The sequence below is a fragment of the Chryseobacterium urinae genome (assembly GCF_030518295.1).
In the GTDB taxonomy this organism is placed as follows: domain Bacteria; phylum Bacteroidota; class Bacteroidia; order Flavobacteriales; family Weeksellaceae; genus Chryseobacterium; species Chryseobacterium mucoviscidosis.
In genome coordinates this window covers 57,672-173,014 of sequence record NZ_JAULSJ010000002.1, presented here as the reverse complement: position 1 = coordinate 173,014, position 115,343 = coordinate 57,672, and the positions used below count along the sequence as shown (strand labels likewise).

The window sequence follows — 115,343 nt, the reverse complement described above, 5'->3', positions numbered from 1 at the left end:
CTTCTTTTGCTTTTTTGGCGTGTTCAATGACTGTTTCTGTAGGCAGTAAAGCCTGAACTTTAATATTCGTATGATAACGTGCTGCCTGTCCGCAATATGAACAGTCTTCCGGACAGCCTCCTGTTTTAATTGAAAGCAATGTTGACATCTGAACTTCTTCAGGATTATGCCACTCACGATGAACCGTTGCAGCTTTATAAACAAGTTCCAGAAGCGGAAGATTGTAAATTTCTTCTATTTCTTCCTTCGTCCAGTCGTTTCTTAGTTGATTCTTATTCATGATTCTATTTTTTCTAATTGTAGTGCAATATTTTCTATACTTTCTTTTGTTATATTTTCAAGGTCAGGAATTCTTATAATTTCAGTTTCCGGTGGAATATTTTCACAAATAACTCTTTCTGTGTCCGGTGGAAAATTTCCGTTGAGAATTAAATAGTTCAGTTTAATTTTCTTTTGGTTTAAAACTAAAACAGATAACAATGTATGATTGATACAGCCTAAATAATTCTTCACAACCAAAGCGGCGGGAAAGTTCAGCTTTTCAATTAAATCAATAATAAATTCATTATCATTCAGCGGAACCATCAATCCTCCCGCTCCTTCTATGATTAAATGATTCTGTGTTTTCGGAATTTGGAATTCATTCAAATCAATCAGAATCCCTTCCTCTTTAGCCGATTGATGCGGTGATGCGGCCAGCTTAAAACGATATCTTTCCGGATGGCAAACCGTATGCTCTCCTACCCAGTCTTTAATTTTCATCGTATCAGAATAATTCAAATCTCCGGACTGAACAGGTTTCCAATACTCTGCCTCAAAATATTTGGTTAAAACCGCCGAACAAACCGTTTTCCCGACTTCTGTCCCGATTCCTGTGACGAAGAGTGTTTTCTGCTTCATATTTTTTATTTCTAATTCAATGTTCATTGTTTCAATGGTTTCTTGTCATTTCGACGAAGGAGAAATCTACCCTTTTTTAATAATAAAATTGTTTAAACTATTTCAGGATTAACCACAAAAGTATTAAAGTGAATTTTTATAATAATTAAAGGGTTCAAAAGGATAAAAATCAAAGATTTTTAAAAACTATTGTTACCTTTTTGATTTATAATGATCAACTTTAAATAAAAGTTTAGTTCATCTTTTGTGACTTTTGCGGTTAAATAAAAGTTTAAACAGACTTAATCAATAGATTCATCACTCCGCTATTGAATGACATTTACGTTTTAAACAAACTCTCTAATAATCCCCGTTAACTTCAAAATTTCATCCTCTGTATTAAAACTGTGAATACAAATCCTCAGTCTTTCCGTTCCTTCTTTTACCGTCGGACTGAAAACCGCATACGTTAAAAATCCACTTTCCGATAAAACGTTTTGTACAATTTTCAACTGACGATTATCCGGAATAATAATCGCCTGAATTGGACTGTTTTCAGATGACGTAGTGGCTAAATTCTGCTCACGAAAAATTTTAATGTTTTCCTGAAGTTGAATGGATAATCTACTGTTTGCTTTTAAAAATTCATATCCACAAAAAATGCTCATCCACAGAAAATCGTGCGCTGAAGTCGTATAGATAAAAGGTGATGCAAAATTGACGAGATAAGATTTAATTAAATCATTCGTTAAAATCGCCGCGCCATGCGTTCCCAAAGCTTTTCCATAGGTGACAACCGTTGCTGAAACTTTTTCCTGTAGGTTAAACTCATTCACCAAACCGTTTCCAAAAACACCGAAAGCGTGGGCTTCATCCACAATTAACTGAGCATTGTATTTTGCTGTGATTTCTGAAATCTCTTTCAAAGGAGCAATATCTCCGTCCATCGAATACAGGCTTTCAACAGCAACATAGCAAAGTCCGGTTTGTTTTTTCAGAATCCTTTCTAAATCTTCAATATCATTATGCTTGAATTTCAGTTTTTTAGCATTCGACATCCTACATGCATCATGAACAGAACGATGAATTTTTTCATCCACAATTATGGTATCATGACGGGTTGGAAGCGTTGAAAATAGAGCCAGATTCGCGTTATATCCCGAAGAAAAAAGTAAAGCCGATTCGTACAGATGTTCTTTGGCTATACATTCTTCTGTTTCAGCAACAGTTAAACTATTTCCGCTGATCAGTCTGGAACCAGTACTTCCTTTCAGCAATTCCGGATTTTCATTGATTTTTTTTAATAAAATCTGCTGAAAATCTTTATTTCCTGCCAATCCCAAATAATCGTTGGAATAAAAATCCACTCCTTCCTTTTGAGATTTTAAAACCCGTAAGATTCCGCTTTCTTTTCTTTTTTCTAAGGCTTCCTGAAAATGGCGAAAATTATTCAGCATAATTTACCTGTAAAATCTCTTTTGAAATGGAATCAATCCATTGATTATGAAGACCTTTTTCAATCTCTAAAACAATTTCTGCATGAATTTTCCAGTCTTCCGAAAAATCGTCCAACTGATTAATCATTTCCTCCAAATGTCCTTCTTCCTCCAAAATAATTGATTTTACCATAACTTTTGAGGTATATTTTGTCAGAATTTCCTGATAAACAGGATATAATTCATCAGCACGAACCTCAATAGCATATGTTACAAACAGATACGCCGCATATTTTAATTCTTCTTTGCTGAGATTGAAATTTTGCTGAAGATATTTACACGCTTTAACGTCGAGAGAATGAAGATATTGTCTCGTTGCCGTTGCGGCTAAAAGTTCATTGCTATTGTACGTTTTGCACATTTCGGGATCAATTTTCAGGATCTGCTTTTTAAGATAATAAGCATGGCGATGTTCTTCCGCAGCGTGTTTTAGCTGTATTAAACTCACGTTAGTCGGATGTTCGCAAGCTGAAATTTTTCTGGCTCCTGCATTTTCCATAAAGGAAAGCGTATTCAGCCATTTTGCGTGCGTTTCATTTTGCTGAATAATTTTTTCTAAAAGACTGTACAATTCCATTCTTTTTTGTTTTGGTTCAAAAGTAGTATATTGCCGGATGGTTACATGGTGCCAGTTTTGAGATTATGGATAGTCCGGTTAAAATTCCTTATCAGAGCTTCATTAAAATCAATAGAAATTCCGAAGTTTCTATTTATATGCAGATTTCTAATCAGCTTATTAATGCCATTCAACGTGGTTTTTTGCCATTCGGAACCAAACTTCCGGGAACAAGAGTGTTAAGCGAAATGCTGAATGTTCACAGAAATACCATTGTTTCTGTCTACGAAGAACTGTTTTCTCAGGGATGGGTGGAAAGTCTTCCCAACAAAGGAACCTTTATCATCGGAAAAGACCAGTATCAGTTTTTGGAATCGAAAAATTTACAAAAAATTCAGCTCGAAAATTATCCCAAATCAACAGGATTTACCTTCAAAACATCCAATATTTTAGATAATCCTTTTGAATATTCCAATTGTGAATACATTTTTAATGACGGAATTCCCGACATCCGCTTAACTCAGATCGATCAGCATTCCAGAATTTACAGTTCTATCTTAAAAAGAAAAGCACATAAAATCGGACAGTACAATCAGGATGGAAGCGAATTTTTTAAAGAAAATCTTTCAAAATATTTAAAATTATCCAGAGGATTGCCTATTTCTAAAAATAATCTTCTGATCACAAGAAGTACAGAAATGAGCATTTATATTGCTTCGGAAATTCTTTTATCTGAAGGGGATATTGTTTTAGTTGCAGAACTGAGTTATTTCTCGGTGAACATGATTTTTCAAAAAGCAGGAGTGAAAATAAAATCGGTGTCCATTGACAATGACGGAATTAACACGGAAGAAGTAAGGAAAATTTGTCAGCAATACAAGGTGAGAATGCTGTATCTTACGCCGCATCATCATTATCCTACAACTGTTACGTTGAGCGCACAGCGCAGATTAGAACTGCTGAATCTTGCGAATGAATTTGGTTTTATCATTTTAGAAGACGATTACGATTACGATTTTCATTATGACAAAAGTCCGCTTCTTCCGCTTGCAAGCGCAGATACGAACGGAATGGTAATTTACATCGGTTCTTTCGGAAAATCTCTGGCTCCCGGTTTTCGGACAGGATTTATTGTCGCTCCCGAAAATCTGATGTCTGAAATGAGGAAACATCTGGGAATTATCGACAGACAGGGTGATATTTTAATGGAACACGTTTTGGGAGAAATGATTGCCGAAGGAGAAATTAACCGATATCTGAAAAAATCATTAAAAATTTATCAGGAAAGAAGAGATTATTTTATTCATCTCATTCAGCAAAATTTAGGAAATTATATACAATTCGAAAAACCGTCGGGCGGACTTGCGGTCTGGGCAGAATGGCAAATTCCCATCAATTTAATGCAGCTTTCTAAAAATTGTGCGCAAAACAATTTATTCATTCCTAAAACCTTACTTTATCAGAATAAAAATCTAACCGCCATGCGTTTAGGATTTGGAAACCTCAATACCACAGAAATGGAAAAATCGGTTGAAATAGTAACGGATCATGTGAAAAAGATGCTACATTAAAGATTTTTAAATATATTGGTTAGATTTTTGAATGTAAAAAATAACAAAATTGCACCATTGAAACTTATCACATTCACAAATAAAGGCATTTATTGTCCACAGGGAAAATTTTATATTGATCCTTGGCGACCGGTTGATTTGGCGGTCATTACCCATGGGCACGCCGATCACGCACGTTGGGGAATGAAAAAATACTTGTGTCATCATTTTACCAAACCTATTCTGCACAAGAGAATCAGCGAAGATCTTGAAGTTCAAAGCGTAGAATATGGCGAAATCATCAATATCAACGGCGTGAAAGTCTCGCTTCACCCTGCTGGGCATATCATCGGCTCCGCACAGATCCGGCTGGAATACAAAGGCTATGTAAGTGTAGTTTCAGGAGATTATAAAGTTCAGGATGATGGATTAAGTACGCCTTTCGAACTGGTAAAATGCAATGAATTCGTTACCGAAAGTACTTTCGGACTGCCAATTTACAACTGGCTGGAAGTTCCGGATCTGAATAAAAAACTCCAAAACTGGGTGCTCAGAAATCAGGAAAATCAAAAAACCTCTGTTTTCATCGGTTATTCTCTGGGAAAAGCACAACGCGTAATGAAGGCAGTGGAAGGAATGGGAAAAATTCATGTTCACTACTCGATTGGAAAACTGAATAAAGCCTTTGAAGAAGTCGGAATCGTACTTCCTGATTACGAAATTCCCGATTTCAGGGAAAGCATTAAGCACGTTGCAGGAGATATCGTAATTGTTCCGCCTGCTTTGCTTGATTCCAATGTCATCAAAAAAATTCCGGATGCTGCAACAGCAATTTGTTCCGGATGGATGCAGGTTCGCGGTGCAAGACGATGGCGGAGTGCCGATGCCGGTTTTCCGATGAGTGACCACGCCGACTGGAAAGGTTTGTTACAGGCTATAAAAGCTACCGAAGCTGAAATCGTTCACGTCACGCACGGACAAACCGAAGTTTTTTCTAAATATTTGAATGAAATCGGTATTAAATCTGATGTGGTGGAAACGCTTTACGGCGATGATGATGAGGCAGAAAAAGAGAAAGAAATTATTGAAAATGAGGTATAAAAAACTTTAAATTCAGATGTTAACTTGTGAGAAAGCTCCTACGGAGCTTACTGTTAATAGAAAAATTAAGGCATAATAAAGCGTAGCTCCGTAGGAGCGACCTGTTAATAGCCCATCATAATTAACGCTGAATTGCACGCAGCCCGGCTTGAACGGAGCTCTTTTTGTGGAGCAAAGCGGAACAAAAAAGCGGGAGTGGAAGACGGATTAAGCTGCCCCAAAAATTGTTAACATACGTTCAAAAAACGCCAATTAAAATTTATGAAACATTTCGCAGAACTCATCAACGCTCTCGAAAGCACCAATAAGACCAATGCAAAAATCGATGCCATCATCGATTATCTGGAACGTGCGCCTGAAGAAGATAAAGTCTGGTTTATTGCTTTGTTTACAGGCAAAAGACCCAAGCGGAATGTGAACACCAACTATATGAAAGAATGGGCTTTGGAAATTACAGAATTACCATTCTGGCTGTTTCAGGAAAGCTACTCTTCAGTCGGAGATTTAGGAGAAACCATTTCCCTGATTCTTCCACCGCCAACGGAAAAAATTGAACGTTCTTTGTCGGACTGGATGAATGACATCATTAATTTAAAAACAAAAACCGACGCTGAAAAAAAAGAATTTGTCCTGAATTCGTGGAATGGCTTGGATTATACGGAACGGCTGATTTTCAATAAATTATTGGGTGGAAGTTTCAGAATCGGGGTTTCAGATAAAACATTGATTAATGCTCTGACGAAATTTTCCGGACAGGAATCCAGCGCATTGATGCACAGTTTAATGGGAAAATGGCAGCCAACAGAAGCTTCATTTCAGGAACTGATTTCAGCGGAAAATGTGAATCCGGATAATTCAAAACCCTATCCTTTTTGTCTGGCTTATCCATTGGAGAAAGATTTGGAAGAACTCGGGAAACCCGATGAATGGCTGATTGAATACAAATGGGACGGAATCCGCGGACAGATTATCAAGCGTAATGATGAAGTCTTTATCTGGTCGAGAGGAGAAGAACTGGTGACGGAACAGTTTCCCGAAATTGCAGAAACCGTTCAGCAGATGAACGGAAATTTTGTAATTGACGGGGAAATTCTCGCGGTGAAAGACGATAAAGTTTTAAATTTTAACGAATTACAAAAACGTCTCAATCGAAAAACATTAACAAAGAAAATGCTTTCCGAAATCCCGATTGAAGTCTTTGCGTATGATCTTTTGGAACTGGAAGGGAATGATTTGCGTGAAAAACCCATCTCCGCAAGACGTGCCATGCTTGAAGAATTATTATTGAATGAAAACCCTGAAAACATCAAAATTTCCGAATCAATAGAATTTGAAAACTGGGAAGAATTAAACCAGATCAGAGAAAATTCCAGAGACATCAACAGTGAAGGTTTAATGCTGAAACAGAAAAATTCACATTATCATTCCGGAAGAAAAAAAGGCGATTGGTGGAAATGGAAAATCAGTCCTTTAACGATTGATGCGGTTTTGATTTATGCCCAAAAAGGAAGCGGAAGACGAAGCGCATATTACACCGATTATACTTTTGCCGTGAAAAACGAAGATAAATTGGTCACCATCGCCAAAGCCTATTCCGGATTAACGGATAAAGAAATTATGGAAGTCAGTAAATTTGTCAATAAGAATGCTATTGAAAAATTCGGTCCCGTTCGAACTGTAAAAGCTGAACTTGTTTTTGAAATTGCTTTTGAAGGAATTGGTTTCAGCAACCGTCATAAAAGCGGTGTGGCACTGCGTTTCCCAAGAATTTTACGATGGCGGAAAGATAAAACGGTGGATGAGATTGATGATCTGGAAGAAATAAAAAAATTGATACAGTAATTATAAACGCTAAGGTCGCAAGGTTTTTATTTAAAACTTTGAAAACATATTTCGTGCGCAAGGGAGTTTCACTCAGCCACGGCTTGTGCTATCATTTGCTGAACGAAGTGCCTTCGCGAACGAAAATATAAAGAATTAAAAATCAAAAAATCTTTGCGCTCATTGCGTAAAAAGAATAAAACAGTGAATGAAATTGATGATCTGGAAGAGATTAAGAAATTGATACAGTAATTATAAACGCTAAGGTCGCAGGGTTTTTATTTAAAACTTTGAAAATATTTTTCGTTCGCAAGGGCGTTTCACTCAGCTACGACTTGTGCTATCATTTGCTGAACGAAGTGCCTTCGCGAACGAAAATATAAAGAATTAGAATCAAAAAATCTTTGCGCTCATTGCGTTAAAAAGGATAAAACGGTGGATGAAATTGATGATTTGGAAGAAATAAAAAAATTAATACAGTAATTATAAACGCTAAGATCGCAAGGTTTTTATTTAAAACTTTGAAAGGCGTTTCACTCAGCTACGACTTGTACTATCATTTGCTGAACGAAGTGCCTTCACGAACGAAAATATAAAGAATTAAAAATCAAAAATCTTTGCGCTCATTGCGTTAAAACAAAAACATAATTTAAAATTTGAGCAACTTCGAAAATACCAACGGCTTCAAAGTCATTCAGCAGTGGATGGCGGACAAAGGCAATTCCCCTTTTAAATTTCAGGTTGATACGTGGCAGAAATTCGAGAACGGCTACAGCGGAATGGTCATTGCACCAACCGGTTTCGGAAAAACATTTTCTGTTTTCTTAGCATTGTTAACCCATTTTTTAAACCATCCTGAAAAATATGGAAAAGGCTTAAAAATGATCTGGATCACGCCGCTCCGTTCTTTGTCTAAAGACATTGCCAAAGCGATGCAGGAGGCCATTGATGAAATTGGATTGGATTGGACAGTTGGCGTAAGAAACGGCGACACCGATCCGAAAGTACGGCAGCAGCAGGTAAAAAATATGCCTGAAATTCTCGTAGTTACGCCTGAAAGCTTACATCTTCTTCTCGGGCAGAAAAATCACGAACGTTTTTTTAAGGAATTGAAAACCATCGTTGTCGACGAATGGCACGAATTGCTCGGTTCGAAACGCGGGGTAATGGTGGAATTAGGCATTTCCCAGCTCACAAAATATGCTCCTAAAATGAAAATCTGGGGAATTACGGCAACCATCGGAAATCTGGATGAAGCGATGGATGTTTTAATTCCTTATGACATTAAAAAAACAAAAATTACCGCCAAAGAACAGAAGAAAATTGATATTCTTCCCGTTTTTCCGGATGAAGTGGAAATTCTTCCGTGGGCGGGACATTTAGGCGCAAAATTAGCCGATAAAATTGTTCCCATCATTTTAGAATCGAAATCTACGATTGTTTTTACGAATACGCGAAGCCAGAGTGAAATGTGGTATCAGTTGTTGCTTGAAGCCTATCCCGATTTTGCAGGGCAGATTGCTATTCATCACAGTTCAATTGATGCTCATTTGAGAATCTGGATCGAGGAAAATCTAAGTTCAGGAAAACTGAAAGCCGTCGTTTCCACCTCTTCTCTGGATTTGGGAATCGATTTTAAGCCGGTTGATACCGTTATTCAGATTGGTTCTGCAAAAGGCGTTGCGAGATTTTTGCAGCGTGCAGGTCGAAGCGGTCACTCCCCTTTTGAAACTTCAAAAATTTACTGTGTTCCGACGCATTCTCTTGAACTGATTGAAGTTGCCGCTTTAAAGGAAGCCGTAAAACAGAAAGTGATTGAGCCGAGAGATCCTCAGGTTTTGTGTTTTGATGTTTTGGTTCAGTTTTTAATGACTTTGGCGGTCGGTGACGGATTTTACCCGCAGGAATTGTACGAAAGGATTAAAAAAGTATATGCTTTTCAGGAAATGACGGATGAAGAATGGAAAAGCATCCTCGATTTTCTTACCATCGGCGGAAGTGTGCTGAAAAGCTATGAAGAATTTCATAAAATCGTGATTCAGGAGGACGGTTTGTATAAAGTGACGTCCCGAAAAATAGCGATGCTTCACAGGATGAATATGGGCGTTATCGTAAGCGATGCGATGCTGAAAGTGAAATTCATTTCCGGCGGATATATTGGAATGGTGGAAGAATATTTTATTTCAAAACTCAAAAAAGACGAAAAATTTATATTGGCAGGAAGAGTTCTGGAAGTCGCGATAATTAAAGATATGACGGTTTTTGTCCGCGCTGCCAAAGGAAAAGCTTTTGCACCGAGTTATCTGGGAGGAAGACTGCCTTTAAGCTCAAATTTGGGTCAGTTTTTAAGAGAAAAGTTATCCGGAGCGCTCAATCCGAAAGCTTCAGAAAAGGAACTGAAATTTCTGCATCCTTTGCTGATGAATCAGGAAGAACGTTCTCACATCCCGAAAGAGGACGAATTTCTGGTGGAACTTATTAAAAACCGTGAAGGATATCATCTGTTTATGTATCCGTTTGAAGGTCGGCTTGTTCACGAGGTGATGTCGGCTTTAATTGCCTACAGAATCTCAAAACTGGCTCCCATTTCCTTTTCAATGGCGATGAATGATTATGGTTTTGAACTGTTCAGCGACAAAGAAATTCCGCTGAATGACGAAAATCTCCATAAAATTCTGAGCAGGGAAAATCTGATGACGGATGTAATTTCCAGCATCAATTCAGCAGAAATGGCAAGAAGAAAATTCCGTGACATTGCGGTTATTTCCGGAATGGTGATCCAGAATTATGCAGGAAAACAGCGTTCCAACAAATCTCTGCAAAGTTCGGCAGGATTAATTTTCAAAGTTCTCGAAGATTATGATCCGAATCATTTTCTTGTAAGACAGGCGTATACAGAAGTTTTTAATGCACAATTGCAGGAACAGCGATTGGTGGAAGCCTTTAAACGCATTGAAAAATCAAAAATAATCCTGAAATTTGCCAATACTTTTACCCCGCTGAGTTTCCCGATAAAAGTGGACAGTTTGCGACAGACGCTTTCCAGTGAAGGACTGGATGCGAGAATTCAGAAACTGATTCAGCAGGCGAAAAAAGGGAAATAATTTTTATCTGGGCAGCTTAATCCGCCCTCCGTTCCCGCTTTTTTGTTCCGCGATGCTACACAAAAAGAGCTCCACTCAGGTCGGGCTGCGAATTTAGTCATCAGAACGAAAGTTAGCGGAAATCAGAATACAATTATGAAAATAGTAACAAAAAATATCCATATTCAGGACGAAGTCTTTACATTAACCAATCAGAGAGCATTATTCTGGAAAAAAGAAAAAGCCTTGATTCTGTCGGATCTTCACATTGGAAAAACCGCTCATTTCCGCAAAAACGGAATTGCGCTTTCCGATCATATTTTTGAAAATGATCTGCAGCGATTGTCCGTTTTAATCGAATATTTTCAGCCGGAAAAATTTATTATTGTCGGCGATCTGCTTCACGCAGGAGACAATTCCGGTGTAGACAAATTCTGCGAATGGAAAAATGAATTTCCCAACCTTGAATTTCATCTTGTAGAAGGCAATCACGACAGAATTTCGAAAAAATTGGAAGCTAAACTCTGCCTTAATTTCAGGGACGAAACCTTAAATATTGATGATTTTCTATTCGTTCACGATTTTCAGAAGAAGAATGAAAAATTTCAGATTACGGGACATATTCATCCCGGATTTGTCATTAATTCTGTGGTTAAAAAAATCAAACTGCCTTGTTTTGTTGTTACGGAAAATCAATTATTGCTTCCCGCTTTCAGTGAGTTTACAGGTTTAGACACAAAAAATCTCCCTAAAAAAGGAAGATTCTATGTATTTACAGATGCTGAAATTTATGAGATTTAAAATGTTGAATCTCACACTTTATCATCATTCTGAAATATTTACGAAAACAGAATTTTATTAAACGCTTCCGAAGCCAGATGAACCTGAACCGCCCAATCGTCTGCGGCATCGCTTCCAGCATCATCGGAAATATATTTCAGGCACAGGAAAGGAATTTCTTCCTTCATCGCGATCAAAGCCAGAGGATAAGCTTCCATATCCACAATATTATAAACCGTTTCCGAATGATTCATCTCGAAACTGTCGCCGCTTCCGCAGATTCCTTCCGGAAGATAGTGTCTTTTCAAACCATATTCCAGAACCGGCGGAATTCCTGAAAGCGGGGTTTCGTACAGGCTGAAACCAAGTCCTCTCACATCCATATCGCGCTGGATGAATTTTGTACAGCATACAACATCTCCCTTGTGAAAACTTTTGCTTCCTGCAGAACCCAGATTAACGATCAGTTTTGGTCTTTTGTGGTAGATTTCTTTCGTTAATTCCATAGCTGCATTTACTTTTCCGATGCCTGTAATCAGTTTATTTTTATCGTTAAATACTTTTCCTGCTTCAGAATCCAAAGCAAAAACAAAAAGGGTATCTTCAACCGAAAACTGAAGTTCGTCGTTTATTTTTATCATTTAATTAAGCTTAGATTTCACAACTGTCTGTATCACACGAAGCTCCATTGTCTGAAAGTTTTTGCAATGGAGTTACCGTTTCATCGTAAGTCTGCTGCAATGCGCTCGCAAAAAGTTCTACAGGCTGCGCTCCGGAAACCGCATATTTTCCGTTCAGCACAAAAAACGGAACGCCGGAAACGCCATTGTTTCTCGCTTCTGTAATGTCTCTGCTAATTTCTTGATTATATTCTTCGGAAGCTAAAACTTTCTGAGCTTCTTCCTGATCAATCCCCAAAGAAACGGCAAGATCAACCAATGTTTCCACATCTCCTACATTTTTACCATCTACAAAATGAGCGATGAAAAGGGCTTCTTCCATTTCGTTTGCCTTGTTGTATTTTTTGGATAAATGCAACAGTTTATGAGCAGAAAATGTATTGGTAATCAATGCTTTTTCAAAATTAAAATCAATTCCGGCTCCGCTTCCCATCTGTTTTACCTGCGCGATCATCTGCTGCGCCTGAGCCTCAGGGAAACCTTTCTTTTCTTTAAAATATTCGGAAGTTGTTTTTGTTTCTTTTGGGTCTAAAGTCGGATCTAACTGAAAACTTTTCCACTCTATTTCTACCTGATCTTTAAAAGGCAGATTTTCCAGTGCTTTTTCAAAATTGTTTTTTCCTATATAACAGAACGGACACATCACATCCGACCAGATTTCTACTTTCATTTTTAGTATATTAAAAATTTTATTTTGTGATTAAAAACAGCGGTACAAAAATACTTAATTTACCGCTAAAAAGTTCCCTGTATTTATCGGTTTTGGTAATGAAAGGTATTGATGAAAATATTTTTTCATTTTACAAATAATAAAGAAATTTGCACCATGAAAATTATACCATTAAAAGAAGGAAATTTTTCTACCAATAAGACAAAAGATTTTACCCTTTTAACTGAAGAAAATAAAGACACAATAAAAGGAATCAGAATGTCTGTTACTCCTTTTTTAGTTGTTACAGAAAATGATAGTATTCTTCTGGATGCAGGAATCGGATGGAAAAATGAAGAAGGAAAAACGGTGATTTCAGAAATTCTGAAAAAGGAAAATGTTCATCCTGATCAGATCACTAAAGTTTTGCTTTCTCATCTTCATAAAGACCATATTGAAACCACAATTACCAGAACCGAAAACGGATTTGAACCTACTTTTCCGAATGCGGAAATCTATATTCAGAAACGTGAACTGGCTTTTGCCATGGAAAACAGGGGAAATTATTCTTTTGATTTTGATACCCTCGAAAAACTGATCGAGCTCGAAAATATTGTCTGGATGGATGAAGACAAAGGAAATATTACGGACGAAATTTCGTTTGAAGTTGTCGGTGGCCATACTCCGTTTATGCAGGTTTTCTGGATTAATGAAGGTAATGAAACGGTTTTTTACGGAGCAGATAATCTTCCTCAACAGTCTTATTTAAAATATCATCTTGCCTATAAAAGTGATTTCGACGGAAAAAGAGCGATGAATTTAAGAATAAAATGGGAAAAAGAGGCTATTGAAAATCATTGGAAAGTTTTACTGTACCACGATCTGGATACCGCTGTTCTGGAATTTTAAACAAAAAAAATGGTTTAAAGATCATTAAACCATTTATAAATATCCATATCGGAAGCTATGCTCAGTTTTTTCCGAAGTCTGTTTTTCCGATTCTGTATTGCCTTTGGAGTTACAAACGTGTAAGTTGCAATTTCCTTCGTTGTTAAATTAAGCTTTAAATAAATACAAAATACAAGCTCTGAATTTTTAAGGTCGGGCTGGATTGCAGATAGTTTACTGAAAAAATCCGGCTCCACCAATCTGAATTTACTCAGCAGACGAGGAGAATTTTCTTTTGCCAGTGCTAAAATTTCGTCCTGTACAAAAATCTTTTGGTTTAAATCTTCTAAATTGAATTCAGTTTTTTCGTTTTTCATAATTTTCTCATCTCTTCTAATTTCTGAGGCTTTTCCGACAAGCTTCAGCATAAATCTCTTCGTTCTCTTACCTCAGTTTTTGTGCGATGAAGCTAATTTTCTGAGGTGTTTTTAAGTCTTGAATAATCTTTACTGTTCCAATAACATCTTTTTGGTTACTTTTTTTCTTTACTTATTGTATTTATGCTTAAAATAATATCGTAAAAACAACGATTAAGATTTTAACCAAAGACAAAGAAAGAAAAAATGATTAAAATTTTACATAATAAAAATACCACATACATACCACGTTATTTCTGCTGTTGCCTTATTTTTCGGGATCTTTTTCTGATATTTCAATTATCTGAGAACAAATCTAGAAGTTTTTGTCATCTTTTTTTATGATTACGATCAATACAAATGAAATATGAGGTTCATTGTCACCAATACCATTCTAAAGCAATAAAAAATATCACTTCAGGGACGTATGAAAAAAAAGTAAAGTATAAAATGGAATTTTAAAATGTACTTAATCCCAGATTCAGTTGTTTCTGGAATTCTTCAAAATATTGCGCAAGGTGTAATCCGTCTGCCAAACCGTGGTGCGCTTCTATGGAAACCGGAAGAAACTTTTTTCCGTCTCTTACTCTGAATTTTCCGAAGGCTATCTTGGGAATACATTCTTTGGGATCAAAATTCGTAGGATGCAGCAGTGCGCTGAAAGATGTCCACGGAATGGATGTATGTCGGATATGATTGATAGGCAAACCATCATTACTGATTCCCAGTCCTGTAGAATTTTGTACGTTTTTTACCTGTTCCTGAAGTCTTTCATTGAAAATATCAAAATCATCAGAAAAATGAAAGAATGAAAATCCAAAAGTTCCGTCTTCTCTGCCAATCGTGCTTCCCACATGAACCTCATCATATAAAATCACCTCATCATTTACAATTCTAAGTTTCAGGGCATCTACCGAGTTTACGGCAATCATAGATTTGTAAAGATATGCCGCAAAAAACGACTGTTTATTTTTTTTCGCCTCATCATAAGCTTTGGTACAGTCTACTTCAGAAGTAAATCCGAAATAAGGGCTTTTCATTTTAGAAAAAAATTCGAAATGCTCCTTCCTGTTCCAGCTTTCAATATCTATAATCTTCACTACTCTATTTTTTGCAAATGTCTGTAAGTTTTATCAATTATAAAAGTTCTTAAGAAATAAATGTAGTCTGCAACGTATTTTTGTACAGGATTTGCAGTAAAAAAGTCAAATTATTATTTAAAGTTGTGTAAACTAATTTTAAATTTAACCGCAAAAGATATAAAAAAGACTTTATTGGATTTAATTTAAGTGTTTCAAAAGTCTGCAAAGAGAAAAAAATCTTTGATTTTTCTTAACTTATGTGCTCTTTTTTCATTTAGATATTCAACTTAAACAACTAAAGTGTTACAATCTTTTGCGTAAAAAAGTTTAAACAAGTTTTTCAGTAAAACGATTGGAAATGAAAGAAAAAATAGGATTTATCGGATTGGGAAATATGGGATATCCGATGGCAAAAAATTTAGAAAAAGCAGAGGTTCAGTTATATGTTTTTAATAGAACGCCAGAAAAAGCGGAAGATTTTAAAGAAAAATCTATTGTTTGCGATACCGTTGAAGATGTGGTAAAAAATAGCGACATTATTTTCACCATGCTTACAAATGATAATGCCGTGAAAGATGTTTATCAGAAAATTCTTTCCGTGGATATTTCGGAAAAGCTTTTTATTGATATGAGTACGATTTCGCCGGAAATGACGGGAGAAATTTCGAGTGCGGTAAAAATTAAAGAAGCCGGTTTTATCGATGCTCCGGTTGCGGGAAGTACAAAACCTGCTGCAGAAGGAACATTACTGATTATGGCAGGTGGAGAGGAAAAAGATCTTAAAAGAGCCGAACCTTATCTGCAAAAGCTTGGAAAAAGCATTAAACATTTGGGAGAAAACGGAAAAGGAATTGCCGCGAAGCTTTCGGTGAATTATTTTCTTTCAGCGATTTATCAGGGACTTGCGGAAACGGTTCTGTTCTCGGATAAACTGGGAATCGACCGTAAAGATATGCTGGAAATCATTAATGAAAGTGCGAGCGGAAGTGGTGCTACGAAAGTAAAAACACCTCTTTTAACGGAAGAAAATTACGATCCCGCTTTTGCTTTGGATCTGATGCTGAAAGATATTCTTTTGGCTAAAAATGCAGGAGCAGATTTTCCGTTGTCGGAAACTTTAATTAAAACCTACCAATCTGCTCATGATGAAGGTTTTGGAAAGGATGATGTGATCGGAATCATTAATTATCTGAAAAAATAGCTCAACAAAAATCTTCTGAAAATATATCATCTTCAATTATTTTTATGTTGAATTTTTCAATTGTGGTCGGGTTTTTGAATAAACAAGAGTAATTAAAATTCAGTTTTAACAGAAAATCAATCACTAAAATATAATATTATGTCAACAGAAAATCTTACCCACACAGAAGCGGTTAAAAAAATCAAGGAATTATCTGAAAATGCAAGAATCTGTATGTTTTGTACGGAATTGGACAAACTTCCGATCAATTCCAGACCAATGTCGCTTCAGGAAACCGATGACGAAGGAAATTTATGGTTTATCAGCGGAGATACAAGCAATAAGAACTTTGAGATAAGAGATGATAAAAGAGTTCAGTTATTTTTTATGAATAATTCTGATTACGAATATCTTTCGGTTTACGGAGATGCTACCATCTACAAAGACAAATCGACGATTGAAGACAAATGGTCTCCTATGGCAAAAGCATGGTTTGAGGAAGGAAAAGATGACCCGAACGTATCGATAATCCGTGTACAGCCAAAAGAAACCTATTACTGGAATACGAAAGCCGGAAAACTGGTGAGTCTTTTCAACTTTGTAGCGGCAGCAATTACAGGCAATACGACCGATAATTCTGATGGCGTTGAGGGAACAGCAAAAGTATAATTACTTTCTATACAAAAACAAAAAGCAGCTTTATGAGAGCTGCTTTTTAATTGGTATTTTTTGATTATTTTTTAATGAATTTTTTACTTTTCGAAAATTCACCGTTAATGTTTGATACGGTAAACGCGAGAATATAATTTCCGGGCTGTAATGATGAAAAATCTAATTTCAGCTCATTTTTACCTCTTGAAAAATTGGTTTTGTCTATTTTTTTAACAATTCTGCCGGATACATCTAGAATCTCTACACTTACGCCGGAAGTCTGAATAAGATTAAAGCTCAATTTTGCTTCATCCGCTATAGGATTGGGCGAAATGGTAAGATTGCTGAACTGACCTCCAGTCTCAAAACTTACATCATCCACTCCCAGTGTTCCTGCTACAAAAATATTTGCGGTTGCTGTATAACCTGCTGAAGTACTTCCCGAAACGGTCATAAGTTCAGAAGCATAAGAATCACTAAAAACCATATCATTTGTGTTTGTAACAGAATTTGTTCCGCTAGTCGCATAATAAGTATTTACTGTTGTATTGATTGCATCGGGAAACGCAAGCTGGGTTGTCAGTAAAAGGTTGTTGGAAGCATCATAGATCTGCACATGGATATGTGTAGCGCGGGGAGTATACCATCCCGGATAGATAGATGTAAAGGTTACCTGTCCGTTTGCATTGGTATACTGAATGCCGCGAAGCCAGGTTTGTCCAGTAGTGTTCTGTGTTCCGTCAATTCCCGGCTGTCCTGAATAAGCGGAATAATATCCTCTTTTGTTGCAATGCCAGATATCTACACGGTATCCCGATCCTACTGCAAGGCAATTGTTATTGGTATTCAGAACAGTTATCGTAAGAGTAAGCGCAATACCGGTTTGTGTTCCTTCGGTAATATTTGTTCTTACTAAGGTAGAAGTACTTACACTGCTTGGTGTAGGATACGGACCTGCCGTTTCCGAAGCTGTTGCAGTACAGGATAAAAGATCCTGATTAGAAGGTTCATCCATGATGTCTTCCATAATATTCTTACCGGTGAATGCCATTAACGGAACAGATGCTCCTACGATACCGATACTTTTTAGAAAGTCTTTTCTTTTCATGTGTGTTATTTTAAAATTAGTATAATGTGCAGACAAATAAAAAAAAGAGATTAAAGGCAGATAATTCTTTCCTTTAAATTCTACTTTTTTAATTCTACAAATATATTAAAATTTATCATATTTTTAAATATTTATGAATTTTTAATATTCTTATCATAATAAAAACAATACATAATTGAATTTTATTATTAAGAAAACCTACAATCATTGAAATTTGCAAAATTATTTTATTGATTTGTTTATCTTGTTTTTACGTCAAATTATTAATTTAAAATTAACAACTGAGCATTCACTGTTTTTTTATTACAGTTAAAAATTCTTCACAAATCCTATTCCTACATTTCCTTTCTGATAGTAAGGCATCATCATTGCCTGAGATTTTTCCGGATTTCCGCCTAACAGTTTATTGATTTTCGGATAAAGCCAATATGCGAGTTCGGTAGATAAAATCCCGAATCCTGCGCCACCGATTACGTCTCCGAACCAGTGTTTATCGTTCAGCATTCGATATACTCCTGTAAAAACAGCTAAAGAATACCCCGAAATTCCCAGCAAAAGATTGTGGTATTTATATTCTCTGAACATGAACTGCGCCGAAGCAAAAGCAATGGCTGTGTGTCCGGAAGGAAAAGATAACCTATTGGAATGGTCCGGTCTTTCTTCTTTTACGGCGTGCTTCAGCGGAATAGTGATGGCAGAAGTGATCATCATGGAAGTTCCGTAGATAATGCTTCTGTCCCTGAAATTATGTTTTCCTTTCACTCCGAAAGCATTGAGTCCGTAAACCAAAACTGCGGGAGCAAACTGGGTGTAGTTATCTAGTTTCATATGATCCGGCTTATGTTCGCTAATTTCGTATTGTGTGGAAGAATTCAGTGTTTTTAGTTCGTCAATACTCAGACTGGCAATTCCGTAGGAAATAAGTACGGTAGGAATGATCAGTTTTTTATAACTAAACTGATGGGTCTTATCTTCAGGCAGACTTTTCAGAACCATTGCAGAATCTGCATTGTCTTTAAACTGCAGACTGTCTGTTTCCTGAGCGTAGATAGATTGAAAACTACTTACAACTAAAAACAATCCTGCAAAGAATTTTCTCATAAGACAAATGATTTAATGGTCAAAAAAATAGATTTGTATTTTCTCTCAAATATAAAGGAATTACAGATAGTACTAATTCAAAAATTTAAAACTAAGCTTAATTCTTATCCAAGCTAAATAAAAATAACCCACACAAAAATGCATGGGCTAAATTGATTATTTTAAATAAGGTAATGCTTTATCCATTAACAACGATTCCTCCATTGGGATGAAAAACCTGTCCTGTAAACTGAGCTGCCTCTTTACTTGCCAGAAAAAGAAAACTGGTGGCAATTTCTTCCGGCGTAGCATTTCTTTCAAAAGGTGGCTTATTTTTATCCTCCTTTTCCTCATCAAAGGTTTCTTTGGTTAAAGGTGTTGTTACCGGTCCCGGAGCAACCGCATTCACGCGGATTCCTTTGGGTTTTGCCTGTAACGCCAAAGATCTTGTAAAAGAAACAATAGCACCTTTCGTTGCTGAATAATCCAACAATTCAGGATGTCCCTGATACGCCGCTGCCGAAGTCGTATTAATAATGGAACTCCCCTCTTTCAGATACGGAAATACAACTTTGGTTAACAAAATCATTCCGATGATATTTGAATTGAATGTTGTCCGGATATTTTTTTCTTTGAGTTCTTCGATGCTTTTTGATGGAAACTGCGTTCCTGCATTGTTCACAAGAATATCAATCTTTCCAAATTCTGAAACCACTTTGGAGGTTACCTCTTCACAAAATTCATAATCATTAATATTCCCTTTGTAAACGGAACATTTTCTTCCGGTAGCTTCAATTTCTAATTTCGCTTTTTCTGCATTTTTTTCATCCGAATGATAAATGATCGCAATGTCTGCGCCTTCTTCAGCAAAAAGCAGGGCTACAGCTTTTCCGATTCCGCTGTCGGCTCCGGTGATAAGGACGGTTTTACTGTCTAATTTCAATTCATTCATCATTTTAAAATTAAAAGCTGGTTGATTTCACTTTTAAAACAGCCTAAAATAAATTCGGTATAGTACAACTGAGCATTCAGTGCCTGTGTTTTTGGGTGAAGTTCCAGTTTTTTAGTCAGTACAATTTCTCCTTTGTACGAGAAAGAAAAGTAGGCAAAAATCTTATACGAGGAATTACGGATCGGCGTACAATATCCCGTTGTCGCAATAGACCAGTCGGATTCGAAAAATTTGGCGACATTTAAAGCCATTGTTTCTGCGATATTTTCCGACACGCAGTCGCATTCTTCGGCTTCGGCCTGATCTACGTTCAGCAGTCTTACTTTTTCGGGTAAAGTGTAGGTGGTCATTCCGCCTTTATAAAACAATGATGCATTGGGCATTTGTGAAAAGGCAAGCTGTAAACAGCCGGAGGTAACGCTCTCTACCACAGAAATGGTTTCATCAGCGGTTATGAGCGACTGACTGATGTAATCTAAGAGGTTTTTTTGAAATTCCATAATCTTTAATATTTTAAGTGGTTGTGATGTGTATAAAATCTCTGTCTGTGCAGATCAAAATTTATTATGCATTTCTTTCAGCTTCAAGCTCCCATACTCTGTGGTTGGCAATGGCTTCCGTAAATTTATGGTCGGGATCAGAATCTTCCCAGTTTACAATGGCAGGATCTTCATGCTTTTTCACTGCGACATTGCTGCTTTTATAAATTACTTCTGTGCCTTCCCCAAAATAAATTGCTTTGCAGTGTTGATATGCTTCATTGATGAAATGCAAAACTTTGTGTTTGTTTTCTGCGTTCATAAGCTCTTTGGCTGCCTCTTCTCCCGCTCCGATAAACAAGGCATCAAAACATACGCTTGCCGTGCTTGTAAGAGAATGTTTCGGTGTTAAAGCATCTCCTTTGTCTGTCTTTACCGGAGCCAAACTTGGTGCGATAATTTCTACAACTGCATTCTGATCTTCCAGTTTATTTTTTAAATCATTTATAATGCCAAAATCTGCTCCACTGGCAACAATAAAGCCTATTTTTCTTCCCTGAATTGTATTTTTTACAGTATTTGCCATACTCAAGGCTTCAGAAGCTCTTGTATGGGCTTCTCTTTCTTCACTTTGCAGATCTGCAGGGTTGCTGTCTGCCGGAAGACTCTGGTTTGGAAATTCCAGCTCTTTTACCTCAACGCCTACTTTTGAAGCAACATTCTGCGCCAGAGATTTATCAATAAAATTGAGCTGTCCGACCACTCTTTCCCGAATTTCCGGAACGGTAACTTTCGACAGTTCAAAAATCAGGGCGTTCTGAAGGTGTGTTTTTTCATAATCGGACTGGCTGTTGTAAAATAATTTTGCCTGTGAGTAATGATCTACAAAACTTTCGCTTCGGGCTCTTATTTTTGTCCCTGAAACTCTTTCCTGATGTGAGGCAAATCCTCCTTCCGACATCATTGCCTGAAAAGGACATCCTCCTCCGATAGAATTGGGTTCATAGCTTACTCTGCCTTTTACGATCTGCTGTCTCATGTGTCCGTCGCGCTGGTTGTTGTGAACGGTATTTACAGATCTGTTGATCGGAATTTCATGGAAATTGGGCGAACCTAATCTTGAAAGCTGTGTATCTGTGTAGGAAAATAGTCTTCCCTGCAAAAGAGGATCGTTGGAAAAATCGATTCCCGGAACCAGATGTCCCGGATGAAAAGCTACCTGCTCTGTTTCTGCAAAGAAATTATCCGGATTTCTGTTTAATGTTAAGATCCCGAAAATCTCTACCGGAACTTCTTCTTCAGGAATAATTTTCGTAGGATCGAGAAGATCAAAATCAAATTTATCTTCGTCTTCTTCGGGAATTAATTGTACTCCGAAATCCCATTCCGGAAAATTACCGCTTTCGATGGATTCCCAAAGATCTCTTTTGTGAAAATCCGGATCTACTCCCGAAATTTTCTGCGCTTCGTCCCAGGCTACGGAATGGACGCCTAATTTCGGCTTGAAATGAAATTTTACAAAATGGGCTTTTCCTTCATCATTAATAAATCTGAAGGTATGAACGCCAAAACCTTCCATTCTGCTGAAACTTCTGGGGATTGCTCTGTCGCTCATCACCCACATAATCATGTGCATACTTTCGGGCATCAGAGAAATAAAATCCCAGAAAGTATCATGCGCAGAAGCAGCCTGTGGAATTTCGTTGTGTGGTTCCGGCTTTACAGCATGTACAAGATCCGGAAATTTAATGGCATCCTGAATAAAAAAAACAGGCATATTGTTTCCTACGAGATCGTAGTTTCCTTCTTCTGTGTAAAATTTTATGGCAAAGCCTCTTACGTCCCGAGCTAAATCTGTACTTCCTTTGCTTCCTGCAACGGTAGAAAATCTTACGAAAACCGGCGTTTCTCTGTCTGTTTCTGTTAAAAATTTAGCTTTTGTATATTTTTTAAGGCTTTTTTTCAGTGTAAAAACGCCGTGCGCTCCTGATCCGCGTGCATGAACAATTCTTTCCGGAATTCTTTCGTGATCAAAATGAGTGGTCTTTTCTCTCAGAATAAAATCTTCCAGTAAAGTGGCTCCTCTTTCTCCTGCTGTAAGGGAATTCTGGTTATCATTTATTTTAAGTCCCTGATTGGTTGTAAGTTTTGTATCGTCATTTGATGTGGTGTGCGACGCGAGCTGATCCAGCTTATCATTCGTCGTTTTTTTGTCTTTCATAATTTTACTATTTTGTGGTTTATCTTTTTCAAGATGGCTTGTGTGTATCTTTAGAAGTTTCTTTTAGTTCTTCCTTTTTCATTTGGTCTGAAGCATCCATCAGTGCATTTTCAGCAAAATAAATGTCTTTAATTGCCGAAATAAAGAACCTGTGAAGCGAAGAATTCTCCATTTCATTTTCATTCACAGCATTATTTTCTGTCTGTCTGCTTTTTTCAGATGAAGAATCTGCGGCGTTACTTTTATCTTTACTATCCGTGGTTTTGGATATCATAATTTTTTTGGTATTTGATGTTCATTAAAGATTATCTCTCTGCATAGTCACAAAGAAAGAGGTAATCCGGAAGAGTATTATGAGTTAAACATTCCTCCGAATCATGATCTGATAAAATTCAGGTTCCTGCTATTTTCTTATGTTGAATTTGATTTAAAGTATTTACAAGATCCGCTTTGAAAGTGTGATCTGTAAATATCCAAAGTAATGTAAGTGAAACAGATAATAAATCTACCACTGAAAATGTGTCGTTTTTATGACTTCAGTCATATTGATCTGATTAATATAAAATTTTTCGGCTTTCTATTTTTAAACTGCCTTCTTTTTCCATTTTTTTAAGGGTTCTGATCACCGTTTCTACGCGTAATCCGGTAAGATTGGCAATCTGCTGTCTTGTAAGATCCACATGAAAACACTGTTCGCAGTCTCCTTCATGATAACTTTTAAGATAATCCAGCAGACCTTTCAGCCTTACAGCAGGATTCTGGGAAGACATATTCTGCAGCATGATCGCTTTAAAATACAATCTTTGTGAAAGGCAGGAATTCATTTCCAGAGAAATTTTCGGATTTTTTTCCAAAAGGTTCATGAAATTTTTCTTTGTAAGCCTTATGATTTCTACATCCGTCATGCATATTGCATTCATCACGTAGAATTTTTCTAAAAAAAGCATGGGATCTCCAAAGCTTTGTTTTTCTCCTAAAATATTATGGATAAACTCTTTGCCTTCTTCATTATAGCTGTTTTGCTTTACTTTTCCTTTTACAATCTGATAGTAATAAAAGGCATTGTCTCCTTCTTTATAGATTATTTCCTTTGCTTTATAAAACCTATCTTCTGCTCCGAATGTATATAATAATTCAGGATCAATATTCATGCAGCTTATAGTTTTCATATTTTTAGAATTTTAACAATTCTTCTACAAAAAAAAGACCACAAATTCTATATTTAATACAATATTTTCCGTTTTCTGATTTTTACAGTCTGTTTTCTCTCATGAACTTACTCGTTTAGACGGGAGTTTCCAGTAAGATCAGCCATCTGTTGTCTCATAAACGGTGCTGAGTTTAACCTTTCCTCTGATGAGGTGATGATAATAATTGGGATGGCTTCCTTCAATAAATCTGTTTTCCGAAGGTTTGTAGTCCTTGATACTCGCTCCTACCGAATGCAAAATTTCTTCTTTAATAATCATATAAATTATTTTTAATATTTCTTTAATTATAAAGCATTCTCAGTAGAAATAAAATTGGAAATACATTTTATATATGCAAAAATCGCACCCAAAATTTATTTACGTTTAAAGAATACTCAATAAAAAAATATTGTCTTCAAAATAAAAATTCATTACTCAAGTTAAACCCGCTTCTTAATCTGAAAACGGGTTTTTCATTTAATTATGTGAAATTTATTTTGCCGTTTTTGTACTGTCTGCATTCTTTCCTGCGGAACGTACCGTTGTACTGTCTGCCAAAGGAATGGAATCATTAGACATTGTTGTGGTTGCATTAACAGAAGAATCCGTTATCGTGGCAGAATCATAGCCGGAACCGGAATCGGAAGTTGTTGAGTTTTCTTTTTTCTGACAACTCCATACAAGAAGCCCAAGAAGGGCAATTGACAGGATACATTTCATAATATTATATTTTAAGTGGTGTGATCTTTCAAAAGTAGGATAATATTATGTTAAGTGTTTATGACCTTGGTCATAAGAAAAATTGATACTCAAATGAAAATCTGAGAATTATATGAAATTAATGATTAAATAGGCTTAAACCAATTTTAAGTCTAAATAAATTTATTCAAAAGATTATTTGCTGTCCGGAACGAAGTTTTTTCTTGCGAGTTCTTTTCTAACGCGGCTCAGACTTTCCGGAGTAATGCCAAGATAAGAGGCGATCATCCACTGTGGAACCCTCAAAAGTAAATCCGGATACATTTTGATGAACTTCATATACCGTTCTTCCGCAGTTTCAGCAAGAAGGGAATTGATTCTGTCCTGAAGACTTTTAATATGTTTCTGAAGAAGAATATCACTTTTTTCGAGGCTGTCGGGGAATTCTCCGATCAGTTTGTTGATGAAATCCGGATGCAGCAGAAGCACTTCCGAATCTTCTACGGCTTCAATATAGTAAACAGATTTTTCATTAAAATAAAGACTGCTTCGGTCTGAAGTAAGCCAGCTTTCCGGCGCAAACTGAATAATATGCTCTTTCCCGTTTTTATCGATGGAATACATTTTCAAAAGTCCTTTTTCTACAAAATAAATATATCTGCAGACTTCCCCGTATTGTAAAAGAAACTGATTTTTCTGCACTTTTTTTACTTCATAATGCAGACTGCACATATTCACTTTTTCTAAAGGAACATTTAAAACTCTTGCTAAATAATTATTGATATTCGTCATTATATAATTTGGTCTACCGATATGCTCTGGTGTGAAGCGTTATTAATGGCTTTTCCGTTTTCTATCACAATAAGTTGCGGACTCTGGTGCGTTACTCCCAAATCTTCTGCAATCTTATTGGAAATCGGTCTGTGAGCCAGCAAATCTAAGTAATATAAATCTATTTTCTGATCCAGATTTTCTATTTCTTTTTCAAAATTTCTCAACACGGTTTTGCTGATGAAGCAACTTGTTGAATGCTTGAATATTGCAATCCTGTGCTGAAAAGAACTTTCAACGGCTTTCTGAAGATCTTCCTCGGATTCTATCTTTTTCCAGAACGATTTCTGTTCCGTTGCCTCTCCTTTTCCGCCAAATATTTTATCAAAAAAACTCATGTCCCAAATTGTTTTAAGTGATGATCCAGATGTTTATACTCTAAAAATCCCCAGTCTTTCTCTTTCATTCTTCCAAAAAGTTCGTGATGAAGGGGTAAATTTCCGTTTTCAAAATGATGGCGGTAATCGCAGAGTGTTTTCAGAAGGTTTTCTTTTTCTGCATCAAAATCACACTCAAAATTAACAATAAGTTTTCGAAAAGTCGGCATATTTCGGGGAATTCCGTTGTTAAAAATTTGCATTTCTATTTTTGTGGCAATTCCTATCCACCGAAAAACACTATGTATCGAAGGAAGTATTACCTTTTTCTGTGGCACTAAAAGTACATCACTGCAATGCCTCATCATTTGACTGACATTCATTTTTCCCCATTTTTTTGGCGAATTTTCTTTCAGGCAGGATATCCTGTTTATAATTTCCTTAAAATCTTCAGGATTATGGAGACTTTTCTTTACCAACCTTTTTCTTTCTTCAGATTTTCGATGTGCGCAAAATGATGATTACAGTGCCATGCGTACAACGCAAGATAACTTCTCAAATTATAGTTTTTATTGTGTTCCGGATGATGAAAAGTTCTTTCAAACTGTTTGTTGGTCATGCTTTTTAACAGAGCCGTCCATCTCTGGTGAGTGCCTTTCAGCATTCTCATGGCGGGTTTTACCGGCATCGTAAGACTGTCCTGAAGTTCTGCCCATTTTGCTTCGTCATAAGGTCTTATCGTAGGGTTTTCTTCCGTAAGAGCGAGTTTCAGGCGCATAAAACTGTTGATATGACTGTCCGCCAGATGATTCACCACCTGTCTTACCGTCCATCCGCCTTCTCTGTATTGGGTATCGAGCTGATCGTCGCTGAAATCTTCGATCAGATTTTTCAGTCTTCCCGGAAAATCTTTAATAACTTTAATATATTCATCAAGCGTTATGTCGCAGATATTTTCAGGCTGTTTAAACTGACCTATCGGAAATTTCTTTTGTCCTAAGTTGCTCATCTTTAATTATAGTTTTTAATACGCTAAACAGAATAACAGCGTCTTTATCTTTTAAGTAGTATAACATTTTATTTTTATAATGATCTTCTCTTGAGAAAATCATAAAATGATGGCGATATTGTTTCAATTCCAGATCTTCAAACAAAATTTCTGTCTTATTAAATCTGATTCTGTCTTCAGCAATTTCAATTCCTGAAACACTGAATTTTTCATTATTCTGGAATTTTAAATAATAATTACTTGTAATATCGCGAATAAATTTATCCCACAATTCATCAATAATATCGCAATATAACTGATGCTTTTCGGTTAATTTTCTTCTGTAAAAAAGTTTGAAATTAATTTTAAGTTCCCTTCCCGATTTATTTTGGATAAAAATTAAATATTCTCTTCCAATATAAAACTTCAAACCTCTTATAAAATGAATACCATAGCGAATTCCGGCAATATCTTCTTTTTTAATAATCGTAAATAAATCATTGTTTTGATCTTTATTTTCAAATTTTATAAAATTATCGTCAATAATTAATGATCTTTTCCGGTTATCCAACAATCCGCGAACAATGGTAAATTCTTTCATAAAATGCCGATGTGTCTGAAATTATTGTTCAGACTTTTTTTCAATATTAGTTTTTGTAAATTTATTAAAATTTAAAGAAAACTGAATATGAAAAAGAATTAACCAATGAAAATCTTTGATTTTCTTCTTATTCTATCTTTTGCAATAAAATGCCTCTGTCATTCTGCATGGAATTTTGCGCAGCATTATGCAATGAAGAATCTCTTAAAACGTTGTGATTTTGGATCTTTCGGCTTCACTTCGTTGCGCTCAAAATGACAGTGTTGCAAATTAATAAGACAAAAGATTTGGTGCTTTATTAAAAGTTAACAAGCGTAAGAAGAAATGAGCACAACATTTTTTAAAAATCTTTGATCTTTTACTTTTGAGCACTTTTATTGTCTTGAACTTAGCTTTGTCATTCGCTTTTGTGGTTAAATAAAAAAAGCCTCAATTTTAAAATTGAAGCCCTGTATTTTATTAATAACCGTGCAGATTAACATCCTCCGTTCTCTGTAGAGTCACTTTCCTTCCCATTTTCTTTTGGATTACGCGGAAATGCTGCAATTCGTCATCCGTTAAAATAGTAATCGCCGTTCCCTTTTCATGAGCTCGTCCTGTTCTTCCGATTCTGTGAATGTAATCCAAAGGCGAACGCGGCAATTCGTAGTTAATGACGCATGGTAAAGATTCTATGTGGATTCCACGACCGATCAGGTCTGTTGCAACCAAAATCTGAGCTCCGTTCGATTTAAATTCTTCCAGATTATTTCTTCGTGCTCCCTGCGATTTCTGACTGTGAATGGCAACTGCTTTTATTTTGTTTTTCTTTAATTTTTCAACCAGATTATCTGCTGCTCTTGTTGAAGAGACAAAAATCAAAGCTTTCTCCACCTTTTTTTCTTTGATTAAATAGCGTAAAAACGGCCCTTTATTTTCCGGAGCCACATGATAAGCCAATTGCTCAATATTGTCTATTTCAACCTCCTCTTTTTTGATCTCAACAATCGTCGGATTAATTGATAAACGTTCTTTCATTTCAGAAACCTTATCATTCAAAGTGGCGGAAAACAAAATGGTCTGTCTGGCAACCGGCATCATTGCGAAAAGCTTATTCATTTCTTCACCAAAGCCTGACTGAAACATTTTATCTGCTTCATCAATCACAAGATGCTGAATTCCGGAAATGCTCAACGCGTTATGATCGATCAGATCCAATAAACGACCAGGCGTAGCGATGAGAACTTCAACCCCGAATAATCCTTTCATCTGCGGATTGATAGAAACACCGCCATAAACAGCCATAGTACGGATTTCACGCTTTAAATTGTCTGTAAAAGCCCTGAAAACCTCATCAATCTGAATCGCAAGTTCACGGGTAGGAACCAATATGAGAACCTGAACATTACGGTCTTTTTTAACTTCCGTGTTTTGTAGTTTTTCTAAAATAGGCATCACAAAACAAGCCGTCTTTCCGGAACCGGTCTGTGCAATTCCCATCAGATCTTTTCCCCGCAAAATAACGGGAACAGTCTGTTCCTGTATAGGAAAGGGTTTCAGATACCCCAGTTTTTTAACGGAACGAATAATATTGTGCGATAATCCTAAAGACTCAAATGACATAAAAAATTTAATTTTTGCAAAGATAAGTTATTAGAATTTGGTTTTGCGCTTATTTGTTGGCAATCCCAAACACGCAAGAATTTATGTGCGATAAAAACAGTTGAAAATTTTTGATGTTCTTGCCACTAAAAACGACATAACTGTTAAAAACAGGTAGCAACTTTACGATTACCAAAAATTAAATCAAACCCTCTGTCAAAAAAATTATTAAACAAAATGCCGATTTGTCCGATAATTCTGTTTTGGACAATTTTTTGAAGCTAGGAATTCGTAGATTTATCAAAAATTTCGAGAATTTTAAATATGAAAAAAGCGTTAATAATCGTAGATGTGCAGAATGATTTTTGTGAAGGCGGAGCTTTGGCAGTTCCGGGAGCAAATGAAGTAATTCCTTACATCAATGCTCTGATGGAAGAAAACGAATACGATCAGATTGTACTTACTCAGGATTGGCATCCTGCAGATCATAAAAGTTTTGCCAGCAATAATGGCAGAAAAGTAGGCGAAAGCATTATTTTAAATGGGGTTCCGCAGTTTATGTGGCCCGATCACTGTATTCAGGGAACTTTCGGGGCAGAATTCCATAAAGATCTTAACAGAGAGAAAGTAACCCACATCGTACAAAAGGGTAAAAATGTAGAAATCGACAGCTACAGCGGTTTTCAGGACAATAATCATTTCATGAAGACAGGTCTGGACGATTTTTTAAAATATCACGACATCCAGTTGGTGGAAATCGTAGGTCTTGCTATGGATTACTGCGTAAAATATACCTGTACCGATGCTGTAGCCAATGGTTATGTAACCTGTCTTCACTTCAACGGAACACGTGCCGTAAATGTAAAGCCGGATAACGGAAGAGATGCCATTTATGATATGATTCAGAAAGGGGTTACGGTTTTGGGGTAGTTTTTAAACACAGATTTCACTAATTTTCTCACAAATGACACAATTTAATATTTGTGATATTCGTGTAAATCCATTTGTGGCATTCATGTTAAAGCAAAAAAAGACGCTGAAAAAAAATTCAACGTCTTTTTATTTTAGCTTAAAATTTACTTCAAAATTAAAGCATTTTAAGATTATTCACTTCCTGTTCTGTAAGGATTCTCCAGTGTCCTCTTTTGATGTTTTTCTTCGTTAATCCGGCAAACATTACTCGGTCTAAGGCTTCCACTTCATATCCTAATCTCTGGAAAATTCTTCTGATAACACGGTTCCACCCGATGTGAATTTCGATTCCTACTTCATTTTTCGGTTTTCCTTCGATGAACGAAATCTGATCTACCTCAGCAACTCCTTCATCAAGACGGATTCCCTCTGCAATGAGTTTCATATCTTCGTGAGTAAGCTTTTTATCCAGTGTAACGTGATAGATCTTTTTTGCATCAAAAGACGGGTGCGTTAATTTCTTCGTCATGTGACCGTCATTCGTTAAAAGAATAACTCCGGTTGTAGAACGGTCTAATCTTCCTACCGGAAAAACTCTGTACGGAGAAGCGTTCGCTACAAGATCCATTACTGTTTTTCTGGCTTTGTCGTCTTTTGTGGTAGAAATATACCCTTTCGGTTTGTTAAGAAGAACATAAACCGGCTTTTCAGGTGTAATATTCTGTCCGTCGAAAACCACTTTATCCGTTTTCTGAACCTGATATCCCATTTCTGTTACCACTTTTCCGTTTACTTCCACCAGACCTTGCGTAATCAGCTCATCGGCTTCTCTCCTGCTGCAGATTCCGGAATTGGCGATGTATTTATTCAGACGGATGGTGTCTTTATGTACATCCTTCTCAATTTTAGACAGTCTTCTTTTCTGTACAAAAGATTTATTTTTATCCTCTCTGTTTTCTGTTCCGGGTCTTCTTCCGTATTTCAGGCTGCCTCTTTCGTATTTATCTCTTGTATCAAAAGTATTGGGTCTGCTTCCGCCTCTTTTCGGGGCAGATTTTCCAAAAGATTTTTTCTCTTCACCCGAATTGGTGATAAAAGGCTGCTGTTCCGTTTTTCCGAATTTCTTATCCATTCTGTCCTGATAACTGGTACCGGTACTTCTTCTGGAGTCTGAATTTCTTTCGCCTGCTTTAGGGAAAGATTTTTTAAAAGGTTTTGATTCTGAAGAATTTCCAGATCTGGAAGCACGAGAATTATCAGAATTTTTCTTGGTTGAAATTCTTGGTCTCTTTGGTCGTTCTGAATTATTATTATCTCTGCTCATTCTAAAAATTTCTGCAAAGATAGTATATTTAATAACGAGTTAAAAATTAAGAATCATAACTTTGCAATATAGTTTTACATTTAACCCTACAGAAAATCTGAAAATGATAACAATATTAAACGATAATTTTTCTCAATTAAACGACTTCTTACACGAAAAATCTTTCAGCAAAATCTTTATTCTGGTTGATGAAAATACGCATGAATATTGTCTTCCTATCCTTTTGGGAAATATGGAAACGGATCTTGGCTTTGAAATTCTGGAGATTGAAGCCGGTGAAGAAATGAAGAATATACAGACGGCGAACCAGCTTTGGGAAATTCTCACAGAAATGCAGGCAGACCGAAAAGCTCTTGTCATTAATCTTGGCGGCGGCGTTATTACGGACATGGGCGGTTTTGTAGCATCTACTTATAAAAGAGGAATACAGTTTATTAATATTCCGACGACGCTTTTATCGATGTGTGATGCTTCTATCGGGGGAAAAACAGGGATCGATCTGATGCATTATAAAAATATGGTGGGAACTTTTACTTTTCCTGAGAAAATCTTTGTCTATCCTAAATTTCTTGAAACTCTTCCCTTCAAAGAATTAAGAAGCGGATTTGCCGAAATGCTGAAACACGGATTAATTGCCGATAAATCTCACTGGGAAAATCTCACCCAAATTAATAAACTGGATATTGAAGGCATAATTCCCCATATTCAGACGTCGATGGATATTAAACAGAATGTTGTTCAGGAAGATTTTCACGAGAAAAACATCAGAAAAACACTGAATTTTGGTCATACGATCGGTCATGCCGTTGAAAGTTTATGTTTAAGCCAGGGAAATCCTATTCTTCACGGCGAAGCTGTGGCGATGGGAATGATTACGGAAGCGCATCTTGCTTATCTTGAAGGTTTAATTGCTGAAGAAGACACTACGATTATTATCGAAAGTATTCAAAAATACTATCCTTACCTTGATATCAGCGATTTTAAAGACGAAGCTATTTTTGATCTTTTGCTGAATGATAAAAAGAATACGGACAGCAAGATCAATTTCTCGTTGATTACCGGAATCGGGGCGTGTAATTTCGATCATCAGTGCAGCCTGAAAAACATCACGGCTTCTTTAGATTTTTACAGAAAACTGAATGATGTTTCTCTTTAATTTCTGAAAATTCTGATAAAAATCTAACTTATTTTCAGCATAATTCAGAATTTAGATTATTTCTAAACAAATGTTTAATTGAAAAATTAAATTTCTGAAAATCAAAATATTAAAATAAAATCCGTTTGTTTTTACAGGCGGATTTTTCTATGACATTTATCATAATCTGTTTTTTGGCAAGCAATTTGAAAGATACTCTCCGTCAAACGAAAAAATTGACAGTAGTAAAATTTAAAATTAGAAATAGTAAAAATTAAAAAATTAAAGTTATGAAAAAGTTAATTTTAGGAGTAGCACTTACAGCTGGTTCATTAGCATTCGCTCAGACCACGGGTTCATCTTCAAGCCCGGTAAGATTTGGTATCAAAGGTGGGATGAACGTAGCTTCTCTTTCTAAAGATGCAAGTCTTGAAGATCAAAAATCTAAAATCGGATTTAACGCAGGTGTTTTTGCAAACATTCCTTTAGCAAGTTCATTCAGTGTTCAGCCGGAGGTTTTATATTCTCAGTACGGAGCTAAAGTAAAAAGCACTGACGAATTTACTGCATTAGGTACAACAACTAGAAACGTTGAGTCTTTTTCAACTCACTTAGATTACATCGCTGTACCGGTAATGTTCCAGTATAACTTTGTTCCAAACTTTTACGTTGAAGCAGGTCCTGAATTCGGATTCCTGGTAAGCGCAAAAAATAAAGGAGACAGAACTACAACTGTAACCAATGCTTCAGGAACAACAACTTCTTCTGCAAGCTATACAGATGATATCAATAAAGACAACCTGAACACATTTAACTTCGGTATTGGTTTAGGAGCAGGATATTATTTCACAGATAACTTAGGTATTACTGCAAGATACGTTGCGGGTGTTACAGACGTTGCTAAAGACAGACCAAGCGGTTCTGATGCAACAAGAAACAACACATTCCAGGTTGGTTTAGCTTACAAATTCTAAGAAGCTGATTTACTAAAACAATTTTGATTTCAATACATAAAAAGGTCAGGTTTCGTCATGAAGCCTGACCTTTTGATTGGATAATAAAGTACCATTCAATACATAATAATTCACTCTAAAAATTGTGAATTATTAACATTTCAGAATCCAAAAATCCTTTATTTGGCAAGCATTTTGTAAAATAACTGTTACCTGAATGAAAATTTCAGGAAACAAAAAAGTAGTAAAATTTAAATGTAAAATTATGAAAAAGTTATTTCTAGCAATGGCAGTAACAGGAGGAGTATTTGTGTTTGCACAGGAAGTAAAAACAACAGCTACCCCACCGATGAAAATGAAGGAGCCTGTAAGATTTGGTATTAAAGGAGCGGCAACCGCTTCCCAATTCAGCGAACAGGAACTTACAGCCAAAAACCAGAAAATAGGATTTAATGCAGGTGTTTTCGTAAATGTACCATTATCTGAAAAGTTTGCATTACAGCCGGAAGTTTTATACAACCAGATGGGTGCAAAAAGTGTACTTTCCGATTCGGAAGTTACCACAGGAACTACAACGGTAAGAACAAAGCAGGATTACAGTACTACGCTGAACTACATTTCCGTACCGGTAATGCTTCAGATGAAACCTACCGATAATTTTTATGTAGAAGCAGGTCCGGAAGTAAGTTATTTTGTAGACGGTAAAAACAAAGGTGAACAGACTATTGCCACAACCACTGCGGGAACAACCACTACACAGACTTTATCAGCTTCAGAAAGCATTAACAAAGACGATATTAAAAAGTTCAATTTAGGTTTTGGAGTCGGTCTGGGATATTATTTCACCCGTAATCTGGGCATTAATGCGAGATATGTAAACAGTCTTACCCACATTTACAACAATTCTGATGCAGTAACCGATGCTCAGAAAAATGTAAACACAAACAGATCATTTCAGTTAGGGCTGAACTATAAGTTTTAAATAAAAAACAATTTTTGATTTCATAACAAAGATCAGGTTTCATCATGAGGCCTGATCTTTTTCTTTTTATTAAATTTGCAGCACTTTAATAATAAACATTCATAAAAATTAATAGACTATGAAAAAGATTTTTCTAGGACTTGCGATTACAGCAGGTACATTATCATTCGCACAGGAAAAAGCAGCAGCTTCAGCTTCACCGGTAAAATTCGGAGTAAAAGCGGGACTTAACGTATCTTCTATTAACGATAACGATTCTAAGGCAAAAGCAGGATTCTACGGAGGTTTCTTTGCAAACATTCCTGTAGCAAGTTCTTTCAGCGTACAGCCGGAAGTTTTGTATAACGGAATGGGTGCTAAAGACAAAACCTATTCTTCTGTAAAGCTTAATCTGGATTATATTTCAGTTCCTGTAATGGTTCAGTACAACGTTCTTCCGGATTTATATGTTGAAGCTGGTCCTCAATTCAGTTTTGCAATCAGCCAAAAATTAAAAGGTGACGGAGGTTCTGTAGATGTAGATCAGGCTTTCAAAGGTTTTGATCTTGGTTTAGGTCTTGGAGCAGGTTATTATTTTGAGCAGAAATTCGGAATTACGGCAAGATATGTTGCAGGACTTACGGATATCGCAGAAAACAATACAGGTGACGCAGTAAGAAACGGCGTTTTCCAGTTTGGTGTAGCGTATAAATTCTAAGCAACTTAAACACAATAAAAAATGTCAGACTTAAATTTTTAAGTCTGACATTTTCTTTTTTATGGAAATATTTTAATTGAATAATTCTACTTCCTCTCCTTTTCCTACAGGATATTCTTCCGTGAAACACCCGAAACAGTGATTGGCAGAGCCTAAAATTTCTTTCAGATTTTCAACGCTTAAGAATTCAAGAGAATCTACTCCTAAGTAATCTCTAAGTTCTTCCGTAGACATATTGGCAGAGATCAGATCGTCTTTCGACGGCGTATCGATTCCCAGATAACAAGGAGCGATAATCGGCGGAGAAACGCTTCTGAAATGAATTTCCTTCACGCCTGCATCTTTAAGAATTTTAACGAGTCTTTTTGAAGTGGTTCCACGTACAATGGAATCATCAATAATCACGACTCTTTTATCTTTAATCTCGGAAATAATCGGATTCAGTTTCAGGTTCACTACTCTTTCTCTCATTTCCTGAGTCGGTACAATGAAACTTCTTCCGATGTATCTGTTTTTAATTAAAACCGGACGGAAAGGAATTCCCGAAGCCTTGGAAAAACCAATGGCAGCCGGAACTCCGGAATCCGGAACTCCAATTACAACATCTGCTTCCACAGGAGCCTGATGCCAGATTTTTTCTCCGGATTTTTCCCTGATTTCGTACACATTAATATTTTCTAAAGTAGAATCGGGTCTTGCAAAATAAATATATTCAAAAGAACATATTCTCTGCTTTCCTTTTTCTTCATCTACCATGTAAGAATGAAGTTTTCCGGGTTCGTTTTCATTGGTATAAATAATTTCTCCCGGTAAAATATCACGCACATACTGCGCTCCTACTGCATCTAAAGCCACAGATTCTGAAGCAACAACGTAAGAATTTTCATTGATTGCTCCCAAAACCAAAGGACGGATTCCGTTGAAATCACGGAATGCGAAGAATTTATTTCTCGTCATCCCGACAACCGAATAAGCACCTTCAATTTTCTCCATGGTTGCTTTAATGGCTCCGCGAAGTCCCAGATCAAGGTTTTTCTGAATCAATCTTAAAATAACCTCAGAATCGGACGTTGCTCTGAACACAACTCCTTCCGCTTCCAGTTCTGTTTTCAGTTCTTTGGCATTGGTTAAGTTACCGTTATGTGCAATCGAAAGGATAATCTGGTCGTATTCGTTTTTCGCGAAAAACGGCTGAAAATTATATTTCTTTTTATCTCCCGCAGTCGTGTAACGCGTGTGTCCGATCGCAGAATTTCCCATAAAAGTTTCAGGATCGTTGATCTCTTTATAAACATCCAAAACCAGACCTTCATCTTTCATATTGGTAATTTTTCCGTTTTTAAGAACAGAAATACCACAAGCTTCCTGACCTCTGTGCTGCAATGCAAAAAGACCGAACTGTGAAAGAGAAAACGTATCCAGATCATTATCAGAATACATTCCGAAGATTCCGCACTCCTCGTTTGGAGCGTCTAATCTTTCTTCTTCCTGTGTTCTGAAGAGATTTCTTCCGTAGGTTTGGGTTTCAAATTGTTTTAAATATTCACTTTTATGAATGTCTAAACTTTTCATTTCTATTTTTTCTAAATTTTGATGGCGGAAGCCGGGAGCTCGAAGTCTGAAATTCACAACAAAACCATTGCGTATTCAGATAAACTTCCGGCATCCAACTTCTGGCTTATGCCTGATAATTATTTAGCAAGTACCGTTTTCAGTCTGTTATAGATCTCAACGTAAGCTTCGGTAACTTCACCAAGATCTCTTCTGAATCTGTCTTTATCCAGCTTCTTCATCGTATCTTTGTCCCAAAGTCTGCACGTATCCGGAGAAATTTCGTCTGCAAGGATAATTTCACCGTCTGCCGTTTTTCCTAATTCAATTTTGAAATCTACTAAGATGATGTTCATTTTATCGAAAAGATCGATTAAGATTTCATTGATGTCTGAAGTTAATTCATACATTTCATCAAGCTCCTCATACGTTGCAGCTCCTAAGAATACTGCGTGGTGATCGTTAATTAGCGGATCTCCCAATTCGTCTTTTTTGTAGCAGATATCGAAGATGGTAACCGGAGATTTAATTCCTTCTTCCACTCCCAGTCTCTGAGCCATGCTTCCTGCCGAATAGTTTCTTACCACCATTTCCAAAGGAATGATGGATACTTTTCTTACCAACTGCTCTCTTTCGTTCAGTTGTTTAATGAAATGAGTCTTAATCCCTTTTTCATTCAGATATTCAAAAATAAGAGTCGTGATCGCGTTGTTCATTTCTCCTTTAAGATCTACAGATCCTCTTTTCTGAGCATTGAATGCAGTAGCATCGTCTTTGAAACGCACCACTACTTCATTAGGATTATCGGTTGCAAAAACCTGTTTTGCTTTCCCTTCGTACAACATTTCTTTCTTTTCCATTTTCTAAAATTACTTTTTATTAGATTTATATTACTTAATTAAAATTCCTGTTAAAACTGCCATTCCAAAGCTCAGAAGCGTTCCGATGAGAACGTATTCGGTTAATTTCCTCTGTTTTGCCTGAGCAAGATCACTGAATCTGAAAACAGATTTTGCAGCGACCATAAAACCTACGCCTTCCCAATGATTAACCACAATAAAGGTGAAAACCAATAAACGTTCTAAAATCCCGATATATTTTCCGGCGCTCGATAAAGATTCGGTTTGTATGTTATTCTGAGTTTCGGGAACCGGAGTCCACGAAGACAATAATATCTTGATAAAAATGGAAGCCGGTGTCGTTAAAAACAAAGCTGCCATGATGATTTTTAAAATTTCCTGATTTTTTAAAAAGTCAAGATTAAATTCATTGAAATAAAAGGAAACTCCTGCAATCACGGCAATATGCAAAGCCTGATCGATAAAGAACCATGATTTTTTAGATTTTGCGGTCTGAAAACTCAGTTTTGCAGCATCAATAATGAAATGGGAGAATCCCACCAAAACGGCGACCCACCAAAGTTGAGTATTCCAGAGGAAAATAAAACTCAGAATGGTGTGGATGAGAACATGAAGGTACAAATATCTGCTTTTCAGCTTTTTGCTTTCCTTCTCTGCAACCCATGAATTTGGCTGAAGAATAAAGTCTCCAAATAAATGCGCCAATATGAGCTGAATAAAAACCATGCTTACAGTTCGGATATTTTTTTTCTGAAATATTGATTGGTTTCCACGATCAGTTCATAATTTGCACGCTTCAGTCTCTGGCTTACAGAAGATTGTGAGATGGCAAACTTTTTCGCAAGATCTTCCTGCGTGATGTCTTTATTCATAATCATCTCATGAATAATTTCTGCATTGGCAACCGTCCAGGAATCAAAATCCTTAGAAGACCATTTCAGCAGAATATTAAGGTCCCGGTCTACGGAATCGTTGGATGTTTTAATGGAAACGGTATGTCCGTCATTTTTCAGATCGTTCAGAAGTCTTCCGGAATGCACATAAGCCGTTCCGTTGGATTCGGTGATTTTTTCAGATGAAAAATTTTCTTCACCAATACCAATGGCAATTCTTACGTCTAAATTTTCCTGACTTTTTATAAGGGATTTTATGGCGAGAAAACGCCAGAATACTTCATCTATCTTACATTTGAACTGAAATTCGTCTCCCCTGTAGATTTCCCATGTACCGGGAGCGCTTCCCCAATGTTCGAGAAGATTTTTAAGCTTGGTGATCCAAACCTCTGTTTCCGCGTGCTGCGAATTTATAATATCTCCGGTAATGACCGCTATCATTCTGCAAATATAAGCATTATTACTTATAAATAAAAAATATAAGCAGAAACACTTATAGATAATGATTATTAGTGAATCTGCTTATATCTATACCTTATAATTGACTGCATTTTTGAATCTGTAACAGTAAATTTAAGAAATTGACCAGCAAAAAAGTAAAAACATACTGAAAATGTGTACAGAAATAAGATTTCAAAGAATAAAAATAATTTTACTAAAAAGATTATTTTAAATCAAAAAGTAACTTTTGTGTTCTGTTGTCATGATTTTATTCAAAAAAAATAAATTTGCCTCCGATAAAAGTGAAGAACTAAAAAAAATATTTCGAATATATTGTTTCAAACCGAATTTCGGATTATTATTAGATTAATTTGAAGTAATTTAAATTTTTAACTTAATTATTTAAATATTTAATAACATATTCCAATTAGAAATATCATAGAAATAAAATAAAACGTATTTTAGTAATGTTATCAGAATGTATTTAAAAAAAACACGAATGAAGTTTAACCTTTAAATGCAACTATCATGAAAACTAAAATGCTCTTAATGGCGCTTTGTTTTTCCTGCTTTGTATTTTCGCAAAGCCAGTATCAAACAGAGATAAGCAGCCAATCTAATGACGCTGAAGTACTGGCAAACAATACTGTAAGCTTTGACAGTTCGGATCTTGAACTATCCGGAAAAGACGGTACCAATCTACAGGAAACATTTCTTTATTTTAACGATATTACACTCCCGTCTGATGCGGTTGTAAATAATGTTTATCTGATTTTTTACGGCGATGAAGTAAGTACGAATTCTACAACATTGAAAATTACCGGAGAAATAGGCAGCTCACTTCCCTATCCTGCTTCAACAACTTCCTCTACTGGTCTGAATTTAAAATCCCGAAATTATTCCTCCAATTTTGTTGAATGGATTACGAATGGATGTCAGGTTAATCAGAAATATCAGTCGCCGGATCTTAAGAATATTTTCAGCGAAATGTTCCCGGGAACAGTTAACAGTGCAAATATCTCTTTTCGAATTAAAGGAAATGCACAGGGAGATTTTACAGTAAAATCTTTTTCGGGAGGTATAGGTTACAGACCGAAGCTCGTTATACTTTATACAACCAATACCACTACCATTTCGGCAACAATTACATCCGGTACAAACGATGCGGAACAAATTCTTACAACCGGAAATGTAAATCTTGGAGAAGCCGCGCTGGAACTCGGCGGAAAATCGGGAACATCACCGCAGATTGCAGGTTTAAGATTTGAAAACATTCAGATTCCGCCTGCTGCAGAAATTACCAATGCCTACATAGAATTGTATTCTTACGGCACGAGTCCCAATAACGCCGAACTTACCTTCCGTACAGAACTGGGAAATTCTGCGGCTTACACAACGGCTGTAAATCATATTTCTGCACGAAACTACAGTTTGCGGAAAGTAAAATGGATCACTGTTCCATGGAGTGTTGCGAATGTAAAATACAAAACAGCAGATCTTAAAGAAATAATTGATGAAGCAAGGCTTAGCGGATGGCAATCCGGACAGCCAATTGCTTTTAAAATTGAAGGAAATGAAGGAAACGCAACCGTGTGGTCTAAAGAAGCAAGTTCAACTTACCAGCCCAGATTAGTCATAGAATATAAAAACAACGGTTCTGGTCCGGCAGTAGGCGCGATTCCTTTAGAGGAAACATTTAAAACCTATATTATTAAAAATGAAAATGATGCAGAACAAATACTTCCTACAGGAAATATGGATTTGGGAAGCGGAATTCTTGAACTTGGCGGAAAATACGGAACAACTCCGCAAACCACGGGTTTAAGGTTCGAAAACATCCAGATTCCTTCAGGCGCATATATCCAGGATGCTTATTTAGAATTTTATGCTTATGGCAACAATACAACAAATGCAAAAATTAAAATCTTTACAGAAAACACAAACTCTCAGATCTATACTTCGGCATTACAGGACATTACGAAAAGAGATTATTCAACAATTTTTATTGACTGGAATACAGGAACCTGGATTTCCAATACCAAATACCGCACTCCGAACTTAAGAAATATAATAGACGAGATCCGAATGAACGGATGGAGTTCCGGAAATTCACTTGCATTTAAAATAGAATCGGAGTCGGGAGGGGCTGCGGTGTACTCCAAAAACGGTTCTCTCTCTTATCAGCCTCGTCTTGTCATAGAATATCTTAACAACAATGCAGGACCAAAAATCGAAGGAATAGAAACAGATCCCGCCAACATGACGCAGCTTTACATCAATGAAATATCCTCCGAAGGAACATTGGTTCAGAGCGAAGACTGGATCGAACTTTACAACGCACACGATTATCCTGTATATTTCGCCAACCAGAACAGCGGTGTTTATCTTTCGGATAAAAACGGAAACAGAACTTTAAGCGAATTAAGAAACGTTTATATTCCGGCAAAAGGATATGGAATATTCATCGCAGACAGCGATCCCGCAAAAGGAAGCAATCATCTGAATTTCGGGCTCAGTTCTGATGGCGAAACCCTTTATCTGTCAAGAAAAGTAAATGGAAATCTTATCGAACAGGATGTTTTACCGTTCACCTCCATTCCTTTCAACCAGTCTTTGGGAAGAATATCAGACGGAAACGGAACATTCGTAAACTTTATAACACCCACCTACAAAGCATCTAATAATGGCGGAAAAAGACGGCTGGATCTCACTTTCAGTAAAGAGAGAGGTGTGTATTCAGAAGGTTTTGATCTTTCTGTTCCTGTACAGACAGGCACAACGGTTCGTTATACTTTAGACGGCAAAACTCCTTCTGCAACCATCGGAACAGTGTACACTGCTCCGATAGTAATCAACAAAACTTCTGTAGTGAAATTCTATGCTTATGATGCCAATGGAAATAATTCCGGAGTGGTTGCACATACGTATATTCTCAAAAACAACTATGCCAATGAAAATACTTCAGGCGGTTATAACCAATGGATATATAAATCCAATATTACAGCGGATGAATATGCACAGGCAATTGGCGAAGTGCCTGTTGTTTCTATTTCAATGAATTCTGAACCTACGGCAACATGGACGGAGGCTTCCGTAGAATATATAGATAATAATGTATACGCCGGAAGAAAAAATTTCTTCAGCAATTCTATGACGAAAAGATTCGGACAGGAAAGTTTAGGGTTTTATAATCCAAACATAAAATTTAAATTTAATTCTGATTCCGGAGTTAAAAAAGCAAAGTATCCGTTTTTCGACTCTTATCCTAATGATGCTTTTGAGGTTCCGGAAAAAATGCAGACCATTGAATTAAAACAAGGGCAGGATAACGCTTCCAGAAATGTTTTCAATTTAGGGTTTATGCGGTACAGTGAAAAAGTTTCTATGGAACTTCAGAAAGAAATGGGAAAATACGCCCTGAATACACGCTTCATCCATCTTTTCATTAATGGTAAATATCGTGGTTTAAAAACAATGCGCAATGATTTCAATACCAATAATCTTGAAGAAACTTTTGGGGATGATGATGATAACTACACAAAGGTGAATCTGCAGGATGGCTATTTTACCAACGGAATTGTAGAGACAGGAGATGGAAATCAGGCGATATGGGATAACATCAGAAATTTAGCTTCTGCCAAAAAATTTCAGGAGTTTAAAAAATTTGTAGATGTTGATGATCTTATCAAATTCCAGATTATGTTTATGTTTACCGATACCGAAAACGAAGCCGTTGCAATTACCCATAATGATCCGAACATCATGAAAGCCAAGTTCATGATTAACGATACAGACGGCTCTTTCTTCGGAGGAATTACTTACTCTTCGGCAGATACAGCCATGCCTGCAAGATCATTTGCCGGAGGCGGCGGCAATTATAAATATAAATGGATCCTTAATGAAAGCAAAAACGGTCCCGGAGGAATTTTCGGACAGTTTATGGGATCCAACACCAATGCTGCAACAGGGAATTTAGAATTTAAGACATTAGTAAAAGATGCCGTTCTGAAATACATCGGATCTGCCTCCGGAAATTTCGCAGGAGCTTCAGTAGCGCCATTATCCGTACTTCGGGTACAGCAGAAAATACAGTCTGTGATGATTGAGCTGGACAGGCTTTATAAATTAGACGCAGCATACATGGGATACACCTCAAATGTTTACAGCCAGTGGAAAAATATAGACGGACCAAGAATTATTGCACAGGTTCCGGAAAGGGTTTCGTTCAGTTTACAGAAATGGATGGAATATAATATGGCGCATACTCTTAACGCTGCCGATATTCCTACCGCCGGAATAATTAAAACAACCGAAACTATTAAAATGGTTAATCCCAATGCAAACACCCAGCTTTATTATACAACAAACGGAACAGATCCTATGGGAAATGACGGTACTATATCTTCCGCGGCATTATTGTACAATGGAGAATTTAATTTACCAACAGGAACTTATGCCGTCGTAACCCGTCCGTTCACCACCAGTAACTGGGGACCAAAATTCTCAAAAACGATAAAAATTGAAGAATTGAATGAAGGCAAATTCATGATTACAGGAATCAATTACAAACCGCAATCTAACAGTGATGCAGAATTTATTTTAATTTCAAATCCCGGAGGCTCAGAAATCGATGTTTCCGGATATACTATTTCCGATGCAGTTAGTTATACATTTCCACAAGGTTTCAAAATAGCACAAAACCAAACCATTATGCTTGCAAAAAATCCGGCTCTCATTTCTGGGTTTGATTTAATAAATAAATATCAATGGACAAGTGGAAGCCTTAGTAATTCAGGAGAACCGATTACCTTTAAAGATGCATCCGGAAATATTATGGATTATGTGTATTACGGAGTAAATTCTCCCTGGCCAACTCAGGCAAACGGTTTAGGTTCTTATCTTAAACTGATCTCTGAAGATATGGACAACAGTCTGCCGGAAAGCTGGAAGGATGATTCTCTTCTAAATCCTGCCTCCAGATTATACGCTCAGAAAGAAAATTCACAAAAGAAATCTCCCCATGACATTTCTGCTGAAAATTTAAAAGAGATTAAAGTTTATCCTAATCCAATGAAAGAAAAACTATTGGTAATCTTAAACGAAAAATCTACCATTTCTGTTTACAATATAGCCGGTCAAACCATCAAAACGCAGGTTTTAGAAGCAGGAACAAATACCATTAATGTTTCCGAGCTTTCTTCTGGCGGATATATAATTAGAATTCAGGGAGAAAAAGAAAACAAGACTTTTAAAATGATTAAAGAATAGAATTTTTGAAAATAACAAAAAAACAGCCTTCAGATTTTACCGAAGGCTGTTTTCTTTGCTTAAAACATTACATTATTTTTATTGAATATCCGTTAAACAACCTATTACTATGCACTGATATGAAAATCAATTATTTATAACAGGCACTTCGACAAGCTCAGTATGGCACCTCTAATACTAAACGCTTGATTTTTAGCGATGTCAAGCTGAGCCTGTCGAAGCTTTAGGTTAATAAACGGACAATCAATTATTTTTTTATAAACTGATAAATTTTATCATCAATTTTCAACAAATAGGTTCCTGTAGATAGATTTTGAACAGAAATGCCTTTTTTGTTCTTAAATGGATTTTGTTCAGTGTAAATCACTTTCCCTGAAAGATCTAAAATCTGTGCTGATTTTATATTTTCTGTTTTTCCACTTACAAAAACATGATCGTTTACAGGATTCGGGTAAATTTTAAATTCATTATTCTGAGCAAGAATCGCTTCCGCGGTTGCCAAGGTTCCTAAACTCTGACAGTAATTGCTTGCGTAAGAATCCCATTCCGAAATAGTAAATGTCGTGGTCGGCTGAGAAATATTGGATTTTCTGTATAAAGAAACATTCCCCAAAACCGAAGAATTATTTGTCCCCGAAACTCCAATCGCATCAACGGTTGAAGATTTATATCTCAGTTCAAGATACTGGCTTCCTGAATACGTCATCTGTGGAGCCGCCGTTACAAACTTTGCCTGATTGATCGTGTAGCAGGAGAAATTGGCATCCGGATTCAATACCACAAAAGTTTCGTTATTCTGAACAGTTCCTTCCAGTTCATAAGGATCTACAAAATAATAATTTGTTCCGCTGCTAAACTGAATGGACAATCTGTAATCGCTTAAATTTACAGGGTGTCCTGTTTTATTGGTGATTTCAATGCCTTTATTATTCGAAGTTCCTTCAAGATATTTTGTTACCATTAAATCTTTGGCATAAACATCTGAAGCTAAAGTGGTAACAGAAGCGGTATTACTGTCCGGAGAAAGCAAGTATCCGTTGTCATAAGCTTTCACCGTAAACGTATACGCTGTAGAAGGCGTAAGATGATCTGCCGTGAACGTTGAATTCTTTGTTGCGCCTACCAACGTTCCGTTCTGATAAATTTTATATCCGATTACATCTATACTCGTACTTGGAGTCCAGCTTAGTGTCGCAAAATAAGCACTGTTTTGCGCTACTGTTAAATTTGTGGGAGTTTGCGGCACCACTGCATCTGGAGTCTGTCCCCATATCGTATTTACCCACGAAGGATTATCAATAAAAGGATTCCTGTTTTTCTGTATCCCATAAACCGCATTGTTTCTGTCGATCTCCCTTTGAGAAACAGGATCTTGCTGATGCCACTGAAGCAGCATGGCGATATAAGCAGGATCAAAAGCCCTTTCTTCCGTTCCGTCCAAAGGATTGGTATCGGAAGCCGGATTGGCGTTATTATTAAAATTAAACGTTCCTAATTTGCCTTCATACCGTACTGCAAAGTACAGCAGACTTCTCGCAACATCTCCTTTAAATTCATTAATTGGCTCATACACTCTTCCGGTATAAGTAATTCCCGGAATCGCACAATTCCCTATTCTTGAACTGTTGGTAAACGTATAATAAATCGTAGAACCTACAATTCCGTAAGGATAATTGCTTCTCAACTGATTGATTCTTGCATCCGTAGGAACCACATAAAACAGATCGGAATACATCGGATAATTGCTGTAAAAAGTACTTTGCGGCATCATATGTTCACGGTTCCAGCCCTGTCCTTCCGCAGAAGCACTTCCGATAATATTTGCCGTTGTATATTCATAAGCATCCGGACCGGTAGGAATTTCAGAATACATATCAAGCAGAATCGTCGTATTGCTTGGTCCGTAATCGTAATATTTATCTAAATCTGTCTGATTATAATAATTGGTAAGATCACCATAATGCCAGTTTATATTTTTCGCCGAAATGATATCATGAAGCTTTGATTTTAAGGCGTAACCCGTCAAACCCGTCGTTCCGTCGTAATATCCTGCAGGAGCCTGAGCTGCGAAATACGATGAAATCAGAATAATAGGCAGTAGAATTTTTTTCATGCTTTAAAAATTGGGTGGCTAAAATAGTAAATTAATCTGCTTAAAGTTCGGAAAATTTTATTAAAATATCATTAATTTTAAGAATATAAAAAATTGAAAACTAGATTTTTGCAGTTACCGCCTTATGTCATAAATAATTTTTTTGGGCGTTACGGCAATTTAATTATCTTTGGGAACTAACTATTATCTATATAAATACAGATATCTATATGAATACAGAGACTATTGACAACATCAAAATGATAGCGGAAACGGCAAGAGAATTTGCTGAAAAGAATATCAGACCTAATATTATGGAGTGGGACGAAAGCCAGATTTTCCCTAAAGATTTATTTCATGAGTTAGGAGAAATGGGGTTCATGGGAATCGTTATTCCGGAACAGTACGGAGGTTCAGGTCTTGGTTATCATGAATATGTAACAATTCTGGACGAGATTTCTCAGGTAGACCCATCCATCGGTCTTTCTGTGGCAGCACACAATTCACTTTGTACCAACCACATCTACGAATTCGGAAACGAAGAGCAGAGAAACAAATGGCTTCCACAGTTGGCTTCCGGTAAAGTAATCGGAGCTTGGGGACTTACAGAACACAATACAGGTTCAGATTCAGGAGGAATGTCTACCACTGCAGTGAAGGATGGAGACGAATGGATCATTAACGGGGCAAAAAACTTCATTACCCACGCGATTTCAGGAGATATTGCTGTTGTAATGACGAGAACAGGAGAAAAAGGAGCTAAAAATAATTCTACCGCTTTCGTTTTAGAAAAAGGAATGCCCGGTTTTTCTTCCGGTAAAAAAGAAAACAAACTGGGAATGAGAGCTTCTGAAACCGCTGAATTAATCTTTGATAACGTTCGTGTACCGGATTCTCACAGATTAGGCGAAGTAGGTGAAGGTTTCAAACAGGCAATGAAAATCCTTGACGGAGGAAGAATTTCTATCGCCGCTTTAAGTTTAGGAACAGCAAGAGGAGCTTACAAAGCAGCTTTAAAGTATGCTAAAGAAAGACAGCAGTTCGGAAAATCTATTTCAGAATTTCAGGCAGTTAACTTCATGTTGGCGGATATGGCAACAGAAATTGATGCAGCAGAACTGTTGATCCAAAGAGCTTCAACGTTGAAAAACGCTAAGCAAAAAATGACAAAAGAAGGAGCAATGGCAAAATTATATGCTTCTGAAGCCTGCGTAAGAATTTCAAACAATGCAGTACAGATTTTCGGAGGATACGGATATACAAAAGATTTCCCGGTAGAAAAATTCTACAGAGATTCTAAACTTTGCACCATCGGAGAAGGAACTTCCGAGATCCAGAGACTGGTTATCGGCAGAGATATTACAAAATAAATTTTAACTAAATTATTTCAAAAACATCCACAAATGATTAAACAGGCATTATTAGGTGAATTTTTGCATGAAGCAGAAAATACCCGCAAACTTTTACAGGCCATTCCGGACAGTGCTTTGGATTATAAACCGTCTGAAATTAACTGGACAACAGCCGAACTGGCTTCGCACGTAGTCGAAGTTTATAATTGGTATGACGCGACATTCAATCAGGATGTATTCGATATGGGAACCTATCAATACGACAAAGGCGATATTTCCAAAGCAGAAAATATTGTTGCCAAATTTGAAGAAAATGTTGCGAAAGCTCAGAAAGCCATTGAAAGTTGGGATGAAAACACCATGACGAACGAATGGACAATGGAAATGGACGGAAATTCCATCTTCCCGCCAATGCCGAAGATTCAGGTTATCCGCTCGTTTCTGTACAATCATTTGTATCATCACCGCGGAGAACTGGTTGTGTATTTAAGATCTACAGGAAATAAAGTTCCGGGACTGTACGGACCGACTGCAGATGATCAGTTTTAAAAATTAGAATTATCCGATTAATAATTTAATAGCATCCGTATTTTGCGGGTGCTATTTTCTTTTTTTGAGAAATTCACCAAATATTGACATTTAATGTATCGCATAATTATTTAAACGAATTATCTAAATTTTTCTTAAAAAATTTTATTTTTCATAACATATTTTTTATTAGCTTTGATATTCCACAATCAAATAGAAAACTTGTATGAGAAAACAACTATTGGTGATTGGAATGCTTGCATCAGGTATTTCATTCGCTCAGACCGACCGATTTTGGTCTGAAACGTCAGGAAAATCAGCTACTGAAATTTTTGAAAACAAATTAACTATTAACAATCCGAAAATCTACAGTCTGGATATTAATGGTTTAAAAAATGCTCTTGCAAAAGCTCCCAAAAGACTAGCTGCAGGAGAAAAGTCTGAAATTATTATCTCTTTCCCGAATTCTGAGGGAAAAATGGAAAATTTCAAAGTAAGAGAAAACTCTAACTTCGATCCTCAACTGGCAGCAAAATATCCAGACATCAAATCGTATATCGGTGAAGGATTAGGAGACTCCGGTTCCACTGTTTATTTTAGCGTTTCGCCTCTGGGATTGTCATCCATGGAAATCTACGGAGATAAATCAGCGGTTTTCATCGAGCCTTATTCAAAAGATCTTTCAACCTATGTTGTTTATAAAAAATCTGATAAAAAAGACGATTTAAGCAAGTTCGAATGTACCGTAATCGACGTTGCGCAAAAAGGCGTTGCAAACACAACCAATCTGGTGGCAAGACCAAATGCCGATGATGCAAAACTGAGAACATTCAGGTTAGCACTTTCCTGTACCGGAGAATACGCAACGTATTTCGGAGGAACAAAAGCCAATGCTTTAGCGGCAATGAACAACACAATGACCCGCGTAAACGGTGTTTTTGAAAAGGATTTTGCAGCGAGAATGGTTTTAATCGCAAATAACGATTCAGTAATCTATACCAATGCTTCTACAGACCCTTATTCTCCTGCTTCCAGCTTAAGCAACTGGAACTCACAGCTTCAGTCTACATTAACTTCGGTTATTGGGGAAGCAAATTATGACGTCGGTCACTTATTCGGAGCTTCCGGAGGTGGCGGAAATGCAGGATGCATCGGCTGCGTTTGTACCAATGGCTCCAAAGGAAGCGGTTATACTTCTCCAGCAGATGCAATTCCTTCAGGAGATAATTTCGATATCGACTATGTAGCACACGAATTAGGACATCAATTCGGCGGAAATCACACCTTCTCTATGAATAACGAAGGAACGGGAGCCAATATGGAACCGGGTTCAGGATCAACAATCATGGGATATGCGGGAATTACTTCTCAGGATATTCAGCCGCATTCTGATGCTTTCTTCCATGCAATCAGCATTCAGCAGATTACCAATAATATCAAAGCTAAAACCTGCCCTACAAGCACAAGTACAGGAAATTCTATTCCTACGGCAAATGCAGGTTTAGATTATACCATTCCGAAAGGAACACCGTTTATGTTAACAGGATCAGGAACAGATGCAAACGGAGATTCTTTAACGTACATCTGGGAACAAATGGACAATGCATCCTCTTCACAAACCGGAGCAAGTTCTGCGGCAAGTGCTACAAAAGCAACCGGACCAACGTTCAGATCATGGACACCACAAACTACTCCGGTAAGATACTTCCCAAGAATGGCTTCAGTTCTGGCAGGAGCTACCACAACAGCAGGATCTGAGATTACTGTTGAAGCACTATCCAATGTAGCAAGAACGTACAATTTCAGATTTACAGTTCGCGACAACAGAGCCGGAGGTTCTGGAAATAACTCGGATGATGCAGTGATCACGGTAAACGGAACAGCAGGACCATTCAGTGTAAGCTCTCAAAATACCGCAACAACAGTTACAGGAGGAACTTCCCAAACCGTAACATGGAATGTGGCAGGAACAACAGCGAATGGTGTAAATGCAGCCAACGTAGATATTCTTTGGTCTACAGACGGAGGAAATACATGGACTACTCTATTGGCGGGAACTCCAAACGACGGAACACAGGCAGTAACGATCCCTAACGCTTCTACAACAACAGGAAGAATTATGGTAAAAGGTTCCAACCACATTTTCTTTGATGTGAACAATGCCAACATTACGGTAAATGCAGGTTCCGGAACTTCCGATACGACCGCTCCTACTGCTCCAACTCTTGCAGCTTCCGGAACAACTTCTACAAGTACCAATCTTTCATGGTCCGGAGCAACAGATAACGTAGGGGTTACAGGCTATGATGTTTATCAGGGCGCTTCATTAATAGGCTCTACCGCTTCTACTTCTTATACGGTATCCAGTTTATCTCCTTCTACTACATACAGCTTCACTGTTAGAGCTAAAGACGCAGCAGGAAATGCTTCAGTTTCCAGCAACACGGTTTCTGTAACCACTTTAGCAGGAACAGCGGTTTCTTACTGTTCTGCTTCAGCGAACAATACTGCAGATGAAAGAATAGGAAACGTAACGTTCGGAAGCATTAACAATACTTCAACAGGAACGGCAGGTTATGAAAACTTCACTTCAGTTTCTACGAATGTAACAAGAGGTTCTGCTTACTCACTTTCTATTACTCCGGTTTGGACATCAACCAAATATAATGAAGCTTATGCTGTTTATATTGATTATAACAGAGACGGAGATTTCGCAGACAGCGGAGAATTGGCTTGGTCTAAAACAGGATCTACAACAAGTCCGGTAACAGGATCTATCACGATTCCTTCAACAGCAACCGTAGGAACTACAAGAATGAGAGTAATGATGCAGTACAGCTCTGTACCTACATCTTCTTGTGGAACGTATACGTACGGTCAGGTAGAAGATTATACTTTAAATATTGTATCATCAGGAAGAGGAAATATTTTAGATACAAAAGATATGATTACAGATATCCGAGTGTATCCGAATCCTGCAAAAGATATTTTAAATATTTCAAATACAACGAACGAAGACTATAAAATCTTCGATATGGGTGGAAAACTAATCAATTCAGGAAAACTTGAAAGAGGCGCAGTAAATGTAAGCGGTCTTATTAAAGGTGCTTACATGATCCAGATTGGAGAAGTCTCTAAGAGATTCATTAAAAACTAATTGCTTCACTCAATTAAACTTTGAGGTAAAAGGCTGTCCGGAAACGGACAGTCTTTTTTTTGATTCCGCCAAATAAAAAACGTCCACTCCCTGCATAAATTCCAAATAGGATTAAGCTCTTAAAAATCATTTAATCACAAATCCCAAAAACATTTTCACCAAAACTCACCATCATTTAAAATCTGAAAGATTTATGAAAGAAAAAGCATGATCTATTTCTTGACTTTTGAGATTCTTCACTTCGCTTTTAATTGATGTTCTTAGATTTTCAGTCTATGTTCAGAATGATATCATTGCATAAAAAACCTAAGCACCGATTCTTAAAATCTAAAACCCAATTGTTATCTTTGCCTAAATAAAAAATATACATGGATAAAATTGATAGTCTGAACCAGGTAGCAGAATTCCACACCACCTTTAAAGCCCCTATTTTAGATACCCCTCAAATTCCTTCACCGGAAAGATGCAACCTGAGAGTTGAACTTCTTCAGGAAGAGCTGAACGAACTGAAACAGGCAATTGCAGACAATAATATCGTAGAAATTGCAGATGCTTTATGCGATTTGCAGTATGTTTTAAGCGGAGCAGTTCTGGAATTCGGACTTGGCAACAAATTTGTAGAGTTGTTCAACGAAGTTCAGCGTTCCAATATGTCGAAAGCCTGCGATAATGAAGAACAAGCACAGGAAACGGTAGAATTTTACAGAGCAAAAGACGTAGAATCATTTTATGAAAAATCCGGCGAGAAATTTAATGTATACAGACAGGCAGATCATAAAGTCCTGAAAAACAAATACTACTCTCCTGCCGATTTAAAGACAATTATTGAAAAATAGTATGAAAAAATTTATTACGAATTGTATGGCTGTTTCAGCTCTATTCATGGCAACTCAACAGCTTACTGCACAGAAAGTGGTTGTAGGACGTGAGGTTGAAACCACTGCCGACGGAAAAATGCTTTTGGGAAATCAGCTTAAAAGTAAATTTCTTGAAGCTCCGTATTCCGACTGGTATGTGAAAGAGCATGATGAATATGCTTTGGATCAGAAAGCCATCGGTGAACTTAAAAAAGGAAAGATCAACACGTATAACATTACCGTTTTCATGGGAACATGGTGCGAAGATTCTCACAGAGATTTTCCGAGGCTCATGAAAATCCTTGAAGAGGTAAAATATCCGGAAGGCAAACTTACCATTATTGCGGTAAACCGTAAAAAGGAATCTCCGAACGGCGAAGAAAGTCTTTTCAATATCCAGAAAGTTCCGACGATTATTGTTCAGAAATACGGAAAAGAATTAGGAAGAATTATCGAAATGCCTACATCAGGATACATCGAAAGAGATTTGGTAGAGATCCTGAAAAAAGATGACAGTTCTGTAATTAAAGAAATTTTTGGTAAATAAGGTTTGAGAAATAGTAAAGTTTTAGTTCCGTTCTTGGCTGGTGTTGTACTGATGACGATTTTGTTTTTCAGTTTCAGATCATGCTTCAGTCTTAGTGAAAAAACCGAGAAATCAGATTATTATATTCTGACCAATCAGATTTCGAAAATGAACAAAATGGTCGTGCTTGAGCAGAATACTTCTTCCATTCAGAAAACCAAAATGGGCTATGAATTTTTAGGCAAAGAAGTTTCCAGCAACAGCATCATTACCTACACCAAAACGAACGCACAGGTTTCTTATGATCTTAACAAGATGAAAATGGAAGTAGATTCGATCAATAAAAAATTAGTGATCACCGAACTGCCCGATGCAGACATCAGAATTACGCCAAGTGTGGAAATTCAGTCGATGGACGATTCTTTTTTCAACAGAATTTCCGAAAAAGACATTAAAAACGTAACGCAGAAAGCGAAAGATACCGCTGTAAAATCTATCGATCAGAACAAGCTGAGAACGGAAGGGAGACAACAGCTAATGGAAAATCTTAATAATATTTTTGTTTTGGCAAAGGCTTTGAATTATACCATAGAAGACCAGACCGGAAAACTGGGCATTTTAGGACTATAAAATTTAAAGCTATGCATTCAGAAGAAAAAGAAAAACAGGAATCTGCAAATTCTGCGGAAACCAAAAAGCAAAATCAGGATTTCCCCGACATTCCTGCTTCATCAGAAAAGACAAATCCGTCCGATGTAGATAAGGAAGATGTTCAGAAATCTTCTCAAAACAACAAATCCGGAAAAACGGATAATACAGACGAAAAATAAAAAGGTTCTGCTCACTGAGCAGAACCTTTTTTAGAAAAAAACACAAATAAAAGTCAAATATGTAATATGAACTACAACGGTCAATCTGCTCCGCTTGTCAACTACCGTAACTATTTGGCTGTTGACTTACGGAAGCAAAACTGACATATTTTTCAATGATTATCTATTATTAATCATAATTTTAACACAAAGTTCGCAAGAGTATTTTAAATACTAAGTGGTTTTAAGATATACAAAGGCGTAAAACTTATTAAAGTAATACCATTTTTGTCTTTTTTAAATAAACGAAGTGCCTTTGTTTACCATACAAACTTTCAATAAGTAAAAAAAATCTTTTGTTTTTCTTTGCGATAAATTGATATAATAGTATAAATCAATTATTTAAATTTATTTCTTATCCCAAACTGAGGTTATGATTAATTGCAGACAATTGATATTTTTTAAACAATAGTTGATTTTCCGAGCTTTACATTTTCAAAATTGTAATACGATTTCTCGGAATATTTAATATAATCTGCGATAAAACTTCCCACTTCACTGGTGGAATAAGGCTGTTTAGAATTCAGATCCACCGTAACGTATTTATTCTCAATGGCATACCCTACAGATTGTCTTAATTTTTCTGCTGCCTGTTCAAGCTGTAAATAATCCAGCATCATTGCCGTACTTAAAATGGAAGCAACAGGATTTGCAATTCCTTTTCCTTTTGCCTGCGGATAAGAACCGTGAATAGGCTCAAACAAAGCATTTTCATTTCCAATGGAAGCTGAAGGAAGCAAACCGATAGAACCGCCGATTACACTCGCTTCATCCGAAATAATATCTCCGAACATATTCTCGGTAACAATCACATCAAAATGTTTCGGATTTAAAATTAACTGCATCGCTGCATTGTCCACAAACATAAAATCAAGTGCTACATCAGGATACTCTGAAGCAATTTCTTTACAGACCTTTCTCCATAATCTTGAAGTATCCAAAACGTTCGCTTTATCAATTAAAGTTAATTTTTTTCTTCTTTTCTGAGCCTCCTGAAAAGCCATATGAACGATTGGAGCGATTTCATCACGGTTGTATTTACAGATATCATACGCATAACCTGCTTCCTCATCCGTAAATTTTTCGCCAAAATAAATTCCGCTCACCAGTTCCCTGAAAATCTGAATATCCGTTCCTTCAATAATTTCCCTTTTCAAAGGACTTTTTTCAATTAAAGAAGCATACGTTTTCAAAGGTCGGATATTCGCAAAAAGACCCAATTCCTTACGAAGTTTTAATAACCCCTGTTCCGGACGTACTTTGGCATCCGGATTATTATCAAAAGAAGGATCTCCGATCGCCCCGAAAAGCACCGCATCAGACGCTTTGCAGATCTCCAGTGTTTCATCCGGCAAAGGATTTCCAGTCTTATAAATCGCCTCCGCTCCCATCAATCCGTATTTAAAATCAAACTGATACTGGAATGCTTCCGCAATGGAATCTAAAATTTTAATACTTTCTGCAACCACTTCCGGCCCGATTCCATCTCCCGGAAGCACTGCAATTTTAAAATTAGTTTTCATACACTTTTTGTGTTTTTAGTTCGAATTGTTCGATCGCCTGTTTTCTGCTGATTAAAAAATCAATATCATCATACCCATTCAGCAGACATATTTTTTTATAAGAATCTATTTCAAAACCTTCCGTCTTATCATTAAAGGTAATGGTTTGTTTTTCAACATCCACCAAAATTTCTTTTTCAGGATTTTCAGTAATCTCAGTTAAAATTTCTTTTAAAAATTCCTCAGAAACTTTTACAGGCAATAATCCGTTGTTTAAAGCATTGCCCTTAAAAATATCCGCAAAAAAACTTGAAACAACCACCTTAAAGCCATAATCCGTTAAAGACCATGCAGCGTGTTCCCGACTGCTTCCGCAACCGAAATTGTTTCCGGCAACCAGAATTTCACCGCTGTATTTTCCGTTATTCAGGACAAAATCAGGATTCGGTTCATTCGTATGAACATCGTATCTCCAGTCTCTGAAAAGATTTTCGCCAAAACCTTTTTTATCAATACTCTTTAAAAATCTCGCCGGAATAATCTGATCCGTATCTATATTTTCTACAGGCAAAGGAATTGCTCTGGATTGTATAATGACTAATTTTTGCATTTTTTCGAGCCAAAATAGTTTTAATTATTGTTTTTTTCTTTTTCAGGAGCTATTTCCCGCTATCCACTCATACTCCTCGCTCCCTTGCTTTTGCCATCGCTTGCTCCGGGGTAACCGTTTCTATCGGGGCTAAAAAAGTGAATGGTTAATTTCACTTTGTGAGTCAATAGTCAATTTCTAAAATTCACTATTGACAATTCACTTTTAAACTTATGTGCTCTTTTTTCTATTTAAGTAGTAAGCTTAAAAAACTAAAGTGTTTAAATCTTTTGCGTCTTTTGTGGTAAAAAAAATTAGACAAGTTTTAAGTAAATTCATCTCCATCAGTTTTCAAAGACGGAAATTCTTCCTTCCACAGCAACTTTTGCAGCCGTTAACGGACTTGCCAGAATTGTTCTCGCACCTTGTCCCTGTCTTCCCTCAAAATTCCTGTTCGAAGTGGAAACGCAATATTCCCCCTCCGGAATTTTATCGTCATTCATCGCTAAACACGCTGAACATCCCGGTTGTCTGATCTGGAAACCCGCTTCATTAAAAACCGTATCTAAACCTTCTTCAAAAATCTGTTTGGCAACCTGTTGAGAACCCGGAACAAGCCACGCATGAACATGATCCGACTTCCTTTTTCCTTTAACATAATTTGCCGCAGATCGGAAATCTTCAATTCTCGCATTCGTACAGCTTCCGATAAAAACATAATTCACTTTAATATCAGAAAGAGCCTGTCCCGCTTTTAAACCCATATATTTTAAAGCCTTCTCTTCAGATTCGTTCTGAGGATTCGGGATATTCTGACTGATGGAAATTCCCATTCCCGGATTGGTTCCATACGTTACCATCGGATAAATTTCCGAAGCATCAAAAGAAAATTCGGCATCAAAAACGGCTCCTTCATCGGTTTTCAAAGTTTTCCAGTATTCCAGTTTTTCTTCCCATTCCTCGCCTTTTGGTGCGAAAGTTCTTCCTTTTACGTACTCAAAAGTTGTTTCATCGGGAGCAATCATTCCTCCGCGAGCGCCCATTTCAATGCTCATATTACAAACCGTCATTCTGCCTTCCATCGACATTTCTTCGAAGACATTTCCGGCATATTCGCAGAAATACCCTGTTCCGCCGTCAGTTCCCACTTTTGAAATAATGTACAAAATCACATCTTTGGGCTGAACATTTTTATTTAAATCACCATTTACGGTAATTCTCATCGATTTTGGCTTATTCAGCAGTAAACACTGGCTCGCAAAAACCTGCGCTACCTGACTTGTTCCTATCCCGAAAGCAATAGAGCCGAAAGCGCCGTGTGTAGAAGTATGGCTGTCTCCGCAAACAATGCTCATTCCCGGCTGTGTAACGCCTAATTCCGGAGCAATGATGTGAACAATTCCCTGATAATGATGTCCTAAACCATACAATTCTATGTTGTTTTTCTTACAGTTTTCCGTTAACTGCTCCACCTGATTTCTGGATGATGCATCGCGAATCGGCTGATCCTGATCCAGAGTCGGAACATTATGATCCGCAGTTGCCACAATCTGTTTCGGTCTGAAAACCTCAAGATTTCTCGCTTCCAGTTCCGCAAAAGCCTGTGGACTGGTTACTTCATGGATGAGATGTTTATCAATATAAATAATCTGAGGTCCGTCCGGAATCGTCTCTACAACGTGCGCATCCCAGACTTTATCAAACAGTGTCTTTTTTGTGTTCATTTTAATTTATGTAATGAAAAATCAATTCTGTTACCCTATTTTTCTTGTCACTTTTTCGATCATTGAACTTAAATCGTCATTATTGACTTCTTTTTTACCGTCAGCAATTTTCAAAAACTCCTGATACAGAAAATCAAGTTCATTTTTAGTAACTTCAAAACCAATATGTTTAAATCTGTATGCCAAAGCAGAACGTCCGCTCCTTGCTGTTAAAACAATGGTAGAAGCATTCACGCCCACTTCCGCAGGATCAATAATTTCGTAAGTTTCCCTGTTTTTAATGACTCCGTCCTGATGAATTCCTGAACTGTGCGCAAAAGCATTCGCTCCCACAATCGCTTTGTTCGGCTGAACCGGCATTCCCATCAATTCAGAAACCAAAACACTCATAGGATTGAGCATTTTGGACTGAACGTCAGTATATAATTCTAAATATGGATGCTGTTTTAAAATCATTACCACTTCTTCCAGCGCCGTATTTCCGGCTCTTTCTCCCAATCCGTTGATGGTGCATTCTATCTGTCTCGCTCCGTTGATGACTCCTGCGATAGAATTGGCGGTTGCCATTCCCAGATCGTTGTGGCAGTGACAGGATAATATCACGCGATCAATCCCTTTTACATTTTCTTTCAGGTATTTTATTTTTGCACCGTACTCTTCAGGAAGACAGTATCCCGTTGTGTCCGGAATATTAAGCACGGTTGCCCCTGCTTTTATCACTTCTTCGCAAACTCTTGCCAGATAATCGTTGTCTGTTCTTCCTGCGTCTTCCGCATAAAATTCCACATCTTCCACATACGATTTGGCATATTTTACCGCCTGAACCGCTCTTTCAACAATATCTTCCCTGTTTGAATTGAATTTAAATCTGATGTGAGAATCCGAAGTTCCGATTCCGGTGTGAATTCTCGGTCTTTTGGCGTATTTTAATGCTTCGGCTGCGGTATCAATATCTTTCTGATTCGCTCTCGTCAATCCGCAGACTTTCGCATTTTTTACTAATTTTGAAATCTCCGAAACCGAATGAAAATCTCCGGGACTGGAAATCGGGAAACCGGCTTCAATGACATCTACTCCCAGTTCATCCAGTTTTTCCGCTATAATTAATTTTTGCTCGGTATTTAATTTACAGCCGGGAACCTGCTCTCCATCACGCAGGGTTGTATCAAAAATTTCGACTTTTTCGGATTTCATAATGAAGTTTTTACTTAATTTTGATTCAAAACTAAAAAGATGAAACGTTTATTCAGTTTCAGTTTTTATAAAAAATACAATACTCGAAATATTGTTTTTTAATTTCAATTATTTGATTATCATTATTTTAAATTTTAAAAATTTACAATGGCAGAATTGCATAAAGATTTTTTATTCGTACTCATTAAATCACTGACAACTTCAGAAAAAAGGCAATTCACCTTGTATGTAAACCGTCTCGGAATTAACGCGGATGCCAAATTTCTTCTTCTTTTTTCAGAACTGGATAAGATGAAGGAATACGATGAACATATCATCATCAACAAAAAAATTTCGACAAAACAGCAGTTATCGAACCTGAAAGCGCATCTTTACAAACAGATTCTGGTAAGTTTACGAATGAACCCGAGTCATCAGAATTACAGAATTCAACTGCGTGAACAGCTTGATTTTGCGAATATTTTATACCAAAAAGGGCTCTATAAACAGGCTTTAAAAATTTTAGACAAAGCAAAACAGACTGCTTTGGAATTGGATGAAAAAAGTATTGCTTCGGAAATTATTGATCTGGAAAAAGTAATTGAATCCCAGTTTATTACCCGAAGTATTGAAGGTCGAGCCGATGAACTGATCAGACAGTCTACAGAAATCAGCAAACAGAATCATTATGCAACGGAACTATCCAATCTTTCGCTTAAACTGTACAGTGAAATGCTGACAAAAGGTTATGTAAAGAACGATGAAGACCGTGCCGAAATCATGCAGATATTCAATGCGCAGATTCAGAAAATTAATTTCAAAAAGCTGAATTTTACGGAGAAATTGTGGTATTTTAAAGCGCACGTCTGGAAAAACCAATTGCTTCAGGAATATAAATATACGTTGAAATATGCTTTTCAATGGGTGGATTTATTTCACAAAAATCCTGAAATGATCGTGAGTCATCCCGTTTGGTACATTAAAGGAAATACCTACCTGCTGAAAATCTTATTCCTTTACGGAAATATTGATATTCTTGAGGAAAGTTTTAAAGATTTCAATGAAATTGTTCATTCTTCAAGTTTTGCTCAAAATGAAAACCTGCAATCGCTTATTTTTCTGACGCATTACAATACTTTAATGAACATTCACTTTGTGAAAGGTGAATTCTTTTCCGGCTCGAAATTGATTCCTGAAATCGAGCTGAAAATGGATAAGCTCCGTGATAAAATTGATGAGCATCATTTCATGATTCTTTATTTAAAAATGGCAGCGATGTTCTTTGGAAGCAAAAAATTTGAAGAATCCATCCATTATTCATTAAAAGTGATCGAATCCAAAGGAAATGTTCAGGAAGATTTACTGTTCCACACCCGAATTTTGATTCTGATGGCGAAACACGAATCCGGAAACGATGAAGATTATGATGAATTTATAAAAGCAACTTTAAAATTCACCAAAAAGATGAAAAAGCCGGATGAATTCCATTTTGAAAGCATTCATTTTTTCAAAAATCTGAATAATATAACACCGGACAAACAATTGGAATCTTTCAAAAAATTTGACGAAAAATTAACTATTTTTTCTGAAAATGAATACTACAGAAGGTCTTTGCTTTACATAGATATTCACGGTTGGGTACAGTCTAAAGTAAGAAATGTGGACGTTATTGAGATTATTAAAGAAAAAGTACGGTACAAAAGAAAACATCAGTCTTAATTTAACCTATTCATAATTAGAAGGTTGGTTAAACGTTAATTATTTATAACGGTATTCTGAGATTTTTCGTATTAAATCTCGTCTCAAAAATGCGTGAAAGTAGTATTTTAAATAAAAAATCCGTATTTTTGCATCTTAAAATTTCTTAGTAAACAATGATAAAAATTACACTTCCAGACAATAGTGTCAGAGAATTCGAGGCGGGAGTTACTCCGCTAGATGTGGCAAAATCTATAAGCGAGGGATTGGCTAGAAATACCATTTCCGCAGTTGTAAACGACAAACAAGTAGAGACGACCACACCTATAACCACGGATGCTACGGTACAATTGCTAACCTGGAATGATGATCTTGGAAAGAAGGCTTTCTGGCATTCTTCTGCCCACCTTTTGGCGCAGGCAATCCTTGAGTTTTATCCTAATGCTAAGTTAACGATAGGTCCTGCCATTGAAAAAGGATTCTATTATGACGTAGATTTCGGGGACGAAAGCTTATCTGATAAAGATTTCGAAAAGATCGAAAAGAAGGTTTTAGAAAATGCTAAAAAAGGATCTACATTCTCTTTATATCCGGTTTCTAAAGAAGAAGCTCTAAAAGTATATGCAGACAATCCTTATAAAGTGGAACTGATCTCTAATCTTAATGATGGAGAAATCACTTTCGTAACGCATGATAACTTTACAGATCTTTGTCGTGGTGGACATATTCCGAACACAAGTATTGTAAAGGCAATGAAAATTTTAAATGCTGCCGGAGCATACTGGAGAGGAAATGAAAAAAATCCTCAGTTAACAAGAGTTTATGGTATTTCTTTCCCAAAACAGAAAGATTTAACAGAATATCTTGAACTTTTAGAAGAGGCTAAAAAAAGAGACCACAGAAAACTGGGTAAAGAACTTGGAATTTTCGCTTTCTCTGAAAAAGTAGGTCAGGGATTGCCGTTATGGTTACCAAAAGGAGCTGCTTTAAGAAAAAAATTAGAGAATTTCCTTTCTGAAGCTCAGAAAAAAGCAGGTTACGAGTTTGTAATTTCTCCGCATATCGGTGCAAAGGAATTGTACGTAACTTCCGGTCACTGGGACAAATATGGAGCAGACAGCTTCCAGCCGATTAAAACTCCGAATGAAGGAGAAGAATTCATGCTGAAACCGATGAACTGTCCGCATCACTGTGAAATCTACAAAACTTCACAATGGAGCTACAGAGATTTGCCTAAAAGATATGCAGAATTTGGTACCGTTTACAGATATGAGCAAAGTGGTGAGCTTCACGGTTTAACGAGAGTTCGCGGATTTACTCAGGATGATGCGCATTTGTTCTGTACTCCGGATCAGTTGATGGATGAATTTAAAAAAACAATTGATTTGGTTCTTTATGTTTTCGGTTCATTAGGTTTTGCTGATTTTACCGCGCAGATTTCTTTAAGAGATCCTGAAAATAAAGAAAAATACATCGGAACCGACGAAAACTGGGAGAAAGCAGAAAATGCAATCGTAACAGCGGCAACGGAAAAAGGATTGAATACAGTAACTGAATACGGCGAAGCCGCTTTCTACGGTCCTAAACTGGATTTCATGGTGAAAGATGCTTTAGGCAGAAAATGGCAGCTTGGAACGATTCAGGTGGATTATAACTTACCGGAAAGATTTGATCTTTGGTATACAGGAAGCGATGGCGAAAAGCACAGACCGGTAATGATTCACAGAGCGCCGTTTGGTTCTATGGAGAGATTCATTGCGATTCTTATTGAGAATACAGCGGGAGATTTCCCATTGTGGCTGGCTCCTGATCAGTTTATCATTCTTCCGATCAGTGAAAAATACGTAGATTATGCTAAAAAAGTTTCTCAATTACTGGAAAATCACGATATTAGCGGATTAATTGACGACAGAAACGAAAAAACGGGTAAAAAGATCCGCGATGCCGAATTAAAGAAGATTCCATTCATGATTGTAGTGGGAGAAAATGAAGAAAAGGATGGCACAATTTCTGTAAGAAGACGTAGCGAAGGCGATTTAGGAGTAATGAAGATTGAAGATTTTGTTTCTTATTTTAAAGAACAGTCAAAAACAGGATTTGAGTTTAACGCTTAAATCTGAAAGAATATGATTCTGAATAACTGAAAATTACTTTTTATTCAGAATGATTGATAAAAATAGAAGTTAACCAATAAAATTATAATACAATAGCACAAAGATTTAACAACAGGGGCCCACAGAGACGTCCGGTACAGGAGGACGCACACTTGATCAACGATAAAATTCGTGTGAGAGAGCTTCGTTTGGTGGGCGATAACGTAGAGCCGGGAGTTTATCCTACTGATAAGGCAAGACAGATTGCGCAGGAGCAGGAATTGGATCTTGTAGTAATCTCCGATAAGGCTGAACCGTTTATTGCAAGGATTCTGGACTATAAAAAGTTCTTATACGAGCAAAAGAAAAAGCAGAAGGAATTAAAAGCTAAGCAGGTAAAAGTAGTTGTGAAAGAAATCCGTTTCGGACCTCAGACAGATGAGCACGATTACGAATTCAAAAAGAAACATGCTGAGAAATTCCTTGAAGAAGGTTCAAAATTAAAGACCTACGTATTTTTTAAAGGACGTTCGATTATCTTTAAAGACCAGGGAGAAATCTTACTTTTAAAGCTTGCTCAGGAATTGGAGCACGTTGGAAAAGTAGACCAGCTTCCTAAGCTTGAAGGAAAAAGAATGATTATGATGATGAGTCCTAAAAAACCAGCTAAATAATCTACAGCCGGATCTACGGATCTGAAACTAAAATATACAGCCTCAAATTATTTTTGAGGCTTTTGTTTTTATAGTAATTTAATTTTAATGAATCAGATTAAAGTTATGTTGTAAAATTTACATTAATTATTAAATATTTTTTAATTTTTAACATAGATCAAGATTATCCATTTAATTTACTGCTACATTTGCTTTAGAAAATAAGACAACAGTCAATTTATTTAAGAATTAAAATTGAATAACAAATTAAACAACAAAGCAATGAGTACATTAAAATTAAAAGACGGAACAGAAATTTTCTACAAAGATCAGGGAGAAGGACCGGTATTGATGTTTCACCACGGATGGCCATTATCTTCTGATGACTGGGATGCACAGGTTATTTTCTTTTTACAGAGAGGATACAGAGTAATTGCTCACGACAGAAGAGGTCACGGACGTTCCAGCCAGAATATTTATAATCATACGATTGAGCAGTATGCTTCTGATGCCGCAGAATTGGTAGAATTTCTTGATCTGAAAGATGTTGTGCATATCGGACATTCTACAGGAGGTGGTGAAGTGATCCGTTATGTAAACAAATATGCCAACGGAAGAGCAAAAAAAGCAGTATTGATAAGCGCAGTTCCTCCGGTAATGGTAAAAAGCGAAAACAATCCGGATGGCGTTCCGATGGAGGTTTTTGACAACATCAGAGATCAGACTTTAAATAACAGAAATCAGTTTTTTATGGATTTAACGGTGCCGTTTTATGGTTACAACAGAGAAGGTGCCGTAGTGAAGCAGGGTGTACAGACCAACTGGTGGAGACAGGGAATGATGGGAGGAATTGTGGCTCATTATGACGGAATCAAAGCTTTTTCTGAGACAGATTTTACAGAAGACCTGAAAGCTGTTGATATTCCGGTACTGTTGCTGCACGGTGAAGATGACCAGATTGTGCCTATTGAAAATTCCGCTATAAAATCTGCTAAATTATTGAAAAACGGTAAGTTGATTACTTATCCGGGATTCCCTCACGGAATGCCTACTACTGAACATCAGACGATTAATAAGGATCTTCTGGAGTTTATTGAGGCTTAATTTTTTCTACATATAAGTAAAAGCAGCAATCAGAGTATTTTGGTTGCTGTTTTTTATTTCAAGCGGATTTGCCGGAACTTTTCAGTAATTTTTGTTCAAAAATATTTACAAAGTTTGTCATCCTGAAAAGGATTTCAACGATGCATTGAAATACTGTGTTTAGATGCTTTCAGTATGACAAATAGTATGGACATTCGTTTTACTATTTAACCTCAGTTTGGGATAAGAAATGAATTTAAATAATTGATTTATAGAATCATATTAATTTATCGCAAAGAAAAACAAAAGATTTTTTACTTATTGAAAGTTGGTAAGCTAAACAAAGGCACTTCGTTTATTTAAAAAAGACAAAAATGGTATTACTTTGATAAGTTTTACGACTTTGTATATCTTAAAAGCTGAATTCTTAATAATTAAAATTGAATATCCGTTAAACAACCTATTACTATGCAATGATATGAAAATCAATCATCTATAATAGGCACTTCGACAAGCTCAGTGTGACATCTCTAATACTAAATGCTTGATTTCTAGCGATGTCAAGCTGAGCCTGTCGAAGCTTTAGGTTAATAAACGGACAATCAATTAATTAAATCTCCTTGTTTAACGTTGCGTTTAACAAGACTTATTTATTCCCTAATCCGGTTATTTATATTGGGAACTGCCACTCTAGCCCTGATTGGAACGACATCCTTTTTGGTTGCGGGCGGAGCGGAGCGGAGTCCGCAACCAAAAAGATACAGTGGAAAGCAGGAAACAGCTTCAAATAAAATTTATCTCACAAAAGCGGTAATACCTAAAGCTTCATACACTTCCCTATTCTATTCAAAAAATCTTTTTCAAATCTCGAAATTTTTCTGTAATTTTGCAGACTATTATTCCGGGCAATCGGAAATAGCCAAAACAGATATTGATAACAAAACAATAAAAAGCAAAACAATGCCAAAATTAAAAACGAAATCAGGTGCTAAGAAACGTTTTGCTCTTACCGGATCTGGTAAGATCAAAAGAAAGAACGCTTACAAAAGCCACATCTTAACGAAGAAAGAAACGAAGCAGAAGAGAAATCTTACTACGACTTCTTACGTTGCTGCTGTGGACGAGAAAAGCGTATTGCGTCAATTAGCAATTAAGTAGTTTTTATAAATCTATAGTCGGTTTATAAGAATTCAAACAAATTCAACATTTTAACCCTGAAATGAAGCCACTAAGAGTAATGAAATAATTACCGCACATTTCAAAAAAACAATTTAAATTATGCCAAGATCAGTAAATTCGGTAGCTTCAAGAGCTAGAAGAAAGAAAATTTTTAAGCACGCTAAAGGTTATTTCGGAAGAAGAAAGAACGTTTGGACGGTAGCTAAAAACGCGGTAGAAAAAGCAATGCAATATGCTTACCGTGGTAGAAAAGAGAAGAAAAGAAATTTCAGAGCACTTTGGATTACTCGTATCAACGCGGGAACCAGAGAACACGGAATGTCTTACTCTCAGTTTATGGGAGCTCTTAAAAAGAACAACATTGAGCTTAACAGAAAAGTTTTAGCAGATTTAGCAATGAATCACCCTGAAGCTTTCAAAGCAGTTGTAGATCAAGTAAAATAATGTAAAATTTTTGTTATCAATATAAGTCCCAGGTTTTTTGCTTGGGATTTTTTTATTATTTACATTTGCGTAATATTATTAAATTTATAAAATTTTCCTCTAAAGTGAAAAAAATAACTACTCTACTGCTGTTTTCATTAGGAACATATGCATTTCAGGCTCAAAGTTTTATTCAGGCTTATCAGAACAGAGCGAATTTGGTTACCCAGACCAATATAACAACGTTACTTCAGGAATTTGGGAATCTTGGCGTAAAAACAACGGGTTCTACAGCCAATACCAATGCTCTGAACTGGCTTAAAGCAAAATATCAGTCTTACGGTTATACAGCAAGTCAGATCGTAGAAGATTCTTTCACATTTGGCTCTACAAGTTCTAAAAATTTAATCATTACCAAGACAGGAACCGTTTATCCGAATACCTATGTTATTATCTGCGGACATTACGACACGATTACCGGTCCCGGCGTAAGTGACAACGGAAGCGGAACTTCTATCATTCTGGAAGCGGCAAGAATTTTAAAAGACGTTCCGACAGAATATTCTATTAAATTCATCCACTTTTCCGGTGAAGAACAGGGATTACAGGGAAGTGCACATTATGTAAACAGTGTGGTTTTCCAGAACAGTGTCCGTCAGTTAAACATCAAACTGGTTTTTAATTTAGATCAGGTGGGTGGAAAAATAGGCAATTCTAATATTGCCATCAACTGCGAAAGTGATCAAAGCGGGCAAACAGGAAACAATGCTGCCTCTCTTTCCGTTACACAGCAGCTTGCGGCGTGTACAACTCTGTATTCACCATTACAGACGGTAATGTCAAACGCTTACTCTTCCGATTATATGCCTTTTGAAGCGAAAGGAGACATTATTACAGGTTTTTACGAAACGGTAAGAAGTTATAATGAACATACCGTAAACGATACTTTTGCCAATGTAGACCCCACTTATGTTTTCAACGTAGGAAAGGCGGCTGTAGGAGCTTTACAGCATTTTGCAACAGCCTCTACAAGTTTATTGGCGACGGATGAAAAGACAGTTAATAATCTGGAAACCGTAAAGATTTATCCCAATCCGGCGAAAGATCTTTTAAATATTGAACTTCCGAAAGACGTTAAAAACTTCAGTCTTGAGATTTCGGATATGAACGGCAGACTTGTTTTAAACAAACAAAATGAAGTTAAAGTTAATATTTCAGGATTAGCAAACGGTGTTTATATGGCAACTGTTAAAACAAAAGACCAAAAAGCGGTAAGAAAAATAATTATCGGCAAATAATTTTTATTTTTCTATAAAAAATAAAATCCTGAACTTTTGTTTAGGATTTTTTTATTATTACATTTGTATACCAATCAAATTACAAAAATTAATAACAAAATGAAAAAGACATCTACATTTCTGCTTTTTTCTTTATCTGCTTTAAGTTTCAATGCACAATCTTTTATTCAGGCTTATCAGGACAGAGCTAATATGGTAACACAGACCAATATTACAACAAACTTACAGAATTTTGCCAATTTAGGGATTAAAACCACCGGCTCAACAGCGAATAATAATACTTTCAACTGGCTTAAGAATAAATATCTGGCTTTCGGATATTCTTCAAACCAGATTTCGGAAGATGCCTTCACTTACAACGGCAAAAGTTCTAAAAATTTAATCATCACTAAAACAGGAACCGTTTATCCTAATAAATACGTTATCATTTGCGGACATTTCGACACTATAAACGGTCCCGGAGTAAACGACAACGGCAGCGGAACGTCCATCATTTTGGAAGCTGCAAGAATTTTAAAAGACGTTCCTACAGAATATTCTATTAAATTCATCCATTTTTCAGGTGAAGAACAAGGACTTATTGGAAGTTCACATTACGTAAATAACGTTGTTTATCAAAATAATATTAAGAAATTAGACATTAAATTAGTCTTTAATCTGGATCAGGTTGGCGGAAAAATAGGCAATAACAACAATACGATCTATTGTGATGAAGATCAGGGAGGTCTGTCGAGCAATAATGCAGCTTCAGCAAACGTTACACAGCAATTGCGAAACTGTACCGCTTTGTATTCTCCTCTTTTAACGGCGGTAGATCCGGCTGAAGCTACAGATTATATTCCTTTTGAAAGAAAAGGCGAAATTATTACAGGCTTTTTTGAAAGAATAAGAAGTAATTATCCTCATACTTCAAACGATACATTTGCTAATACAGATCCTGTTTATATTTATAATGTAGCAAAAGCTTCTTTGGGAGCTTTACAGCACTTTGCAGTAGCAGCAAATTCTTTACAGAAAAAAGAAGTGTTACTTTCCGGAAATTCTATAGAATCTATAAAAATCTATCCTAATCCTGCGAAAGATTATTTAAATGTCGAACTTCCGGAAGATGTTAAAGATTTCACTCTTGAAATTTCAGATATAAACGGCAGGCTTATTTTAAATAAGGAAAATGAAACGAAAGTAAATGTTTCAGAATTACCAAACGGAACGTATATCGCAACTGTTAAAACAAAAGACCAAAAAGCAGTAAGAAAAATAATTATTGGAAAATAATCAACGGTCAAGCAAAATCCTGAGTTTCTTTCTCAGGATTTTTTATTTCTATATTTGTAAAATAGTAAACTAATTACCAATATGAATTTCAAAAAATTAACCGCCATTTTTCTTTTTTCTTTAACAGCCGTTGGATTTCAGGGACAAAGTTTTATCCAGGCTTATCAGGACAGAGTTAACTTATTAAAAAAAGAGGACATCGTATCCCATTTAAAGGAATTTGAGAAACTGGGTGTTAAAACCACAGGTTCTATAGAAAATGAAAATGCCCTGAACTGGATCAAAAATAAATATTTATCTTTCGGATATTCCGAAAACCAGATGGAAGAAGATCCTTTTTCTATTGGAAAATTAAAATCTAAAAACCTGATCATTACTAAGAAAGGAACTTTATATCCTGATAAATACATCATTATTTGCGGACATTTCGACAGTATAAACGGTCCCGGAGTAAACGACAACGGTAGCGGAACATCCATCATTCTGGAAGCCGCAAAAATCCTGAAAGACATTCCAACTGAATATTCCATAAAATTCATTCATTTTTCAGGAGAAGAGCAGGGATTGTACGGAAGCAGACATTATGTAAATGAAGTTGTTTATCAGAATAAAACAAGGCAGATTGATATAAAAATGGTCTTCAATCTGGATCAGGTCGGGGGTAAAAAAGGGATGTTCAATGATACTGTTTTTTGTGACGAAGATCAGGGAGGAAGCTCAAAAAATAATGAAGCTTCTAAACAGGTTACCAAAGAATTGATGACCTGCACAACTCTTTATTCTCCATTACAGGCAAAAATCGATCCCGCAGAAGATACCGACTACATCTCTTTTGAGAAAAAGGGTGAAGTAATCACCGGATTTTTTGAATATCTCAGAAGTGATCTTCCTCATACCGGAGATGATACTTTTGCTAATACTGATGTTCAGTATGTTTTTAATATCGGTAAAGCAGCAATCGGAGCATTGCAGCATTTTGCTGTGGCATCGAAAAAATAGAGATAATCAAATTGTTTTAAAAAAGCCAGCCGAAAAATCCGACTGGCTTCTAATTTATCCGGCTCTTGTACCGCCTTTTGCAGTATCAGAATTGGGAGATTTTACTTCTTTTACTTTTCCCTTTTCAGGGTTAATTTTTCCTTTACTTTCCGGTTCAGTTTTGGATTGCTGATTTTCTTTATTGTCTTCTTTCATGGGATATTTTTTTAATGAATTGTATTTAAAACACATAAGTGACAAAAATAAGCTGAAATTTCATTTAAAACAGTTTAAAAATCTTCGATTTTATTCTTCTGATAGCTTTGAATATTCTAATTCTTGCAACATAATGGTCTTTTGCCTCTTTTGCGGTTGATTCTTAATGAGTTTAGAGATAAAAATACAACTTTATCGGTTTCTGGAAAGCAAAATTTCTTCAATATCTTTCAGTGTAAAATTCTTGGCTTTCAGTAAAATCAAAAGGTGATACAGCAGATCTGCCGCTTCATTTTTAAACAGATCATCATTGTTGTCTTTGGCTTCGATCACCACTTCTACGGCTTCCTCTCCCACTTTCTGAGCCATTTTATTGATGCCTCTCTGGAATAATGAAAACGTGTAGGAACCTGCGGTTTTTTCATCAATTCTTTGACCTATTTTTTCTTCCAGTTCATACAGAAAACCTTTAGAATCTTTATCCCCAAAACAACTGAAACTTCCGGTGTGGCAGACAACATTTGTAGGAATTGCCTTAATTAAAATTGTATCCTGATCGCAGTCTATCGCAATATTTTTAACCTTTAAAAAATTTCCGGATTCCTCACCTTTTGTCCAGAGACGGTTCTTGGAACGGCTGAAAAACGTTACAATTCCTTCTTTTTTGGTTTTTTCAAAAGCTTCTTCGTTCATGTAACCCAACATTAAAACCTGTAACGTTCTGTCGTCCTGAATAATCACCGGAACCAAGCCTTCACTTTTATTAAAATCGATATTCATCGTACTGCAATTTTTTTAAATTTCAAATTATTTTTAAGATCCTGAATCTGTACTTCTCCAAAATGGAAAATACTTGCCGCCAAAGCTCCTGTTGCTTTGGTCTGATTAAAAACTTCCTCAAAATCTTCCATTTTTCCGGCGCCTCCGGAAGCAATGACGGGAATATTTACACTTTCGGAAATTAACTTTGTTATTCTGAGATCAAACCCGTTTTTTGTACCATCGCCATCCATTGAAGTGAGAAGAATTTCTCCCGCTCCCAGTTCTTCCGCTTTCTTTGCCCAGTCTAATGTCTTCAGATCCGTTATTTCCCTTCCTCCTTTCACGTGAACCCAGTCAGATCCGTTTACCAATCTTGTATCAATTGCAACCACAACACACTGGCTTCCAAATTCTTTTGATAAATCCGAAATTAGTGCCGGATTTTTAACCGCCGAAGAATTGATACTGATCTTGTCTGCTCCTGCTTCCAAGAGTCTTCTTACATCTTCCACGGTAGAAATTCCGCCGCCGACAGTAAAAGGAATGCTTAATTCTGCTGCGATTTTCTGGACCAGTCCGGCAAAAGTTTTCCGTTCTTCTATCGTTGCGGTAATATCCAAAAAAACCAATTCGTCTGCGCCTTCTTTTTCATATCTTTTGGCAAGCTCTACAGGATCTCCCGCATTTCTTAATCCTTCAAAATTAATTCCTTTTACCGTAGTTCCGTCTTTGATATCCAGACACGGAATGATTCTTTTTTTAAGCATTTTCAATAAAATTTTGGAGTTGCTGCAAACTGATTCTGCCTTCATAAATAGCCTTTCCGATAATTGTTCCGGAACAGCCGATCTTTTTCATCTGTCCGACATCTTCAATACACGAAATTCCGCCGCTTGCAATTAACTGAACTGCTGTTTTTTCTATAATTTCCCTGTACAATTCATCCGATGCGCCCTGAAGCATTCCGTCTTTGGAAATATCCGTACAGATCACGTTTTTAATTCCTTTATTTTTATATTTGAGAATAAAATCGATCACATCCAGTTGGCTTTCTTCCAGCCAGCCCGAAGTTTTTATCTTGCGGTTTTCGCAGTCGGCTCCGAGAATAATTTTTTCCGAACCGTATTTTTCAATCAGATCAAAACAGAAATCAGGATCCTGAACCGCAATACTTCCAATCGTAATCTGCTTTGCTCCCGAATTAAAGGCAATTTCAATGTCTTCCAGAGTTTTCAGTCCGCCCCCGAAATCAATTTCCAGAGAAGTTTCTTTCGCAATGGTTTCCAAAACCTTTTGGTTAACAATATGCTTCGATTTTGCACCGTCAAGATCCACCAGATGAAGATATTGTATGCCAAAACTTTCAAATTCTTTGGCGACTTCAAGAGGATTTTCATTGTATATTTTTTTGGTATCGTAATCTCCTTTCGACAAACGAACGCATTTTCCGTCGATGATGTCTATAGCGGGAATAATTTTCATATTCAGTTTTTATTGTTTTAAAAAATTTTCCAGTAAACGGCTTCCTACATCTCCTGATTTTTCGGGGTGAAACTGCATCGCGTAAAAATTATCCTTTTGCAGAGAAGCGCTGAATGGCAGAATGTAATCGCAGACCGATGTCGTATTTTCCGATAATTCGCAGTAGAAACTGTGAACGAAATACACATCGCTGTTTTCTTCGATGCCTGAAAATATTCCGGATTTAAAATCTGAAATTGTATTCCATCCCATGTGCGGAACGATATTCTTTGCAGGAAACTTTTTTACATCGATATCAAAAATTCCCATCCCGACTGTATTTCCTTCTTCATTATTTTTACACATGAGCTGCATGCCCAGACAAATGCCTAAAACCGGCTGTTTTAAAGTCGGAATTAACTGATCCAGACCTTTTTCCTTTAACAATTTCATGGTAGAAGATGCTTCACCCACTCCCGGAAAAATTACTTTGTCGGCTTTTCTTATCAGGTCAAAATCATCGGTTACCACAGATTCTACATGTAATCTGTTCAATGAATTCTGCACGGAACTGACATTTCCGCCGTTGTATTTGATGATGGCAATCATTATAAACTTCCTTTGGTTGATGGTAAATTAAAATTCGTATCCGTCTGTTTCACTGCCATTTTTACCGCTTTGGCAAATGCTTTAAACACAGATTCGATCTTGTGGTGTTCGTTATCACCTTCCACTTTAATGTTGAGATTACACTTTGAAGAATCAGTGAAGGATTTGAAGAAGTGATAAAACATTTCAGTCGGAACATCACCAATTTTTTCACGTTTGAAATCCGCTTCCCACATTAACCACGGTCTTCCTCCGAAATCAATGGCGACCTGTGCTAAACAATCATCCATCGGAAGCAGGAAACCGTAACGTTCAATTCCCTTTTTCTTTCCCAAAGCCTTTAAAACAGCTTCTCCAAGAACAATTCCTGTATCTTCAATCGTGTGATGCTCATCAACCTGCAAATCTCCTTTGACATTAATTTTCAAATCTAAATTTCCGTGTTTGGAAATCTGTTCCAGCATATGATCAAAAAAGTGTAATCCGGTTGAAATTTCAGAGGCTCCGCTTCCATCAAGATTGACTTCAACTTCAATTTCTGTTTCATTGGTTTTTCTTGAAACTTTTGCTTTTCGCGGAATTTTCGTCAAAAACTGTGCAATTTCGCTCCAGTTTTCTGTTGTTAGATCGGCTTTATCATTCTGAACTTTACTGATTAATATAGATTTTGAGCCTAAGTTTTTTGCCAACTGAATATCTGTAAGCCGGTCTCCGATCACAAATGAATTTTCAAGATCGTAATCTCCGTAAATATATTTTCCCAGCATTCCGGTTCCCGGTTTTCTTGTGGGCAGGTTTTCACTTTCAAAACTTCTGTCGATCAGAATATCACTGAAAACAATTCCTTCATTTTCAAAAGCTTTTAACATTTTTTCCTGTGGTCTGATGAAATCTTCATAAGGAAAACTTTCGGTTCCCAAACCATCCTGATTGGTTACCATCACGAGTTCAAAATCAAGTTCTCTGGCAATTCGGGAAAGATTTTGGAAAACTCCGGGATAAAATTCTAGCTTTTCAAGAGAATCAACCTGAAAATCAATAGGCGGTTCTAAGATTAAAGTTCCGTCACGATCTATAAATAATACTTTTTTCATTTTACTTTTCGTTTACTTTTCTAAACCTCACAGGTTTAAAAATCTGTGAGGTTTCAGATTTAATTAAATACTTTTTAAGACGTTAATCAGCCTGTTGTTTTCTTCTCTTTTACCCACATTAATTCTAATGCAATCCGGAATCTGCGGACTTCTTTTGCTCGTCAGAATTTCATTTTCCAGCAATTTCCGGTACACCTTATCTACGTTTTCAAACTGAATCAGGAAGAAATTTGCGTCGCTCGGAAATACTTTTTTGATGCAGTTTATTGTCTCTAATTCATTTCTTAACCAGGAAATTTCATCTAAAGTATTTTCTATATTTGATTTTATAAATCCTTTATTAATAATAAGTTCTGATATTTTATTTAAACTTAAAGAATTAACATTGTACGGAGATTTCACTGTGTTGATCAGTTGAATAATTTCTTCTGAAGCATATGCAATTCCCACTCTTGCTCCTGCCATTCCCCAAGCTTTGGAAAACGTCTGAAGAACGATAAGATTGGGAAATTTTCCCAACAGTTCAACACACGATTTCTTTCCTGAAAATTCAATATAAGCTTCATCCACCACAACAATTCCGTCAAAATTCTGAATGTAAAATTCAATGTCTTCGATTGAATTTCCGGTAGGATTATTGGGCGAACATAAAAAGAAAACTTTTGGTTTTTCTTCGTTTGAGATTTTTAAAAATTCTTCTTTATCAATTCCAAAATTTTCATTCAGATTCAGTTTAGCCACTTTATTTTCATTCACCGAAGCATAAAATCCGTACATTGCAAAAGAAGGATTCATCATCAGAATAGCATCTTTCTTAGGTTCACAAAAAACTTTCACGATAAGATCGATCAGTTCATCACTTCCGTTTCCGACTGCAATCTGCTTAGCCGAAACATCTTTCAAAACTGCCAATTTTTCTTTCAATTCTTTTTGAGTAGAATCCGGATAGCGGTTCAGTTCTCCAAAAGCACTTTCATTCGCATCCAGAAAAACAGGATTTTCAAATGTATTATTGTCCCTGAAACTTACATAAGGCTGTAGTTCCAGAATATTTTTTCGTACTAAATCTTTGATATTAAATTCTTTCATTCTGTTCTTTTAATCTTATACTTACTGCATTTTTGTGAGCGAAAAGCCCTTCCGCTTCTGCCATTATTTCAATGGTTTTTCCTAAATTTTTCAATCCCTGTTCCGACAGATTCTGGAAAGTGATTTTCTTCACAAAACTGTCAAGAGAAACCCCGCTGTAATTTTTCGCAAAACCGTTCGTAGGAAGGGTGTGATTGGTTCCGCTTGCGTAATCTCCCGCACTCTCGCATGAATAATTTCCTAAGAAAACAGAACCTGCATTCTGAATTTTCGGAATATAATTTTTAAAATCATTGACTGCTAAAATCAAGTGTTCCGGAGCATACAAATTGCTGAATTTCAAAGCTTCATCTATTGAATTCAGTAAAATAAAGTGGCTGTTTTTCAAAGATTCTGCTGCCATTTCATTTCTAGGAAGTGCTTCAAGCTGTTTTTGGGTCTCCAAAATCGTTTCATTAAGAATTTTCTCGTCTGTGGACAGGAAAATCACCTGACTGTCACTTCCGTGTTCCGCCTGAGAAAGTAAATCTGCTGCACAAAATTCAGGAACCGCCTTTTCGTTGGCAATTACAAGAACTTCACTCGGTCCGGCAGGCATATCGATGGCAATATTGTAGTTTTGCGCGTATTCTTTAGCGGCTACAACATATTGATTCCCCGGTCCGAAAATTTTGTAGACATTGGGAATACTTTCGGTTCCGAAAGTCATTGCTGCAATCGCCTGAGCGCCTCCTGTCTTGAAAATCTGCGTTACTCCGCATAATTTTGCCGTATATAAAATGGCAGGATTTACATTGCCGTTTTTATCGGGCGGCGTACAGAGAATAATTTCTTTACAACCCGCTAACTGAGCCGGAATGACAAGCATTAAAACCGTAGAAAACAACGGTGCTGTTCCTCCCGGAATATAAATTCCTACTTTTTCAATGGCCCGGTTTTCTCTCCAGCAAACCACTCCTTTTGTCGTTTCTATTTTTTCGACTGTTGGAATTTGTGAAGCGTGAAACTTGGTAATATTCGATTTTGCATCCTGAATGGCTGTTTTCAGTTCTTCACTGATCAGATTTTCAGCGGATTCAACTTCTTCTTCAGAAATTTTAATGTTGTTTATTTCAGCGGAATCAAATTTTTTAGCAAAATCAATCAGCGCCTGATCTCCGTTGTTCTTCACTTCATCGAAAATTCCGGCAACGATTTCTGTTAGTCTTTCTCTTTTTATGACGGGTCTTTTTGTTAATTCAGACCATTGTTCCCTTTCAGGATATCTTTCTACCTTCATATTAAATCACCATTTTATCGATTGGAATTATTAAAATATCCTGCGCTCCTTTGTCTTTCAGTTCATCAATCACTTCCCAGAAACGCGCTTCGTCTATCACGGAATGGATACTGCTCCACCCTTCTTCCGCCAACGGAATCACCGTCGGACTTTTCAGCACAGGAAGCGCTTTTGAAACTTCTCCAATCTTGTCGTTCGGAACGTTCATGAGAATATATTTTGAATTTTTTGCTTTAAGAACGGCTTTAATTCTGAATAGGAATTTTTCAAGAATTTTGGTTTTTTCCTCATCCAGTCTGAATGTTTTTGCCAGAACGGCTTCAGAAGTAAGAATCGTAACGGTTTCTCTTAATCCGTTTTTGAAAAGGGTGCTTCCTGAGCTTACAATATCGCAGATTCCATCGGCAAGACCAATGTTCGGGGCGATCTCTACAGAACCTGAAATAATGTGAATGTCTGCTGAAATATTGTTTTTATCCAAAAAGTTTTTCAGGGTATTGGGATAAGAAGTGGCAATTTTTTTTCCCTGAAAATAGGTGATGTCATCGGTTTCAATTTCTTTCGGAACTGCCAGAGAAACCCTGCATTTTGAAAATCCCAAAGGCTGAACGATTTCAATTTTTTTCTGTTTTTCTACCAGAAGATTTTCTCCTACAATGGCAATATCTACCACTCCATCTTCCAGATACTGAGGAATATCCGAATTTCTGAGATACATGATTTCCATCGGAAAATTTTCTACGGAAACTTTTAGCTGGTCTTTTCCGTTGTTAACGAAAATACCGCAGTCTTTTAAGAGCTGAAGAGATTCTTCGTAAAGGCGACCGCTTTTCTGTATGGCTATTTTTAATTTACTCATTTCACTTTTTGTTGTGCCTGAGTAAAAAGATGGTTTGGAAATAAATTGCCCGGGATGAATTTAGAAACAAAAAACCGCCTGTTTACTCAGACGGTTTTAATTATTTTGATTTTTAACATAAGTACATATCAATCAATTCCGTCTTAGCAGAGATGATGATGATAATGATGTACTGTTAAAAAATTCGGTTTCATTGTTGAAAATTGTGGTACAAATTTAGGACTTATTTTTAAACTGCCAAAAAATTTACGAAATAATTTTTCGGTAAAGATTCATCAGGTTATTGGCAATCGGTTCGTCATTGAACTGCTGAACGAAGTGAAAACCTTTATCAGCACGGCGTTTACGTTCGGATTCATTGTCCCATAAAAATTTAATTTTAGACTGAATATCGAGATGATTTTCCGGATCTACATAGACGGAATCGGGTCCGCCCGCTTCGGGAAGACAGCTTGTATTGCTTGTAATAACTACTGTTTTCGAAAATAATGCTTCGATGACGGGAATTCCGAAACCTTCGAAAAAGCTTGGATAAACGAAGATATCGGCAAGTTTGTAGATTGCAGCGAGTTCATCCATAGAAACTCCTTCGAGAAACTGCACGCTGATTTTATGCTGCTGAACAAACTGTTCCACTTTCCTGAAGTATTTTGTTTTTTTGCCGACAACCACCAGCGGAATATTCGTGTCTTTCAACGCTTTTACCACATTGAGAAGATTTTTACGTTCTTCGATGGTTCCGACATTGAGAATGAATTTTTCCGGAAGACTGTATTTTTCTTTGGTTTTCTGAATGAATTCTTCGGATTGCTGTTCTTTAAACGCTTTATGGCATCCCTGATAAATGACTTCGATCTTCGATTCGGGAATTTTTAAAAACTGGATAATATCGCGCTTGGTCTGTTCTGAAATGGCAATGATTTTATCGGCAGAATTTGCGGCTTTCCTGAATTTCCAGAAGTGAATTTTACGGTCGAAAAAGGAATAATATTGCGGATATCTCTCAAAAATAAGGTCGTGAATGGTGACAATTTTTTTGATGGGTTTTTTATCCCATTTCAAAGGCAATTCGCCGGATAATCCATGAAAAATATCGGCGTTCTGTTTTTGGGCATCCTTCCCCATTTTAAACTGTCGGGACATTTTTCCTTTGGAAGTTTCCACAAAATGAACGTTGGAGTTTTCTAAAATATCCGAACCTCTTTCCGATTTGTTTTTGTTGAGCAGAATGTATTCGTTTTCAGGGAAATACTGTGCTAAAATTCTAACGAGATCGCGGGAATAGTTTCCTAAACCTGAGGTGTTGTGAAAAAATCTTTTGGCATCAAATGCTATCTTCATGGCTGTATTTGTTTTTGAAATTCCTGAAATGTTCCGAATGAATAATTTTTACTTTTTAACCATGTAAGAAATTCATCGAACCTTTTTACCATCTCTATTCCTGAATTTTTTACGGTAAAACCGGGTAATTTAAAGGCTTCATCTTTTATTTCTGCGAATTCCCACGGATGAAAGTAGATGTTGAGATATTTGTCTTTTTTCAAAACGTCGGAAGCCAGTTTTTTGTAGAAAAACAAGGGAAAATTGTGAAAACTCAGCCAAAACAACGGGATTCTGAAGTTGGGTGATACGGAAGCCGGAATCTGCACCACATTTCCTTCGTTAAAATAAGTTCTCGATACTTTTAAATTATTGTATCTTCCGGGAAGATAGGTGGGATTGATGGAGGAATTGTAAGAATATCCTGCGTTTTCCACGGCATTTTTGCTTACAGGCATCATTCTGGGCATTCGAAGTCCTGTAACCTGTGTTGAAAACAGTTCTTCGAGCCGTTCTTTGGATTCTTTAAGGTGTTTTTCTTCAAAATCTGAATGAAACCATGTGTGAGAAGCCAATTCGTGACCTTCATTTAACAGTCTTCTGATGAGTTCTTTGCTGTTTTCTGCAAAAACTACGGTTGAAAAGAACGTTGCTTTTGCATGATGTTTTTTGAGAATATCTAAAATTCTTTCGACGCCTTTCTGAGAAATTGAGATTTGCTGTTCAAAGGAAATTTCGCCTTTGTATTCGAATGGCATATCAAATTCCTCGATGTCAAAACTTAATAAAACCATTTAAAAATTTTTATTTTTGATGATATAATTGGGTCTTTCTTTTACCTGTTTGAAAATTTTGCCTAAATAAATTCCCATAATTCTTAAAATAATCAGTTGCAGACCGCCAAAAAATACGATGGTCATAATTAATGAAGCCCATCCTGAAATTTCGGTTTTTGCCACGAAGGAATAAATGACATACAAACCGTATCCGACAATTGAAAATGCGGAAAAAAGGAATCCTAAATAGGCTGCAATATACAGTGGTTTTACACTGAATGCCGTAATCCCTGTAAATGCAAAAGTGATCATTTTCTTGAGGTTATAGCTGCTTTCACCTGAAAGTCTTTCATTGGCTGTAAATTCGATTCCGGTCTGTTTAAAGCCCATCCAGCTTGTTAAACCCCGTAAAAAGAGGTCATCCTCGTTGAACGTTCTCATCACTTCGACTGCATTCGCATCCATAAGTCTGAAATCTGATCCGCCTCCTTTTGTTAAATTAACATCGGACAAACTCGACAGGATTTTATAAAAAAAGTCGGATGTTTTTCTTTTAAAGTAGGAAATCTGCTTCGGATAGGTTCGAATCGTAAAAACAATGTCGTAGCCTTCTTCCCATTTCCGGATCATTTCAGGAATCATTTTAGGGGGATGCTGAAGATCGCCGTCCATGGAAATGACCGCATTTCCGAAAGCATTATCCATTCCTGCTTTTACGGCGGGTTGATGTCCGAAATTACGTGAAAATTCAATGAATTTTACTTCGTCATATTTTGCGGAAAGTTCTTCGAGCTTCTGCTGGGTTTTGTCGCGGCTTCCGTCGTTCACGAAAATAATTTCAAAGCCGTAATCATCCAGTCCATCAAAAACTTCTTTAATTTTCTGATGAACCAAAGCCACGTTTCCTTCTTCGTTATGCGCAGGAATTACAATTGAAATTTTTTTCATAATCAGTTCAGGCTGTAGTCTTTTTCGAAGTCTTTTGTTACCAGTTCATAAATGATCCTGAACCAGACAACGATGCAAGGTAAAGCTTTTAGGGAATATTTAACAATATAATTCTGTTTAATAAATTTCGGAAATAAGTCTGATGGTGAAAAACAGGTCAGAATAATTACGAAAATCAACATAGCATAGACAATCGGTGTTCTTTTTTTCTGAAGGAAAAACCAGATCATCACTCCCGCTACTGCAATAATGTACGTTGGGGATTCTGATCCTGAACTGAACAATACTAAAAAAAGTAAGGTTGAAGCCAGAATCATCAATTGATATGCGTAATGTTTGTACTGTTTAATTCTTACATACGGCAAAAAGAACAAAGGCGCTCCGAAAGCCATAAAAGTAAGGTTGGAAATTGAAGCATCCTGCAAAATTCTTCTTACAAATCCCATTAAAGAAATGTCCTGATAAGAATCCAGACTTTGATTGAGTCCGTTTTTTTCAGCCAGAGAGTGAAACCAGTCTGTATAGCTCTGTACAACGAACTGCGGGCTGGAAATTGCCATCGGTAATACAAAAAATAAAGCCGCAACTGCAATTCCGGACAGAATAAATTTGAGCTTGTTTTTGATAAAGAAAAACTGCGAAAGTCCTAAAATTCCGTACAGTTTTACAAATACTCCCACTAAAATGGCTGTAGCAGACTTTACTTCTTTTTTTTCATAAATAAAAATGGCAGAAAGCATAAGCAGTCCTACCAAAGCGATATTGAACTGAAGACTTACCGCCGCTGTAATATATTCCTGAAGACAAAGCAGTGCAAAAAGTGCTTTTTTAGCGTCTGAAAACGGAAGTTTGTAAATGGCAAACAGGAAAATGGCTGCGTTGGCAACGTTCCATAAAGAAATTCCAAGCCAATCGGGAATCAAAGCAAAAGGGGCAATCAGAATACTGAAAAATATTCCATAATGATTGGCATCTAAGTATCTTTCAGGATACTGCAAGTAGAGATTTTTCTGCTCGAAGGTATTCACGAAAACATTTTTGAAGATCAGATAATTGTTAATCGCCTGTGGTCCTCTGAAATATTTGGATAACGCCGTTGCAACAGCTATAATAAGATAAACCCCAAATATGTATTTAGGGTTTAGCAATATTTTAAGAATTTTTTCTTTCAAGATGTGAGGTTTTAGTTTAAAATATTCATCTTAAACAGCAACATTATTCTCTCTCAACGCATCATTTAAAGACGTTTTTTTGTCTGTAGATTCCTTTCTTTTTCCGATAATCAATGCACACGGAACCTGATATTCTCCCGCAGGAAAGGTTTTGGTATAACTTCCCGGAATAACTACTGATCTCGCAGGAACTCTTCCTTTGATCTCAACCGGAGTTTCACCTGTTACATCAATAATTTTTGTAGATGCCGTTAAAACGACATTAGCTCCCAAAACAGCTTCTTTTTCAACATGCACTCCTTCTACAACGATGCATCTTGATCCTACGAAACAATCGTCCTCGATAATTACCGGAGCAGCCTGAAGCGGTTCTAAAACACCACCGATACCAACACCACCACTCAGGTGAACGTTTTTACCGATCTGCGCGCAGCTTCCAACCGTTGCCCATGTATCCACCATGGTTCCGGAATCAACGTAAGCCCCGATATTTACATAAGACGGCATCATAATAACTCCCGGCGCAATATAAGCTCCTTCTCTCGCGATTGCATGCGGAACAACTCTTACTCCTTTTTCAGCGTAGTTTCTCTTCAAAGGCATTTTATCATGAAATTCGAACGGACCGACTTCAATCGTTTCCATTTTCTGAATCGGGAAGTACATTACTACTGCTTTCTTCACCCACTCGTTCACCTGCCATCCGTTTTCTGTAGGTTCTGCGGTACGAAGCTCTCCTTTATCCACCAAAGAAATCACCTCTCTAATCGCCTTCTGGCTGTCTTCATTGTGCAATAGTTCTCTGTTTTCCCAGATATTTTCAATAGTTTGTTGTAACGACATGTTTATTATTTAATTTAAATTGAAAAATTATACGCTGCCAAAGATACAAAAAAGATCAGCAAAACCTTTTGAAAGTATTTTGTTTAGAATGAAACTTGTTTAAACTTTTTTACCGCAAAAGAAGCAAAAGATTTAAACACTTTAGTTTCTTAAGTTCAGTTTATATTTAAATGGAAAAAAAAGTGCACCTAAGTTTTAAAAAATCAAAGATTTTTTCTCTTTGCAGACTATTGAAATATTTTAAATAAATCCAATAAAGTCTTTTGTATCCTTTAAGGTTAAATTTAAAATTAGTTTAAACAACTTCATGATTTTAATATTCCGGATGCTTTGAACAGTGTTTTAATGTAATTGTATAAGCCACATACGATTTAAGTAAATCAAAATCGGCTAAAGCAGAAATTTATGATATGTTTTGGCTAAAGCCAATTGTATTCTTAATTATTTAAAATGGGCTAAAGCCCATTTCTATTGATATATTTAAATAATATGTTTAGTGTGTCACAGAAACGCTTATGTTTAAAATATTGTCGCATTAAAGATATCAATCCTACGGATTGATGGTTGGTCTTTTTATTACTATTTCTACACAGATTCTTCTCCTAATGGAGCAAAACTCTTTTACTTTAAAAATCTTATGTTTTTAAGTTCTACAATGCCTTTTTGTTTATTAAGGCAACACAAAAAACAAATGTAATGTTTTGATTATCAGAAGGTATTTAAATATTATTTGTTTAACAAAACAGCTAAGCAACTTAAACTACAGAACTCTCTGCGCGTGAAGATAGGCTTTGTTCCAGTAGGTTTCATTTAAGGAAGAAATAATAACGCCTTTTGATGTGGAAGCGTGAATAAATTTTACTTCGCCGTCACTTCCGATGTCATGAACGATTCCGACGTGTGAAACTCTGCTTCCTCCTGCTGTCGCAAAAAACAGAAGATCTCCCGGCTTTACATCTTTGATGTCAATCTGAGATCCGGCTTCTGCCTGATCTGCGGATCTTCTCGGAAGTTTGAAGTCATTTTCCTCAAAAACTTTTACGGTAAATCCGGAACAGTCGAAACCTGAAGAAGTATTTCCGCCAAATTTGTAAGGCGCTCCCAAATATTTTTCTGCGTCTTTCAGGAGCTCGTTGATGGATTTTGAAATTTTCCCGTCAAATCTGGAATCGAGTTTTCTGAGGTTTTCAGATTTGGCAACGGTTTTGGTAACCGGAGTTTTTTTTACAACGTTTTTTGAACTTCCGCAGGAAATGATAAATACGGAAAAAAGCGATACAATAAATATGTTTTTAACAAACTTTTTTTTGCCTAAAAATCTATTCATCATATTTCCCTGAATTTTACAATCTATACAAATATAATAAAATTATGCTTTCGCAGAGCCTAAGTAAGAAATACCACAAAAATTTTTTGATTGTCCGTTTATTAACCTAAAGCTTCGACAGGCTCAGCTTGACATCGCTAGAAATCAAGCGTTTAGTATTAGAGGTGTCACACTGAGCTTGTCGAAGTGCCTGTTATAAATAATTGATTTTCATATCAGTGCAAAGTAATAGGTTGTTTAACGGATATTCAAAAAATAAATCCAATAAAGTCTTTTTCATATAACCGCTGCTTAAAAACTTAATAAAAAAAGCCATCCCGGAAGGATAGCTTTATTATATTGTATGTAAAAATCTTTTTATTTTGAAGTTTTAGCACCTTTCCATGTTCCGGCTCTTGTAGGTGTAGGAACTGCATTAGACCATGTTCCCGTAGCTTTTTTGTCTTCTCTTGTGAAAGTTCCTCTGAATTCGCCATCTTCAGGAAAACCGATCGTTGCAACAAGATCTCCGGATTCGCTAAGATGTCCTGAAATATAATAGTTTTCTGTCGTCTGATCAGAATGTAATGTTCCGGTTACTTTTCCGTCGGTAGCTACCACTACATTCCAGTCGCCTTTTTCGGTTCCTTCGTACGTTCCCGCCCAGGTTCCGATGAAATCATAAATAGTATCTTCATCTTTGCCACAACCAACGAATAAGAAAGCTGTTAATAAAAGTAAAAATATTTTCTTCATAGTTTACAAGTAGTTAAACAATTTTTGTGGAGGATATGGGACTCGAACCCACCACCTTTAGACTGCCAGTCTAACGCTCTAGCCAGATGAGCTAATCCCCCTCTCGTTTTCTTCAAAATTCCGAAGCCGTACAAAAGTAAGTATTTAAACCACATATACAAACATTTTATTACATTTTCTTTAAAAACTGATGGAAATATCTGTAAATATTTTAGCAGAAATGATTTTTTTAAGACCAAATAAAAAACGCATACAGAAATAAATCCGTATGCGCTTTTCTTTTTACTTTTATTGTCAGAATTTATTTCCAACCGCCGCCGAGAGCCTGATAAAGCTCTATTCCGGCTTTCATTTTACTGTACTGTGCATTGGCAATATTCAATTCTGCATTTAAAGAATTGACACTGGCATTCAGTACTTCAAGATAATTTGCCATTCCGTAGTTTACTAATTCCTGAGAATAGTTTACGGAATTTTTATAATTCACCAGTTCTTTCTGTTTTAAATCGATGTACTGATCCTGAACGGAATACACTCTTATGGCATCAGAAACTTCTTTTCCTGCGGTAAGAATGGCTTTTCGGAAATTCAGATAAGCGGTTTCCTGATTGGCAAGACTTACTTCGTAATTGGTTCTGATGGCTCTTTTGTTCAGCAGCGGCTGTGCAAGACCTGCAACAACGTTCGCAAATAAAGAATTGACGCTGAAAAGATGATCGATATCCACCGACTGAACGCCTCCGCTTCCTGTTAATTTTAAAGTCGGATAAAACTGTGCTTTTGCAGAATTTGTAAGTTCAAAAGCATTCATCAGATTATATTCTGCTCTTTTTACATCCGGTCTGTTGGATAACAGTTGTACAGGATATCCTAATTTAAGATCAATCGGAACATTCTGATTTTCCAAAGATGACCGTTCAATGGTATGAGATGGCTCTCCCATCAGAAGACTCATGGTGTTTTCCAGCAACTGAATCTGTGTATCAATATCAATCAACAAAGATTTTGCATTGTACACCAAAGCTTCACTCTGCTGAACTGCAACTTCCGTTAAAGTTCCCGCCGTCTTCAAAGCTTTTGTCGTCTCTAAATTCTGCTCACGTACTTTAATGGTTTCTGTGATGATTCTTTTCTGAGCATCGTAGGTAAGCAACTGATAATATGATGAAGCCACAGAAGCAATAAGGTCTGTTTTTACAGCTTTGTGCGCTTCCACAGTCCCTAAATATGTTGCTAACTGCGCTTTTTCCTGTGCTCTGAGTTTTCCCCAAATATCGGCTTCCCAACCAAGACTTGCCGTAATATCGAACTGATTTACATATCGTCTTTCTCCGATAATCTGCCCAAACTGGGTATTGATAGACTGGGTCTGGAATGTGTAATTCGGTCCTATTGATAAGGTTGGCTCATACGCTGCCTTGCTTTGTTTTAAATAAGATTCTGCTGAAGAAATACTCTGCAAAGCAATTCTGATGTCCAGATTATTTTCCAAAGCCTTTGTAATATGTCCCTGAAGAACAGGATCTGTGAAAATTTCTTTCCAGGAAACATTCGCGATATTGGTGCTGTCTGTAGGAAGCATATCTGTACGGTAGAGTTTTTCGTCTACCACATTATCCGGTCTCTGGTATTCTTTCCTCGCCATACACGATGATACGGCGGCAAGAACAGCGACTGAAAATGTTATTCCTTTTATGATGTTTAAAATACTCTTCATTATTTGAAGTTTAAGGTTTAAAGATCAGGGCTTTTCAGTTTTTAGTTATTATTTAAACTTTACATCAAAAACCCTGAACTCACTTAATTTTATTCTGCTAAATTGATTTCTTTCGGTTTGATAGGTTTTACTTTCTCCTGTAAATATTCAAAAATGACATATAAAACAGGGATCACGAAAAGTCCTAAAATAGTTCCTATCAACAAACCGATTGCTGCACCTGTTGCGATGGATCTGTTTCCTACCGCCCCGATTCCGCTTGCCAAAACCAATGGCAATAAACCGAAGATGAAGGCAAATGAAGTCATCAGAATCGGTCTTAATCTCGCTTTAGCCGCGTTAATTGCCGACATAACGATGGTTTCTCCGTGATGTCTTCTCTGAACGGCAAATTCCACAATCAAAATCGCATTCTTTGCTAATAAACCGACCAACATAATCAGGGCAATCTGGAAATAAATATTGTTTTCCAAGCCCATGATTTTCTGCCCGAAATAAGCTCCCATCACTCCAAGAGGAAGAGAAATCACTACAATTAAAGGAAGAATATAACTTTCATACTGTGCAGAAAGAATGAAATAAACGAAGATTAAACTCAATCCAAAGATCAAAACTGTCTGAGATCCGGAATTTAACTCCTCTCTTGAAAGCCCTGTAAATTCTACATCATAATTCTGGTTCAGGGTTTCTTTCGCTACCTGCTGCACTGCTAAAATGGCATCTCCGGAACTGAATCCCGCAGAGTTTGCTCCTGTAATTTTCACTGAAGTAAAGAGGTTATAACGGCTCACCGACTGTGGTCCGTAAGCTTTGGTAAGCGTTACAAACTGTGAGATTGGCGACATGGCTCCGGAACCTGTTTTTACGTAGAGTTCGTTCAGATTTTCAATATTCTGTCTGTTTTCAGGAAGTGCCTGAACCATTACCCTGAACTGTTTTCCGTATTTTGTAAAATCGGCTGTATAAACTCCTCCGATGTATCCCTGCATCGTTGCTAAGATATCACTTACAGAAACTCCCAACTGTTTAGCCAAAGGAACATTGATCTTCATTTCATACTGAGGATATTTTGTATTGAATGAAGTCTGGGCAAAATCGATTTCCGGTCTTTCGATCAGTTTCCCGATAAATTCATTGGTTTTTGTATCTAAATCTGCATATTCTCCTCCGGATTTGTCTAAAAGTACCATTTCAAAACCGGCACTGCTACCAAAACCGGGTACACTCGGCGGCTGGAAGAAAACCACTTTTGCATCCGGAACTTTTCCTGAAATTCCGAATAATTTTTTCGTAATGTCTTCAGAAGTCTGCCCGTCTTTTTTACGGTCTTCAAAAGGTTTTAGTTTAATGAAAGCCAAACCGTTGTTGCTTCCGTTTCCGGATAAGAATCCTCTACCGGTGGAAATTGTAACGTTCTGTACTCCCGGAACTTTTAAAGCGTTTGCCTGAAGAGTCTTCAACGCATTGTACGTTCTTTCCATAGATGCTCCCGGAGGAAGCTGAACATCGGTAAAGATAATTCCGCGGTCTTCCGTAGGTACGAAACCTTTTTTCATGGTAGAACTCGCCCAGTATAAAATTCCGCCTGTTACGGCAAAAATAATCAGCGTAACCCATTTATGTCTCAATAAGAAGATTAATCCTCTTCCGTAACGCTCTGTTGTTGTTTTAAAAGCAATATTGAATTTATAGAAAAACTTCTGAATGAAATTTAAATTCTTATATTCTTTATGGTGCGCATCGTGAGGTTTTAAGAATAATGAACATAAAACCGGACTTAACGTTAATGCATTGATTGCAGAAATTATGATCGCTACAATAAGAGTGATCCCGAACTGCTGATAAAAGACTCCGGTAGGACCTGTAATGAATGTTACCGGAATAAATACGGATGCCATTACCAGCGTAATTGAAATAATTGCTCCTGTAATTTCGTCCATTGCTTCCACGGTTGCTTTTTTGGCATCCGAAATACCGTGTTCCATTTTGGCATGAACGGCTTCGACGACGACAATTGCATCATCCACAACAATACCGATGGCAAGAACCAAAGCGAACAACGTTAACAGGTTTAATGAATATCCGAATAAATTCAGGAAGAAAAAGGCTCCCACAATAGAAACCGGAACCGCAATTGCCGGAATTAAGGTAGATCTGAAATCCTGTAAGAAAATATATACCACGATGAAAACCAAGATGAAGGCTTCAATTAAGGTATGCACTACCTTTTCAATAGATGCATCAAGGAATTCGTTCGTATCAAAGTTGAATGTATATTTAATTCCCTGCGGAAAACTTCCTTCTGCCGATTTCAGGTAAGACTTGATATTTTTAATAATTTCCTGCGCATTGGAACCCGGTGTCTGGAAAATCCCCATACTGATGGAAGGATTATTTCCGTTTTCCCCGATTCCCGTGTAAGACTGTCCTGCCAATTCTACCTTAGCAACGTCTTTTAACATTAAATTCTGTCCGTCTGCTAATGATTTAATGATGATATTATCGTATTGTTCTTTATCGTTGAATTTCCCTACATATTTAATGATATATTCGAAAGAACTTCCGCTGTTTTGTCCGATAGAACCTGCGGCAGCTTCTCTACTCTGCTCATTGATGGCATTGGTAACATCGGTAGGCGTTAATCCGTAAGCTGCCATTTTAGCAGGATCCAGCCAGATTCTCATAGAGTAATTTTTACCTCCGAAAACATTGGCATCTCCTACTCCGTTAATCCTTTTTAAATTCGGAATAACATTGATGTTCAAAAAGTTCTGAAGATATACATCATCCAGATCTTTATTTTCAGAATAGAAAGACATATACATCAAAGCACTTGTCTGCTGTTTCTGCGTAACTACTCCGGAACGTGTTACTTCACTTGGAAGTAAAGGAGTTGCTCTTGCGACACGGTTTTGTACGTTTACCGCCGCAATGTCCGGATCAATTCCCTGCTTAAAAAATACCTGAATCTGTGCAGAACCATCATTTCCGGCAGATGAAGTAATATAATCCATTCCTTCCACCCCGTTGATCTGTTCTTCCAGAGGAACAACAACACTTTTCATTACGGTTTCTGCGTTCGCTCCGGTGTAGTTTGCCGAGACACTTACCGTCGGCGGCGCAATATCAGGATACTGCGTTACGGGTAACGAGATCAGTCCTAAAACACCGAGAATCACAATTAAAATTGAGATTACGGTAGATAAAACCGGTCTGTTGATAAAATTTTTAATCATTAGAATTTCGGTTTTATAGATTGAACAAGACTATCCATTTTCACAGGTTTCTTTATCACGGCAGTTCCCGGTTTTAAACCTCCGATTCCTGCTGCAATTACGGTTTCCCCTTTGTTAACTCCGGATTTTATCAATGCCATATTGTCGATTCTGTCGATCACATTAATCACCACATTTTTCGCAGTGTCTTTATCCACTTTATATACGTAAACAATTCCCTGTTGTTCGTAAGTCGCACTTTCCGGAACTACCAGAACATTGTCGTAACGTTGAGGGAATCTTATGGTTCCGCTGTTTCCGTTGCTTAAAAGTTTCTGCGCATTGGTAAACGCAACTCTGAACTGGATGGTTCCCGTTGTTGGATCGATCTGTCCTGTAATGGCTTCAATTCTTCCTTTTTCAGGATAAAGGCTTCCGTTCGCAAGCTGTAATTCCACCATCGGAAGGTTTTTTATTTTTTCAGGCATGGATGCACCCGGAGATTTTTCAAGGAAATCAAAATATTCTTTTTCATTCATTGAAAAGTAGGCGTAAATCTGAGAAGTATCTGAAATGGTGGTTAAAGGAGTCTGGTCTGAAGGGCCTACCAAACTTCCCACTTTTAAAGGAAGCTTTCCGATTACTCCGGAAATAGGAGCACGAATAACAGAATATTCGATATTGGCTTCTACTCCTTTATAATTGGCAACTGCCTGACTTTTTGCAGCCTGTGCCTGTTTTAGCTGCGCCTGAGCCTGTGCTAAATTTGCCTGCGCGGTCTGTAACTGTACATTGCTGATGATATTTTTCTGAACCAGCGGTTTAAGTTTGTTCACTTCAACATTTGCCGCCGCAACAGCAGCCTGCGCTGCCGCAATATTGGATTCTGCAGCACTGATTCCTGCTTTTGAAGCCGCCGCATTTTCGTTCAGAATATTGGTTTCCAGGCGGAAAAGCGGCTGTCCTTTGGTTACATACTGCCCTTCATCTACCAAAACCTGTGTGATATATCCCTGAATTTTAGCACGGACATCATTATTAACCTTCCCCTGAATGGTAGCCGGAAAAGTCTGATAGCCCACTATATTTTTTGCCTCCACCTTTACCACAGGATACGGTTTCGGGCCGTCCTGTTTGGGAGCTTCTTTTTTGCAAGCCACTAAAGAAAGAGCTGCAACAGAAAGTATAACTAGCTTATTATTCATTTTTATAGTTTATTAAGAGATTCCTGAATATTTTTAATGTTCCTGTTTAAAAGAGCTTTGTAAGCTTCCATCTTTTCATTGTAATCGTCATGATTTTTTTTAAAATTGTCTAAATCATCCAGTAGTTGTAATTCGTCTTGCATTTTTTGAACTATTTTTTCAAATCTTATCTTCTTATAACCGTCATTGATGAAAAAATACCGTTTCCTCTCGTCCATTTTGTTGTGATCTACGATGAGCTCTGCGTTCAGCAGTAAAGAAATACTTGTGGAGACTGAACTTTTGCTCGCGGAAAGCACTTCCACAAACTCATCAAAAGTAATGCCCACTTTATCATAATCGAATAAAAGGTAGGCATAAATCTTTGAAGCTAAAGGAGGAAGGCTGAAAATGGTTCCGTAGAACTTTACGGCATTCTGAAAAATTTTTTCATCAATTTCTATACTCTTATGCATTGTATATAAATTTGAAACAAAAATAGAAATTAGTTCTGAACTAAACGAACAAACCTGATAGAGTTTATAAATATCAGGCTTTTTAAAATTTCAATGAAAACGGATTTAACTTTTGGACTAAAAAATAATCTTCTCAAAGGCTTTTCTTACGCCTCCCGCGAGAACAACTTCGCCGCAGTAGCTGTAGCCTTTGTTCTCGAGAATTTTCAGCATCGGAATATTATCATAGTTGGTATCGACCTTAATGCTCTGAATTCCATGAGATCTGGTGAATTCTTCAATATGGTCGAAAAGAATTTTTACCATTCCCTGTCCTGCAAATTTTTCATCAACAGCAACTCTGTGTACCACGACGAATTCTCCGTTACTTAGCCAGGCTCCTTCAATGGTGCTGTATGCGGGTTCATCATTCAGGATTAAAGCAACGTAAACAGAAATTTCCCCATATACCGTCATTACATATCCGAAACCTTTTGCAATATCGCTTTCCACGGTTCCCAAATTCGGGTAACCTTCCTGCCATTGCGTACTTCCGTCTTTTCTTCTTCTTTCGATTGCCTGCTGCAGAATATTCCAGATGATATCTCTGTCTTCAATTTCTGCTTTTCTCAGCTTAATTTCCTGTGCCACGTTTATTCTATTGATTTTAAGTTTGTTTATTAAGAATCAGTTTTATTATTTCTGTATTTTATTTTTAGAAATATCATCACAATCAGCATAATTAACATTAAAACGTTTGTAATCCAAAGAGGTTTTGCATCCTTCATCATTCCGTAAACAGCCCAAAGCAAAGCGTTTAAAGTAAGAAATGATAAAGTGACCATTGAAAGGTCTTTTCCGGATTTTGTCTTCCATAATTTGATTACCTGCGGCAAAAAAGAGATGGATGAAATTAATGCTCCCGAATAACCAATTATCTGCTCTATCATACTAGTATTTTTTGAATTATAACTTAAATATAATAAAAATAAAACAAAGATTAAACGTTAAACCATACTTGTTTTGTTAAAATATGACAGTTATTTATGCTCATTATTTCATACAAATGTATGATTATCAGATAAATAAAAAACCGAAAACTAATGAATATTAATTTTCGGTTCGAAGTAGTAAAATTTAAAATTATGAAATTGTTTTTGTTAATTTTCACTTTGCTGAAGATAAGCATCGATAATTTCGAATGCTTTTTTTTCATCTTCAAGTTTCACCATTACTTTCAGCGATGTTGCCGTGGGCGTAGTTGTAAAAGTAAGGTAATTGTTTTCTACTGAATTTTTAATCTGCGCATCATCCAGTTTAGACTTTATCAATTGGATTTCTGCAGGTTTGTCACTTTCAAAAACTGATACTCTTGTACTTCTTTCCATATTCTATCTCGTTTGAGTATCTAAATATATAACGTTTTTTTGAAAATCACAAATTTCAGCTTTTAAATTTTATGAATATTATTTTCAATTTTATCTAAAGCGATCTGAATTTCTTCTTTCGTAACGTTCAGATGCGGTCTGAAGCGAAGTGACTGATCTCCACATGAAAGGATGATCATTCCGTCGTTCCAAAGCTCGTCTCTTAATGCATTTCTCTGTTCAGAAGTCGGAAGATCGATGGCGCACATCAGTCCTCTTCCTCTTGCATTGGATAGTTTTTCAGGATATTTTTCTGCAAGACCAATCAGTCCGTTCAGCAAATATTCTCCTACCACTCTTGCATTTTCCACAAGGTTTTCTTTTTCGATAACTTCCATTACCAACTGGAAACGTAGCATATCGATAAAATTACCTCCGAAAGTGGAATTGATTCTTGAGCTTTCTCTGAAAACATTGTTCGGAACTTCATCAAATTTTTCTTTATTGGCTAAAACTCCGCAAACCTGCGCTTTTTTACCGAAAGAAATAATATCCGGTTTTGCTGTAAAATGTTCAAATGCCCACATTTTTCCCGTAATTCCGATACCAGTCTGAACTTCATCAAAAATTAAAAGAATATCATGCTGATCGCAGATTTTTCTTAATCCCATTAAAAATTCGTCTCTGAAATGGTTGTCTCCTCCTTCAGCCTGAATCGGCTCGATGATGATACACGCCACTTTATCAGGATTCATTAAAATTGCTTCTTCGATATTTAATAAAGCCAGTCTTTCGTTTTTAATGGTTTCTTCCAAATTCTCCTCCGTGATCGGAAAAGTAAGTTTAGGATTTAGGATTCTTGGCCAGTCGAACATCGGGAAATACTGATATTTTCTTGGATCTGAAGTGTTTGTTAAACTTAACGTATACCCGCTTCTTCCGTGGAATGCCTGTTTGAAATGGATACAGATTCCCGCTTCCAGATTAAGACCTTTTTCAAAATTCTTACGCGTTTTCCAGTCGAAACACGCTTTCAGGGCATTTTCTACTCCTAAAGTTCCGCCTTCAATAAAGAAAGCATATTGCAGTTCTTCAGGAATTACCACTCTTTCAAAAACTTCTAAGAAATGCGCATATTCTTCAGAATAAACATCTGCCAAAGTGGGTTTGTTGACTGCCATTTTTCCCAGCCATGCCGATTTTTCAACAATATAGGGATGATTGTAACCGATGGATGCCGAAGCAAACATGGAAAACATATCTAAATATTCTTTGTCTGTAAGTTTATCGTACAGCCATGAACCGTGGGATTTTTCAATATCCATCACGAAATCGAAACCATCTGCCAAAACGTGTCTTCCAACGGTTTCTTTTACTTTATTTGCTTTTATTTCAATTGTCTGTTCCATTTTTAAATAAAAATCTTAGGGGTGATTAAAATTTAATAATAATTTGAGACTTAAAAATCTGTTTCCAAATTTTTAAACTCATGATGTTAGTTTTTAAAGGTCAAACTTAATTCCCTGTGCTAAAGGTAAGTTTGTGGTATAATTGATGGTGTTGGTCTGTCTTCTCATATAGTACTTCCAAACATCTGATCCGGATTCTCTTCCGCCTCCGGTTTCTTTTTCTCCACCGAAAGCTCCGCCGATTTCCGCACCTGAAGTTCCGATGTTTACATTGGCAATTCCACAGTCTGAACCTGCATGAGAAAGGAATAATTCTGCTTCTCTTAAATTCTGCGTCATGATTGCAGACGATAATCCCTGAGGAACATCATTCTGAATAGCAATTGCTTCTTCTAAAGTTTTGTATTTGATTAAATATAAAATAGGTGCGAAAGTTTCGTGCTGAACGATTTCGTAAGAATTCTTTACTTCAGCGATACATGGTTTTACGTAACAACCGGATTCGTATCCTTTTCCTTTCAGAACTTCACCTTCCACGATGAATTTTGCACCTTCTTTTTTGCCTTTTTTAATGGCTTCCTGATACATATTTACCGCATCGGTATCGATAAGCGGTCCCACATGATTCGTTTCATCCAGAGGATTTCCGATTTTCAGCTGTCCGTATGCTTTTACCAGTCTGTTTTTCACTTCATCATAAACACTTTCGTGGATAATCAGTCTTCTTGTGGAAGTACATCTCTGTCCTGCCGTTCCTACAGCTCCGAAAACTGCTCCGATAATTGACATATCAATATCTGCATCTTTAGAAATAATGATGGCATTGTTTCCACCTAATTCAAGGATCGATTTTCCGAATCTTTGTGCAACATTCGCTGAAACCATTCTTCCCACTCTTGTAGAACCGGTGAAAGAAACTAAAGCGACTCTCTTATCATCCACTAATTTCTGTCCGATTTCGTGATCTGCAACCAATACGCTGGAAATACCTTCGGAAAGATTATTTTCCTTTAACACTTCGTTCATGATGTTTTGGCAGGCAATGGCACAAAGCGGTGTTTTTTCTGACGGTTTCCAGATCGTAACGTTACCGCAGATCCATGCTAAAGCTGTATTCCAAGCCCAAACTGCTACCGGAAAGTTGAACGCGGTGATGATTCCTACGATTCCCAATGGATGATACTGCTCATACATTCTGTGTCCCGGTCTTTCCGAGTGCATTGTGTACCCATGAAGCTGTCTTGAAACCCCTACTGCAAAATCGCAGATATCAATCATTTCCTGAACTTCTCCAAGACCTTCCTGCAGGGATTTACCCATTTCATAGGAAACCAGTTTCCCCAAATCGTCTTTGTACTGTCTTAATTTCTGACCTAACTGTCTTACAATTTCCCCTCTTTTAGGAGCCGGAATCAATCTGAATTCTTTAAAAGCTTTTTCAGCCGTCTCAATTACCTTGTCATAATCAGATTCTCCGGAAGTCTTCACTTTAGCAATCAGATTTCCGTCTACAGGAGAGTAACTTTCGATGGTTTTCCCTGATGCAAAGTATTTTCCGCCTACTGAAGTTCCCTTATTTTCATCCTTAATTCCTAGATTTTTGAGTGTTTTTTCGATCCCAAAATCCTTTACTTTTTTAGACATAAAAATTTTACTTTTCGTTTCCTCTAAAGATAGAAATATTATGCGAATCGCAAAATTTTAATTTTTTAACAATTTTTTATTTGGACTAATTATAAACATAGTTATCTTTGTATAGGAATCATTTTATTTCAGGAATGGAAAATAATAAGATTAATAACGAACCTGCCACAGAGGGAAAAAAATCCTCCAGATGGAAAAGTCTGGTAAAGAAATTCGGGATTGGCGGAATTATATTTTTTACCGTCAAAGGAATTATTACCTCTACGCTGATCTATTTTCTGGGAAAGAATTTCTGGACGGTGATCTCCGATTATATTACCGGAATTTTTGATTAATTAATTGATATATAGATACAAAAAGCTGAGAAATTTCTCAGCTTTTGTTTTGGATTCAATGTCATTCGAAATGACCATATTTTTTCACCTATTCTTTCTTTTTCCTTCCTGAATTAATCAGGCTCTGATGCAGCAAATACTCAATCTGTCCGTTTACACTCCGGAATTCGTCATTTGCCCATTTTTCCAGAAGCTTAAATGTAGACTCATCAATCCTTAAAACAAAAGATTTTTTGCCTTTATTTTCGGAAGGATTCTGAGCTTTTTCTGATTTCATTTTTGTTAATTCTTTTTGTTTTCAACGCAAATGGCGCAAAGATTTCTTTTAATTATTGTGAATATTTTTCGTTCGCAAAGGCGTTTCACTCAGCGAAGAACTCAAAGGTTTTCTAATTATGACAAATTACGGACAATCATAAAAAGATTTCTCCTTCGTCGAAATGACAAGATACATTGCAAATCTTTAATTATACAAAGTTCCGGCATTTAAAATCGGCTGTGCCGCTTTTTCCCCGCAAAGAACCACCATTAAATTGCTCACCATGGCTGCTTTTCTTTCGTCATCCAGTTCTACGATATTTTCTTCCGAAAGCTTTTTCAGGGCTAAATCTACCATTCCTACAGCTCCTTCCACGATCTTTATTCTTGCGGCTACAATTGCCGTTGCCTGCTGTCTCTGCAACATCGCTCCTGCGATTTCTGACGCGTAAGCCAAATGTGAAATTCTTGCTTCCTGAATGGTAATTCCTGCCTTTGAAAGTCTTTCGGTAAGTTCCTGTTCCAGAATAGCGTTGATCTTTTCACCGCCTTCTCTTAAAGTAATCGGTGCATGATCATCTTCTAAATTATCGTAAGGAAAACTCATCGCCAAATGACGTACCGCGGCTTCACTCTGCATTTTAACAAAATCTGAATATCTTTCCACATCAAAAGCCGCTTTGTAGGTATCTCCCACTTTCCAGACAATCACCACAGCAATTTCAATCGGGTTACCCATCTTGTCATTCACTTTAAGAGTCTGTCCCTGAAGGTTTTCAGAACGGAGACTGATTTTCTGTGAGGAATATAAAGGATTGATAAAAAACAAACCGTTGTCTTTTACGGTTCCCACATATTTTCCGAAAAAGTTCAGCACTCTTGAATGATTAGGCTGAATAATCATTAACCCTTTCATGAAAAAGCAAAACAGAATAAATGACAATAATGATAAAACGACAAGCGTAACACTGTTATCGACACCGATTGCAAATAAATAAACGGAAACGGCAAATAATCCGAGACAAATGACCAAAGTAAGGTATCCCGACATTGGTTTTAAGATTTTTTCCATGATATTGATTTTTTAATTTGATATTATTTTGATATCATAAAGGTATGACTTTTTTTATATGAAAAATCATTTATTTTAAAATTTCTTTTGACTTGAATCAAAAGAAACAAAAATTCAAGACCCGAAATCTGAATGCTAAAAATTAAAATTTAATTCCTAAAATTCTCAAAACCTGCACGAGTCAGATATTTGTTCTTCAGTTCAATATTTGTGTCGTGCTTCAAACAGTGAGAATTTTTTAACGGATTAAATCTTAATTTTCTTAACACTTCAGCTTCCACTGTCGGTTAAATTCTAAGCAAAAAAATCCCTGAAAAATTAATTTCAGGGATCGTATGTATGATATTTTATTGATTATCCGTTATTAGTAATACTGCTTTTAAACGCAAAGGATCGCTAAGATTCTTTTTATATACTAACTGTTTTTAAGTTCACAAAGGCGTTTCACTCAGCAAAGAACTCAAAGGTTTTTTAGTTATGCCAAATTATGGATAATCATTATCTTAAATTTATTTTTTATTTAAAATTCTGAACTTGTAATAAGAAGCGGCAGATAAAAGTGCCATTGTTGCAAGTCCGATGTAAACCCAAGCCGGAACCGGAACCGGATCTCCCGCTGCGTAAGAGTGAAGTCCGCTCAGGTAATAATTTACTCCGAAATACGTCATGACCATTGAACAGAATGCAAACATCGTCGCAACGTGGAATGCCCATCTGCTTCTTAATCCCGGAACCAGTCTCATGTGAAGAACAAATGCATATACCATAATGGAAATGAATGCCCATGTTTCTTTCGGATCCCAGCTCCAGTATCTTCCCCATGATTCGTTTGCCCAGATTCCTCCTAAGAAGTTTCCTACGGTTAATGCAAACAAACCTATCGTTAAAGACATTTCAGAAACGATTACCAGTTCTTTTAACGTTGTATCGTGATGCAATTTATACGTTTCTTTATTGGAAATGATATAAAATACCAGACTGATTACTGCAATAATCATGGATAATGCAAAGAACCCATAACTTGACGTAATAATCGCAACGTGAACAATCAGCCAATACGATTTCAATACAGGAACCAACGGCGTAATCTGCGGATCAAGAGCAGAACCTCCATGCGCAAATCCCATCATAATAACAGCTACCATAAATCCGGCTGCAGGAATTAATGCGTTGGAATTTCTGTAAAGTAATAAACCTGCTGTAATACCTACCCAAGAAATGAAAATAATGGCTTCATACCCGTTACTCCACGGAGCGTGACCGGAAATATACCATCTTGCCACCAAACCAAGGAAATGGAAAAGATATCCTACAATTCCTAAAACAATGATAACTTTAATTGCTTTGTTTAAAACTTTTTTAGGCTTAAATAATTCAACAAAACCTAAGATTAATAGCAATCCTCCGATTAATGTGTAGAAGATTAACAATTTGAAGTTGATGTTAACTTTATTCATGAACACCTCAAGATCAACTTTAGATTTTGCAGGAACGACAGCTTTGCCCCATTTTTGCTGATATTCTGAAAGTTTCGCCAGTTGCGCATCTGCTTTTGCCCAATTTCCTGATTGCTGAGCCTGCAAAACTTCTGCAAAGTATGGTCCCATAACCTGTTGAGACTCCATATCCGGTTCCATTTTCTGATCCAGCCATGAATGCCATGTGTGATTCGCATCATTCTTTACAGGAACAATTCTCATAAACTGACCGCTGAAAAATTCATTGAAGATCTGAACTCTTTCGTTTACCGCAATCACTTCTTTATCATAATTGGTCTGTTCAGCCGGTTTTTTACGGAACGCAGTGTTGTAATCGCTTTCAAGGATATATCTTAAATTTCCGTTGGCATCTGCCGGGAAAAGATTCATTAAAGAAGTATATCCATCTTCGTCTGCTTTGGTTTTATTTTTCAGTTCGTCTCCGCCTTTTGTTCCTACTTTAATCATCGGAACCATTGTCCAGCTTGGCGTATCAATATTCACTGATAAAAACCACTGGTTTGCTGTTAAAGATTTTCCGTCTGTTCCTTTAAACTCGTCTTTTTTATAAAGCTTTCTTAAAACATCCAAAGCTTCGGTATTAATCGGAACGATTCTTCCTTCAAAATTCTGCACCAAAAGATATCCGAATTTATCAGCATGTTCTGCGCTGATTTTATTTCTGGCAATAATTTCATCGGCAGAAACCACTTTCATTTTTGTAAACGGCTGCGCTCCCTGTGGTTTTAACGTTTCTGAACTCTGAGCGTGACTGTGATTATCACCTTCCACGTGGATGTGTTCCCTGCTTCCGTCGGTTGTACCGTGTGTCTCAATTTTCTGGGCATTTAAGCCGAAACTCAACAATAATAAAATTACTGCTGCTGCTTTCTTTTTGTTAACGTCTTTCAGCATTTTGTTTAATTTCCAGAAGTGGGTTCCTTTCCAGAAGAACATAAAGAACATTCCCCCGAACAAGAATGTATACCCGATGTAGGAAATCAAAGTTCCCCAATAATCGTGGTTTACGGAAAGAACGGTTCCCATTCTGTCCGGATCGAAGCTCGACTGGAAGAAACGGTATCCTTTATGGTTCAGAACGTGGTTCATATAGATTTTAAAAGGAGTCTGTTTTCCTTCATCAATAATTTTAATGTGGCTTTCGTACGCACTCGGAGAAGAACTTCCCGGATAAGTTTCCATGATGAAATCATCCAGTTTAAGCGAGAAAGGCGTATTGTAAATTTTAGGACCAAAACCGATCATAATGTTCAGTCCGTCCATTGTTACCTGTTTGTAAGCATTCGGATTTCCTTTTTCAACAGAAAGATCTACCAGTTGCTTTGTTTTAGGCCCCTGAAGTTCTACCTTCAACATATCCGGAACATTCTGATCTTTTTTTCTGTCGCCTTCAATCGCCATCAGTTTTCCTTTTTTAAGACCTTCCGGAACTACTAATTTTAATTCGTTGATGGAATATAAACTTCTTAAAGCCAAAGGCTGGAATTCATCTTTCACCGTTGTTCCGGTTGCCTGAGTTGCCATCGTCATATAACTTGCATCCACAGGAGTTTTGATGAACAGTTTTCCGCCTTCGTTTTTAAATTCAACCGCTCCTTCAATAGCTCTGTTGAACGTTACCAAAGTTCCGTTGATTGATTTTGTTTCGCCCGGCTTGATGAAAATATTCTGTCTTCCGGTTTGTCCTGTGGAAACCAAATGAAGATATTCTGCCCCATTCGGATCAGCCAGAAGACTGTCTTTTTTTCGCTGAACATATTCTTTAGCAACTACTTTCACCTGCTTTCCGTGGAAATCGTAGGTTGCTTCCAGATCCTTGTGCAAAGGAGACATTAAGTAAGGAATGTCTTTATAGTTAAGAACATCGCCTTTTTCTTCAATCTGCACTTTCAGAAAGTTTTTATCCGTTACGATTTCATTGGATGTTTCTCCTTCACGAATGTGCATAGTCCCTTCGAAACTGATGTACCTTGTGATTGCACCACCGATGAAGATGAGTATAAAAGCAAGGTGAAACACCAGAACCGGCCATTTTTCTCTTTTCCAAAGTCTATATCTTCCGATATTTCCGATGAAGTTGAGAATGAGCAGGAGCATAATGAGTTCGAACCATTTCGCTTCGTAAATTAACGCTTTTGCTGTAGGAGTACCGTAGTCGTTTTCCAAGAACGTTGCATAAGCCATCGCAAATGCATACACCAGTAACAATACAGCCATTGTCCTGGTCGAGATAAGAATATCTTGCAGCTTCTTCATGATTTATATACTTGACATGCAAAAATAAGGATGATAAACCATAAAGACTCCAAAAAAAACTGTCATTTATCAGTTGAGACTGCTTTTAATCTTATTTTTATTGATTCTTAATAAGCAAATTTCCTTTGAGGAAAATTTAAAACGAAAAAACCATCAGAATTGAATTTATAAAAGCTATAAAACTGATTGACAAGCTCTATTTATTCAGAATTTTTAATCTTTATTTGATTCAAATTTTCAAAACAGCAAAAAATGATCGAATATTTTTTCCCAGTTCATTTTATTTTAAATATTTTTAATCATCAAAACCAAATCAATCCAAAAATTCTTTTGAAATAAAGAAAAATTAGTTACTTTTTCAAGCCTATGAGCATTCGTTTAATGTAGGAAAAACATTAAATTTGCCAATTGACATTATGAATAAAAACACACAAAACAAACCGACTGAATCGCCTGATAAGGGCAAATTTTTATCTAAGCCAAGAGTATTCTTCGGGCTTACTTTCATTCTTTTTTCTGTAGTGCTTACTTTTTCGTTCGTTTCTTACCTGATGAACTGGAAGGCAGATCAGAGTCAGGCAGGAACGATGCTCGATAAAAGTATAAAATCTTCCAATCTTTTCGGAAAACTTGGCGACTGGCTCGGAAATATTTTTATTTTCGAAAGTATCGGAGTGGCTTCATTCATCATTGCCTTTTTATTTCTGGTTTTCGGAACCGTTATCCTGAAAAAGAAAATGTTCAAACCTTGGAAAACGGTAGGTCATTCCCTGTTTTTCATTTGCTGGCTTCCGATTCTGTTTGGAGCGATTACTAAAGGACAGGGTGTTTTAAGCGGAGTTTACGGATATCAGATCATGGAGTCTCTGAATACGATTATTGGTTCTTATGGTCTCTGGCTGGTTTTAATTGCAAGTATTGCTTTGTATTTTATTTTAGAGTTTAATCTTCGTCCGAGTTCTATCAAGTCTAAATTAAATGATATCAACGAAAATACCATCGGAAAAGTAAGATCGATGATGCCGAGTTCTGATGAAAATTTTGAAGCGGATGAAGAACTGATTGAGGAAATTGAAACGGCAGAACAGGAAGAAGAACAACCTAAAATAAAAGTAACGGAAGTTGCAGAAAAACCAGCTCCCAAAATGGCGGAGCCTGAACCTGTAAAAGTTCCGAAAGGTTTTCCGGAAGTTCCGGTATCCAGCAATTTGGATCCGATTGTAACGCCGAATAAAACTTCTTTTGATGAGGAACCTAAAAATGATTTTTCAAATTCCATTAATTTAAATCTTGACTCCAGACCTAAAGTTCCTACTACAAGTCCGGAACAGGCTTTTGATATGACGCCTTCTATTCCGGTAAGCACAGTTACTGCGGCTGCGCCTCAGGAAAATATTAAATTTAATGTAGAAGTGGCTCCGGTTATCGATATTCTGGATGATGCCGATAAAAAATCTCAGGAATTGGTAGACAAACACGGATTGTACGATCACAAGCTTGATCTTGCCAAATTTCAAATGCCGCCTGTTGAATTGCTGAAAGATTACGGAAACGAAGAAATTTCTATCAACAAAGACGAACTGGAAGAAAACAAAAATAAAATTGTCGGATTGCTGAAAAACTTTAATGTAGGAATTGCCGAAATTAAAGCGACGATAGGACCGACTGTAACTTTATATGAAATTGTACCGGAAGCGGGAATCCGTGTAGCAGCGATTAAAAAACTTCAGGATGATATCGCCCTGAATCTTTCCGCTTTGGGAATCCGTATCATTGCACCGATGCCCGGAAAAGGAACTATCGGGATTGAAGTTCCGAGAAAAAATCCGACGATGGTTTCCATGCGTTCAGTGATTGCTTCGCAAAAATTCCAGAATACGGATATGGATCTTCCCGTTGTGTTCGGTAAAACCATTTCGAATGAAATTTTCATGGCAGATTTATCCAAAATGCCACACTTACTGATGGCGGGAGCAACAGGACAGGGTAAATCGGTCGGAATTAATGCGATTCTTACTTCACTATTATACAAAAAGCATCCGAGCGAACTGAAATTTGTAATGGTAGATCCTAAAAAAGTGGAACTTTCACTATATTCAAAAATTGAAAGACATTATCTTGCGAAACTTCCGGATGCAGAGGAAGCCATCATCACCGATACAAATAAAGTAATCAACACTCTGAATTCTCTCTGTATCGAAATGGATACGAGATATGATTTGCTTAAAAATGCATTCTGCAAAAATTTAAAGGAATACAATAAAAAATTCACAGAAAGAAAACTGAATCCGGAAAACGGTCACCGTTACTTACCGTACATTGTTTTGGTGGTGGACGAATTTGCAGATTTAATTATGACTGCCGGAAAAGAGGTTGAATTACCGATTGCCAGATTGGCTCAGTTGGCAAGAGCGGTGGGAATCCACTTAATTGTTGCAACACAAAGACCTTCCGTAAATGTAATTACAGGTATGATTAAAGCGAATTTCCCTGCAAGAGCAGCGTTCAGGGTAATTTCCAGTGTGGATTCCAGAACGATTCTGGATTCTCCGGGAGCAGATCAGCTTATTGGGAAAGGAGATATGCTTTATTTTAACGGAAATGAAATTTTAAGACTTCAGTGTGCTTTTGTAGATACTCCGGAAGTGGAAAGACTTGCAGAATTTATCGGGGAACAAAAAGGATACGCTTCCGCATTTATCCTTCCGGAATATGTTTCTGAAGATTCCACCAGTACAGTGGGAGCTTTCGATCCGAATGAAAAAGATGCTTTGTTCGAAGATGCAGCTAGAATTATTGTTTCTACTCAGCAAGGTTCTACCTCAATGCTTCAAAGACAACTGAAACTGGGCTACAACAGAGCCGGAAGAATTATGGATCAACTGGAAGCCAGCGGAATTGTCGGCGGATTTAACGGGGCAAAAGCAAGAGAGGTTCTCATCAGTGACCTTCATTCTTTGGAACAGTTTTTGGAAGATCTGCGCAGTTAAAGCGAAATTTCAGTTTAACTTTTAACATTAAAGAAAGTCTAAAGATTAAAGAATTTAATAAAAATGAAAAATATTATTTCAAAAGTTATAGTAAGCAGTTTGGTAGTTGGAGCGGTCGGATTTACGAATGCACAGAAAATTGATGCAAAGGCAAAAAAAATCCTTGATGATATTACGGCTAATTATAACTCTAAGAAAAATTCGTATTTCAAATTTTCTTTCGGAAGCGGAACCAACGGAAAAGTCGATAAAACGGAACCCGGAATTTATTACGCTGCAGGAGATAAATACAAACTGAAGATCATGGAAACGGAGCAGATCTTCGACGGAAGTAAAATCTATAACATCAATACAGAAGATATGGAGGTTACGGTAGCGAAACCTAACGGAAGCAGCTCTATGTTCTCCCCTATCAACTATCTTTCTACTTACAGAAAAGATTATAATGTAACGTACGGAGGAAAGAAAAATGTAGATGGTGTAAATGCAGACTTCATTAAATTAACTCCGGTAAAATCCAACGGAATTAAATATGTGTATCTTTTTGTAGATTCTGCAAAAAAACAGATGGTAAAACTGGAACAGCACGGAAACAATAAAGACCTTGCCGTAATTGCGATTAAAGAATACAAGGAAAACCAGACTTTGGATCCGGGAATGTTTACATTCGATAAAAACAAATACAAAAATTACCTGATCACAGAACTTTAAAAATAATCAGCAGATAAGCGAATACGCGGATTTGCTTTTTATTAAACTTGTCTAAACTTTTTTACCGCAAAAGATGCAAAAGATTGTAACACTTTAGTTATTAAGTTTAATACTTAAATGTAAAAAGAGCACATAAGTTAAAAAAAATCAAAGATTTTTCTCTTTGCAGACTTTTGAAATACTTTAAATAAACTCAACAAAGTCTTTTGTCTCTTTTGCGGTTACATTTAAAATTAGTTTAAACAAACTTATTATAAAAATTTCATAAAATATAAGAGCTGCAAAGAAAACTTTGTGGCTTTTTGTTTAATTTTGGCGAATGTTAAAAATACTAGACCGATATATTATAAAAACCTTCTTCGGACCGTTTTTCTTTATATTCAGCGTATTGTTTTTCATCTTTATTGTGAACATTATCTGGATTCAGCTGGGTCAGTTTATGGGAAAAGGACTGAGCTACTGGCAAATCATGAAACTTCTTTTTTACCTCGGGGTAAGTGTAATCAGTATGGTTTTACCGCTCACGATTCTTCTTGCGAGTATTATGTCTTTCGGGGAATTCGGGGAACGGTATGAACTTGCCGCCATGAAAGCCGCAGGAATTTCGCTCACCAGAGTGATGATGCCGCTTTTGGGAGTAACCGTTGTACTTTCCATTATGCTGTATTTTTTCTCCAACAATATCATTCCGGATTTTCAGAGGAAGGCGAAAAATATGCTTTTCAATATTGCACAGACCAAACCTGCTCTGAATTTCACACCGGGACAGTTTATCGATCAGATTCCCGGAAACATGGTAAAGTTCGATAAGATTTACGGTAAAAATGATGAAAATATAGAAGGTGTTTTTGTTCATAAGAAAGCAAGTTCCTACGAAAATCAGCAGACTGTAATTGCTCAGAAAGGTGTTTTTGCTCCGGCAGAAAATACAAATTATTTAAAGCTAAAATTGTTCAACGGATTTGTTTATGAAGATAATTTTGCCGGGAAAGGAGAAAACATCCGTCTGAAACAGCCCGATCAGGTGATTAAATTTGATACGTTAACGCTTCACTTCGACGTAAGTGAGATAATTAATAAAGCTATTGAAGAGGAAAAAATTACAGACGATTACCGTTTTCAGACCTTTAATGAACTGAATACAACGATTGATAAAACAAAGAAAGACAATCAGAAATTCTTCACCAATGTAAGCAATGATGTTTTGGGACAGACCAATTCTGTGGTAAGTTATATGGACACCAAACAGAACAGCGCAAAGGCAAAACCGAAGCAGATTATTAAGCTCGATACAGTGAAAGGGGATAAAAAACTGGAGATTATTAATAATGCTTACAGTCGTCTTGATAACCTGAAAAGTACGCTTGAAAGCAAAAATAACGAGATTGATCCCGGCGTAAAATATTACAGCAAAGTCGTGATTTATCAGCAGAGAATCGTGACGTATTCTTTCACCTGCATCATTTTCTTTCTGATTGGCGCGAGTTTGGGTTCCATTATCCGAAAAGGAGGAATGGGACTTCCTGTGGTAATTGCGATTGTTATTTTCATTATTTTTTACGTGATTAATGTAGGCTTTGAAAACATGGCGTGGTCCGGAAAGATCAATCCTTATCTTGCAGCATGGGTTCCGAATCTGGTATTGTTTCCTTTCGGAGTATGGATGACGTACAAAGCACTTACGGATTCTCAACTGTTTGATGCCGAGAAATACAAAGCGGCTTTCAAACCTGTGATTAAACTTTTTGTAAAGAATGAAGAACACAAAAGGTATCAATAATAAGCTGTACCTTATACAATATAAAAGATCCGGAATTTTTCCGGATTTTTTTGTGGTATGTTAAAAACTAAATTTCAATTTCATTTTAACCGTAAAAAATTATCTTTGTCAAAAATTATGACAGTTTTATATGAGAAAATTATTATTGATTGGCTTATTCAGTATCGTTTCTTTCAATGCGTATGCGCAGGAAGACAATACGGAATACGAAATGAGAATCGGGGAAAAGCCGGGATACATTATTGATAAAAGCGGGAAAAAGATCGAAGGTATTGTAAGACTTGCCGGAGACGAAATGAATCCGTGGACGAATCAGAAAAAAGTGAAATTTATTGCGACTTCGGACGTTGACAACTCAAAGAAAAAGCAAAAGTTCAAAACGTATGATGTAGATGATCTTAAAGGTTATATGGCGATCGACAACAATACGGAAAGAGTCTTTGAAACCATAAAATACACGAACACCAAAGAAGCGTACAACACCCAGAACGGAGGTTTAAGTGGTGGTTTAAAAGCTTTCAACAACCTTACAAAAAGCAATCAGTTTGCAGAAGTTGTGGCAGACGGAAAAATTAAAGTGTACAAAGTATATGGATTCCCCACTACTTTCTCAGCAGGCGGACAAATTGCAGTTGCAGACGAGGAAAACAAAAGAATGAGAGAAAATCTGGCTTATGTGTATTCCAAAAAAGGCGGAAAACCTGAAGAACTTAATGTTGCAAAAGCAAAGATCATTACCGCAGACTGCCCTGTTGTAAAAGCTAAAGTAACAAAAGGAGAATACGGTTCTTTGAAAAATGATACCAAAAAGAGATCGGGTTTAGGAAAATTCATCCGAAATGAAATCGACAATGCGATGGCAGATAATCTTTCGATCGTAAATGAAGTGATCTATGATTATAACGAAAATTGTAAATAATCTATTAAAAATATTTTTTACTGCAGTTTCATTTTGGAACTGCTTTTTTATTTTAGTTTTTTATTAATGGAAATATTCTTGTCAAAAAGTACAAAAAAGCAAGATTTTTATTAATCTCAAATCTTTAAGACGCAAGAAAATCAAAGATTTTCAATAGGGATGATGCTTAATTTTATTTTAGATAAAATCTTAGCGCTTTAAAACAGGACAGTATTTAATGAATATTTTCCGCCTTTGCGATGGTTACAGTGATTAAGTTTAAATAAGTTTTGTGCATATTTTTTGCAGTACGCTTAAACAAAATTATTTTTATGAAAATACTTCTTTTTACTTTAGGTTTTCTTGCCATTGTTTCCTGTAAAAAAGAAAATGCCGAAAACTTTCAAAATAATTCAGTGACTGATAATACAACTACAATGACAGTTTCGGAAAAATCGAATGATACCATTACCTCCATTGAAGATATTAAAAAAGAATATGCAACTGTAAACAATCTTTTGTCTGCGAAACAGTTGGATTCAACGAAATTCACGTATAACTGCGATGAAAAGGAAGGTGAAGTTGTTTTGTATTATGAGAATAAAGACCTCAGAATGGTTAAAGATTCTTATGCAGAACACAGTCATTTTTCTTCATCCACAAAATATTATGTAAAAAACAACAAAGTATTTTTCATCTTTAAAGAGGAAACGGTATGGAATTTTGATGAAGGCGGAACACCCGAAAAACCTGAAACAAAAGATGATATCAATGAAAAAAGAATCTACGTTTTAAACAATAAAGCCATTCAGTGTCTCGAAAAAAATTATACGATTCGCTCAAAAGGAAATAATAAAAATCCTGATTCGGTTCCGAATAAAGAAACAAAATGCGACATTTCCGATCTGATGAAAAACTATAATTTAATCCTTAAAAATAAAGACAGAAAAGGAGAAATCAATTGTCTGTAATGCATACAAAAAACAAAAGCGGCTTCAAAATGAAACCGCTTTTTATATTTTCAGGAGCCGAAAATTATACTTTCATAATTTCAGCTTCTTTTACTTTAAGATGCTCGTCACAAGCTTTTACATATTTGTCGGTAAGCGTCTGAATGTCTGCTTCAATACCTTTAATGATATCTTCAGAAACTCCTTCCAGTCTTTTAAGCTCTTTCAGACCGTTTTGTCTTGCATTTCTTACGACTACTTTCGTATCTTCTGCTTCAGACTTAGCCTGCTTTGCCAGTTCACGTCTTCTTTCCTCCGTTAAAGGCGGTACATTAAGGATAATGTTGATCCCGTTATTAGAAGGTGCAAAACCTAAATTGGAATTGATGATTGCTTTTTCAATATCATTAATGGCTTTTGCGTCCCAAGGTTGAATAGAAATCGTCATTGCATCGGGAATAGAAACATTGGCAACCTGATTAATTGGAGTTAATGCTCCGTAATATTCCACCATCACATCCTGAACCATTGTTGTAGACGCACGTCCCGCTCTGATTCTCTGAAATGCATGATCCAGGTGCTTAATAGCTGCTTCCATGTCCTGCTGTACAGACTCTACTATAAGATCTAATTCTTCCATTACTATAATAAAATTTGATAAGTTACACATATGTTAATGATAAGTAATAAATAATTGGTAATGAGTAATCTTTAAAACTTTAAACTCAGAACCCTGAACTTACTATTACAAATCAACTAAAGTACCAACATTTTCGCCGTCAACAATTTTTTCCAGATTTCCGTCTTTGTTCATATCAAAAACAATAATCGGCAGTTTGTTTTCGTGGCTTAAAGTAAATGCCGTCATATCCATTACCTTTAGATTCTTCGCATAAACTTCGTCGAAAGATAGTGAATTATATTTTACCGCATCTGCATTTTTTTCTGGATCGCTGTCGTAGATTCCGTCTACTCTTGTTCCTTTCAAAATAACATCTGCCCCGATTTCGATGGCTCTTAACGTTGCGGCAGTATCTGTTGTGAAGTATGGGTTTCCTGTTCCGGCTCCAAAGATCACTACTCTGCCCTTTTCAAGATGTCTTACTGCTCTTCTTTTGATGAATGGTTCTGCTACTTTATCCATTTCGATGGCAGACTGCAGTCTTGTTTTAATTCCCGCATCTTCCAGAGCACCCTGCAAAGCCATCCCGTTGATTACCGTTGCAAGCATTCCCATATAATCTCCCTGTACTCTGTCCATTCCTTTTGCAGCTCCTGCTACACCGCGGAAAATATTTCCTCCTCCGATTACGATGGCAACTTCACAGCCTTTTTCTACCACTTTCTTAATTTCTGCAGCATATTCCTGTAGCCTTTCATTATCAATACCATATTGTCTGTTTCCCATTAAGGCTTCACCACTCAGTTTCAGAAGGATTCTTTTATATTTCATTGTATGTAAATAACTTTTTTTCGTTAGATATATCTGTCTAAAATTTGACTTTGCAAATATAATCATTAATAAGGTTGATTTTTCATTATACATTATAAATTTTAAAAGTGATGTTTTATGGGATCAACAAAGCATTTTTCCTTATAAATAATGCCCATGTATTTTATAATTTGAGTGAAAACATGGCTGTTTAATTAAATTACAAAACATGAAGATTCAAAATACTAATCTTACACTAAAAGATTAAGCTCAATAAAAATGGCATAGAACTTAAAATAAAACCATGATTTTCACAAAACTTAAATATTTAAATATAAATAATGTGAGAAATATTTTGAAAAGTACGAAAAAGGATTATTTTTGCATTACTAATAAACTGAGTTGAAGAAAATTGTCATTTTTTCATTATTTCTGTCAGGAATTGTTTCTTATGCACAAACAGGAACAAACGTTTATCCATTCTTAAATATCCCTGTTTCAGCGAGACAGGCAGCTTTGGGAGGAGATGCAATTTCTGTGAGAGATCGTGATGTTTCCTTTGCTATTGCAAACCCCTCATTACTGAATAAAGATTCCGATAATCAGCTTTCTGTAAACGCAACGGCTTATCTTGCAGATTCCAAATACGGAACAATTGCCTATGCAAAAGACTTTGATAACGGTCACATGGCGACCATCAATGCAAGATACATGAGCTACGGAGATATTCCGCGAACAGACGACAGCGGTTTCGAGAACGGAACTTTCAAAGCTTCGGATGTTGCCATCGGAGCAGGATATGCCTATCAGTTTGAAGAAGACTGGACGATCGGAGGTGGATTGAATTTCATTACTTCGAAAATTGATACCTATACTTCTTCCGCCATTTCAGGAAACGCAGGAATTACGTACCACAACAAAAAAAATAAGGAAACAGCATCTGTTGTTTTCAGAAATTTCGGATATCAGTTCAATTCCTTCAACGGAACTAGGGAAAACCTTCCGTTTCGTGTAGATTTGGGATATACAAGAATTTTAAAAGTCATTCCTTTAGCGGTTACCATTACAGCGCACGATTTACAGGAATTTAATATTTCTTCCCAGTACAATGTAAACGGGCAGGAAGTAAATACAGGCAGAAAAATCGCCGATCATTTCTCTATCGGAGCAGAACTGTTTCCGGAAAAAGGCTTCAACATCAGATTGGGGTATAACGTAAAAAGAGGAAATGAACTAGCCGTTGCAGACCAGAGAAATTTCTCAGGACTTTCTGCCGGATTCGGGATTAAAATTTCCAGATTCCGTGTAGATTACGCACACGTACGATATCATAATTCTGCGAATGTCAACCAGATAGGAGTTTCTATTGACCTTACAAGCCATGCAGGATACTAATCGTTAATCATTTTTCAAAACGAAATAAATATCAGAAACCTCAAGAAAATCACTTGAGGTTTCTTGATTTTTAAGAAAAAATCTTGAAATTTGCAGTATGAAAAAACCTGTAATAGCTATCGACGGATACTCGTCTACCGGAAAAAGTTCAATTTCTAAAGTCATTGCAGCAAAGCTGGGACTTATTCATCTGGATACAGGTGCGCTTTACAGAGGAGTAACATGGTTTGCTCTTCAGAATTGTTTAAATGACAGCGGAACAATTGATCTTGAGAAATTATTTTCTTCGTTTGATCAGATCGAGCTTGAATTTAAAAATCTTGATGGAGAACTGGTTCTTTTCCTGAATCATATTGATATTTCCAAAGCAATACGTACGAATGAAGTCTCGGAGAATGTAAGTTTTGTTGCCAAACAGAAAGAAGTAAGAGATTTTCTGCTTCAGTCTCAGCGCAATTTGGCAGAAAAAGGCGGCATTATTATGGACGGACGTGACATCGGGACAGTAGTTCTGCCAAATGCGGAATATAAATTTTTTCTTACCGCAAGTATTGATGAAAGAACCAGAAGACGTTATCAGGAACTGATTTCTTTAGGAATTGAAGCAGATGAAAAGCAGGTGAAAGAAAACCTTATAGAACGCGACAGAATAGACAGCGAACGCGAAATCGCCCCATTAAAGCAGGCTAAAGATGCTATTGTTATTGATAATACCAACATTTCTAAGAAAGAAACCATTGATGAGATTTTATCTCACATCCAAAAGATTTAACATTTTTTAATAGATGTCTTTCTCCTTTGGTATGTTAATTGTACATTTCATCATAAGTAAAAAGCTAATATTATTAACTATTAAAAAAAACGAAAATGTCTAAAAAAAACAATACAGCGGGTATTTTGGCAGGACTTCTTGCAGGTGCTGCAGCGGGTGTTATCTTAGGAATGCTTTATGCTCCTGAAGAAGGTAAAGAAACAAGAAAGAAAATTAAAACAAAAGCGAACGATCTTAAAGATCAGGCTAAAAATAAATACGGAGAAGTTTCTGAAAAAGTAAAAGACCAGTATGGTAATATCTCTTCTACTTTTAAAGAAACAGCAAACAGTGTTGCAAACACCGTAAAAGACGGATATGATAAATACAAAGATCAGATCGTTTCTAAAACTGCAGACGTAGTAAAAAATGTAGAATCTGAACTGAATGATCTAAAATAATAATATAGTTTATTTTTTTAGGTAAATTATGAGAAGGAACTTTATAAACGAAAGTTCCTTTTTTTGTAACTTTAAAGAAAAACAATGATTGAAACTATTAAAGAATACGCTTCAAAAAGGATCGATCTCCTGAAAATTGAAGCGACCGAAAAATCCTCTCTTTCGGCAGGAATGATCACCTATTTTGTGGTTTTGCTGGTCGCTTTTGGTTTTTTCATCATTCTGTTCAACTTCGGAATTGCCTTTCTTATCGGTAAAGCATTGGGCGACCAGTCTTACGGATTCCTTATTGTAGCTGCATTCTATCTTTTAACCATGATTCTTATTGTGCTGTTTAAAAAGAAAATCGTAAATTATGTGGCAGATCAGGTAATTAAATTTTTAAATCATTAAACTATGAGCAGAAAATATGAAAGCTTAGAGGAACTGAGAAGAAAGAAAAAGCTGCTGAAGCAGGAAATAGACGGTCTGGAAGATCTCCTTACCTTCAAAAATACCAAGGAAAGCCTTAGTGCTTTTACCAATGGCTTAACAGACCAGTACCTGCAGGAAAAAGTAGATGAAGACGGTGATGAAAAAGTAGTTCTGCGAAAGGATGTTATTGCAAAACAGATCACCTCTGAAATTAAAGGAGCCCTGATCAATAAAAATACCGCCATGGGAATCGCCAATTCTGCCTTCAAAGGAGATGCGGCGGATATTATGATAAACCTTGCAGTTACAACATTTGTCGGAAATTATGCCAGAAAAAACTTTAAAAGTTCAAACTGGAAGAATAAATTAATTGGCGCTGCGATGATCTATCTCGCTCCTGTCGCCTTAAGATATGTAAGAAAGAAACTTGAAACGTATCAGAAAAACAAAAGTGTTTCGAGTATGGAACAGCTTATTTAAAGTTTGAGGGTTTGAGGGTTTTAGAGTTGGAGTGTTTAAGAGTTAATCTCATTACGCTCCCATTCTAAAACCCTTTAATATTTGATTAAACCTCAAGATCTGTCTATTGATCTTTTTCACACAAACCCTCCAATTCTCTCACTCTATTACTCACTTCCTCCAAACAACTGTCCTAAAATAATTCCTGCTGCCATTGAAACATTAAGACTTTCTGTAGATTGCGATTTTCCAAATCTAGGAATCATCACACTTTTATGAAGCAGTTTTTCCGTTTCCGGACGCATCCCGTTGCCTTCATTTCCTAAAATTAAATTCATTTTCTCAGGTCTTTCGAAAGAATAAATATTTTCACCATCCATATCGGTTCCGATGTTGATATTTTCTGTTTCGGATAAATATTCAGTCAGGTTTGTATAAACGATATTTACCCTCGTAAAAGATCCCATACTTGCCATAATAACTTTAGGATTATAGAAATCTACGGTATCTTCACTGCAGACAATCTGCTCGATACCGAACCAGTCTGCAAGACGGATCATCGTTCCCAGATTTCCGGGATCCTGAATCCCATCCAAAACCAACTGGAGATTTTTATCCTCTGTTTTTTCTTCAGGATGAAGATAACAGACCGCAACAGAATCTTTTGGATTTTGCAGAAAACTGATTTTTTTCAACTCATTTTCAGAGATATGAGTTACCGGAGCTTCCATACGGTCTAATTTTTGCGGATCCGTAGAAAATATTTCTTTAATTTTAAATCTGGAATCAGGAAGTTCACGAATGATTTTATTACCTTCAACCAAAAACAAATTGTATTTTTGCCTGAACTTCTTTTTATCTAAAGACTGTAAAATTTTTATTGTATGAGCTGTAAGCATTATAAGAATTCTCCTCAAAAGTATTATAAAATTATATCATTTGCAACATTTGTAGGTCTCCTTTATGCTTGTAGTACCACTAAAAAAGTTCCGGACGGCGAATATTTGCTGGTAAAAAACAATTTTCAGTTTGAAGATAAGAAAGAACCTTTCGATGGCGAACTGAAAGATTACGTACAGCAAAAGCCCAATAAAAGACAGCTTCTTTTCATGCCTTTAAGCCTTTGGCTTTACAATGCTGCCAATCCCAAATACGACACGCTTCTTAACGAGTACATGACGTACCCTAATGAACTGAGAAATCAAAAACTGAGAGATTCTCTTTTCATTAAATACAACATGAAAAACAGTGTGGGTAAAAGTCTGTTTTTCGACAGATTATACCACAACTGGGGTTCCGCACCGGTGATTCTCGACCAGACAAAAACTTCAAAAAGTGCTGAATCTATCCAAAAAAGAATGACGTACCGCGGCTATTGGGATGCAGAAGTGAAATTTAAGCATGAACTTGATTCCACTGCAAAAAAAGCTGCCGTTAATTATTTTATTACCCACAACCAGCCTACTTATATTAAGGATTATTATTACAACATATCAGATCCAAATATCAAAAGCCTTTATCAGCAGAAAATCCGTGAAACTCTTATAAAGAAAGGACAAATTCTGGATCAGACCGTTTTGGAGAAAGAAGTTGGAAGGATTAATGATCTCATGCGGGAATATGGATATTACCGTTTTAACAGCCTTGGCGATGAGGTAGGTTTTGTGGCAGATTCTCTTAAAAGCACAAAACAGGTTCCGCTGGTTCTGGAAATCCGCAAAGATTCTCTTGATAGTCCTTATAAACAGGCAACCATCGGAAATATTGATGTTGCTATTGTAGACGAGGCAAAAGATTTTCCAAATAATACAATAAAAGACAGCTTAAGAGGTATCCGTTTTCATAAAACAGACAACAGCTACGATTCCCGTGCGATCTGGAGAGCCATCATCGTAGGAAACAAACAGGTTTACGATCAGAAAAAGCTCGATCTTACCAAAAGAAATATTCTGGCAATGAACAATTTCAGCATTCTGAAAGCCAGAGATTCTTTAAGAAGAGGTGGCGGTACAAGTCCGAATGACAGTATTGTAGATGTAACGTACGTTTTGAAACCGCTTCCAAAATATGACCTGAAAGTGGGAACAGATTTAAACTATTCCGAAGTCCTGAATTTCGGGGTTTCTCCTTCCATCGATCTTACCACGAGAAATATTTTTGGCGGGGCGGAAAACCTTACAACCAGTCTTTCCGGAACTTTCGGGCGAATCGTAAATCCTAAAAATATCGATAACAGGATCTGGGCTTACGAAATCTCGGCGCAGGCTTCATTGAATTTTCCCAGATTGCTTTTGCCTTTTGATTATTACAAATTAATTCCGAAAAGATACAGCCCTACTTCCTCTATTACTCTCGGTGTTTCAGATCAGAGTAACATCGGTTTGGGAAGACTTAACTTCAATACCGGTCTGAATTATCTTGCGACAGTAAATGACAAGGTAACGCACAGACTTACTTTATTTAATACGCAACTGAGTTTAACGAAGAATAAAGATGCATATTATGATTATTTCGTGAATGACAATACGATCCGTGAAGAGTTTTTCGCAGATTATTTTGCTTACAACTCATCAGTATATCAGGATTTTAAAGCCGGATTGCTCACAATCGATCAGGTTTCACAACGTATTATTGAAGATACAACCTATCTTCAGGGGTTAGATCAGCAGGGAGTTGACCGGTTTGTAGCGTTTGTGGGAACTTTGGTAAATAAAGACCGGCAGACTCAGGATGTATTGATTTCTTCTTTCATCTATAATTTTATTTACAACGAGATAGGAAAAAAAGATTATCCAAATGCTTTTTATTTTAACGGAAAAATAGAATTAGCGGGAAATATCTTCAGTATTTTTAATCAGAAAAGAAATGACGGAGGTGTGGTTACCAGTCCGGAAAGAACCATTTTCAATATTCCTTATGCGCAGTTTGTGAAATTTGATCTTGATTTTAGAAAATATTTTAAATTCGGAAACAATACTTTAGCGCTTCGTCAGTTTATCGGAGTCGGAATTCCGTACGGAAACTCCTCCAATATGCCCGTCATCCGTTCTTATTTCAACGGTGGACCGAATGACATCAGAGCATGGGTTCCTTTCGGAGGATTGGGTCCTGCAGATTCGCAGGTGGATGAAAGAGTTCGAACGTATATGACTGATAATTTAAAACTGACTACGAATATCGAATTCAGGATGCCTTTTAATGATATGTATGAAGGCGCTCTTTTTACGGACATTGGTAACATCTGGAGTCTTAAAAATTATAACAACGGATACGGCGA

At 36.7% G+C, this 115,343-nt stretch carries 106 protein-coding genes and 1 tRNA gene (2 of these 107 cut by a window edge); 42 read left to right on the top strand and 65 right to left on the bottom strand.

The genetic code is table 11. From position 1 onward, the window contains the following. From bioB to QWT87_RS01975, 4 genes are all read right to left on the bottom strand, one after another. Positions 1–280: the 5' end (the start) of a biotin synthase BioB gene (bioB, locus tag QWT87_RS01990; protein WP_235130759.1), read on the bottom strand. The gene continues 701 nt to the left of window position 1, outside the view; the window shows 280 of its 981 coding nt (coding positions 1–280); the start codon lies at positions 278–280; its stop codon lies off the left edge, out of view. After that, positions 277–927 (bottom strand): dethiobiotin synthase, encoded by a 651-nt coding sequence (gene bioD / locus QWT87_RS01985; RefSeq protein ID WP_302713144.1) that lies wholly within the window; start codon positions 925–927, stop codon positions 277–279. The genes bioB and bioD overlap by 4 nt, the downstream gene beginning before the upstream one ends. A 299-nt stretch (positions 928–1,226) precedes the next feature. Then, positions 1,227–2,336 carry an aminotransferase class I/II-fold pyridoxal phosphate-dependent enzyme gene (locus tag QWT87_RS01980; protein WP_302713142.1) on the bottom strand — a complete coding sequence of 370 codons (1,110 nt, stop codon included), beginning with the start codon at positions 2,334–2,336 and terminating at the stop codon, positions 1,227–1,229. Then, positions 2,326–2,952 (bottom strand): hypothetical protein, encoded by a 627-nt coding sequence (locus QWT87_RS01975; protein WP_407933579.1) that lies wholly within the window; start codon positions 2,950–2,952, stop codon positions 2,326–2,328. The genes QWT87_RS01980 and QWT87_RS01975 overlap by 11 nt, the downstream gene beginning before the upstream one ends. 65 nt (positions 2,953–3,017) lie before the next feature. On the opposite strand from QWT87_RS01975, the gene QWT87_RS01970 reads away from it, so the two are divergent. The 5 genes from QWT87_RS01970 (at position 3,018) to pdeM (ending at position 11,287) form a co-directional block, all read left to right on the top strand. After that, a complete protein-coding gene (locus tag QWT87_RS01970; RefSeq protein ID WP_302713140.1) occupies positions 3,018–4,502 on the top strand; it encodes an aminotransferase-like domain-containing protein in 1,485 nt (494 codons plus the stop codon). Positions 4,503–4,559: 57 nt separating this feature from the next. Then, complete coding sequence (locus tag QWT87_RS01965) at positions 4,560–5,582, top strand: ligase-associated DNA damage response exonuclease (RefSeq protein ID WP_302713138.1); 1,023 nt, start codon at positions 4,560–4,562, stop codon at positions 5,580–5,582. A 261-nt stretch (positions 5,583–5,843) separates the two neighbouring features. Continuing rightward, on the top strand, positions 5,844–7,424 hold the full coding sequence (locus tag QWT87_RS01960; RefSeq protein ID WP_302713136.1) for an ATP-dependent DNA ligase: 1,581 nt from the start codon (positions 5,844–5,846) through the stop codon (positions 7,422–7,424). 635 nt (positions 7,425–8,059) lie between these two features. Beyond that, complete coding sequence (locus QWT87_RS01955) at positions 8,060–10,507, top strand: ligase-associated DNA damage response DEXH box helicase (protein ID WP_302713134.1); 2,448 nt, start codon at positions 8,060–8,062, stop codon at positions 10,505–10,507. Between the two features lie 135 nt (positions 10,508–10,642). Further along, positions 10,643–11,287: a ligase-associated DNA damage response endonuclease PdeM gene (pdeM, locus tag QWT87_RS01950; protein WP_302713132.1), complete on the top strand. Its 645-nt coding sequence runs from the start codon at positions 10,643–10,645 to the stop codon at positions 11,285–11,287. A gap of 38 nt (positions 11,288–11,325) precedes the next feature. On the opposite strand, the gene QWT87_RS01945 is transcribed toward pdeM, so the two are convergent. Both QWT87_RS01945 and QWT87_RS01940 read right to left on the bottom strand, forming a co-directional pair. After that, positions 11,326–11,907 carry a 5'-methylthioadenosine/S-adenosylhomocysteine nucleosidase family protein gene (locus tag QWT87_RS01945; protein WP_302713130.1) on the bottom strand — a complete coding sequence of 194 codons (582 nt, stop codon included), beginning with the start codon at positions 11,905–11,907 and terminating at the stop codon, positions 11,326–11,328. 10 nt (positions 11,908–11,917) lie between these two features. Beyond that, a complete protein-coding gene (locus QWT87_RS01940) occupies positions 11,918–12,616 on the bottom strand; it encodes a DsbA family oxidoreductase (RefSeq protein ID WP_302713128.1) in 699 nt (232 codons plus the stop codon). Positions 12,617–12,772: 156 nt separating this feature from the next. Between QWT87_RS01940 and QWT87_RS01935 the strand changes: the two genes are divergently transcribed. Then, entirely contained in the window at positions 12,773–13,504 is a 732-nt protein-coding gene (locus QWT87_RS01935; RefSeq protein WP_302713126.1) for an MBL fold metallo-hydrolase, read from the top strand. Positions 13,505–13,518: 14 nt separating this feature from the next. Here the strand turns inward: QWT87_RS01935 and QWT87_RS01930 are convergent, their stop codons facing one another. Then, positions 13,519–13,860 (bottom strand): helix-turn-helix transcriptional regulator, encoded by a 342-nt coding sequence (locus tag QWT87_RS01930; RefSeq protein WP_288458196.1) that lies wholly within the window; start codon positions 13,858–13,860, stop codon positions 13,519–13,521. Between the two features lie 497 nt (positions 13,861–14,357). After that, positions 14,358–14,999: a CatA-like O-acetyltransferase gene (locus tag QWT87_RS01925; RefSeq protein WP_302713122.1), complete on the bottom strand. Its 642-nt coding sequence runs from the start codon at positions 14,997–14,999 to the stop codon at positions 14,358–14,360. Positions 15,000–15,339: 340 nt separating this feature from the next. Between QWT87_RS01925 and QWT87_RS01920 the strand changes: the two genes are divergently transcribed. Together QWT87_RS01920 and QWT87_RS01915 are read left to right on the top strand one after the other, a co-directional pair. Further along, positions 15,340–16,182 (top strand): NAD(P)-dependent oxidoreductase, encoded by an 843-nt coding sequence (locus QWT87_RS01920; protein ID WP_302713120.1) that lies wholly within the window; start codon positions 15,340–15,342, stop codon positions 16,180–16,182. A gap of 138 nt (positions 16,183–16,320) precedes the next feature. Continuing rightward, complete coding sequence (locus QWT87_RS01915) at positions 16,321–16,830, top strand: pyridoxamine 5'-phosphate oxidase family protein (RefSeq protein ID WP_116099463.1); 510 nt, start codon at positions 16,321–16,323, stop codon at positions 16,828–16,830. A gap of 64 nt (positions 16,831–16,894) precedes the next feature. Here the strand turns inward: QWT87_RS01915 and QWT87_RS01910 are convergent, their stop codons facing one another. The 15 genes from QWT87_RS01910 to QWT87_RS01840 form a co-directional block, all read right to left on the bottom strand. Next, the gene (locus tag QWT87_RS01910) at positions 16,895–17,920 is read right to left on the bottom strand and encodes a T9SS type A sorting domain-containing protein (RefSeq protein WP_302713116.1); all 1,026 of its coding nucleotides are present in this window, start codon (positions 17,918–17,920) and stop codon (positions 16,895–16,897) included. 309 nt (positions 17,921–18,229) lie between these two features. Beyond that, positions 18,230–19,021: a phosphatase PAP2 family protein gene (locus tag QWT87_RS01905; protein WP_302713114.1), complete on the bottom strand. Its 792-nt coding sequence runs from the start codon at positions 19,019–19,021 to the stop codon at positions 18,230–18,232. 178 nt (positions 19,022–19,199) lie between these two features. Then, complete coding sequence (locus tag QWT87_RS01900) at positions 19,200–19,955, bottom strand: SDR family oxidoreductase (protein WP_302713112.1); 756 nt, start codon at positions 19,953–19,955, stop codon at positions 19,200–19,202. After that, complete coding sequence (locus QWT87_RS01895; protein ID WP_076390227.1) at positions 19,952–20,452, bottom strand: CinA family protein; 501 nt, start codon at positions 20,450–20,452, stop codon at positions 19,952–19,954. The genes QWT87_RS01900 and QWT87_RS01895 overlap by 4 nt, the downstream gene beginning before the upstream one ends. 64 nt (positions 20,453–20,516) lie before the next feature. Further along, entirely contained in the window at positions 20,517–22,652 is a 2,136-nt protein-coding gene (locus QWT87_RS01890) for a catalase (RefSeq protein ID WP_302713108.1), read from the bottom strand. Between the two features lie 28 nt (positions 22,653–22,680). Beyond that, complete coding sequence (locus tag QWT87_RS01885; protein ID WP_302713106.1) at positions 22,681–22,926, bottom strand: ferritin family protein; 246 nt, start codon at positions 22,924–22,926, stop codon at positions 22,681–22,683. A gap of 280 nt (positions 22,927–23,206) precedes the next feature. Then, complete coding sequence (locus QWT87_RS01880) at positions 23,207–23,821, bottom strand: Crp/Fnr family transcriptional regulator (protein ID WP_228427461.1); 615 nt, start codon at positions 23,819–23,821, stop codon at positions 23,207–23,209. Positions 23,822–23,959: 138 nt separating this feature from the next. After that, positions 23,960–24,121: a hypothetical protein gene (locus QWT87_RS01875; RefSeq protein ID WP_302713103.1), complete on the bottom strand. Its 162-nt coding sequence runs from the start codon at positions 24,119–24,121 to the stop codon at positions 23,960–23,962. A gap of 213 nt (positions 24,122–24,334) precedes the next feature. Beyond that, positions 24,335–24,562, bottom strand: a complete 228-nt coding sequence (locus QWT87_RS01870) for a hypothetical protein (protein WP_302713102.1) — start codon at positions 24,560–24,562, stop codon at positions 24,335–24,337. 174 nt (positions 24,563–24,736) lie between these two features. Next, a complete protein-coding gene (locus QWT87_RS01865; RefSeq protein ID WP_076390232.1) occupies positions 24,737–25,333 on the bottom strand; it encodes a Crp/Fnr family transcriptional regulator in 597 nt (198 codons plus the stop codon). Then, positions 25,333–25,710, bottom strand: a complete 378-nt coding sequence (ytxJ, locus tag QWT87_RS01860; RefSeq protein ID WP_302713100.1) for a bacillithiol system redox-active protein YtxJ — start codon at positions 25,708–25,710, stop codon at positions 25,333–25,335. The genes QWT87_RS01865 and ytxJ overlap by 1 nt, the downstream gene beginning before the upstream one ends. After that, positions 25,707–26,168, bottom strand: a complete 462-nt coding sequence (locus QWT87_RS01855) for a DUF1569 domain-containing protein (protein ID WP_302713099.1) — start codon at positions 26,166–26,168, stop codon at positions 25,707–25,709. The genes ytxJ and QWT87_RS01855 overlap by 4 nt, the downstream gene beginning before the upstream one ends. Next, complete coding sequence (locus tag QWT87_RS01850; protein ID WP_302713098.1) at positions 26,162–26,698, bottom strand: YfiT family bacillithiol transferase; 537 nt, start codon at positions 26,696–26,698, stop codon at positions 26,162–26,164. The genes QWT87_RS01855 and QWT87_RS01850 overlap by 7 nt, the downstream gene beginning before the upstream one ends. Then, entirely contained in the window at positions 26,655–27,278 is a 624-nt protein-coding gene (locus QWT87_RS01845) for a hypothetical protein (RefSeq protein WP_302713096.1), read from the bottom strand. The genes QWT87_RS01850 and QWT87_RS01845 overlap by 44 nt, the downstream gene beginning before the upstream one ends. Before the next feature lie 459 nt (positions 27,279–27,737). Beyond that, positions 27,738–28,880, bottom strand: a complete 1,143-nt coding sequence (locus QWT87_RS01840; RefSeq protein WP_302713094.1) for a DEAD/DEAH box helicase — start codon at positions 28,878–28,880, stop codon at positions 27,738–27,740. A gap of 303 nt (positions 28,881–29,183) precedes the next feature. On the opposite strand from QWT87_RS01840, the gene pncA reads away from it, so the two are divergent. Further along, positions 29,184–29,789 carry a bifunctional nicotinamidase/pyrazinamidase gene (gene pncA, locus QWT87_RS01835; protein ID WP_256037891.1) on the top strand — a complete coding sequence of 202 codons (606 nt, stop codon included), beginning with the start codon at positions 29,184–29,186 and terminating at the stop codon, positions 29,787–29,789. A gap of 157 nt (positions 29,790–29,946) precedes the next feature. Here pncA and QWT87_RS01830 read toward each other — a convergent pair whose 3' ends face one another. Then, positions 29,947–31,095 carry a pseudouridine synthase gene (locus QWT87_RS01830; protein ID WP_302713089.1) on the bottom strand — a complete coding sequence of 383 codons (1,149 nt, stop codon included), beginning with the start codon at positions 31,093–31,095 and terminating at the stop codon, positions 29,947–29,949. 103 nt (positions 31,096–31,198) lie between these two features. Here QWT87_RS01830 and aroB point away from each other — a divergent pair, with 103 nt between their 5' ends. The 4 genes from aroB (at position 31,199) to QWT87_RS01810 (ending at position 34,862) form a co-directional block, all read left to right on the top strand. Then, on the top strand, positions 31,199–32,251 hold the full coding sequence (aroB, locus tag QWT87_RS01825; protein WP_302713087.1) for a 3-dehydroquinate synthase: 1,053 nt from the start codon (positions 31,199–31,201) through the stop codon (positions 32,249–32,251). Between the two features lie 269 nt (positions 32,252–32,520). After that, entirely contained in the window at positions 32,521–33,204 is a 684-nt protein-coding gene (locus QWT87_RS01820; protein WP_087710139.1) for a porin family protein, read from the top strand. A 244-nt stretch (positions 33,205–33,448) separates the two neighbouring features. Then, positions 33,449–34,165, top strand: coding sequence for a porin family protein (locus QWT87_RS01815; RefSeq protein WP_302713084.1), 717 nt, complete (start codon positions 33,449–33,451; stop codon positions 34,163–34,165). Between the two features lie 118 nt (positions 34,166–34,283). After that, the gene (locus QWT87_RS01810; RefSeq protein WP_302713082.1) at positions 34,284–34,862 is read left to right on the top strand and encodes a porin family protein; all 579 of its coding nucleotides are present in this window, start codon (positions 34,284–34,286) and stop codon (positions 34,860–34,862) included. Between the two features lie 72 nt (positions 34,863–34,934). On the opposite strand, the gene purF is transcribed toward QWT87_RS01810, so the two are convergent. The 4 genes from purF to QWT87_RS01790 form a co-directional block, all read right to left on the bottom strand. Then, positions 34,935–36,434 (bottom strand): amidophosphoribosyltransferase, encoded by a 1,500-nt coding sequence (gene purF, locus QWT87_RS01805; RefSeq protein ID WP_116547843.1) that lies wholly within the window; start codon positions 36,432–36,434, stop codon positions 34,935–34,937. A gap of 119 nt (positions 36,435–36,553) precedes the next feature. After that, positions 36,554–37,273, bottom strand: a complete 720-nt coding sequence (purC, locus tag QWT87_RS01800) for a phosphoribosylaminoimidazolesuccinocarboxamide synthase (protein ID WP_076390242.1) — start codon at positions 37,271–37,273, stop codon at positions 36,554–36,556. A gap of 30 nt (positions 37,274–37,303) precedes the next feature. Next, positions 37,304–37,999, bottom strand: a complete 696-nt coding sequence (locus QWT87_RS01795) for a DUF3307 domain-containing protein (protein ID WP_302713078.1) — start codon at positions 37,997–37,999, stop codon at positions 37,304–37,306. Between the two features lie 2 nt (positions 38,000–38,001). Then, positions 38,002–38,607 (bottom strand): SatD family protein, encoded by a 606-nt coding sequence (locus QWT87_RS01790; RefSeq protein WP_076390244.1) that lies wholly within the window; start codon positions 38,605–38,607, stop codon positions 38,002–38,004. A gap of 528 nt (positions 38,608–39,135) precedes the next feature. On the opposite strand from QWT87_RS01790, the gene QWT87_RS01785 reads away from it, so the two are divergent. Further along, the gene (locus QWT87_RS01785; RefSeq protein WP_302713074.1) at positions 39,136–43,875 is read left to right on the top strand and encodes a lamin tail domain-containing protein; all 4,740 of its coding nucleotides are present in this window, start codon (positions 39,136–39,138) and stop codon (positions 43,873–43,875) included. Between the two features lie 247 nt (positions 43,876–44,122). Here QWT87_RS01785 and QWT87_RS01780 read toward each other — a convergent pair whose 3' ends face one another. Further along, a complete protein-coding gene (locus tag QWT87_RS01780; protein ID WP_302713072.1) occupies positions 44,123–45,988 on the bottom strand; it encodes an endonuclease in 1,866 nt (621 codons plus the stop codon). Between the two features lie 209 nt (positions 45,989–46,197). Here QWT87_RS01780 and QWT87_RS01775 point away from each other — a divergent pair, with 209 nt between their 5' ends. The 7 genes from QWT87_RS01775 (at position 46,198) to QWT87_RS01745 (ending at position 53,217) form a co-directional block, all read left to right on the top strand. After that, on the top strand, positions 46,198–47,337 hold the full coding sequence (locus QWT87_RS01775; RefSeq protein ID WP_302713070.1) for an acyl-CoA dehydrogenase family protein: 1,140 nt from the start codon (positions 46,198–46,200) through the stop codon (positions 47,335–47,337). 33 nt (positions 47,338–47,370) lie between these two features. Beyond that, positions 47,371–47,868, top strand: coding sequence for a DinB family protein (locus QWT87_RS01770; RefSeq protein WP_302713068.1), 498 nt, complete (start codon positions 47,371–47,373; stop codon positions 47,866–47,868). Between the two features lie 205 nt (positions 47,869–48,073). Further along, positions 48,074–51,004, top strand: a complete 2,931-nt coding sequence (locus QWT87_RS01765) for a zinc-dependent metalloprotease (protein WP_302713066.1) — start codon at positions 48,074–48,076, stop codon at positions 51,002–51,004. A gap of 368 nt (positions 51,005–51,372) precedes the next feature. Continuing rightward, positions 51,373–51,840 carry a nucleoside triphosphate pyrophosphohydrolase family protein gene (locus tag QWT87_RS01760; protein WP_302713064.1) on the top strand — a complete coding sequence of 156 codons (468 nt, stop codon included), beginning with the start codon at positions 51,373–51,375 and terminating at the stop codon, positions 51,838–51,840. Position 51,841: 1 nt separating this feature from the next. Continuing rightward, entirely contained in the window at positions 51,842–52,408 is a 567-nt protein-coding gene (locus tag QWT87_RS01755; RefSeq protein ID WP_108409591.1) for a TlpA family protein disulfide reductase, read from the top strand. Positions 52,409–52,411: 3 nt separating this feature from the next. Beyond that, positions 52,412–53,017 (top strand): DUF4230 domain-containing protein, encoded by a 606-nt coding sequence (locus tag QWT87_RS01750; RefSeq protein WP_302713060.1) that lies wholly within the window; start codon positions 52,412–52,414, stop codon positions 53,015–53,017. Positions 53,018–53,028: 11 nt separating this feature from the next. After that, on the top strand, positions 53,029–53,217 hold the full coding sequence (locus QWT87_RS01745; RefSeq protein WP_087710119.1) for a hypothetical protein: 189 nt from the start codon (positions 53,029–53,031) through the stop codon (positions 53,215–53,217). Between the two features lie 440 nt (positions 53,218–53,657). On the opposite strand, the gene leuB is transcribed toward QWT87_RS01745, so the two are convergent. The 4 genes from leuB to QWT87_RS01725 form a co-directional block, all read right to left on the bottom strand. After that, the gene (leuB, locus tag QWT87_RS01740; RefSeq protein ID WP_302713057.1) at positions 53,658–54,779 is read right to left on the bottom strand and encodes a 3-isopropylmalate dehydrogenase; all 1,122 of its coding nucleotides are present in this window, start codon (positions 54,777–54,779) and stop codon (positions 53,658–53,660) included. Next, positions 54,769–55,368, bottom strand: coding sequence for a 3-isopropylmalate dehydratase small subunit (leuD, locus tag QWT87_RS01735; RefSeq protein ID WP_302713055.1), 600 nt, complete (start codon positions 55,366–55,368; stop codon positions 54,769–54,771). The genes leuB and leuD overlap by 11 nt, the downstream gene beginning before the upstream one ends. 323 nt (positions 55,369–55,691) lie before the next feature. Continuing rightward, positions 55,692–57,071 carry a 3-isopropylmalate dehydratase large subunit gene (gene leuC / locus QWT87_RS01730; RefSeq protein WP_302713053.1) on the bottom strand — a complete coding sequence of 460 codons (1,380 nt, stop codon included), beginning with the start codon at positions 57,069–57,071 and terminating at the stop codon, positions 55,692–55,694. Between the two features lie 30 nt (positions 57,072–57,101). Continuing rightward, complete coding sequence (locus QWT87_RS01725) at positions 57,102–58,265, bottom strand: 2-isopropylmalate synthase (protein WP_076390256.1); 1,164 nt, start codon at positions 58,263–58,265, stop codon at positions 57,102–57,104. Positions 58,266–58,412: 147 nt separating this feature from the next. On the opposite strand from QWT87_RS01725, the gene QWT87_RS01720 reads away from it, so the two are divergent. The 9 genes from QWT87_RS01720 to QWT87_RS01680 all read left to right on the top strand — a co-directional run bounded on the left by QWT87_RS01720 (position 58,413) and on the right by QWT87_RS01680 (position 68,945). After that, positions 58,413–59,963, top strand: a complete 1,551-nt coding sequence (locus QWT87_RS01720; protein WP_302713050.1) for a hypothetical protein — start codon at positions 58,413–58,415, stop codon at positions 59,961–59,963. 155 nt (positions 59,964–60,118) lie between these two features. Next, complete coding sequence (thrS, locus tag QWT87_RS01715; protein ID WP_302713048.1) at positions 60,119–62,056, top strand: threonine--tRNA ligase; 1,938 nt, start codon at positions 60,119–60,121, stop codon at positions 62,054–62,056. A 152-nt stretch (positions 62,057–62,208) separates the two neighbouring features. After that, positions 62,209–62,709: a translation initiation factor IF-3 gene (gene infC / locus QWT87_RS01710; RefSeq protein ID WP_175608770.1), complete on the top strand. Its 501-nt coding sequence runs from the start codon at positions 62,209–62,211 to the stop codon at positions 62,707–62,709. Positions 62,710–62,970: 261 nt separating this feature from the next. After that, on the top strand, positions 62,971–63,792 hold the full coding sequence (locus QWT87_RS01705) for an alpha/beta fold hydrolase (protein ID WP_116099998.1): 822 nt from the start codon (positions 62,971–62,973) through the stop codon (positions 63,790–63,792). 939 nt (positions 63,793–64,731) lie between these two features. Beyond that, positions 64,732–64,929: a 50S ribosomal protein L35 gene (gene rpmI / locus QWT87_RS01700; RefSeq protein ID WP_076390550.1), complete on the top strand. Its 198-nt coding sequence runs from the start codon at positions 64,732–64,734 to the stop codon at positions 64,927–64,929. Between the two features lie 120 nt (positions 64,930–65,049). Then, positions 65,050–65,394: a 50S ribosomal protein L20 gene (rplT, locus tag QWT87_RS01695; protein ID WP_029293267.1), complete on the top strand. Its 345-nt coding sequence runs from the start codon at positions 65,050–65,052 to the stop codon at positions 65,392–65,394. A 104-nt stretch (positions 65,395–65,498) separates the two neighbouring features. Next, positions 65,499–66,671, top strand: coding sequence for a M28 family peptidase (locus QWT87_RS01690; protein WP_302713035.1), 1,173 nt, complete (start codon positions 65,499–65,501; stop codon positions 66,669–66,671). 99 nt (positions 66,672–66,770) lie between these two features. Further along, positions 66,771–67,946 (top strand): M28 family peptidase, encoded by a 1,176-nt coding sequence (locus QWT87_RS01685; protein ID WP_302713033.1) that lies wholly within the window; start codon positions 66,771–66,773, stop codon positions 67,944–67,946. Positions 67,947–68,027: 81 nt separating this feature from the next. Then, on the top strand, positions 68,028–68,945 hold the full coding sequence (locus tag QWT87_RS01680; RefSeq protein WP_302713031.1) for a M28 family metallopeptidase: 918 nt from the start codon (positions 68,028–68,030) through the stop codon (positions 68,943–68,945). Positions 68,946–68,999: 54 nt separating this feature from the next. Here QWT87_RS01680 and QWT87_RS01675 read toward each other — a convergent pair whose 3' ends face one another. From QWT87_RS01675 to amaB, 26 genes are all read right to left on the bottom strand, one after another. Continuing rightward, a complete protein-coding gene (locus QWT87_RS01675) occupies positions 69,000–69,140 on the bottom strand; it encodes a hypothetical protein (protein ID WP_268054004.1) in 141 nt (46 codons plus the stop codon). Between the two features lie 192 nt (positions 69,141–69,332). Next, entirely contained in the window at positions 69,333–69,920 is a 588-nt protein-coding gene (hisIE, locus tag QWT87_RS01670; protein WP_302713029.1) for a bifunctional phosphoribosyl-AMP cyclohydrolase/phosphoribosyl-ATP diphosphatase HisIE, read from the bottom strand. Beyond that, positions 69,917–70,669: an imidazole glycerol phosphate synthase subunit HisF gene (gene hisF / locus QWT87_RS01665; protein WP_302713027.1), complete on the bottom strand. Its 753-nt coding sequence runs from the start codon at positions 70,667–70,669 to the stop codon at positions 69,917–69,919. Before hisF ends, hisIE begins: the two co-directional genes overlap by 4 nt. Next, a complete protein-coding gene (gene hisA / locus QWT87_RS01660; protein WP_302713025.1) occupies positions 70,662–71,384 on the bottom strand; it encodes a 1-(5-phosphoribosyl)-5-[(5-phosphoribosylamino)methylideneamino]imidazole-4-carboxamide isomerase in 723 nt (240 codons plus the stop codon). The genes hisF and hisA overlap by 8 nt, the downstream gene beginning before the upstream one ends. Positions 71,385–71,393: 9 nt before the next feature. Continuing rightward, complete coding sequence (gene hisH / locus QWT87_RS01655; protein WP_302713023.1) at positions 71,394–71,972, bottom strand: imidazole glycerol phosphate synthase subunit HisH; 579 nt, start codon at positions 71,970–71,972, stop codon at positions 71,394–71,396. Further along, positions 71,972–73,066: a bifunctional histidinol-phosphatase/imidazoleglycerol-phosphate dehydratase HisB gene (gene hisB, locus QWT87_RS01650; protein WP_302713021.1), complete on the bottom strand. Its 1,095-nt coding sequence runs from the start codon at positions 73,064–73,066 to the stop codon at positions 71,972–71,974. Before hisB ends, hisH begins: the two co-directional genes overlap by 1 nt. 63 nt (positions 73,067–73,129) lie before the next feature. Further along, entirely contained in the window at positions 73,130–74,155 is a 1,026-nt protein-coding gene (gene hisC, locus QWT87_RS01645) for a histidinol-phosphate transaminase (RefSeq protein WP_302713019.1), read from the bottom strand. Continuing rightward, complete coding sequence (gene hisD, locus QWT87_RS01640) at positions 74,142–75,434, bottom strand: histidinol dehydrogenase (protein ID WP_302713017.1); 1,293 nt, start codon at positions 75,432–75,434, stop codon at positions 74,142–74,144. Before hisD ends, hisC begins: the two co-directional genes overlap by 14 nt. A gap of 1 nt (position 75,435) precedes the next feature. After that, the gene (hisG, locus tag QWT87_RS01635) at positions 75,436–76,293 is read right to left on the bottom strand and encodes an ATP phosphoribosyltransferase (RefSeq protein ID WP_302713015.1); all 858 of its coding nucleotides are present in this window, start codon (positions 76,291–76,293) and stop codon (positions 75,436–75,438) included. A 246-nt stretch (positions 76,294–76,539) separates the two neighbouring features. Further along, positions 76,540–77,634 (bottom strand): glycosyltransferase family 4 protein, encoded by a 1,095-nt coding sequence (locus tag QWT87_RS01630; RefSeq protein WP_302713013.1) that lies wholly within the window; start codon positions 77,632–77,634, stop codon positions 76,540–76,542. Then, a complete protein-coding gene (locus QWT87_RS01625) occupies positions 77,631–78,407 on the bottom strand; it encodes a polysaccharide deacetylase family protein (protein WP_076390276.1) in 777 nt (258 codons plus the stop codon). The genes QWT87_RS01630 and QWT87_RS01625 overlap by 4 nt, the downstream gene beginning before the upstream one ends. Next, the gene (locus QWT87_RS01620; protein ID WP_302713009.1) at positions 78,408–79,337 is read right to left on the bottom strand and encodes a glycosyltransferase family 2 protein; all 930 of its coding nucleotides are present in this window, start codon (positions 79,335–79,337) and stop codon (positions 78,408–78,410) included. A gap of 2 nt (positions 79,338–79,339) precedes the next feature. Beyond that, complete coding sequence (locus tag QWT87_RS01615) at positions 79,340–80,509, bottom strand: glycosyltransferase family 87 protein (RefSeq protein WP_302713007.1); 1,170 nt, start codon at positions 80,507–80,509, stop codon at positions 79,340–79,342. A gap of 30 nt (positions 80,510–80,539) precedes the next feature. Continuing rightward, positions 80,540–81,352: a 2,3,4,5-tetrahydropyridine-2,6-dicarboxylate N-succinyltransferase gene (locus tag QWT87_RS01610; protein ID WP_302713005.1), complete on the bottom strand. Its 813-nt coding sequence runs from the start codon at positions 81,350–81,352 to the stop codon at positions 80,540–80,542. 760 nt (positions 81,353–82,112) lie between these two features. Further along, the gene (locus tag QWT87_RS01605) at positions 82,113–82,679 is read right to left on the bottom strand and encodes a C40 family peptidase (protein ID WP_076390551.1); all 567 of its coding nucleotides are present in this window, start codon (positions 82,677–82,679) and stop codon (positions 82,113–82,115) included. 357 nt (positions 82,680–83,036) lie between these two features. Further along, positions 83,037–83,414, bottom strand: coding sequence for a hypothetical protein (locus QWT87_RS01600; RefSeq protein ID WP_076390280.1), 378 nt, complete (start codon positions 83,412–83,414; stop codon positions 83,037–83,039). Between the two features lie 27 nt (positions 83,415–83,441). Next, positions 83,442–83,515: transfer RNA gene (locus QWT87_RS01595), tRNA-Ala, on the bottom strand. Between the two features lie 200 nt (positions 83,516–83,715). After that, positions 83,716–85,131, bottom strand: a complete 1,416-nt coding sequence (locus tag QWT87_RS01590) for a TolC family protein (protein ID WP_076390281.1) — start codon at positions 85,129–85,131, stop codon at positions 83,716–83,718. An 89-nt stretch (positions 85,132–85,220) separates the two neighbouring features. Then, positions 85,221–88,367, bottom strand: coding sequence for an efflux RND transporter permease subunit (locus QWT87_RS01585; protein ID WP_302712998.1), 3,147 nt, complete (start codon positions 88,365–88,367; stop codon positions 85,221–85,223). Continuing rightward, the gene (locus QWT87_RS01580) at positions 88,367–89,551 is read right to left on the bottom strand and encodes an efflux RND transporter periplasmic adaptor subunit (RefSeq protein WP_185204488.1); all 1,185 of its coding nucleotides are present in this window, start codon (positions 89,549–89,551) and stop codon (positions 88,367–88,369) included. Before QWT87_RS01580 ends, QWT87_RS01585 begins: the two co-directional genes overlap by 1 nt. Before the next feature lie 2 nt (positions 89,552–89,553). Further along, positions 89,554–90,006 carry a transcriptional regulator gene (locus QWT87_RS01575; protein WP_087710068.1) on the bottom strand — a complete coding sequence of 151 codons (453 nt, stop codon included), beginning with the start codon at positions 90,004–90,006 and terminating at the stop codon, positions 89,554–89,556. A gap of 117 nt (positions 90,007–90,123) precedes the next feature. After that, on the bottom strand, positions 90,124–90,636 hold the full coding sequence (locus QWT87_RS01570) for a GNAT family N-acetyltransferase (protein WP_302712994.1): 513 nt from the start codon (positions 90,634–90,636) through the stop codon (positions 90,124–90,126). A 29-nt stretch (positions 90,637–90,665) separates the two neighbouring features. After that, positions 90,666–90,935: a SemiSWEET family sugar transporter gene (locus tag QWT87_RS01565; RefSeq protein ID WP_087710065.1), complete on the bottom strand. Its 270-nt coding sequence runs from the start codon at positions 90,933–90,935 to the stop codon at positions 90,666–90,668. A 210-nt stretch (positions 90,936–91,145) separates the two neighbouring features. Further along, entirely contained in the window at positions 91,146–91,373 is a 228-nt protein-coding gene (locus tag QWT87_RS01560) for a DUF2007 domain-containing protein (RefSeq protein WP_076390287.1), read from the bottom strand. 62 nt (positions 91,374–91,435) lie between these two features. Continuing rightward, positions 91,436–92,761: an L-lysine 6-transaminase gene (gene lat, locus QWT87_RS01555; RefSeq protein ID WP_302712990.1), complete on the bottom strand. Its 1,326-nt coding sequence runs from the start codon at positions 92,759–92,761 to the stop codon at positions 91,436–91,438. A 93-nt stretch (positions 92,762–92,854) separates the two neighbouring features. Next, positions 92,855–94,405, bottom strand: a complete 1,551-nt coding sequence (amaB, locus tag QWT87_RS01550) for an L-piperidine-6-carboxylate dehydrogenase (RefSeq protein WP_214589705.1) — start codon at positions 94,403–94,405, stop codon at positions 92,855–92,857. 107 nt (positions 94,406–94,512) lie between these two features. Here amaB and QWT87_RS01545 point away from each other — a divergent pair, with 107 nt between their 5' ends. Then, on the top strand, positions 94,513–94,740 hold the full coding sequence (locus QWT87_RS01545; RefSeq protein WP_302712987.1) for a hypothetical protein: 228 nt from the start codon (positions 94,513–94,515) through the stop codon (positions 94,738–94,740). Positions 94,741–94,828: 88 nt separating this feature from the next. Here QWT87_RS01545 and QWT87_RS01540 read toward each other — a convergent pair whose 3' ends face one another. The 3 genes from QWT87_RS01540 to ccsA all read right to left on the bottom strand — a co-directional run bounded on the left by QWT87_RS01540 (position 94,829) and on the right by ccsA (position 99,825). Continuing rightward, positions 94,829–95,017: an Arc family DNA binding domain-containing protein gene (locus QWT87_RS01540; protein WP_076390291.1), complete on the bottom strand. Its 189-nt coding sequence runs from the start codon at positions 95,015–95,017 to the stop codon at positions 94,829–94,831. 186 nt (positions 95,018–95,203) lie between these two features. Further along, complete coding sequence (locus QWT87_RS01535) at positions 95,204–96,070, bottom strand: SPFH domain-containing protein (RefSeq protein WP_302712985.1); 867 nt, start codon at positions 96,068–96,070, stop codon at positions 95,204–95,206. 509 nt (positions 96,071–96,579) lie between these two features. Continuing rightward, on the bottom strand, positions 96,580–99,825 hold the full coding sequence (ccsA, locus tag QWT87_RS01530; protein WP_302712983.1) for a cytochrome c biogenesis protein: 3,246 nt from the start codon (positions 99,823–99,825) through the stop codon (positions 96,580–96,582). 416 nt (positions 99,826–100,241) lie between these two features. On the opposite strand from ccsA, the gene QWT87_RS01525 reads away from it, so the two are divergent. From QWT87_RS01525 to QWT87_RS01505, 5 genes are all read left to right on the top strand, one after another. Next, entirely contained in the window at positions 100,242–102,815 is a 2,574-nt protein-coding gene (locus QWT87_RS01525; protein ID WP_302712981.1) for an FtsK/SpoIIIE family DNA translocase, read from the top strand. A gap of 63 nt (positions 102,816–102,878) precedes the next feature. After that, the gene (locus QWT87_RS01520) at positions 102,879–103,526 is read left to right on the top strand and encodes a LolA family protein (RefSeq protein ID WP_087710051.1); all 648 of its coding nucleotides are present in this window, start codon (positions 102,879–102,881) and stop codon (positions 103,524–103,526) included. Between the two features lie 319 nt (positions 103,527–103,845). After that, entirely contained in the window at positions 103,846–105,306 is a 1,461-nt protein-coding gene (locus tag QWT87_RS01515; protein ID WP_302712978.1) for an LptF/LptG family permease, read from the top strand. 130 nt (positions 105,307–105,436) lie between these two features. Further along, the gene (locus QWT87_RS01510) at positions 105,437–106,225 is read left to right on the top strand and encodes a hypothetical protein (RefSeq protein ID WP_302712977.1); all 789 of its coding nucleotides are present in this window, start codon (positions 105,437–105,439) and stop codon (positions 106,223–106,225) included. A gap of 311 nt (positions 106,226–106,536) precedes the next feature. Beyond that, positions 106,537–107,175, top strand: coding sequence for a hypothetical protein (locus QWT87_RS01505; protein ID WP_302712975.1), 639 nt, complete (start codon positions 106,537–106,539; stop codon positions 107,173–107,175). A 64-nt stretch (positions 107,176–107,239) separates the two neighbouring features. On the opposite strand, the gene frr is transcribed toward QWT87_RS01505, so the two are convergent. Together frr and pyrH are read right to left on the bottom strand one after the other, a co-directional pair. Continuing rightward, positions 107,240–107,794, bottom strand: a complete 555-nt coding sequence (gene frr / locus QWT87_RS01500) for a ribosome recycling factor (protein WP_116547784.1) — start codon at positions 107,792–107,794, stop codon at positions 107,240–107,242. A 105-nt stretch (positions 107,795–107,899) separates the two neighbouring features. Next, positions 107,900–108,607, bottom strand: a complete 708-nt coding sequence (gene pyrH, locus QWT87_RS01495; protein WP_040999212.1) for a UMP kinase — start codon at positions 108,605–108,607, stop codon at positions 107,900–107,902. A gap of 381 nt (positions 108,608–108,988) precedes the next feature. Between pyrH and porQ the strand changes: the two genes are divergently transcribed. The 5 genes from porQ to QWT87_RS01470 all read left to right on the top strand — a co-directional run bounded on the left by porQ (position 108,989) and on the right by QWT87_RS01470 (position 112,087). Beyond that, on the top strand, positions 108,989–109,981 hold the full coding sequence (porQ, locus tag QWT87_RS01490) for a type IX secretion system protein PorQ (protein ID WP_108411287.1): 993 nt from the start codon (positions 108,989–108,991) through the stop codon (positions 109,979–109,981). A 97-nt stretch (positions 109,982–110,078) separates the two neighbouring features. Next, the gene (gene cmk / locus QWT87_RS01485; protein ID WP_302712964.1) at positions 110,079–110,753 is read left to right on the top strand and encodes a (d)CMP kinase; all 675 of its coding nucleotides are present in this window, start codon (positions 110,079–110,081) and stop codon (positions 110,751–110,753) included. Between the two features lie 95 nt (positions 110,754–110,848). After that, complete coding sequence (locus QWT87_RS01480; RefSeq protein ID WP_076390302.1) at positions 110,849–111,193, top strand: YtxH domain-containing protein; 345 nt, start codon at positions 110,849–110,851, stop codon at positions 111,191–111,193. 84 nt (positions 111,194–111,277) lie between these two features. Beyond that, positions 111,278–111,586, top strand: coding sequence for a phage holin family protein (locus tag QWT87_RS01475; RefSeq protein ID WP_076390303.1), 309 nt, complete (start codon positions 111,278–111,280; stop codon positions 111,584–111,586). A gap of 3 nt (positions 111,587–111,589) precedes the next feature. Next, on the top strand, positions 111,590–112,087 hold the full coding sequence (locus tag QWT87_RS01470) for a phosphoribosyl-ATP pyrophosphatase (RefSeq protein ID WP_087710037.1): 498 nt from the start codon (positions 111,590–111,592) through the stop codon (positions 112,085–112,087). A gap of 146 nt (positions 112,088–112,233) precedes the next feature. Here the strand turns inward: QWT87_RS01470 and QWT87_RS01465 are convergent, their stop codons facing one another. Further along, positions 112,234–112,965, bottom strand: a complete 732-nt coding sequence (locus QWT87_RS01465; RefSeq protein ID WP_302712957.1) for a TrmH family RNA methyltransferase — start codon at positions 112,963–112,965, stop codon at positions 112,234–112,236. On the opposite strand from QWT87_RS01465, the gene tamL reads away from it, so the two are divergent. Beyond that, positions 112,951–115,343 carry the 5' portion of a translocation and assembly module lipoprotein TamL gene (gene tamL, locus QWT87_RS01460; RefSeq protein ID WP_302712955.1) on the top strand. 205 nt of this gene lie beyond the right edge of the window, so only the first 2,393 of its 2,598 coding nucleotides appear in the window; the start codon lies at positions 112,951–112,953; its stop codon lies beyond the right edge, outside the window. The genes QWT87_RS01465 and tamL overlap by 15 nt on opposite strands.

Coding starts and splice junctions, on each gene's coding strand:
- bioD (WP_302713144.1), bottom strand. CDS start 927: ATGAACATTGAATTAGAAATAAAAAATATGAAGCAGAAAACACTCTTC.
- QWT87_RS01980 (WP_302713142.1), bottom strand. CDS start 2,336: ATGCTGAATAATTTTCGCCATTTTCAGGAAGCCTTAGAAAAAAGAAAA.
- QWT87_RS01975 (WP_407933579.1), bottom strand. CDS start 2,952: ATGGAATTGTACAGTCTTTTAGAAAAAATTATTCAGCAAAATGAAACG.
- QWT87_RS01970 (WP_302713140.1), top strand. CDS start 3,018: ATGGATAGTCCGGTTAAAATTCCTTATCAGAGCTTCATTAAAATCAAT.
- QWT87_RS01960 (WP_302713136.1), top strand. CDS start 5,844: ATGAAACATTTCGCAGAACTCATCAACGCTCTCGAAAGCACCAATAAG.
- pdeM (WP_302713132.1), top strand. CDS start 10,643: ATGAAAATAGTAACAAAAAATATCCATATTCAGGACGAAGTCTTTACA.
- QWT87_RS01945 (WP_302713130.1), bottom strand. CDS start 11,907: ATGATAAAAATAAACGACGAACTTCAGTTTTCGGTTGAAGATACCCTT.
- QWT87_RS01940 (WP_302713128.1), bottom strand. CDS start 12,616: ATGAAAGTAGAAATCTGGTCGGATGTGATGTGTCCGTTCTGTTATATA.
- QWT87_RS01935 (WP_302713126.1), top strand. CDS start 12,773: ATGAAAATTATACCATTAAAAGAAGGAAATTTTTCTACCAATAAGACA.
- QWT87_RS01930 (WP_288458196.1), bottom strand. CDS start 13,860: ATGAAAAACGAAAAAACTGAATTCAATTTAGAAGATTTAAACCAAAAG.
- QWT87_RS01920 (WP_302713120.1), top strand. CDS start 15,340: ATGAAAGAAAAAATAGGATTTATCGGATTGGGAAATATGGGATATCCG.
- QWT87_RS01915 (WP_116099463.1), top strand. CDS start 16,321: ATGTCAACAGAAAATCTTACCCACACAGAAGCGGTTAAAAAAATCAAG.
- QWT87_RS01910 (WP_302713116.1), bottom strand. CDS start 17,920: ATGAAAAGAAAAGACTTTCTAAAAAGTATCGGTATCGTAGGAGCATCT.
- QWT87_RS01905 (WP_302713114.1), bottom strand. CDS start 19,021: ATGAGAAAATTCTTTGCAGGATTGTTTTTAGTTGTAAGTAGTTTTCAA.
- QWT87_RS01900 (WP_302713112.1), bottom strand. CDS start 19,955: ATGATGAATGAATTGAAATTAGACAGTAAAACCGTCCTTATCACCGGA.
- QWT87_RS01895 (WP_076390227.1), bottom strand. CDS start 20,452: ATGGAATTTCAAAAAAACCTCTTAGATTACATCAGTCAGTCGCTCATA.
- QWT87_RS01890 (WP_302713108.1), bottom strand. CDS start 22,652: ATGAAAGACAAAAAAACGACGAATGATAAGCTGGATCAGCTCGCGTCG.
- QWT87_RS01885 (WP_302713106.1), bottom strand. CDS start 22,926: ATGATATCCAAAACCACGGATAGTAAAGATAAAAGTAACGCCGCAGAT.
- QWT87_RS01880 (WP_228427461.1), bottom strand. CDS start 23,821: ATGAAAACTATAAGCTGCATGAATATTGATCCTGAATTATTATATACA.
- QWT87_RS01875 (WP_302713103.1), bottom strand. CDS start 24,121: ATGATTATTAAAGAAGAAATTTTGCATTCGGTAGGAGCGAGTATCAAG.
- QWT87_RS01870 (WP_302713102.1), bottom strand. CDS start 24,562: ATGAAATGTATCCTGTCAATTGCCCTTCTTGGGCTTCTTGTATGGAGT.
- QWT87_RS01865 (WP_076390232.1), bottom strand. CDS start 25,333: ATGACGAATATCAATAATTATTTAGCAAGAGTTTTAAATGTTCCTTTA.
- ytxJ (WP_302713100.1), bottom strand. CDS start 25,710: ATGAGTTTTTTTGATAAAATATTTGGCGGAAAAGGAGAGGCAACGGAA.
- QWT87_RS01850 (WP_302713098.1), bottom strand. CDS start 26,698: ATGAGCAACTTAGGACAAAAGAAATTTCCGATAGGTCAGTTTAAACAG.
- QWT87_RS01845 (WP_302713096.1), bottom strand. CDS start 27,278: ATGAAAGAATTTACCATTGTTCGCGGATTGTTGGATAACCGGAAAAGA.
- QWT87_RS01840 (WP_302713094.1), bottom strand. CDS start 28,880: ATGTCATTTGAGTCTTTAGGATTATCGCACAATATTATTCGTTCCGTT.
- pncA (WP_256037891.1), top strand. CDS start 29,184: ATGAAAAAAGCGTTAATAATCGTAGATGTGCAGAATGATTTTTGTGAA.
- QWT87_RS01830 (WP_302713089.1), bottom strand. CDS start 31,095: ATGAGCAGAGATAATAATAATTCAGAACGACCAAAGAGACCAAGAATT.
- aroB (WP_302713087.1), top strand. CDS start 31,199: ATGATAACAATATTAAACGATAATTTTTCTCAATTAAACGACTTCTTA.
- QWT87_RS01820 (WP_087710139.1), top strand. CDS start 32,521: ATGAAAAAGTTAATTTTAGGAGTAGCACTTACAGCTGGTTCATTAGCA.
- QWT87_RS01815 (WP_302713084.1), top strand. CDS start 33,449: ATGAAAAAGTTATTTCTAGCAATGGCAGTAACAGGAGGAGTATTTGTG.
- QWT87_RS01810 (WP_302713082.1), top strand. CDS start 34,284: ATGAAAAAGATTTTTCTAGGACTTGCGATTACAGCAGGTACATTATCA.
- purF (WP_116547843.1), bottom strand. CDS start 36,434: ATGAAAAGTTTAGACATTCATAAAAGTGAATATTTAAAACAATTTGAA.
- purC (WP_076390242.1), bottom strand. CDS start 37,273: ATGGAAAAGAAAGAAATGTTGTACGAAGGGAAAGCAAAACAGGTTTTT.
- QWT87_RS01795 (WP_302713078.1), bottom strand. CDS start 37,999: ATGGTTTTTATTCAGCTCATATTGGCGCATTTATTTGGAGACTTTATT.
- QWT87_RS01790 (WP_076390244.1), bottom strand. CDS start 38,607: ATGATAGCGGTCATTACCGGAGATATTATAAATTCGCAGCACGCGGAA.
- QWT87_RS01785 (WP_302713074.1), top strand. CDS start 39,136: ATGAAAACTAAAATGCTCTTAATGGCGCTTTGTTTTTCCTGCTTTGTA.
- QWT87_RS01780 (WP_302713072.1), bottom strand. CDS start 45,988: ATGAAAAAAATTCTACTGCCTATTATTCTGATTTCATCGTATTTCGCA.
- QWT87_RS01775 (WP_302713070.1), top strand. CDS start 46,198: ATGAATACAGAGACTATTGACAACATCAAAATGATAGCGGAAACGGCA.
- QWT87_RS01770 (WP_302713068.1), top strand. CDS start 47,371: ATGATTAAACAGGCATTATTAGGTGAATTTTTGCATGAAGCAGAAAAT.
- QWT87_RS01765 (WP_302713066.1), top strand. CDS start 48,074: ATGAGAAAACAACTATTGGTGATTGGAATGCTTGCATCAGGTATTTCA.
- QWT87_RS01760 (WP_302713064.1), top strand. CDS start 51,373: ATGGATAAAATTGATAGTCTGAACCAGGTAGCAGAATTCCACACCACC.
- QWT87_RS01755 (WP_108409591.1), top strand. CDS start 51,842: ATGAAAAAATTTATTACGAATTGTATGGCTGTTTCAGCTCTATTCATG.
- QWT87_RS01745 (WP_087710119.1), top strand. CDS start 53,029: ATGCATTCAGAAGAAAAAGAAAAACAGGAATCTGCAAATTCTGCGGAA.
- leuB (WP_302713057.1), bottom strand. CDS start 54,779: ATGAAAACTAATTTTAAAATTGCAGTGCTTCCGGGAGATGGAATCGGG.
- leuD (WP_302713055.1), bottom strand. CDS start 55,368: ATGCAAAAATTAGTCATTATACAATCCAGAGCAATTCCTTTGCCTGTA.
- leuC (WP_302713053.1), bottom strand. CDS start 57,071: ATGAACACAAAAAAGACACTGTTTGATAAAGTCTGGGATGCGCACGTT.
- QWT87_RS01725 (WP_076390256.1), bottom strand. CDS start 58,265: ATGAAATCCGAAAAAGTCGAAATTTTTGATACAACCCTGCGTGATGGA.
- QWT87_RS01720 (WP_302713050.1), top strand. CDS start 58,413: ATGGCAGAATTGCATAAAGATTTTTTATTCGTACTCATTAAATCACTG.
- thrS (WP_302713048.1), top strand. CDS start 60,119: ATGATAAAAATTACACTTCCAGACAATAGTGTCAGAGAATTCGAGGCG.
- QWT87_RS01705 (WP_116099998.1), top strand. CDS start 62,971: ATGAGTACATTAAAATTAAAAGACGGAACAGAAATTTTCTACAAAGAT.
- rpmI (WP_076390550.1), top strand. CDS start 64,732: ATGCCAAAATTAAAAACGAAATCAGGTGCTAAGAAACGTTTTGCTCTT.
- rplT (WP_029293267.1), top strand. CDS start 65,050: ATGCCAAGATCAGTAAATTCGGTAGCTTCAAGAGCTAGAAGAAAGAAA.
- QWT87_RS01685 (WP_302713033.1), top strand. CDS start 66,771: ATGAAAAAGACATCTACATTTCTGCTTTTTTCTTTATCTGCTTTAAGT.
- QWT87_RS01680 (WP_302713031.1), top strand. CDS start 68,028: ATGAATTTCAAAAAATTAACCGCCATTTTTCTTTTTTCTTTAACAGCC.
- QWT87_RS01675 (WP_268054004.1), bottom strand. CDS start 69,140: ATGAAAGAAGACAATAAAGAAAATCAGCAATCCAAAACTGAACCGGAA.
- hisIE (WP_302713029.1), bottom strand. CDS start 69,920: ATGAATATCGATTTTAATAAAAGTGAAGGCTTGGTTCCGGTGATTATT.
- hisF (WP_302713027.1), bottom strand. CDS start 70,669: ATGCTTAAAAAAAGAATCATTCCGTGTCTGGATATCAAAGACGGAACT.
- hisA (WP_302713025.1), bottom strand. CDS start 71,384: ATGAAAATTATTCCCGCTATAGACATCATCGACGGAAAATGCGTTCGT.
- hisH (WP_302713023.1), bottom strand. CDS start 71,972: ATGATTGCCATCATCAAATACAACGGCGGAAATGTCAGTTCCGTGCAG.
- hisB (WP_302713021.1), bottom strand. CDS start 73,066: ATGAAAAAAGTATTATTTATAGATCGTGACGGAACTTTAATCTTAGAA.
- hisC (WP_302713019.1), bottom strand. CDS start 74,155: ATGAAAGAATTTAATATCAAAGATTTAGTACGAAAAAATATTCTGGAA.
- hisD (WP_302713017.1), bottom strand. CDS start 75,434: ATGAAGGTAGAAAGATATCCTGAAAGGGAACAATGGTCTGAATTAACA.
- hisG (WP_302713015.1), bottom strand. CDS start 76,293: ATGAGTAAATTAAAAATAGCCATACAGAAAAGCGGTCGCCTTTACGAA.
- QWT87_RS01630 (WP_302713013.1), bottom strand. CDS start 77,634: ATGAAGATAGCATTTGATGCCAAAAGATTTTTTCACAACACCTCAGGT.
- QWT87_RS01625 (WP_076390276.1), bottom strand. CDS start 78,407: ATGGTTTTATTAAGTTTTGACATCGAGGAATTTGATATGCCATTCGAA.
- QWT87_RS01620 (WP_302713009.1), bottom strand. CDS start 79,337: ATGAAAAAAATTTCAATTGTAATTCCTGCGCATAACGAAGAAGGAAAC.
- QWT87_RS01610 (WP_302713005.1), bottom strand. CDS start 81,352: ATGTCGTTACAACAAACTATTGAAAATATCTGGGAAAACAGAGAACTA.
- QWT87_RS01605 (WP_076390551.1), bottom strand. CDS start 82,679: ATGAATAGATTTTTAGGCAAAAAAAAGTTTGTTAAAAACATATTTATT.
- QWT87_RS01600 (WP_076390280.1), bottom strand. CDS start 83,414: ATGAAGAAAATATTTTTACTTTTATTAACAGCTTTCTTATTCGTTGGT.
- QWT87_RS01590 (WP_076390281.1), bottom strand. CDS start 85,131: ATGAAGAGTATTTTAAACATCATAAAAGGAATAACATTTTCAGTCGCT.
- QWT87_RS01585 (WP_302712998.1), bottom strand. CDS start 88,367: ATGATTAAAAATTTTATCAACAGACCGGTTTTATCTACCGTAATCTCA.
- QWT87_RS01580 (WP_185204488.1), bottom strand. CDS start 89,551: ATGAATAATAAGCTAGTTATACTTTCTGTTGCAGCTCTTTCTTTAGTG.
- QWT87_RS01575 (WP_087710068.1), bottom strand. CDS start 90,006: ATGCATAAGAGTATAGAAATTGATGAAAAAATTTTTCAGAATGCCGTA.
- QWT87_RS01565 (WP_087710065.1), bottom strand. CDS start 90,935: ATGATAGAGCAGATAATTGGTTATTCGGGAGCATTAATTTCATCCATC.
- QWT87_RS01560 (WP_076390287.1), bottom strand. CDS start 91,373: ATGGAAAGAAGTACAAGAGTATCAGTTTTTGAAAGTGACAAACCTGCA.
- lat (WP_302712990.1), bottom strand. CDS start 92,761: ATGGAACAGACAATTGAAATAAAAGCAAATAAAGTAAAAGAAACCGTT.
- amaB (WP_214589705.1), bottom strand. CDS start 94,405: ATGTCTAAAAAAGTAAAGGATTTTGGGATCGAAAAAACACTCAAAAAT.
- QWT87_RS01540 (WP_076390291.1), bottom strand. CDS start 95,017: ATGAAATCAGAAAAAGCTCAGAATCCTTCCGAAAATAAAGGCAAAAAA.
- QWT87_RS01535 (WP_302712985.1), bottom strand. CDS start 96,070: ATGGAAAAAATCTTAAAACCAATGTCGGGATACCTTACTTTGGTCATT.
- ccsA (WP_302712983.1), bottom strand. CDS start 99,825: ATGAAGAAGCTGCAAGATATTCTTATCTCGACCAGGACAATGGCTGTA.
- QWT87_RS01525 (WP_302712981.1), top strand. CDS start 100,242: ATGAATAAAAACACACAAAACAAACCGACTGAATCGCCTGATAAGGGC.
- QWT87_RS01520 (WP_087710051.1), top strand. CDS start 102,879: ATGAAAAATATTATTTCAAAAGTTATAGTAAGCAGTTTGGTAGTTGGA.
- QWT87_RS01515 (WP_302712978.1), top strand. CDS start 103,846: ATGTTAAAAATACTAGACCGATATATTATAAAAACCTTCTTCGGACCG.
- QWT87_RS01510 (WP_302712977.1), top strand. CDS start 105,437: ATGAGAAAATTATTATTGATTGGCTTATTCAGTATCGTTTCTTTCAAT.
- QWT87_RS01505 (WP_302712975.1), top strand. CDS start 106,537: ATGAAAATACTTCTTTTTACTTTAGGTTTTCTTGCCATTGTTTCCTGT.
- frr (WP_116547784.1), bottom strand. CDS start 107,794: ATGGAAGAATTAGATCTTATAGTAGAGTCTGTACAGCAGGACATGGAA.
- pyrH (WP_040999212.1), bottom strand. CDS start 108,607: ATGAAATATAAAAGAATCCTTCTGAAACTGAGTGGTGAAGCCTTAATG.
- cmk (WP_302712964.1), top strand. CDS start 110,079: ATGAAAAAACCTGTAATAGCTATCGACGGATACTCGTCTACCGGAAAA.
- QWT87_RS01480 (WP_076390302.1), top strand. CDS start 110,849: ATGTCTAAAAAAAACAATACAGCGGGTATTTTGGCAGGACTTCTTGCA.
- QWT87_RS01475 (WP_076390303.1), top strand. CDS start 111,278: ATGATTGAAACTATTAAAGAATACGCTTCAAAAAGGATCGATCTCCTG.
- QWT87_RS01470 (WP_087710037.1), top strand. CDS start 111,590: ATGAGCAGAAAATATGAAAGCTTAGAGGAACTGAGAAGAAAGAAAAAG.
- QWT87_RS01465 (WP_302712957.1), bottom strand. CDS start 112,965: ATGCTTACAGCTCATACAATAAAAATTTTACAGTCTTTAGATAAAAAG.